Genomic DNA, 115,343 nt, shown 5'->3' with positions numbered 1-115,343 from the left:
GATATCTTCCCTTTCAACCCTAGCAATCGCTCTATGTAGATAATAAGTTGCAATATTTTTAGTCTATAGCAGCCTTTTAGAATTGATAAAACTGTCTGGTGAAATAATCTTGGATTAAGGGAATGAGTTAGTAAAGTTCATAATTGAGTGTGAAAATGAAATCGAAAATTAGTGAATATAAACCTATTTTTATGAAAATTTATATAATTTTGTTTTTTTGTGTGAGTTTGTATTTGAAGGGATTATGATACAAGAATATAGTTTCGTAGTTACAAATAGTAAATTAAAGGAAAACTAATCTGAAATAACGAATATATTATTGACATTCATTTTGTTAGGAGAGATAAAGATGCTATTCCAAAATGATAAGCTACTTGTCCGTAAATTAGAATTAAAGGACAACCATCTGATAACTAAATGGCTTTCTGATCCTTTAGTTCTTGAATATTATGAAGGAAGAGACAATCCTTTTGATTTAGAAAAAGTAAATAAGAAATTCTATCAACGAAAAGATGGTGTCAGCAGGTGTATTGTGGAGTTCGATAAAGTTGAAATCGGATATATTCAATTTTATCGAGTGGATGATGAGGAAAGAGCATTATATGGGTATGGTGATGTTCCTGATCTTATTTATGGTATGGACCAATTTATTGGAGAGACCGAATATTGGAATAAGGGAGTGGGTACGACTCTTGTAAAATCGATGGTCGACTTTTTAGTTGAGCAAAGAACTGCCGATCGAGTCGTAATGGACCCGCAAACTTGGAATGAGAGAGCCATTCGCTGTTATGAAAAATGTGGTTTTAAAAAGGTTAAATTACTTCCCAAAAATGAGTTTCATGAAGGGGAATATCGAGATTGTTGGTTGATTGAATATACAAAATAAAGTAGCAGCATCAATAAATTTTAGTGTATTCCTCCGTCCCTCGGTACAATCGCTAGGGGGATTTTTTGTATTCGGATGGCTACTTTTTCCTAGATTTATTCTATTTTTCAGTAAATAAAACGTTTAGACTAAAGGTAGCAGCAAATTTTTAATGGGGTGACAGAGATAGAGAATTTCATTTTACATAAGTATATGGACTATAGTTCAGATTTAATTTTTGTAGCGGGTCAAGTTGCGAGAGATGGAACGTTGTTACTGATTGAGAGTAATAAACAGGAGATCGATTTCTTTGAACGACCAGTGCCTAAGTCTAACTGGGTTATTCGGTTGATTAAAGGAGATCGGTTTGTTGAAACAGTTGAATTAAAAAATGTTCCACTTATGCCGACAAAAGTGGATCTATTTTCAGATGGTACAATCCTAATAGTACAGTGTCGTTGTTTAAAGGATGGTCAATCCATTGAACGCAATGCGAGGAGATATAATCCTAATGGACAATTAATTGAAGCCTTTACGTTAGGTGATGGCATTCAGGATATGCAAATAGACGAAACAGATACAATATGGGTAAGTTATTTTGATGAAGGCATATTTGGAAACTTTGGTTGGGATCAGCCTATGGGTAGTGATGGCGTGGTTGCATATAGTATGAATGGAAAGCGCTTGTGGGGTGCTGGAGATTATGGAATCATTGATTGCTACGCATTGAGTGTTGTCAGTTCAAAGGAAGTATATTTTTACTACTATGATGATTTTAATCTTATTGAACTGAATGAGATGAAAGAATCTATTCGTTATCGGATAAATGGTCGTCATCACTCACTGCATCAATTTATGTTTGATGAAGAGGCATTAATTGGTGAGGTAGATATGTACACTATCATCCTCTATCGTAAAGGGTTAAGGAACTATACTCCTAAGGAAAGAGTGCAGTTAACTGACGAGAATGGTAAACGAATCATCGGTCCGGTGTTTATGCGAGGATCACATCTTTATGCGTATGGTAAGGACGGGATCTATAAGAAATTGTGATATGGAGTAACTTCTGATATTTATATCTCTCCTATTTTTAGATCTCAAAGTATAGCTCACTCCGATAAAACAAAATGATTAAGCCTCTGTAATGAAAGAGAAATGTAAGACCTGTGGGAAATGATGAATTCACAGGTCTTATATTTTATTGTGAATTAGTTTTTTGCTTCTTACTGCAATTCACTAACTGTTTCATTCTCTCTAAGAGATTGTGCTTTCAGAAAAAGGGATTCAGTCCCTTCTTGTTTCATATCATAAATCTAATAATAATGTTGATTACAAAATTTCTATTTAATTACACAGTTTTTGATGTTCAAAACAATATATTTTCCCTTTGAACTTCTTGTTAGATAAACAGTATGATCTTACCTTTTCGGACACAGATTTTTGGCATACTGTACACTTATTCTCACTGTTTATCTTATGATCATTACTCACCTTTCTCTGGATGCTATCTATATGTTGTTTTCTGATTGATGCATCTGGAATGTTGGAATTCAAAAGAGAAGTGTGTATCATTTCAATATCATAGTTCGTTAAAATGGGATTTTTGTTTTGTAATTTAAGTACAGCAACTTTTCTGTTTATAAATTCAGTCAATTCGATATCATAAATTACCAATTCAGTTGAACTAATCTTTCGTAATTCTTCTTCGATTTTAAAAGTACATCGTTTTGTAAACGAAACTATTGAAATAAAATAGGGGTGGAATTTTACGTCAATGAAAGGTTTAAGTGCCTGTATATGACCATAATTCTGTATTAGAGGATTCATCATTTTAAACTTGCCATTAATCAACCACGACTTTCTATCTTTCCCTCCATAAATTGTTCCTTGATAATTCTTTGTTTCGATTACAAATAATCCATAAGGAGTAACGACAACGTGATCAATTTGGGAAAATCCTGTTGATGATTTGGGATTTTCAACTAATAAATCACTTAAATACTTATACTCTTTGGGCATTTGAGATAGTTGAATGTCGATTTTGTATTCCCCGAGTTCACCTTTTCTAAGTGCAATCCGTTCATTCTTTAACTTGTTTTCAATATTGTTTGTAGATGTTTCAGTGCTTGGAGTTGTTTTATTTTTATTAGCATTGCTGCTCTTTTTATTTTTAAATAAAAAATTTAGAAACATAATTTGCCTCACTTCTACAGGAAATAAACATATAACTTTATATCGGCATAAATAAAGGCGTTTGAATAAGTCTTATTCTATTAGAAAGTTCATTATCTACTCAAAATAATTACTTCTACACTCTTCAAATATTTACCCTTAATTCAATTACATTTGTAGTTCTGTTTTAACTTCACATATAAATCTCACAACTTGCCGTTTATAATTGGTTATAGATTAATTAGCAATTCTCGCATAATATTCTCGCATAATGGGAGTTGAAAAAATGAACGAAACTTTATGGGAAGAAGAATTTGATGAATATGATCAGGGGGATCTTAATTTAGAAACATTAGATTACGTACAGAATGAACTAAAAGTGACTTTGCCAGAATCATATATTCAGTTGATGAAGAGAAGAAATGGATTCTATTTAAGAAAGAAATATTTCCCGACTGATACTCCGAATAGTTGGGCGAACAATTCTGTACAGATTGAATATCTGTATGGAATCGGTGAAAACAATGGAATCCTTGAAACGGTTTATTTACGGAAAGAGTGGGGGATTCGTAGTAAAAAAATCATCATCCTTTCAGCCAAACCACCTATGTTTATTTGTTTGGATTATAGAAGGAGGAAACATCCTTCTGTCATTTTCATAGATGTTGAACAAAATCAAGAAATCAAATTAGCGAATACCTTTCAAGAGTTTATGAATGGACTTGTCGATGTTATTGCAGAAGAAGAGCTAGACCTTTATACTTCAGACCTTTCTGAACAGGAAATGAAAGATTATTATGTGAAAATAGATGATGTCATACAAAAAGGGAAGCCTGGAGATATTGACCGTCTCTTCTCAAAAGTTCTTTCAACGAATAATGAGTTGATTCGCTATATGGTTGAAAAAATGAGGCAACACGAAAAACCTAAAGTTCATTATAACTTATTGTTATTTTTATCTTGCTGCGCCGAAGGTGGAAATAAGGGCATTATAGAAGATGCGTATTTACTAGAAGTGTTAAATGAACTTTCACAAAGTAAAAATAAAGATGTGAAGGAATTCAGCTTATATTGTTTGGAATTGTTGAAGAAGAGACTTTACTTATAAACATATGAATACGAAAGAGACTGTGATGAAAATGATCGTTAAGATAGAAGGCTATTTTCACCAAGTATTAGTTGAAGGGAAAAAGTGAGAAGGGTCCCGTTGCAGGAATTAAAGTTAGTTTGAGATCACGAAATCTCATTTGAGAGCAAAAACATGAAGTTTGAGATCACGAAATCTCATTTGAGAGCAAAAACATGTAGTTTGAGATCACGAAATCTCATTTGAGAGCAAAAACATGTAGTTTGAGATCACGAAATCTCATTTGAGAGCAAAAACATGTAGTTTGAGATCACGAAATCTCATTTGAGAGCAAAAACATGTAGTTTGAGATCACGAAATCTCATTTGAGAGCAAAAACATGTAATTTTAGATCACAAAACCTCATTTGAGAGCAAAAACATGTAATTTGAGATCACGAAATCCAATTTGAAGGCAAAATGTTTTCACATGGGAAGTCAGAGAGTAACTTCAAGAAACAGTGGGATTTTATGCACATTATTGTGAGTATGTATAACTAGTCGATAATTAATCTTCGTTAAATTGCAATAATCCATTGATAACTACGTTAGAATGTGTTAGATTTATCTGAAAATAGAGGTGGGTATTTATGGCTTCATTCGATAAGGCAATAATCTCGTTCTCACAATTACATCATCATATCATGTAGTCTTGCTATTCGATTTATTAATAATCGTCAATAGGAAGACTATTTATCATTAAACCGTATTTGATTAAGCTCAACACTTAAATCAAGTGCGGTTTTTTATTTGTACTAAAAAAATTGGAGGTAATGAAGATGAAGAAAATGGATTATCAAAATGTTAAGGGTACACAAGATTATTTACCGGTTGCTGAGGTTGTAAGGAGAAACATTCGAAGAACATTAGAAGACGTATTCATTCAATACGGCTGCAAGCCACTGGAAACGCCAATTATAAACTACACGGAATTACTCGCTTCTAAATATGGGGGTGGGGCAGAAATAGTAGAGGAAATGTATACGTTAAGGGATAGAGGCAAAAGAGATATAGCTTTACGGTATGATTTAACAATGCCATTTGCAAAAGTTGTAGCCATGAATCCAACAATTAAGATGCCTTTTAAGCGTTATGAAATAGGTAAAGTATTTAGAGATGGGCCAATAAAAACAGGTCGTTTTCGAGAGTTTACACAATGTGATGTTGATCTTGTAGGTGTAGATTCACAAATAGCAGAAGCTGAACTTATGATGATGGCATTGGATGCTTTTAGGAAGCTCAATTTAAAGGTGGTCATTCAATACAACAATCGAAAGTTACTGACAGGAATGCTTGCTGGTTTTTGTACAGAACCTGATAGAATCAATAAGGTTGTACTAATACTAGATAAACTTGAAAAGGTCGGGTTAGAAGCGGTTCTTGCTGAGCTTGCTGAACTTGGCTTATCCATGACAACGATTCGGTTAATTAAGCAGTTTTTAACAGATGAAGAGAATACAAACCTTCGTTATTTCGAATCTTTTTCTGAGAAAAGTGAGGAAGTAAAACAAGGATTAAAAGAATTGAAAGAGTTAGAATCTTATCTGGAATTTCTAAATGTGAAAGATCAATGTGTGTTTAATCCATTCTTAGCAAGAGGGTTAGAGATCTATACCGGAACAATTTATGAAATATTCTTAACGGATCAATCGATTAAGTCAAGTATTGGGAGTGGCGGAAGGTATGACAATGCAATTGGTGGATTGCTTGGTACAGATGAAAGCTTTTCAACAGTCGGTATCTCTTTTGGATTAGATGTGATTTATACGGCTATGAGCATATCGGAGGAAGGACTTAAAGAGAACGCTGATGTAGATTATTATATCGTTCCATTAGGGACTCCGAAAGAATCCTTATTGGTAGCATCTTTTCTAAGAAATAAGGGATATAAAGTTGAGTTGGAAATGAGTAACAAGAAATTGAGGAAAGCACTTGATAAAGCAAATAAGGAGAAGATTCGTAACGTTATTATTATAGGAGAAACTGAAGTTGAAAAGAACCAATATATGGTAAAAAATATGCTTTCAGGTGAAGAACGGGTGGAGTCATATCGATATCGCTAATGTAAATGAGTAGATTGTTTCTAATATTTTTTTAAAAAAATTTTAAAATCACCTGTAACATATTGAGCAGTAAAACGTGTAAATAATGAAAAGGAGAAGAGGGGGGCAAATGCGAAATCAATTAAACTTAGAAAATCTTTATAGACAGTATGCAAAGCCTCTCTACTTTTACCTATTAAGGCTAAGTGGCTCAAAGCAGCTTGCAGAGGATATGACGCAAGAGACATTTGTTCGTGCTACTATTCACCTTCATGAATATGAAGGAGAAGAAGCTCGTGCTTGGCTGTTTAAAGTAGCTCGCAATGCGTATTTAGATGAATGGCGAAAGCAACAGCGAAGGAAGGCTATTCCACTCCTATCGATGTTTTCGTCGAAAGAAGAAATGCTTAGCCCATATGGACTTCCTGAAGATTCGCTTTTAATGCAAGAAACACATCAACAACTTGTTGATTTATTGGATTTTTTACCAGAGCGGTATAGATCGATTATTTATTTGCGAGAGTATGAGGATTTGAGCTACAAGGAGATTATGGGGGCATTGCAACTAACAGAAGAACAAGTGAAGGTAAATCTCCATCGAGCGAGAAAGAGACTGGCGAGTCTAGCTGAAAAGAAAGGGTGGGAAGATGACAGAATGGAATAAAGAATTAGAGTCGAGAATCTTAAAAAAATCAAAGTTCACCTTAACGTTACGGATATTACGCATATTGTTAATAATTGCAGTTAGTTATGTTATCTATATGATCGTTGCAAATATCGTCGCAGACAAACTTGCGATTGGTAAGGAAAATATGTACTTCTCAAGCCTTGCACTTGAATGGACTACTCCAAATGTAAGGGGAGGCTTCGATAGTAAGGAAGAAGCCTTGACGCCTTTCGGAACGAAAAGCTTGTCCTATAACTTACTAAAAAAAGTAGGTAGTAAGGACATTGTTATTGGGGAAGCACATGTGACAAAGCGACTATTTAGTGGACTTTCAAATATTACATATTCACATCCTGGCTCACAGCAGTTAAATGAATTATCCTTCTCTCTTCCTGAACATCCGCAAACCAAAAAGAGGTTAGATGCTAATACCTCACCCCATGTGTGGGAAACATTAGAGATGCTTCCTGAAGGAACAGTAGGCGAGCTAGCCTTTTCGACTACAAGTTTTATGGAATCAGAAGAGTTAATTGAGCTCCTAAAGGAATACGATCTTCATATAACGTGGATGCCCTTATACACTGGGGAATTTGTTGATTATGAACCAGGAGGCTGGAGTAGTAGTACGAATATGATCATGCTTTCTTATATAATTGGCCTAACAGGTGGATTCGAACATAATGGAAATTATCATCAATCATTCTGGATCGGATGGTTAAATGAAGAGTCGATAACTGAAAGCAAGCAGATGATGTTAAAGAACATGAATGAACTTTTAAATAAACCTGTTAGTTATTATGAGAACTTCTTAGGTTTATTGAACCTAGAGGAAAAGTATCGATACTTAGAAGAAGAGGGATTTACTGTTTATGGTGCCGTTGTAACAGGACCTGTAAAAGAATTGTTAAAGTTAAAAGACGCTTCATTTGTTCAAGGGGAGCAATTAGGTGAAATTGAGTTGTGGAATTGGGAAGGGTAGCTTCTAACTAATCGAATTAAGAGCCAGCTATCTGTCATAGATTGCTGGTTTTTATCATTTTTTTGAAAATTTGTAAGGCATCTAAAGTGAAGATGAGTATAATTGGTTGGAAGGAGGTGTATTTGGCATTGAATAATCATGCAATTAAGTTATGTAAGTTGTTTTTTTGTTTTTCACTACTTTCGTTGTTTACATACACTTATCCAGCTGCTGCAAGCGAACAGGTCGATTTAGAGAATCTGTTGGAATCTTATATAAACAAACACGAGGATCAGATTGCGGGCTTAGCAGCGATTGTCATAAACAAAGATGAAACGATTAACGAAATGAGAGGTTTTTCAGATATAGAAGAACAAATTCTCGTTAATGAAGATACAGTTTTTGAATGGGCATCTGTTTCAAAAATTCTAATTTGGATTAGTGTTTTACAGTTGGTAGAGGATGGAAAGCTCGATTTAAATACAGATATAAAAAAGTACTTGCCGAGTGATTTTCGTTCCAAAACAAAGTTTGAGGATCCGATTACGATGCAGCATTTAATGCATCATACAGCGGGGTTTGATGATAGTTACACAGATTTAATGATTCATCAACCAACCAAAATGAATACATTAAGAGATGTACTCGAGGAAGCAGATATTATTCAAGTATTTTCCCCAGGAGATGTTGTCGCTTATTCAAATTACGGAAGTGGCTTAGCAGCCTTCATTGTTGAGGAGATTAGTGGTTTGGATTATCGTGAGTTCGTTCGGCAGCATATTTTTGAGCCACTTCAAATGACGAAAACCGCCATAGACCCAGAACAAGAAGATAACAAATGGGTTAAACATCAGAGACAAGAGATACAAGGATATTCGGGTGCACTTCAATTAATAGAACCAAATCGTTATTCTATTCCTATGTATCCGATAGGTAGCGCTATAGGAACAGCTAAGGATTTACAGAAGCTGTTACAAGCGTTATTAACAGATGATGGAGCTCCTTTGTTTAAAAATAGTAGGACGATTGATTTTATGTTTGAACCGACTTTATATTATCCAAATACGATTATCCCAAGGATCGCAAACGGCTTATTTTACTTACCATCGAAAAGTCAGCATGTATTCGGTCACGGTGGGAACTCATCTGCTTTTAGCTCTGCTTTTTACATAGATCGAACTGATCGTATTGGTGTTTTAGTGTTGACGAATATTCAGAATGAAAGTACGTTCACTGCGGGAATACCTGAAGTTGTTTTTGGTGAATATATACAGGTTGAAAATGAGGCTAATTTAGAAAATTCATCTCAATGGAGTGGTATTTATGAACCAGCTCGGTTGCCAAGGCATGGATTTAGCAGTGTGTATGGATTGTTTTTGAGAAGCCATTCGAAACAGGTTGGAGCAAATGATCTAGTCATAAATGACATACATTATACACAGAAAGAGCCAAGCGTATATCATACAGAAGATGATTTCAGTATGTATAGTCTAGACGTTTATTCGAAGCATCCACAAATAAAGGAAATGATATCAAATACATATTCTGATTTACTCTATGTTCCCTATTATAAACATATACTAGAGTGGGCTGGCATGATTCTAGTATTACTAGCGATAGCGTTCTCACTTATTTATGTAATTGTTACTCTTTTGAGAAGGGTTTGGAATAAAAAGCGTCTACACAAATTACTACTCGCTCAACATTCTATGAACCTACTTTTGGTTGCTAACATTGTTTGGATTGTCTATAAGACCTTATCAATGACAACTTATGCATTTCTCAAGCCGTTTTTAATGTTCAACCTTGTATATGTAGCTATAACGCCTGTCATTAGTGGAGCCTTACTTGTGAAGATGCGTAAAACGAACAACCTAGTACAGATTTTGACAATCATTTTTGCATTCATACTATGTGGAAATCTATTGTATTGGGGATTTTATTACTAATTTAGTGATGTCTGATAGTGGCGGATCGATAGACACGAAAGTTTAGATAAGGAAGAAGGGTGGCACTTTATCATGAATACAAAGCCTAAAGTAAAAAAAGATGCCTTATTAAACAGAGATGGTATTTGGGATATTGTTAGTTCTGTTCTGAGTGAACATGGCTACTCAACAGATAATAAAGTAGCGAAGGAAGCATATACTGTCCTTCAATTTTATTCTGAATTGGAGAGTGGTGGTCATGAAAGTCTATGGAATTGGACTTCAGATCGTATAGCGGAAGTAGGAATTACGCATTATTTAGAAGAACTAATCGGTGTACTTGAGCAAATCGGTGCTCATGAGTATGCAAAGATTGAAAAGATGTATGGTGAGGAAATGTGGAGATTGCATGTAGGGTTAGAAAATGACGAAATTGATGAAAGTGATTACTATAGTGTGATCGAAAAAGCAGACGATGATTATTATAAGCTCAATGAAAATTTAAGAGAATTAATCGAATCGTACTTTGTAACGATACACAGAGATTTAATTGAAGTTGTTTAATAGAAGAACACATTTTAGGTGAATAGGATTTATCTTAGTTAATAAGGAATTTAGGTGGAAATATGTAAAATCTCATGAAAAAGCTGGCGTGAGCTGTATTTTAGTCAAAAAGTGAACAGTAGTCAATTTTGAGGAAATCATAATCTTCTGCAACTGCCTCCATGAGGTAGTTGCTTTTTTATGTTTGAAGAGATGAATAATGGTGTACGTATCAAAACTTTAACACGACAATGGAAAGCTAGCTTGACATTGTTCGAAATAAAAGATAAAATCCTTTTATGGAAAGTAAGCTTTCCGTAAGGAGGGTGCACGCATGAAAAACCGTTTAGAAGAAATTCGTAAGCAACAGGGAATTAAGCAAGAAGAACTGGCACAGGCTCTTGAAGTTTCGAGACAAACGATCGGTTCGCTGGAAAACGGGCGTTATAACCCATCAATTGTTTTAGCGTTTAAGATTGCTCGTTATTTTGATAAGAGTATCGAGGAAATCTTTATTTATGAGGAGGATGAAAACATATGAACAAAACGATTCCACCTTATCTTATAACCGTTGTAGGTTTTATACTACTAGTAGTTGGCTTGTCCTTCATCAAAACACTTGAAGACCCACAAGGCATGTTGCGATTGCTGCCTTATTTATGTGTTGGGCTTGGGTGTAGTATTTTTGGTTATGGTATTGGAGAATTAGTTCTCCAAGGTGCTATGAAGAAGGATCCCGATGCTGCGAAGCTGCTAGACATTGAGATGAAGGATGAGCGTAATTTGGCAATTGCTAATAAGGCAAAAGCTAAAGCATATGATTTGATGGTTTTTGTTTTTGGAGCATTAATGATAGCATTAGCTTTAATGGGTATTGATTTATTAGTGGTATTGATCCTTGTCCTTACCTACCTATTTATCGTAGTATATTGCACTTACTACCGATACAAATACTACAAAGAGATGTAAGAAATACTTGAAGTCTTTTATCCACACTAGAGAATGAGGTTTTATATACTGAGATAACGGTTTTATCGAAGCTAATGATATAAGGGTGAATGTTACAACCTAATCCTACTGTAGCTATGCAATAAATAGTAGGTTGCATGTGAGGTAGTACAGTCTGCACCTTTTTTAAAATAGGAGGAAATCCAATGATAGATAATAATGATTTATTAATTCGATTGAGGTATGCGTTAGAAATTAAAAACAGTGAAATGGCTGAGATTTTTAAGCTTGGAGGAGAAGAGGTCTCCGTACCAGAGGTCGTCAAAATTCTTAAAAAGACGGATGATGAAGAGAGCGATGATCAAATACAGTTAACAGATCAAATGTTCAACTCATTCTTGAATGGGTTGATTACGTTCAAAAGAGGAAAACAAGAGCCAAAGCCAGGTCAATCTATCCCGCCAGATTCGTCGATCAACAATCATACAAACATAAACAATATCCTTTTAAAGAAAGTTAAAATTGCCTTAGCATTAACAACAGAGGACATGATTGATATTTTCAAGAAAGCAGGATTGAACGTATCAAAAGGAGAACTTGGAGCTTTCCTGAGAAAAGAAGGACATAAAAATTATAAAGTATGTCTAGATAACTTCGCGAGAAACTTTTTAAAAGGGTTGACGATTAAATATAGGGGCTAAAGGAAGAGGAATACCAGTTTTTTTCTTTGTTATTTCAAAATTGTTAATTATTGGTGTGATTAGAACCCAAGGTTTAACAACATAACATCCATTTAGTGTAAGCGACAATAAACACTCGTCTGATTAACGCTTACTAGTTAAACATCTTGGCAATTTTCAATGTCCATTAGAAATAGGCTCTTCGATATAGAGGAGTCTTTTTTTGCGTTTTGAAAACAGTGTTTATTAAATGAAAAGTAACAAAGTAGAAGCTTTCTAAGCCTGTATTTTGAAGTTACACAAATTTTGTAGAAGAGTAACATGAAAAACCATTTTTATTATTTTAAGACTAGTCTTTTGATTCGCCTTAAAGTATAAGTTAGGAGTTGCTAAAGAAGAAATACATTTTCATAAAGAACGAAAGAATTTGAAATAAACATACTAGGCTATGATGTAGTCAAAGCGAGTAAGATGTTCTTAGGTAGAGAAACACGCTATGTGGTCAAGTGCTGCTTAGCGAAACCCTGAAGAAGCTGCTCAAATGTTCTGAGCGCAATTCTGTACTTATAAAATTGTTCTAATCATATTCTTATAAAAGGAAAAGATGAAAGGAGGTTAAGCCAGTGAACAAGGTGAAAGTAAGGTTGCAGCCTATTGTAAGCAGAATCAATTTACCCACTGTTTTGAAAACGGTCATCCTTCCAGGAGATTCAATTGAAAGATTATTTATTGCAACTCAGGTTGGAGAGATTTTTTATATAGGAAACAGGGATATCCGGACTTTTTTAGATATTCGCTCGCGAGTCATTGAACTAGGTGCTTCTAGTGGTGGATATGATGAAAGAGGATTGCTTGGGCTAGCGTTTCATCCTAATTTTTATTATAACGGTCTATTTTATCTTCATTATTCAGTAGCCGGAACACAAGGTCCAGGAGCTCTCCCAAAAGATTTTAGACCTGACCCATGTGATCCTAATACATTAAACCAAAAGTGGATAAATAGGGAAACGCAATATGATCATATCGATACAGTCGAAGAATGGGGCTTACAATCAAATGGAGTGCCTCAACGACTGCGGACTTTACTTAACGTAAGAAGACCGTTTTCAAATCATAATGGTGTTCATAGCTTAAATTTTTCACCGGAAACAGGAAAACTTGTTTTAACCACCGGAGATGGCGGGTTAGGTTATGATCCTTTTAACTTAAGTCAAGATAATATGGAGATAGCCGGTAAAATAATTGAAATCGATGTAGACAAGAATACATTCATTAATAATCCGCCTGTTGTCACTCGTTTTAATGAACTTCCCGCAGCTATACAGAATACCCTCACAGTAATAGTCAAAGGTGTTCGCAATATACCAGGAATATCATTTCAAAGGTTTGATCAACAGTATATTAAATATGCAGGAAATGTCGGACAGGATTTAGTTGAGTCGATTTTTTCATTCGTTCACTATAAACCATTACCAGTTACAGAGCTTACACAAGCTTCTGCCATGAGATTTGAGCCTGACCTAGATGGATTTATTAACTTTGGCTGGCGAGGGTGGGAAGGGGCATTTCCTACTTCAACCATTAGTAGCTGTACTGATGATAATTCGACTTTTAATAAAAAAACCATTGCTTATTACAATGAAGCAGCAGCCCTTTCAGGCAGTCGACTTCAGCCTTTAACTAGCTATTTTCATGATGATATTATACCCAATAAGTTTGGAGGGACAGCACTTACAGGTGTTCAGCCATATATGGGGACTGGAATCCACGGTTTAACAGGAAGCGTTGTGTTTACTGATCTAGCCAATAAAGAATCTCAATCACATGCTAGAGGGGTTTTAGCTTATACAAGTGTGAGAGCAGATGGAAAACAAAATGATTTTAGTGTGATTCAAACCGACTATGACTTTGGGACACAATCCGCGTACTATGTTAATTTAGGAACGAATCTTGATCAGACTAAATTATATTTAGGGGTTTATGGCTCAATGAAAGTGACTGATTTTCACGAAGGAACAGTATTTGAAATTGTTCCATGAATGGATGTAATGATCATTGGATAATATTAAGAACCAAGGGAGCATTTAAAGTTCCTCTGGTTTATTTTTTTGGTTCAATCAAATTGCAATTCTTAATGGTAATGTTATAAGGAGGCTGCTATGAAAGTATCGGATGTTATCGTACATTGTTTGGAAAATGAAGGCGTAGAATATGTATTTGGGATCGTAGGCAAAGAGACTCTTGATCTAGCAGATTCGTTATCGAGGTCTAAAAAAATCAACTATGTTAATGTGAGGCATGAACAAGGAGCTGCCTTTATGGCCGATGTTTATGGAAGATTATCAAATAAGGTGGGTGTATGTTTATCCACGTTGGGGCCAGGTGCTACAAACCTTTTAACTGGAATTGCCAGTGCGCAACTCGATCATTCTCCCTTACTGGCATTAATAGGACAAGCAGGTATAGAGCGGCATCATAAGGAATCTCATCAATACTTGGACATTGTCAAAATGGTTGAACCCGTTACAAAGTGGTGTACTCAAATCAAGGATTCACCTACTGTACCTACAATAATTCGAAGAGCGTTCAGAGAAGCTATGATGGAAAAGCCCGGATCAGCAGCGATTGTGCTTCCTGAGAATTTCACGTCGCAGATGATTCCAAACAAGCCATTGCCAGTAAAATCATTACCGAAAAGTGTTCCTGCTTTAGAAGCGATCAATGAAGCAATTTCCTTAATGAACAATTGTACAAAACCATTTATCGTAGTAGGAAATGGTGTAATTAGACAACATGCAACCATTGAGCTACAAACTTTTATTAATAGCCTTCAAGCTCCTGTTACTCATAGCTTTATGTCAAAAGGTGTACTAGGTAAAGAACATCCTAATAATTTTTTTTCATTTGGGTTTAATGAGAATGATGAAGTTTTACCCGGTCTTAACCAGGCTGATTTAATCATTGCTATTGGCTTTGACTTTGTAGAAAAACTGCCAAAGCATTGGAATCCATTGAAGATTCCAGTCCTACATATCGATGCATTACCAGCAGAAATAAATGAATTTTATCCTGTTGAGAGTGAGCTTGTTGGGAACATCAAGCAGACACTTCAATTGCTTAGTGAATGTGCATTGCCAGCTAAGTTCTGGGACCCTTATGGGAATATAAGAGAAAGAGTAGCTAATGCTTATTATATAAATAGAAGCCAGCAAAACTCAGCTGGTCTCCCACTTACCATTGAAAATATACTTCACTCGATTGAAGATTATACATCAGAAAATAGCATTGTGATTTCTGATGTCGGAGCCCATAAAGTTTCCATTGCTCGTACTTTTCAGCCTAAACAACCAAATAGGCTCATCATATCAAATGGCTTAGCTTCTATGGGAATCGCCATTCCAGGGTCTATTGGAGCTAAACTGGCTTGTCCAAATGACCCGGTCATATGTATTACGGGTGATGGTGGGGCGTTAATGAATTTTGCTGAAATAGAGACTGCCGTCAGATTAGGTCTTTCATTTATTATCATTGTCTTAAATGATTCAATGTTAAAACTTGAAAAACAGCAGATGGATCAGATGTTTGGAGAAAGTTTTGGTGTAACCTTTGCGAACCCAAATTTTATTAGATTAGCCGAAGGGTTCGGGATAGAAGGAAAGCAGGCTAGAAGTTTAGCCGAATTTCAGGCTGCTTTGCAAGAATCTTTACAAAATCCAGATCACTTAGTTTTAATAGAGGTTTTCTTACAAAATTGAACAACAGCAATTTCCAGTACCAGGAGAAGAAAATTAGAAAAACCATTTTAAAAACAACTTGAAAAAGAGTGCGTTGGACTCACTGCATTATAATCGTGATTAATCTTTTAATAATAATTAATGCCATTTCAACCCATAACCAACTATAAAGGAAAGTAAATAAAAAGATGCTTCCAACTGTAAGCAATGTGAAGGAATTAGAGACCATGGGTCCTAATATGGGAAAGTGAAAAATATATAGCAGACTTATAATTCCTATTGATAAAAGCAATGCACCGGTAGCAATGATACTTAATCTCTTCTTAAAAAAGTGAAAGGATATGCCAATGCCAAAACCTAATAACCCAGTTGTAAAAGGAAATATAAATAGTTCAGTTGGCTGCAGGACGAGTAACAACATGATTGTTAACAAATAGGACATTAGACCAAATGGAATAGAAAACATGGCACATAACAAAATAGGTGCTGTGGCAAGCGGACTTAAAAAGTAGCCAATACCTGGCAAAAAGCCCCCGGCAGACTGGAAAATAGCCGCGATACATGCAAAGATAGATACTAAAACGGTCATCATTGTTTTTTTACGTTTAGTAAATATTACTTGAGATAATTGGACCTCATCAGAAATAGGTTTTAAAAAATACACTGTTCCACCTCATTCTAAATGATTGATATGCTTTCTACAGTATATTGACCATTTACTATAAGTGGAACTTTTTATTTATACGAAAAGTTGACAGCTGACAACCATAGATAAAGGGGCTTCATTTACGCTTTTAATTATTGGTATAATATAAATTTTAAGAATAATTATTTTATTGTAATGGATTGTCCTGTTACAACTTAGGTATGATATTTCAAATGTGACATATGAATAAGAAGCTTCAAGGTTTAAATGATAGTAGATCGTCTCATATACGACTTGTACTATTTGCAGTATGACCTTCACGAATGGCGTGTCAAATTAAACAAATGAAAGGTAAATAGAGGTACTAAGAGGTTGCTTCCTACTTCAAGAACAAGGCAAGTAATCTAATTCTATCGTCCGAAGGTAAATAATAGTAGAAAATGAAGGTGGAAAACATGGCGAATGAGTATTTTAAGATATTTGATGAAGAACGAAAAGAAATAGGAGTTGCTTCTCGTAACGATGTACATCGCTTTGGATATTGGCACGAGACTTTTCATTGTTGGTTTGTTACGAAATATAAAAATACAGATTATATCTATTTACAACTCCGTAGCGATTCCAAAGCTGACTTTCCGAGCCTCTTAGATATTACAGTTGCAGGTCATTTGACTGCTGATGAAACGGTTCAAGATGGTGTAAGGGAGATAAGAGAAGAAGTAGGAATTGACATTCCATTTGAAAGTTTAATGCAGTTAGGGATAATAGATTATTGTGTAATAACAGGAGAGTTTATTGATAAAGAATTTGCACATGTTTTTTTATACAAGAGTCAACATACTCTTGAAGACTTTAATGTTCAATCAGACGAAGTTTCAGGCATGGTTATAGCCAAGTTTAAAGATTTTCGTGATTTATGGTTAGGTGAGATGGAGGAAATTCAAGTTAGTGGATTTAAAATAGATAAAGAGGGTAATAGAGACAGGTTTGTCGAGAACGTAGGCAAGGATAAATTTGTTCCCCATCAAATCTCATATTATAAAGAAGTCATTGAGAAAATAAAAGATAAAATGTAAAGATACTAGATAGGTAACTCCCACTTTCCTTTGACCATAGAAAACACTATAAATCAATATGATATCTTATATAGTGTTGGCACTCATTTAAATGAGAAGAAAATGTGATGATGGATCAGAGTGGTTAGCCATTCGAGTATGGAAACAATGAGACAAAAATAGTGAATAAGAGATGAAAGAGAATAATTTAATAATTTTTTATCTCGAGCTACAATGGCTAGTTAATGTTAAATTAGTTAAGTAATCAAGTATGTTTGTAGGAGGAATAGATAGATGGATTTGAAGTATCCTATTGGCAGTTTCCAATTTAATGATGAAATCACTAGTAGCGTTATTAATAATTGGATTAATGAGATTGAAGTATTACCTAGATTACTACAAGATAGTGTGAAAAAACTTAATGATGAACAGCTTGATACAGCTTATCGTTCTGGAGGTTGGACAGTTCGACAAGTAGTACACCATTTAGTAGATAGTCATATGAATGCTTATATGCGCATCAAATTAGCTCTTACAGAAGAAAAACCTGTAGTTAAGTTGTATGACGAAGCGAAATATGCGGAACTACATGATTATAAATTGCCAATTGACCCTTCTCTCTTACTTCTTGAAACATTGCACAAACGTTGGGTGGACCTTCTACGTAGTTTAACTTCTGATGATGTGGAGAAAACATTTACTCATCCTGAGTCAGGAGAAGTTTCCATAGCTAAAGCTATAGGAATTTATGCTTGGCATGGTAAACATCACATCGCACATATAACCTCTTTAAGTAAACGTAAGGGCTGGTAGAGACACTATTTGGTTTTTAATAAAGGTTTTCTGTTATTCAAAATCTCTTTAAAAACATGAAGACAAAGTCGATTCGGACTTTGTCTTCATTCTTTATGGTTATTTCTTCATCATATCCATCAGCTGATCCAGTTTTTGATGAAGCGATTTGTTTTGTTCTTTTAGTTGCTCTAGTTCCTTTTGTACTTCGTCTTCCTCAGGCTCTTTGTCTGCTTCTGCAAGTTTCTGAGCGTTGTTGACCAATTCACCGAAGAAGAGGTTAGCGAGTATAAATGCACTAATTAGAATGAACGTGACAAAGTACAGCCACGACCATGGAATTTCACTTAAAATTGGTCGGAAGATACCACTAGCCCATGAGTCTAAGGTGAAGATTTGGAAGAGTGTTAGAATCGTATAATGAAAGCTTCCAAAGTATTCCGGTGAAATTCCTGCAAACATTGAAGTACCAAAGATCCCATAAATATAAAACAGTATCGTCGTCAAAAGAATGGTACTTCCCATTGCAGGAAGTGATAAGAAGAGCGCATTGACTAATCTCTTTAGGGACGGGAACATCGATAACGTTCTAAGTACCCTTAGTACACGGATGATTCGCAAGATTGTGATGAAATTAGAATGAATAAATAGTAAACTTAAGGAAATGACAATGAAGTCTAATAGGTTCCAGCCATTTCGAAAGAAGTTGGAACGATAGACGTAGAGCTTTAATAAGATCTCAATTGAAAAGATCATTAGAAGGATTCGATCGAATCCTATCAAAATATCCGAATAGGATTCGTACACATCCGGATAGGTTTCAAGTCCAATAATGACTGCATTTAAAATAATAAGCACTAAGATCGTTTTTGAAAAAAGAGGATGCTCAATGATGTTTTTTAGCTTCATTTGCTTCACCTGCTCGATATCTTCAATTGCTTCATCAGTTATCTAGTTACTAACTGATTATACATTTCCTTTTATTTTAACATTTCCTTTCGTAATGGAACATAAAGATGATGTGAACACCAAGATTAATTAATAAGTAAAAATGTTAAACCAACTATTATTGTGGATACAATGTAATGAAACAATAAATCTGGTTTCAGCCTTCATATCAGTTGACGACTATACTTACTAAAAGTGAGCGCCTGAGAGAGAATCTTTGCTTAAACTTTACCTACTATCCTTTAAACGGAGGGAATTCTTATGATTAAGTCAATTTCGCAAGTAGATCTTAAAACGGCCACTGAGGCATGGAATGATGGATTTTCTGATTATATTGTGCAAATTCATTTAACAGAAGAGATGCTTCGAGACAGAATTAATTCTCTACATTTATCATGGGAATATTCGAGTGTGTATATTGTAGATGAAGCCATAGCAGCGGTAATGTTAGTGGGGATTCAATCGTTCAAGGGAAAGAAGCAACTGTGGATTGGTGGGATGGCAGTTGCACCAGCTTATAGAAGAGGTGGAATTGCAAAAGCATTACTCAGTTTTGCGGAGAAATGTGCGAAGGAGCAGGGATGTGAGGAGATGCTCCTTGAAGTGATCCAACAAAATACTCGAGCCAAAACACTTTATGAGCGTCATGAGTTCACGGTTTTAAATGAATTGGCTGTCGGTAAACTAGAAGCCTTACCTCATATAAAGAATAGTTTCACTTTACAGCCTGTCGAATCAAAAGAGGTTAAAGACAATGAGTCTGAGCTGACACCGTGGCAAAATCGATTGTTTGCAGACTCACCTGTATATAAGATAGTAAAGGATAATCAATCAATTGGTTATGCCGCATTCTCTCATAGTAAACAAGCCGATCAAAAGAAAAGAATTATTATAAAGCAACTAGAAGTACCATCAAGAGAAGATGCATGCCAACTAATCGTCTTACTTGGTGAAGATGGGGCTGAACTCGTTTATAGCAATATCGATCCTACTTCGATTGCTTATGAGGCAATGGCTCCTTATAAAGCTGACAATGAATTATTTCAATACCAAATGGTAAAAGTTATTCATCCATCATAAAAACCCTCCCCCTGCAGAACGGTGCACAGAAAGTCGGAGAAGGCTTCTTGTTCCTTTGTATAGTAGATGATAAGGAGGTGATTTTTTTTGGATCAGCTGAAAAATTTTAACGAAGCGATGGATTACATTGAGGCACATCTCACAGAAGAATTAGATTATGAGATTGTGGCGAAGAAGGCTCTGTGTTCAGAGTATCATTTTAAAAGAATGTTTTCTTTTTTAGCAGGTGTCCCTTTGTCTGAATACATCCGACGAAGAAAGCTTTCGTTAGCGGGGGTAGAATTGCAAAAGAAGAATGCAAAGGTAATCGATGTAGCGCTGAAGTACGGGTATGAATCACCAGATTCGTTTACGAGAGTGTTTCAGAAATTACATGGAATAACTCCAACAGAAGCGAAGTCTTCGAAAGTTTTTCTCAAAGCTTATCCAAGAATGACCTTCCAACTCACGATTCAAGGAGGAAGTAGCATGGAGTACCGGATTGAGAAGAAGGAAGGATTTCATATTATAGGTGTTAAGAAAAGGATTCCGATCGTTTTTGAAGGTGAAAATCCTCATATTTCAGGAATGTGGAAGAGCTTAGGGCATGAAGGTATTGAACAATTAAAGAAGTTATCTACTGTTGAACCGCTAGGGCTGATTCAAGCTTCAACGAATTTTTCTGACGGAAGGATGGAGGAAAAAGGGGAGCTTGATCACTATTTAGGAGTATTAACGAAAGAGCGTATTAGCGGCTATGATTGTATGGAAGTACCTGCACAAACATGGGCAGTGTTTGAATCGATTGGTTCCTTTCCTGAAAGCTTACAACAAACATGGGGGAGAATTTACTCTGAATGGTTTCCATCAACAGGATATGAGCAAACAAAAGGACCAGAAATACTATCAATAAAATCTAAGGACTTGTCTAAGCTAGATGTGAAAAGTGAACTATGGATTCCAGTTGTAAAAAAAGATTAAGTGTAGAGTGAAGTCTTTTTTGACTCAGCCTGTTTACAAACGATCGCTGTTTGTCTCTCTCGGCAATTCTTCCATAGAGCCGCACAGCTAGTCTTACAAGATCACTAAATAACTTTCCTAGAAAAGAGGTAGACAAAGTCATTTTGACTTTGCCTACCTTTAATTATTGCTGTATTTTATAATCTTTCCTAGTTCCATCAGCAAATTTGATTTCTAATTCTAGCTTTTGAAAGTCATCGTTTAGGTCGAATGTCGATAATACTTCTGAGACAATATCTTGTTCACTGCTATTTGCATCAAACGTAAGCGATTCAAAAATCGGCTCTAGATAGTCATACGCTTCATTCCCATGAAGTGTACGGTTATTAAAATCATCTTCTATCTCTGCTTCCGCATTATTTCTCTCAAAATCATAATCGACCTCAAATTGCTGATTATTTGCGTATTCTACATCGAGATCAAAGGAAGTAAACGAAAAGGCAAGCTGATCGCTTACTCCTCCACCTTCTCCTTCTTGCGGAACATTTTCAGGTGGTGGAGACACATCATCATCTGTGTTGTTGCACGCTATGAGGCAAAAGCTAATGATTGAAAACAAAGCGAAATATGTTAAAAGTTTTTTCATCGAATGATTCCTCCTTTACCAAGAGTATTCCCAAATCTGATTAAAAACATGAAAGAATGTTTCCCCTCTTTTACAGGTATTGTAGCTAAAGAGAGCGAATATAGTATTACGATGAAAGGGGGAAAACGAGTGGAAAGATTATTGCCATTATTCATTTTAGTAACAGGAATTTTTTATATTTTCTTTTTGCCTGAACTCTCAGAACCAATTCGTATTCTATTTAAGTGCATACCAATGATGTTGATTATTGCATACGCTTTTATACATAAACCTAAAGAGAAAGATGCGTATTCAACAATCATTTTATTAGGTCTATTCTTTTGCATGGTCGGCGATGCAACCTTAATTTGGTTTGTAGCTGGATTAACCGCATTTCTGATTGGTCATTTGTTTTATATTGCTGCCTTCACTCGTAGATGGAAGCTGACGTGGTGGAGACTAGCTGCGATTCTTCCAATTGCTGCTTACTCAGTGATTATTGGAACACAAATCACGACTGAGATGAAGAGCAATGGCAATGAAGGGCTAATCATTCCTGTTATTGCATATATCCTTGTCATTTCAACAATGCTTTGGATGGCAATCATGACTGGAAATGTTTATGCTATGATCGGTAGTCTTCTATTTGTTATTTCTGATTCTGTATTAGCGTGGAATAAGTTTGTGGAGCCAGTCATACATTCTGGTGCAATCATTATGTTGACATATTATAGTGCACAGTTTTTATTAGCAAGGAGTGTATTTGTCCCAAAGGAGAACAAAGCTAACATGACTACTACAGCTAAAGTGTGATAAAAGCTTCCTCCAGCCTTGTCTGAATTGGATGGATAAATCCATTTCTTAAAGGTAAAATAGTTAGTTTTATTTTTATAAAAATTCAGTAAAATAGTATTATAGATTGATCTAGGTTGGGGATGTTAAAAAATGGACTATATCGAATCTATTCGGAAGAAGGGGGAGCCTGTTCTTGTCGAGTCTCTGGACTTGTTCAACCTTTTTCTAAATAGTACAGCAGATGGTTTTGCAATTGTTGATTTGGAGAATCGCTTTGTGAGAATCAATCAAGTGTATACGAAAATTTTTGGATACACAGAGGAAGATTTAATTGGGAAGACATATAAAGATTTTAAGAACCCACAAAGCACGTATGATATGGTGGAACTAGTCAAACAAGGGAAATCCATTTCTAATTTGATAACGGAACGGTTTCATAAAAATGGCCAAAAAGTTGATATTGCTGCTTCATACTCTCCTTTCCGTGATGGGAAAGGGGAGATTATTGGCATCATTGCCATCTTTCGAGACCTAACAGAAATTAAGAAAATCGAAAGAGAATTACACAAAACAAAAGAAATACATCGACTTGTTTTAGAGTCTTCAACTGATTTAATTAAGGTATACACGAAAGACAAGGAAATCATTTACGCATCTCCTTCTCATGAATTGATCTTTGGCATGAATCCAGAGACTCTGGAAGGTACTACTATAAATGACCATTCAATTGATGCTACTTATGAGCAGCTCGACCGTATTTTCTATCAAATTATTCGAACAGGAGAACCACAAATTCTAAAATATAGAGGTTTGTCTCCTGCTAAAGATGAATTTGTAATCGAGACGAGGTTTTCGCCTATTTATAATGGGAATGATGAAATAGAGTTAATTTTAGCGATCGGGCGAGATATAACAGCAAGGGAAAATCGAGAACAAATGCTACGAAATATCGATCGTTTATCCGTCATTGGTCAACTCGCAGCAGGTGTGGCTCATGAAGTCATGAATCCACTGACATCACTTAAAGGGTTTGTAAAATTGCTTGCCTCATGTGAAAATCCTAATTTGCAAAAAGAGTATTTAGAAATTGTATCAGAAGATGTGGAGAATATTGAAAGCATTATTAGTGAGTTTATGGCACTGGCAAAGCCTCAAGCAACTATATTAGAAAGATGGAGCATTGAAGAACTACTTAAGGATACAGTGCTTTTAAAAGAAAAAATAATAACAAAAAAACATATTCAAGTAGAAATAATAGCTCCAGAAAAACCAATCTATATTGAATGCAACGCGAATCAAATTAGACAAGCGATTATTATTTTTATTGAAAATGCAGTAGAAGCAATGGGGAAAGATGGACATCTACAACTAAGCGTTGTGCCATTTGATGAAAATTTGGTAGAAATAAAGATTGCTGATAACGGAGTGGGGATCGACCCTCAGATTATTCCATATTTAGGAACGCCTTTTTATACGACGAAGGAGAAGGGGATTGGGCTTGGATTAACAATTAGTAACAAGATTATACAAGAACATAATGGAGTAATGAAAATTGAGAGTCAATTAGATGAGGGAACGACTGTATCCGTGCAATTACACACTTGTGAGTAAGTATGTATTGCCTTCACCTTCGTATAAATCCTTTTTCACCTACTATAAACTAAGTCTCAAGGCGGATATTAGGTTACACTTACGGTCTATGGAAATAAACAGTCATTTCGTGTAAGGTTAATGTAGAGAGCGAAAGGAATGTTTTCTTCTTTTGAATGAAACTTTCTTCTGATCTGAGTCGTAAATATATAAAGGATTTTTAGGTAGGTGTAGGTGAAAATGAATTCTATAATGAACTTTTTTATACAAGCTTTTATCGCTTTCCCAGTCTCTATAACTGTTTGGATCATTGCGTATTTTGGGTTCCAACCTGGATTCTTTCTATCGAGCGGAATTGCTACTGCTGCATGGTTTCTCACATATTTTTTGACGGGGGAATTCTTGAAAGCAAAATTTTTAAAGTCACATGGACTTACGCGCAAGGAATATAAGTTTATTAAAACAAATCTTGATGAGGCTAAAGGAAAAATAGGGCGCCTTCATCGTTCCTTAATGTCGATTCGTCATCTTCCAACGAAAAAAAGTCGTCGTGAAATGATTACAATGACGAGGAAAATCTACCAGCTGACGAAAAAAGAACCAAAGCGATTTTATCAAGCTGAACGTTTCTATTTTTCTCATTTAGATTCTGCAGTAGAATTAGCGGAGAATTATGTGTTTCTTTCCTCGCAGCCGAAAAAGACATTTGAGTTGGAGCAATCATTAAAAGAAACAAGAAAGACGTTGGATGAGCTAGGTGTAAATATTGAAAAGGATTTGTACCAAGTCATATCCAATGATATTCATAATCTTCACTTTGAAATCGATGTCGCAAAAAAATCAATTCATACGATCAAAAATTCGAAAATCGATGAAAGTAGGCGTTTAAAATGAGTGAACAACAATCATCGTTACCAAAAAACAATGTAGATACGAACCTTTTGGATGATCTTCTAGCAGATCCTTTTGGCGGAGATCAAAACATAAATCAAGTGAGAACTGAAGGAAATTCACAACAACCTCAAGGAAAAAAGTTGATTGATGTGATTCCAGAGGAAAATCGTCAGAAGGCGCTTCAGCTTGCACAACAAATTGATCCCAAAAATCATCAGGCAATGATTTCTTATGGAACTCCGGCACAGTCAAAGTTATTAAACTTTTCACATCAAATGCTCGAGCATGTCCAAAAAAAGGACGTTGGTGAAATCGGCGATATTATTAATGAGCTGATGAGAAAGTTCAATGATGTCAATCCAGATGATCTGAAGCCTGAGAAGTCAAATTTTTTATCAAGAATGTTTGGAAAGATTTCTGGATCAGTTCAAGAAATGCTTTCTAAATATCAAAAGACTGGTGCACAAATTGATCGCATCAGTGTCAAGCTTGAACGAAGTAAAAACTTGCTAATGACAGATGTAGTAATGCTTGAAAAGCTATACGAAAGCAACAAAGAATATTTTCATGCCTTAAACGTATATATTGCAGCTGGGGAAGTGAAATTAGAAGAACTACATCAACAAGTGATTCCAGCCATTAAAAAAGATGCTGAAAATAATAATGATCAAATGAAGTATCAAGAGGTCAATGATATGATTCAGTTTGCTGACCGCCTTGATAAGCGTCTTTATGATTTGAAATTGAGTAGAGAGATTACGATTCAAAGTGCTCCTCAAATTCGTCTAATTCAAAATACGAACCAAGCTTTGATTGAAAAGATCCAATCATCAATTATGACGGCGATTCCTTTATGGAAAAACCAAGTGGCGATTGCTTTGACTTTAATACGTCAACGCCATGCGGTTGAGGCTCAAAAGCAGGTTTCGAAGACAACGAATGATTTGTTATTGAAAAATGCTGAAATGCTTAAGACGAATACGATTGAAGTAGCAAAAGAAAACGAACGAGGCATCGTCGATATAGAGACATTGAAGAAAACACAGGAGAACTTAATCTCTACTTTGGAAGAGACATTACGCATTCAAGAAGATGGTCGCAGCAAACGCCGTCAGGCTGAGCTAGATCTAGCAAATATGGAAAATGATTTGCGCATGAAGCTATTAGATATTAAAGGTGAATAATGATAATAAATAAAAACAGCTCTGAACTTTTTTGATCAGAGCTTGAGATTTGTAGACAAAGTCGATTTCCGACTTTGTCTACATGTTTATCGTTGGACTTTTTTATCATAAGAGAAACCCTCAGAATGTCTTGAAAACGCTTGTCAGACTAGGCGTGCGGTCTTGGTGAAGAACCGAATAGAACACACAGTTCATGAGGGGACTTTGATGCCAAACAACGACGTTTGCGAGCGTTTGTCGGGCAGTCTGAAGCTCTGAACTTTTTTGTTCAGAGCTGTTTATTATTTTGGATAGGCAAACAAATTTGTACAGTTGTTCCGTCATTTTTTTTACTTTTAAATTGGATAGTGCCTTTATGTATGTCAATTATCTTATAACAAACAGTTAAGCCTAAACCAGTTCCTTTTTCTTTAAGGGAGAAGAAAGGATCTCCTATTTGTTTTAATTCTTCTTCATTCAGGCCAATGCCATGGTCTTGTATTGAGACTATGACTTTATGATCCCTGTAATGAACTTTTATACGAATGTGATCCCCTTTGCTCGAAGCTTCAATAGCATTTTTAATTAAGTTTATAAAAAGCTGCTTTAGTTGATTAGGGTCACAGTCGATTGCGGTTCTTTCTTTACAATCATATTCGTATTGAAGGTCGATATCATATAGCAACGCCTCTGTAGATAGTAATGAAATGACATCCTCCAGTATATCTTCTATGGTCGCCTTTTTAAATTGGATGACTTGTGGTTTAGCTAATAACAGCAATTCACTTACAATACGATTGATTCGTTCTAATTCATCCTGCATAATTTTATAATAAAATCGATGCTTTTCATTCTCGGCATTTAATATTTGCACGAATCCTTTTAAAGACGTAAGCGGGTTTCGAATTTCATGTGCAATGCTTGCAGATAGCTCTCCGACAACAGATAGCTTTTCAGTTCTTCTAAGCTTTTCTTCGGTCAATCTTTGTTGTGTAAAATCCTTCCCGTGTGCAATCATTCCTTTGATCTTGCCATTCACAACAATTGGAAGCATTGTGCAACCCACTGTTAATTTCAAGCCTGATTTATGCAATAGAATGATTTCTTCTTTATGTGGTTGTAGGTCACTCGTAATGGAAGAGATATGATCACTAAGAATTTCCTTTGAATCTGCCTCGATAAAATCGATGAGCTTCTTGCCAATCGCTTCATCAGAACTATATCCAGTAACTTCTGTGAACTGAGGATTTACCTTCATAATTGATCCATTTAGATCTGTCATACAAATGATCTCTGTATTGTATGTAAAAAGGGATTCATATTGCTGCTGACTTTCTTCAAGCAGGGTTTGAATATTCTTTTTTTCTGTAATGTCTCTACCAATAATGACCATCCCTTTTTTCTGGCCCTGAGGTGTATAAATTGGTGTTTTGATTGTATCAAACACTTTAATTGATCCATCAGCTCGCTTAATCACTTCTTCTAATCTTGTAGTGCCTTTCCTGTTCCAAGCAGCCTCGTCAGACGTGACACAGTGGAGGAAAGCCTGTTGATAATGTAATGAATTATCTGCTAGCTCCAAATCTGTTTTACCTATATAATTGATGTCCTCTATTTCAAATAATTTCAATGCAAATTTGTTTGCATAAGTCCATTTTCCTTCTTCGTCTTTAATATTGACGAAATCAGGCATTGAATCAATAAGAGTAAATAACTTTTCGTCCTCTTGCTGCTTTTGGAAACTCTCACTTTTCTTCATAAAAAAGTAAAGAAGAAGTCCTGTGAATGCAATAAAGACAAATTCTTTGATTATTTGGAGCACCTCAATAATAGTGGAAGGCTCAAATAACGATAGTATGAAATTAGTGGAGAATACCCAAATGAGGCTAAATAGAATATAAAGGCCCATAATCTTAATCTTATTCATAAGACAGAAGTTCTCCTTATTCAAGTTAAGGTTTATCCATATATTTCTTCTATCATACCATGTTCATGGTAGTTCTTATCATTTTTTGTCGAAAAAAAATGATACTTTATTTATTTCCATTCAATTGTTGCCCCACCTATCCTTTTAACGCCACGAATAGAAGTAACCTCTTCGATCAGCTGAAGAAGTGCAAGGTCTTTTGCTTTCGCTTCAATCATCACATCCACATCTTCTCCTACCTCCCGAAGCATTTTGAAAAACGGAAGAGCGAAGTCTAAAGAAACATTCGTTGCATGAGAACGATATGTTGAGTCAGATTTAGGTGATGAAAGGTGGACTTTTGGTGGAAGTAATTGCTGCTCCCACGTTTGATAAATTCGTTGCAAGTAAGATTCAATCTTATGACCATCTTGATTTGCCATATGATGATGATAATCTAGGACCATTGGTGTACCTTCAATTTCACAGGTTCGTAATGTTTCTTCAATATTAAACGTTTTGTCATCATTTTCTAATGTAACCCTATCTTTAATAATTGGAGAGAGTCGCTTTATGTTTTGATGGAATCGTTCAAGTGCTAGTTCCTTGTTCCCGTATGCTCCGCCAATATGAATATTGATGAGAGAACGATTTTCTAGTCCCATTGCTTTAAGCATTTTATAGTGATATTCCATATCTTTTATTGCGTTCGCTGTTACATGCTCCTTGTCACTCGTAAAGAGTGTAAATTGACTAGGATGAAAGCTTGTGCGAATGTCATGTTTTTTTATTAAGTCTCCAAGCTGCTTCCATTGATTTTCGAAGGGAGTAATGAAGTCCCAAAGAACCTCAGGGTGTGTAGCTAAAGGTACGAGTGAGCTTGACATACGGTATAATTTTATATCATGCGCGATATTATAATGGATCACTCTTTTTGTATTTTCAATGTTTTGGGAAGTAACCCTTAATAGTCCTTCCATTTGTTGCTCTTGACTAAGTTTTGTAAATCTTGAGAATGTCATTGTTTTAGATGGACTAGCGTCCCATAGAGCCATCGCATTTGCAACGTATCCAAAACGAAATTTCATCTTTTCACCCCTCTATGTTAATCTTCCATTTGTAGTCTCATATATGTTAAGTATAAATTTACCATCTATAGTATTGAGGTTGTGATGGCAAACTGAGAAAAAAAGAAATGAGGACAAGAATATGACTCAACCAGGAGATGTCGTCTATGTTTTCTATCGAAATCCCCATACACAGGATGTTGCAAATATACAAGAAGCAGCTGTTGTGAGAGATCCGGACAACCCAAATAACTTAGCTTTATTTTTATATGAAACGTATTACCCTTTAACAGACGACCTTGCTTTTTATACTTCAAAGGATGAGGCGATGAGCGTCTATCAATCCTACTTTGGTATGGTAGAGGACGGAGAGTTTTTTTCATGAAGCCGTTTACTCCACAACTCGTATACTTCGAACCACAATCTCTAGATTATCCTTTAGGCGTACAGTTAAAGAAGAAGTTTGAAGAGATGGGGTTAGAAATTCATTTTACCACATCCCATAATCAAGTAAGAAATTTGCCTGGAGAAAACGATTTTCAAAGATACCGAATTGCTAAATCAACTTTAGTTGTTGGAATTCGTAAGACGTTAAAGTTTGATACATCGAAACCATCTGCTGAATACGCAATTCCGTTTGCAACAGGTTGTATGGGACATTGTCATTATTGCTATTTACAAACCACGATGGGAAGTAAACCATATATCCGTACATATGTGAATGTTGAAGAAATTTTAGATCAGGCAGATCAATATATTGCGGAAAGAGCACCTGAAATCACAAGATTTGAAGCTGCTTGTACATCAGACATTGTGGGCATCGATCATTTAACGCATTCGTTAAAGAGTGCCATCGAGCATTTTGGACAATCAGAGTATGGTAAGCTTCGTTTTGTTACGAAGTTCCATCATGTTGATCATTTACTTGATGCTAATCATAATGGGAAAACAAGATTCCGCTTTAGCATTAATGCTGATTATGTAATAAAGCATTTTGAACCTGGAACTTCTCCGTTGGCAAAAAGGATAGAAGCCGCCGGTAAAGTTGCTAGAGCAGGGTATCCATTAGGATTTATAGTTGCACCTATTTATCTTCATGAAGGCTGGAAAGAAGGGTATTATAAAATGTTTGAGAGGCTAGACGAAGAATTGGATAAGAATGCTAGAGACGATATTACGTTTGAGTTTATTCAGCATCGGTTCACAAAACCAGCAAAACGTGTCATTGAAAAAAACTATCCGATGACAAAGTTAGAATTAGATGAAGAAGCAAGACGCTACAAGTGGGGAAAGTATGGAATTGGCAAATACATATACCAAAAGGAAGAAGAAGAGGATATAAAAAGTACGCTATATTCTTATATGCAAAAATTCTTCCCTAATGCGAAGTTGGAGTATTTTACTTAAGACTACACATTTGTATATGGTTAGGAAAAGTCGCTGTTTTTCGCTTTTATCAAACCATAATTAAGTTTATAAGCCAATAAAGAATCGGTATAGAAACAACAGTGCCGATTGTTGTCATGAAAACAGCAAGCGAAGAGAATGCTGTATCTCCTCCGTATTTCTGTGAAAACAGTGACATTGTCGGTGCAGAAGGCATACCTGTAATCAACACACAAATGACAATTAGATTATAAGGAACGCCAACATAAACAAATGGCAATAATAATAAAGGGATAACAAGTAATTTCGTCAATAGAACCGTCCATAAACTACGATGAAATAGGGAAGCTTTTATTTCATTCCATTTCATCTGTGCGAGTAAGCTCCCTATTAATAGCATACTCAGTGGAATGGTCATTTCTCCTACGATTTTTAGAAGATTCGATGCAGCATATGGCAATTGGAATGGGGCAAAGAAAAGAGCTGTCCCAGAAAAAGTTGCAATAACTCCTGGGTTAAGGAAAACAGGCTTCCATATGGAGGCCTGTTTATTTTTGACAAACAAAAACACCCCATAAGTCCACAATATAATGAGATATGGGAGATTAAACATCGTTGCATAAGTTATGCCGATATCACCAAACAAAATATAGACAACTGCAATGCCGATAAACCCTTGATTTCCAAAAATCATAACAGCTTCAAAGACATGCTTTCGATTTTGTGGCATTTTTATTATGTTTTTCAACTTATAGGCGAGAAAACTAGCCAGAGTCATAATATAGATGGATAGCATCATTAGAAGGACTAGTTCATGAAACATTTTCATGGAAAAAGGAATATTTAGCGCGTAAATAATAAGGCACGGTAATGTAATATTTAAAAGCAACGACGTAAAAACAGCATTTGTCGATTCTGGTAATAGATTTGTCTTACGTGCAGAGAATCCAACTATTGCAATCAAGTATAATGTCAACATTTCTAGAAGAAATGGAATTAGCTCGCTCATCCTTTACCCCCTCCATTTGCCTATATATCTATATATTCACTCGCAAATAAACGGTTCATGGGGAAGTTCAATTGTTTTACTTTTAAATGCATTTTTAATATTCTAAAAATGTAGTTTTGAATGGAAAAAGATGAGGAGTGAAAGTTATGTATGATGTAGTGATTATTGGAGCAGGTCCAGCAGGTGGAAGTGCAGCTTTGATTGCAGCAAAAGCTGGAAAGAAAGTCCTTGTTTTGGACAATGATAAAGGTGTGACAAAGCGTGCCTATGTAGTAAATCACTATGGTGTTGAAGAAATTACTGGTCCAGATTTAATTGAAGTAGGGAAAAAGCAAGCGGCTAAATTCGGAGCAGAAATTGTTGCTGCAACAGCTGAGGGTATTGAAAAAGCGGATTCAGGATTTGCCGTTCAAACAGACAAGGGTACTTATGAAGGTAAGCATGTTGTTCTAGCAACAGGATTTCTAACAGATCTTGCAGAAAAAGCGGGAGTAGCAACGAAGGAGGGAACAGAGCCAAGAGTGAAAACGATTGCTGATGTGGATGCTTCTGGAAGAACGAATATTAAAGGTATTTGGGCTGCTGGAACCTTTGCTGGAGTAAGTGTTCATACGATTATTACAGCAGGTGATGGAGCAAAGGTTGCTTTTAATATTGTTAGTGAATTAAATGGTGAACGTTATGTCGATCACGACGTCCTAAAATAAGAAGAAGTAAGGCTAGAGAAATCTTTTCTCTAGCCTTTTTTAGAATGTTGACAAACGCCCGCATACGTCGTTATTTGGCATCAAAGTCCCATATAAACATTGTGATCTATTCGGGTCTTCACTCGGCTGCACGCTTAGTCTGACAAGCGTTTTCAAGACAGTCTTAGGGTTTCTCTTGTTAATAAAAATTCCACTTAAAAACATGTTGATAAAGACTCACCTACGTCGTTGTTTTTCTTATTCTATTTTTCCTGCTTAATAACCCCTCGTGTAATTCACTACATTTTTGTCGATTTCTTTCCCTTCAATGTATCGTTTAAAGTTTGGAATGAGAATTTCTTCAATGACACGTTCATTGTAATGTTCAGTTGCTCCAGCAGTATGTGGTGTAATAATGACGTTGTCCATTTCCCACAGTGGGCTTGAATCCTCAAGTGGTTCTTTTTCAAAAACATCTAATCCAGCACCAGCGATGAGACCATTTTGCAAAGCATGGATCAAATCTTTTTCTACAATAATTTCTCCTCGACCAATATTGACGAGGAAAGCAGATGGCTTCATTGAAGCAAACGCTTCTTTACCAATTAAAGCTTTCGTTTCATTTGTTAATGGAAGGGTGATGACAACATAATCGCATTTTGGTAACACTTGATGTAAATCTTTGATCGTAAACATTTCATCAACGAAATCATTTGGTTTTTCGCTATTTCTTACGCCAATTACGTGCATGTTAAATGCTTTTGCCAGCTTTGCTGTTTCTTCTCCAATTGCTCCAATACCAATAATACCAATCGTTTTTTTATGAATTTCCAACTTTAAATGCTCATGATGCCAGTTTTTTTTCTGTTGATTCTTAACGTATGTATCCACTTTTCTTGTCCATGCAAGCATAAGCGCAAATATTGTTTCGGAAATTGGGTATGCATGTACACCAGAAGCGCTCGTTAGTTGTACATTTTGTTTCTCCAATTGAGCGAGTGGAAAGGTGTTGACACCTGCACTCCACGATTGTACCCATTTCAGCTTTTCCATTGTTGGCAATGCTTCTGCAACTTCTTTTTTCCAACCACCGACGATCTCCGCATTCTTAAGCTCATTTTCCCATACAGAAGCGTCCTTACCGACGATGTAATGCCACTCTGGCGCTACATCTATAATCTTCTGTAATAATTCATCTTCAACCTTTTGTGTAATTATCATTGTTCTGCTCATGTTGCTCCCCCATTCCATCGTTCAAATTGTTCTGCTCATACTTTACCATAATAAATAGTGAGAATAAACAGAATTGTATTGTGCCCAAAGCAATCTGTTAAAAGTGAGTGGTCGTGTCTAACATGTATGAGCGTAAAATAGTTACTTCTAGCTACCGATAATCTCTTGCTTTTGTCGGTGATTGGCACGATGACTAATTATGTACTTATGTTTTCTATTTCGGTTTTTATTGCAATATATGCCAAGAAAAATCTCCAGTAAAAAATATATAGACAAAGTCAAAAATTGACTTTGTCTACATGCACTCTATATAACTATTTCTATGCTAAAGGATTGTTTCATCCTTATCGACTGTGGATGGCAGTGCGAGCTCATCAAAGTATTCTATAAGAAGCTCTAGTTGGCTGGTAAGGACATCTCCAGCCATTGGAATTCCGTGTCCAGTTATGGCGATGTCAGGAGATAGATTGCGCAGTTTTACAATGGATTCTTTAGCGGCTTGCCAGTCCTCTGTTAAATATTTCGGTGGTCCGCTAATTTCCTGCTCTTGTGTTAGAACCTTATACAGTGATTCTTGCTTTACTGTTACAAAAGCGTCCCCAACAATCAATGTACGATCACTCTCTCGAAATAATGAAATATGTCCTTGTGTATGACCTGGAGTTGCAAGCCATTGCCATCCTTCCATGTCTGGGATTGATCCATCAATTGGAAGTGGGTGTATATGTGGTGATAAATTGATCCCATTATGAGGGAAGAAAGGCGAAAGCATGGATAATAATCCATCATCGAAGGAACCTTTCGGTTCAGGATAGTCCATCTGTCCTGTCAAGTGAGGAAGTTCAGCCTGATGTGCGTAAACCGGAACATCCCAGTGTGCGATCAGTTCTGAAATAGCCCCGACATGGTCAAAGTGTCCGTGTGTGAGAATAATTGCCTTCGGCCTAGCTCCTTTACCAAATAATTCTTCGGCCGCTTCGATGATTTTCATAGCAGATTTTGGCATGCCAGCATCAATTAACACCCAATCATCGGCGGTTTTATGCACGAAGCAAACATTCACAATTTGCACGGTAAAAACATGCACTCCATTTGCAACATGATTAATCATCCCACTTGTTGAAGATGTAATCGGCATATATCTTGAGTTTTTATCAAAGTCATTCATTTTAAAACCCTCCCCGCAATGAAACTTCTAATCTTTTTATTCCCCAGAATAGAGTGCAATATGCGTCCATTTGAAAAGAAAAGTAGTAACCAATTTACAAGCTTTTAACAAAATATTGAAAATGTCTTTATATTCGCTTTATATTGTTTCGTTACGATAAAAGGAGCAAGAGGTAAGGGGGCAAAGTGATGCATGCCATTGAAGTGAAAAGTTTAGAGAAATCGTATAGTACAGGCAATGCGGTCATTTCTAACATGAATTTTCATGTTGAGAAGGGGGAGTTTTTTTCCATAGTTGGTCCTTCAGGCTGCGGAAAAAGTACATTACTACGCATTATTGCAGGCTTAGAGCAAGTGTCGGGTGGTGCGGTCTATATGGATGGAGTTGATGTTACCTCTCGACGACCAGATGAAAGAAATATATCTATGGTTTTTCAAAATTATGCATTGTTTCCTCATCTGACTGTCGAGGAAAATATCATATTTGGGCTACATGTGAAGAAGGTATCGAAGAAAGAGCAAATGGCTCGCTGTTTAGACGCTGCTGAATTACTTGGCCTTCAAGATTATTTGAAAAGAAAGCCTAAAGAACTCTCAGGTGGACAAAGGCAAAGAGTAGCATTAGGAAGAGCCATTGCTTCACAAGCACCGATCTGTTTAATGGATGAACCTTTGTCCAATTTGGACGCAAAGCTCCGTGCAAAAATGCGTTCTGAGGTGAAACAAATTCAACGTAACCTAGGGATGACGATGATTTATGTGACACATGACCAAGTAGAAGCAATGACGATGGCTGATCGAATGATGGTGTTAAATCAAGGTGAGATTCAGCAGATTGGTGATCCATTAAATGTTTACAATCACCCATCGAACTTGTTTGTCGGATCCTTTATCGGTTCACCACCAATGAATGTAATTGAAGGGGAATGGAGAAATCATTGTTTGTATTTGAATAATCAATGGAGAATTGAACCTTTAGTTGCAAATCAATCTTCAGTCTATGTTGGTGTACGCCCTGAACATATTCAATTAGCTGGCGAGCGACCACCATCTTTTATTGGGAAGGTTAATCATGTCGAAATACTAGGGACAGAAACTTTGGTTACTTTTACAGTAGATCAAACACGTTGTATATCAAGGCTAACGGGTCAATGGAGCTTCCAAATTGGTGAAAAGGTACCGTTCAGAGTAGAAGAAGAGCATATTCATGTTTTTGATTATGAGACAAAGATGCGGATTGAAAACGAAGCGATTCGCTATTCTCCAAAGGTTGGGGAGGCTAGCGTATGAATGTTGCAAAGGAAAATTCTCCTTCGTTAAATAGAAGGAAGAGAGGGATGCCTTCATTTGTAGAAGGTTTGTTGTATTTATTACCATCCATTCTACTATTTATTGTCTTTCTATTTTATCCAATGTTTAAGACGATTTATTTAAGCTTTTTTCTAACAGATGCAAGAGGAACTCCACATACTTTTATTGGACTAGAACATTATGTTGGACTTTTTCAATCATCATCCTTTTTAACTAGCATGAAAGCAACTGCCTTATTTGTTCTATATACTGTCCCAATTGGAGTCATACTTGCTTTGTTCTTAGCACTCTTAGCAAATCAAAAGCTAAAAGGCATCGGTTTCTTCCGAACAATCTTCTCTTCAACGATGGGAATGAGTGTTGCAGCATCATCGGTCATTTGGATGTTTATGTATAATCCAGCGATAGGTATCGCCAATCAATTTATGAAGCTAATCGGATTAACTGAAGTTCAATGGCTGCTAAACCCAGATACCGCCTTGTTATCAATAGCGGTTGCGACTGTATGGATGAATACAGGCTTTAGTTTCATGATCTTATTAGGAGGATTACATACGATAGATTCATCTCTATATGAGAGTGGCAAGATTGCAGGCATAAGCGATTTCTATGCATTAAGAAAAATAACACTGCCATTGCTATCGCCAACGCTTCTGTTTATCATAACGGTTTCATTAATCAATTCCTTTCAAACCTTTGGACAGATCGATATTTTAACAAAGGGCGGACCGATGGAGACTACAAACGTCATTGTTTACTCAATTTATAAAGATGCTTTTGTTAACTTCAATGTGGGATCAGCGAGTGCACAAGCCGTGATGCTATTTGTCTTCATTTTCTTTGTAACGATTCTCCAATTTAAGTGGGGAGAAAGGAGGGTGCATTACCAATGAGCCATTTAAAAAAAGGGATTCTTTATGGTTTGCTAACGCTCTCTGCATTCGTTATGTTTTTTCCAATTCTTTATGCTTTCTCTATTAGTTTTATGCAAGGTGGAGAAGTGTTAAGAGGAAATCTATTACCGGAGCAACTATCATTTTCCAATTATATTGCCGCATTTCAAAAGGTGCCACTTCTTACTTATTTAATGAACAGCTTTATCGTCTCAGCAACAATTATGATTGGGCAGGTTCTCTTTTGTTGTTTAGCAGCGTTTGCATTTACCTTCATTCAATTTAAAGGGAGAGATCTATTGTTTATTGTGTTTATATCTACGATGATGATCCCTTGGGAAGCGACGATGATTCCAAACTTTCAAACGATCCAATCCTTAGGATGGACGAACAGCTATATGGGTCTTTCCTTGCCGTTTTTTGCAATGGCATTTGGAACCTTCCTATTAAGACAGCAGTTTAAAACGATTCCAATTGAATTATATGAAGCGACTCAAGTAGCAGGTGTGAATCGATTTCAATTCCTTTTTCGAGTAGTGCTTCCTGTGTCAAAGACTAGTTTAGTAACCTTATCAATTTATAGTTTTTTAACAGCATGGAATATGTATTTATGGCCATTGCTGATTACAAATGAGGAATCAATGAGAACGGTCCAAATCGGCTTGAAGCAAATGCAAACTCAAGAAATTGCTTCTGAATGGGGGGTGGTTATGGCTGGGGTTATGATGGTAATCCTCCCAACACTAATTCTCCTATTTTTAGGGCAAGGCAGATTGCAAGAAGGGCTGACTAGAGGTGCAATTAAGTAAATGTAATCAAAAAAAATGAAAAGTAGGTGCTTATTGTGAAGTTGAAAATCGTATTATTAGCAGTCATTTGTTCACTTATGTTAGCAGCATGTAGCGGGACGTCAGTAGACGAGCAAGTAGAAGGAGAGAGTATTGAAAAAAATGGAGATATGACGGAAGTCGTATTTTGGCATTCAATGAGTGGGAATCTTGAGGAATCTGTTAATACATTGGCGCAGCGATTTAATGACAGTCAGGATTCTATTGTAGTAAAGCCAATTTTTCAAGGAACATATGAAGAAGCAATTGCAAAGTTTAATGCGGTTTCAGGGACAAAAGATGCTCCAACTATTATGCAAACATTTGAAGTAGGAACGAAGTATATGATCGATACTGGAATGATTGAACCTGTTCAAAAATTTATCGATAAAGAAAACTATGATACAAGCAAGTGGGAGAAGAATATAACAAACTATTATGCAGTTGATGGTGTCCAATATTCAATGCCATTTAACTCTTCAACACCAGTGCTCGTTTATAATAAAGATGCATTTAAAGAAGCCGGTTTGGATCCTGAAAAGGCACCTGTTACATATACTGAATTAAAAGATGCAGCAAAGGCATTAACGACAGGAGATCAGTATGGGTTTTCAATTTTAAACTATGGTTGGTTTATAGAAGAGCTTATTGCTGCTCAAGGTGGCTTATTTGTAAATGAAGAAAATGGGCGAAAAGGCAATGCTACTGAAGCTGTTTTTAACGGTGAGGAAGGGCAAAAAGTGTTTCAATTAATAAGTGATATGTATAAAGAAGGTACATTTTATAATACTGGACAAAACTGGGATGATATGCGAGCTGCATTCCAATCAGGAAAAATAGCGATGTACATTGATTCATCGGCAGGAATTCGAGGTATGGTGGATCAATCAGATTTTGAGGTAGGAGCTGCCTACTTGCCAATTCCTGATGGTGTTGATTGGAACGGGGTAATTATTGGAGGGGCTTCTCTATGGATGGCGAGTGATATAGAAGAAGAGAAGCAACAAGCAGCATGGGAATTTATGAAATACTTAACGACACCAGAAGTTCAAGCAGATTGGCATGTAAATACAGGATATTTTGCCATCAATCCAGAAGCGTATAATGAGGATATTGTTAAATTAGAATGGGAAAAATACCCCCAGCTTAAAGTAACAGTAGATCAGCTTCGTGAAACAACGCCTTCTGTGGCAACGCAAGGCGCACTGATTTCAGTCTTTCCTGAAGCAAGACAGCGAGTGGTGAATGCAATGGAAAGCTTGTACCAAGGTGTAGATCCAGGAGAGGCGCTGAACCGAGCGGTTGCAGAAACGAATGAAGCATTGGAAATGTCAAATCGAAAAAAGTAAAAGGCCATGAGGAGAGTGAAGCGATGAGTAAGCCTGCAATCTTTGCGCATAGAGGGATGAGTGGCCACTATCCGGAAAATACGATGAAGGCTTTTAAAGAAGCAATTGGTGTATCTGCTGCAGGCATTGAACTAGATGTTCAATTATCGAAGGATGGAGAGGTTGTTATCATTCACGATGAACAAATTAATCGTACAACGAATGGAACGGGTTTTGTTCAAGACTATACATTGGATGAATTACGAGACTTTGACGCAGGTAGCTGGTTTTCGAGCTCTTTTGAAGGAGAGCAATTGCCGACATTAGAGGCAGTATTAGCATGGATGCAGGTCGAAAATCACTCTTTTCTTTTGAATATTGAATTAAAAAATGACCAAATTTACTACGAAGGGCTAGAAAAGAAGGTTCTTTCACTTGTTAAACAATATGAGCTGGAGAATCAAGTCATTATTTCGTCATTTAATCCTTCGAGCTTGCAAGTAGTTCGTGAACTCGATCCAGCAATTGAAATTGGCTTATTAATAGAAGGACTAAAGCCAGAGGCATTACAAACAGCAAAAAAGGTTGGTGCTAATGCAATTCATAGTCAAGCAATCTTTGCACTTTCTGAGTACGGGAAAGAAGCGATGGAGGCAGGGTTTCCTATCAGAGTCTATACAGTGAATGAAAAAGAGGAATACGAGCTCCTTGTAGCAGCAGGAGTAGAGGTTGTTATGACTGATTTTCCTGACCGATTCAAATGAGGTTCAGAATGTTGACAAACGCTTGCATACGTTCGTAAATACGCTCAAAAGGGTTCGGAATTTATCCGAACCCTTTTTCTTATAATTTAAATGAGCTTTTCAATGAAACAATACGATTAAACACAATGTTGTCAGTCTTTGTATCTTTAGGGTCTACATTGAAATAGCCGTGACGGAAAAATTGAAATTTGTCTTGAGGCTCTGCGTCCTTCAAGTTCGGTTCAATAAAGCCGTTTAATACTTCTAATGAATTTGGATTAATGAAATCTAGAAACGTTTTATTTTCATGATCTTCATCAGCTTCCATTTCCTTATCAAGGACAAGCGGCTCGTATAAGCGGAATTCAGCAGGAATTGCATGTGTTGCATCAACCCAGTGAAGTGTGCCTTTTACTTTACGTCCAGTAAACCCTGTACCACTCTTTGTTTCATGATCGTAAGTACAATGAATTTCTGTTACATTGCCTTCTTCATCTTTAATAACATCGTGGCACTTAATGAAATACGCATGCTTTAAGCGAACTTCATTGCCAGGGAAGAGACGGAAGTACTTCTTAGGTGGATCTTCCATAAAGTCTTCTTGCTCAATATAAATCTCTCTTGAAAATGGAATTTGTCTCGTTCCCATTTCAGGGTTTTCAGGATTGATTTCTGCCTCAAGGTATTCTGTTTCGCCTTCAGGGTAGTTCGTAATAATAACCTTTAACGGCTTTAAAATCCCCATTGTACGTGGTGATTTTAACTTCAAGTCTTCACGCATATAATGGTCAAGCATCGCTTCATCCACTGCGCCGTTACCCTTTGATACACCAGTTTCTTTCACAAATTCACGGATCGCTTCTGCAGTGAAGCCTTTTCTACGTAAACCTGAAATTGTTGGCATACGTGGATCATCCCATCCATCGACAATGCCTTCATCGACCATAAGCTTGAGCTTTCGTTTGCTCATAACTGTGTTTGTGACATTTAAGCGACCAAACTCTATTTGTTGTGGCTGACAATCCATTTCACATTCAGCAATGACCCAGTTGTATAGAGGACGCTGATCTTCGAACTCTGTTGTACATAATGAATGCGTCACACCTTCGATTGCGTCCTCTAATGGATGTGCAAAGGAATACATCGGGTAAATGCACCAAGTATCACCTGTATTATGATGAGTTGCATGGGAGATGCGGTAAATAACTGGATCGCGCAAATTGATGTTCGGTGAAGACATATCAATTTTTGCACGAAGCACCTTTGCTCCGTTCTCAAATTCTCCTTTACGCATTTTCTCGAACAATTCAAGGTTTTCTTCGATCGAACGGCTACGATAAGGACTTTCTTTTCCTGGTTCAGTTAATGTTCCGCGGTATTCTCGAATTTGCTCTTGATTCAAATCATCTACATATGCCTTCCCTTTTTTAATTAAGAGTACGGCACGATTGTACATTTCTTCAAAGTAATTCGATGCAAAGTGAAGCTCTTCCCAATCAAAGCCAAGCCATTTTACATCTTCTTTTATTGCATCTACGTATTCTTGATCTTCCTTAAGTGGGTTCGTATCATCGAAACGCAGATTTGTTCTTCCATTAAATTCATCTGCTAATCCAAAGTTAATGATGATGGATTTAGCATGTCCAATATGTAGATAGCCGTTTGGCTCAGGAGGAAAACGAGTGACGATTGTATCATGCTTCCCGCCATCTAAATCCTCTTTCATAATCTTTTTAATAAAATTTGAATGTGTATCCAAATCAATATCAGCCTTTCTATCCGTATTATGACAAATGGTATCTCATTAGTCACGAAGCGTAGTATGATTCCTTCATTATAAAATAAAACAGCAAGGGAAAAAAGCCCCGTGCTGTTTAACTTTTAAAAAGTATGCTGTATGTGCATATTTTATCACTCTAGTTATGAAAAAATACTACGAATGGAATCAATAATGCCCTTAAAGAAATCAGAAATGGCTTGTAAAAATCCTTTATCTCCAACAGCCTGTTCAATCTTATTCTTCACGTCATTTGCTAAAGATTCTAGCTGGGATTTTACATTATCAAAATTGATATTAAGGGAACGCATCTTTTCGAATAAATCGATTAAAAGCTGACGATCTTGTTCATTTAAATTGATTTCTAAAGACTTTAGTTTTTCATCAATAATCTGTTCAATCTCTTCTTTTGTTGCTGGTTTGTTTTCTGCAATGGCTGTTTTTATTTCAGCTAATAGTTCTGAGACTTTGTTTTGGTCTAACCCTTCTTGTTCAGCAAGCTTTGTTGCTAAACTTAATTCCTCATTCGCTACTTCAGTATGTTCCTTATTTAATTCTGCGCCATCACCTTGGTCATACGCTTTATAGATTCCTACTAGTGCAGAATGGCCTGTAACTTTTACAGGCGAAGCGATGTCAACAATTGCATGATCAACTCCTGCTGTTAGCAATGCATTTGCATACATTTCATTGGAAACTTGGGTGATATTATCAGGTGTAAGTTGATTTACAACGACACCATCAATTTTGTCACTTCGCGTTATTTTTGCAGACGAGTACATATTTGAATTTGGATTTCCATTTATATAGTAGACGATGTCTTGAGCTGTAATTGTTAATTCTTCAACGTTGCTTGAATCATTAATTCCGAAAAGCTTTCGTACTTCATCTTTTTGTGATGCTGTCAATTGTTCTCCATAAACAGCAATTGGAAGTCCATATTTTTCATCTATTACATCTTCTGTATCCTTTGATGCAAATACATTTCCACTGGAAGTAATAAGCAATGTAGTAGCGACAATCGCAGCAAACCATTTTTTCATCTGTTTCATCATAGAATTCTCCTTAATTTTTGTTGGATTGTTCATCGATATAGACGGTTAAGGGACGGGAAAGGTTTCAATCTAGCAAGTTAGCTTACCTTCTTAGACATTATATTACAACAGATTACAATAATGTATTAAAAATGATAGGGAAATGAAATTTATTCAACATTTAACTTTGATAGAATACGTTCATAGTAGTAAAAATACACTTGATTCATAGAAACAGTGAATAGGTGGAGGGTATATGACGAACGAACAGAAATTTGTAACGAAAACCAATTATGAATATTTAATAGAAGGAAGCCAATTGAATGATGCATTGCCACTACTCGGGAATCTCTATATGGAAGAGCAGAAAAAAGAGCTGCCGAACTTAACCGAAATTCGTTTCGCTCAAGGAGAGCTGTATTTTCAATTTAAAGATTTTGAGGCAGCTATATTTAAATGGGAAAACATTGGCGATGAGTTACAGCCATGGGCAAGGAAAAATACAGCTGATGCATACCTTGAACTTGAGATGTATACAAATGCAGAGGGCATCTATCGTTCCATTGAAACAGAGTCACCTGTGTTAACAATGGAAGTGTTGTTGCAACTATTCTCCTTATACATACAAGTGAATAAAAAGGATGAGGCAACTAGAGTTCTAAAAGAGGCGATTGCGTTTGATCCAGATTATCAAGATGTAACGACCATTGCACAATCTTATTGGGAAAAAGAAAATGAGTGGGGGCATGTAATTGAATTGGCAAAATCGGAATTCATTCGAACGAGGGATGATCATTGGATTGAAAGACTGCAGATGTATGCAGACCGAAGATGGCTGACAAACGAAGAACCAACTCATTACCAACCGATTCTTGAAATATTGTTTGAAGAAAACAAACAGCAATTTGAAAAGCTGTCGTCGACTCTATGGAAAGGGTATGAGCAAAAAGAGACCTATTTTACATGGATTCAATCATTTAACCACTTAATAAAAGAACGGATTGTTGATGACCTATGGAGCTCTTCAATTCTAGAAGATCTCTATCAGGAAACGTATCGCTCACTAACCTCTGGGAAATATCCATTGAAGGTTATTACATCGTTTATTCCGAACCATCTAGAAAATTGGCTTGCGGTTGCAACGACTCGGACGTCTATTAATGCTAAGACGGCGATTGTCTCTTGGTCAACATTGTTCCCTACAGGTATAGAAGAAGAAGTAGTGCAAAGAGTAGAGCGTGATATTCAAAGCCGTAATAGTATGGAAATGGCTATTGAAGACGCTTACAGTCTTTTTGAATCAATTGCCGAATGGGGTATGAAGCATGATTTATCAATGGGCATGCAGTTTGAATGGATGGTTAGAGAATTATTAGATGTTGATAACCGTCAATTAATTATTGCGAGTATGGATAGTGATGCAAAGCAAATGTTCATGGAATCGACCTTAGGAGTAGAGGACATGAATGTTGACAGGCAGGTTGTACGGTATAAGTATGCACAATTAGAAGAAGTCATTGATATAACGAATGAAGAAGTAAATACACGATTGTTTGAAGAGTTTACGATGATAGAGGATGAGAATCAGCATTTAGTAAACATCCATTGGAATCACCCACTTTTAGAAAAAGAAAGAATCACTGTGATCAACCCACCACTAATGGAAGTTGGTGTAAGGAATAGCAAGGATCTATTACAATATACTCATTTTAGTGATGCGATTGTATTTGTATTAAGTGGGACAATCCAAAAAATTGAAAAAGAACTGGAAGTCGCAAAAAAAATTAAGAGAGCTCACCCAAGTGTGCCGCTGCATTTCGCTATGCCTGAATTAGAAGAGCGGAGCCAGTATATGTATGAAGATATTTTGGATTCTGTGAACCAAATGTTCCCGCATTCGGAAAAGTTTATCTTAAACAAACAATCACCTGCCTATTTTTCAAGCTTCATCCAACAGATATTTAATGGAGTAAATACTAAGGGTGAACATAAACGAAAGATTCTCCATGCAATTGGCAAATCGATTACTTATTTATCAGAGAAGAGAACGGAGAATGAAGCCTTTCTTGCAGAGAATATTGAGTGGAATGAAGAAATTATTACTAAGCTTAAAGGCGCCAATAATCAACTAGCTGATTACGAGGAAGAGAAAAAGCAATTGCTAAAAGGTGCTTTTCGAAATGAAAAGCTGCAGTTAAAAGAGGAGATTAATGAACAAGTACCTCTATTATTAAAATCATGCGCTCCTTATGTATCAGAGATTGAAGAACCAGCAAAAATGCATTTACAAATGAATCAAAAATTAAATGAAGCGTTAAGAGACTATATCGTTGAAGATGCGTTTCCAAAAGCAAGAGCACAGTTTGAGGAGTGGATTCAATTAAGTGAAGTCCAATTTGTTGAGATGAAGCAGTTTTTCATTGAGATAGCAGAAAGCTTCAATGCGATTTACGGTGAGGAAAAGCTCCAATTTGACCCTGAGTTTCAAATATTGTCTGACTGGAAGCGCGATGTGAATCGTATGACGACAGGGCAGATTCCATTGGAGTCTTTAAATATATTGCTGCGAAATAATCCATCTCAATTATTGCTTAAAGGTGCTAGTGTATTGTTCGGATCCATTACGAAAAACAAGTCATTAATTGAGCAGAAGTATACTGAGTTAATTGAAGAAAAGGATTACAGTGAAGAAGCTGAAAAAACATATCAACAAATCATTCACCAATTCGAACTTCTTGAACGATCGATAGAAGGAGATATCCGCTTGTTCTTACAAGACGCTTATAAGGTATTAGAGCAGGCAATCGAAGACGCATTTGCAGATATAGACAACAGCCAAAAATCATTGAATGAATTACGTGAAAAACCAGAGAAATTCCGTGATCCAATCTCATTCTTTACTCTAAGGTTACTCCAATTAGAAAGTCTAATTGGTGAAGCGCAAAAGGAAATATCTATTAGGTAAGAAAATAAGTCCAAAGAAATGAATTCATTTCTTTGGACGGTTATTCTTCCTCACTATTCGTAGTAACTCATCTTCGTATAAGATTGTTTCACGAAGACCTAAATGATGTCCAAGCTTTGTGATGTTAGGAAGCTCTAATCCAGCAGTTTGAATGACCGCTTCGTTTGAAAAAACTTCATGAGTACTACCATTTAATAAAATGGTTCCATCATTCATCACGATTACGCGCTCAAATACTTCCCCTACAAAGTCCATATCGTGGAGAATACATAGGACGAGAATGCCGCTTGCTTTCAGATTGAATATAATCTCTTTTAGCCGCTCTTTCCCTTTAAAATCTTGACCCATAGTCGGCTCATCAAATATGATGATCTTCGGCTTCATAGCAAGCACAGATGCAATTGCAACAAGCTTTCTTTGCGAAAAGCTTAAATCATGTGGATTTAATTCAGCCTTGTCTTCAAGTCCAACGAGCTGCAGAGAGGCAATGGCTTCTTTTTCTGCTGTCTCTTTAGACATACCAATATTTATTGGTCCATACATAATTTCATCGATTACTTTGTTTTTGAAAATTTGATCATCAGGATTCTGAAAGATCAGACCAACTTCCTTTGCAAGCTGTCGTCCGCTTGCATGAGCAACTTCAATGCCGTTAATTTTGATGGTTCCTTCGCTAGGATGAAGCAACCCCTTGATCAGCCTTACCAACGTTGATTTCCCAGCACCGTTTTGCCCAACAATTGCAGTTGAGTTCATATGTAAATTCATGCTTACATTTTTTAATGCAGGCTTTGGTGAATGTGGATATTGAAAGGAAACATTTTTAATGATAATTTCATTCATTTTCTTCACCTGATAATACTGGAATTGTATTGATTTCAACAGGGAACAGTCCTGTTTTTTGATTGCGAATACCTAATGCCTTACATACTGTTGTGTAGATTGGAGCAGTCACTCCATATGCAGATAAGTCATCACGAGAGAAAACTTCTTCAGGTGTGGCAAAATCAATCAGCTTCCCCTCATGTAAAAGAAGAATTTTATCAGCATATTGAGCAAGCTTTTCTAGATTATGCTCGGCCATAATAATAGTATGGCCTTTTTTCGCTAACTGTTTAATCGCTTTGAAGACATCTTCTGTCCCTTGTGGGTCCAATTGTGATGTTGGTTCATCAAATACAAATATGGACGGATTCATGACAAGAATGCTTGCAATGGCCACCCGTTGCATTTGACCACCAGAAAGATTGAAAGGACTTTGCTGCTTAATATGTTCAATTTTTAATAGACTGAGTGCTTCATTAATTGCCTCAATCATTTTCTCTCGCTTCACACCACGATTCTCTAAACCAAATGCAAGCTCATCAAAGACGGTGCTCTTTGCACCGGATAACTGGGAGTAAGGATGATCGAATACAAGCCCAATGTCACTAGCTAAGTCGTTTATAGAGTGTGTAAATACTTCCTTATCAGCAATATGGACACTTCCGCCGTAGCCACCTTTAAAGAAATGAGGGACAAGACCTGCAAGAGCATGACAAAGCGTTGATTTTCCAGAAGTGTTTGCCCCGATTATGCCAATCCACTCACCTTTATTCACAGAAAAGCTCAAATCATTCAATGCTAAATGCTCAGTGTGAGGATATTTATACTTTAGATTTTCTACAGTGACTATCGTCATGAAATGATCCTCCAAATAATCGCTACCATTAAACAGAACAGTATACAAACTTTAATTGTACGTCGAAACGTATAGATGCGTTTTTCTTGAATAAAAGTCCGTTTAATCGAAGAATTAAATCCTCTTACCTCAAGTGCAATTGCTCTTTCCTTCGTCTCGATTAATGCATGCATGACGACAGGATACATAAGAGGTATAAATGCCTTCACTCGTTTAAGGAGTGATCCATCTATTTCTAATCCTCTTGCTCGTTGGGAATCTTGGATTCTCGCAATATTTGTTCGTAGCTGCGGAATAATATGAAAAACCGATAGCAATACATATCCGAACTTTGGTGATAACCCTTTTCTCATTAGCTCCTCAACCAACAGATCAGGCTTTGTCGTTAACATAATAAGTGAGAATGACAGAATAATGTTCGTGATTCTCAAAGTTAGCAGCAAAGCGAACATAACCCCTTCTTTATAAATAATGAATCCATTAATGGTGACTAACGGAACCTCACGATCAGGATGAAACAGACTTTGAACAATGATGACAGACAGAATAAGAAATAGGGCAACAGAAAGTATAGGAAGAACTTTATGTGCTACCTTCCCAAGTAATAAGAAGAAAAAGCTAACAAGTGTAACCGAAAAAACAATAATATGATCTGAATATAAATAGGATATAAAGATAGCAGCAAATGCAAAAAAAAGTTTGGATAATGGATCTATTTTATGGATGATTGATTGTTGTTCGGAGTATAAATCAATCGTTTTCATCATAATTATATATGTCCTCGTCATTTAATAATTTGTTGGTTGACGAGGTGTACCTCGCCAACCAATATAAAAATAGATTAGAGTTTTTCGATTTTTGTATCCGATTGATACAACGTCTTCATGTTTTTAGGTAGGTTCTTAAAGATTGTGAAAGCAATTAATACGGTAACTGCTTTATCCGGAAGATCAACGACGATGCTATTGAAAAAAGATGCAATCCATAAAGGAACATCATTAGATAGCAAAAGAGCGAAGAGAGCATCTCCCCAAATATTCCCTGTCGTACCACCCCATGCGTAAATATTAATAGGCGTGGAGATGACAGCAGCAATAAATCCAACAGTTAACCCGACAATGATTGCCTTATTGTAACTTGTCAGCCAACCTTTATATGCAAATATCCCAACTGTAATCCCAATTGCCCCACTAGTAATAGCATATACAGCTGAAATTTGGCTAACAGTAAACCCATAAATAAGATTATTAATAATTCCCGATAAAGCACCAATTACTGGTCCAGCTAAAATACTGGCTAAGACAGTTCCAATTGCATCAATCCATAATGGCAAACGTAGAAATTCGGCAAGTGCTTTTCCAATAAAGTTAATTCCTACAGCTACTGGAATGAGTGCAATTGAAAGGGTGGAAAAACGAAACATTTGATTCATTTGTAAACCTCCTTTTAAAATTATCAAAAGAAGCAAAGCTTCTAATGTCAATCATTTAGTCTTTAATGAACGTAATCATGGTGAAATCGTTTTCATTAACAAAGATAGATTGTGAATATTTTCACGTTTTGATGCGCATTTAACTAATCCTACTAACCTATAAGTAGTGCTTAATAACTTTATATACTCCATTATAGTGAAACTATTTGGAAAAGAAAGCCTTATTTTTTACTAGTTACATAGGGAAAATTTTAAAAGTAGAAAATGATACATTAATCAGTCTTGAACTGTTATAGTAAGAGTAGCGTTTATTTTGTTTTTACTGTGCGGGAGGTCTTAATATTGGGCTTTAAGAAAAAACAAATTCTTGGATTAGGATTAACAGTTTTTTTCTTGCTATTGCTATTATCTATAATTCTTATGATGGTCAACTCAGTAAAGGAAAATTTATTAGAAGTTGTTCAACAAAGATATGAGAAAGTAAGAATTACAACGGAAATTCAAGAAAGCTTTAGTTTACTAGATCGCCAAGTATTTAATGTGGTTACAAATCAGGATCTTTTAAATACAAATTCGTTAAAGCAAATCATTGATGAAAATGAAGTTGTGATTCAACAGAACTTCGATATTCTCAATGAAACAATTAATACAGAAGAAGGTAGAAATGTATTTAATGAGCTCCAAAGATTGTATGCATCGTATTTTGCAATGAAAAATCAAATCATGGAGTTAGTAGATGAAACGACGGAAGAGCAGTTAGTACAAATGTACTTTGATGGGCTCGATAATCGAAATTCTTTAGTTGCATCGCTTGGTGAATTTAAGTCGATTCAAGAGCGTTTAATGGATGATGCAATGCATGAATCAAACACTAGTTACACAGAAATGGTCATTATGATTATTGCTGCCATTATAGGTGCAATTGCTTTCATTGCTATCGTAACATTGTGGGTTATACGCAGTACAACAAAATCGGTTAATACGATTACTGAAGGGATAAAAAATGTAGATTTTGACAATCTGACTGACCTTCCAAGAATTGCTGTCGAATCGAATGATGAAATTGGGGAAATTTCCAAGGCATTTAATTCAATGGCTACATCATTAGAAAGATATTATGAAAAAGAAGCACAATATACGGAGAAAATTACAGAACAGAATTGGATCCAAGCGAAATCAGCATTAATTGTTGGTTCCTATAGTCGTTATGTATCCGTATCTGAGCTTGCAAAAAACTTTTTAAACAAAGTAACGATGACAATAGGAGCAAATTTAGGTGTCTTCTATGAAAAATCACAAGAAGGTGAAGAGGTTTTATACAAAAAAGTTGCTACGTATGCAGGGGAAGGAAAAACAAACAATAAAGAATTCTTTGTCCCTGGAGAAGGCTTAATTGGACAATGTGTCATTGATAAAGAACTGATCCTTTTAGAAAATGTCGAGGAAGATTTACATGTAATCTCAACAGGTTCTGCAACGATTAAACCTAGCAACATCATGATTGTGCCAATTCTGTTAAATGATGATGTGTTAGGTGTCATTGAGTTAGCAAGCATAAAACCATTTACACATGCACATAAAGAAGTTGTTACAGATGTTGTTGAAACATTAGGGTTTGCTCTAAACAATATTGTTGGGAGAATGGAGATCGTTCGACTTCTGCAGGAATCCCAGGCGCAATCTGAAGAACTACAAACTCAGTCTGAGGAGCTACAGTCACAATCAGAAGAAATGCAGACGCAATCAGAAGAGCTTAGAATTATTAATGAACAGCTTGAAGAGCGGACGAGAGACGCTGAAATGAAGGCTGAAGAATTGAGATATGCGAAGGAAGATTTGGAGGAGAAGGCAAAAGAACTAGAGCTCAGCTCTCAATACAAATCAGAGTTCCTTGCGAATATGTCACATGAGCTAAGGACACCGTTAAATAGTATCCTTCTGCTATCGGAAATGTTAGAAGAAGATCCAGAGAATGGGTTAACAGATGAACAAAAAGAGTTCTCAAAAGTAATTAATACATCTGGTCAAGAGCTGTTAAACTTAATCAACGATATTCTAGATTTATCGAAAGTTGAAGTTGGTAAAATCGAAATTACGTTTGAAGAAGTGAACTTGAAAGATTTTTCGGATCGAATTTCACTGCACTTTAACCAAATTGCTAAGCATAAAAATCTACAGTTTGATGTAAAATTTGATGATGAATTACCGGAGGTTTTCTTTACGGATGAACAGAGATTGCAGCAGATCGTGAAGAATCTCCTATCAAATGCCTTCAAGTTTACAGATCAAGGTGGGGTCACCTTGAAGTTATCAAAAGCTGAAGAAAAAGAGTATAGTCATATGAAGATGAGTGGAAGCTCGTCTGATTGGTTAAAAATCACTGTTTCAGATACAGGAATTGGAATACCGTTAGATAAGCAACGAATCATCTTTAATGCCTTCCAACAAGTGGATGGTGCGACAATGAGAAGATTCGGTGGTACAGGACTGGGCTTATCTATATCGAAGGAATTTGCAAATCTGCTAGGCGGCATGTGTAAAGTTGAAAAAAGTGAAGAGGGAAAAGGCAGTGTATTCTCCCTATATATTCCTAGTCTTCCGGATGGAAAGCCAATCGTAGTAGAAGAAGATCAGGCGATCATTGAGGCTGCTGCGGCAACGGATGAGGACCTTGCAATAGTTGACGCGATTGAGCAAAAACAAGAAGAAGTCGAGAAGCATGAGAAGAAACCAGCCTTTACAGAGTTGAAAGACAAAACAGTGGTTGTGGTTGACGATGATAGTAGAAATATATATGCAATTCGTAATGCCCTAGAAAAAGAGGGGATGAACGTTATCACCTGTCAAAACGGAATGGAATGTCTAGATAGATTAGACTCTAACCCTTCTGTAGATCTAGTTTTAATGGATATAATGATGCCAGTCATGGATGGATATGAAACAATGAAGCGTATACGAGAACAAGATGTGTTTCAAGACCTCCCAATCATTGCTTTAACTGCAAAGGCAATGAAAGGTGATCGAGAAAAGTGTATGGAGGCAGGAGCATCTGATTATATTAGCAAGCCATTGAAGTTAGATCAGCTTTTATCTGTGATGAGAGTATGGGTGACAGCATAGATATTTTCCAATTTTATAGATTAGAATTCTTTTCAAAGGGAAGATAATGAGGGTAAATGTAAAAAGAATTGGGGAATGATTGATGAATCGTGAAGAACTAGAACTCGATTTATTATTAATCGCTGTTTATAAGTTATCAGGGTATGACTTTCGTCAATACATGCGTACATCGATTATGAGAAGGGTTCAAAATCGAATGAGACTAGAGATGCTATCAACCATCTCTAGTCTTACAGATAAGATCATTCATGATGATGCTATGTTGAAGAAATTGCTAAGTGACTTTTCAATTAATGTAACTGAGATGTTTCGTGACCCTTGCTTCTTTAAATCATTCCGTGAGGAAGTGGTTCCGCTGCTAAATGAATTACCGGAAATTCGAATTTGGCACGCAGGCTGCTCTACAGGCGAGGAAGCCTATTCAATGGCGATCTTAATGGAAGAAGAAGGACTTGGTGATCGCACAACCATTTATGCAACAGATATCAATGAGAAAGTGTTAAAAAATGCTGAAAGTGGAACGATTCCATTAAATAAAATGCAATTATATACAAAAAATTACATTTTATCAGGTGGGAAAAGCTCATTTTCCGAATATTATACTGCTGACCGTAATACAGCGCATCTGAAAGATCACTTACTTTCGCGGATTCTATTTGCTCAGCATAACTTGGTGACAGATCGATCATTTAATGAATTTCACGTGATCATATGTCGCAATGTCCTAATTTACTTTAATCTTTCCTTACAGCTCCATGTATTGAGTTTATTTAGTGAAAGCTTAACATCAGGTGGTTTTCTTGGCTTAGGCAGTAAAGAGGCGATACGAGCAGAAATGGACTTATTTAATTCCTTTAATGGGCGAGAAAAAATCTATGTGAAAAAATAGTCTACACATTCATCTTCATAAAAAGTGGCGTAGTTCATTGAACTATGCCACTTTTTTATGTTAGTTTTCTTGATTGTTTAAAGATCTTTCGCTTGTATTAACACAGCACACATGTCGTCACCTGCGTTTTCTTGCTGCTCTTCTGTTAGTAATAGTTGGATCGGCTGTTGAGGCTGTTCAGTATGCTTAAGAATAGCTAATGATTCTTGCATTATTGCATAGGCATCTTTGCCGTCTTCCTCTAAGGTCTCCTGAATACCATCTGTTATTAGCATTAATTTAAATTCTTCATGATAATGAATCGATTGTTTTTCTACTTTTAATTCATCAAAGAATCCAATCGCAGTAGTATTACTTTTAAGCTCAACTACAGTGCCTCCATCAACAAGAGCAACTCCTGCTGGATGACCAGCATTCACATAATCAATTGTTTTCTCTTTAAGGTCTAAGACGAGGTAAATGCAAGTAAAGTAATAGGTGAATTGTCGATTTCTTGTATTTAAGAAGTTCATCCACCGATTTAATTCTTTCATAACATATTCAGGATCGCTGTCTGTTCTAATTGCATCACGCAATACTGAAGAGATAAACATACATACGAGTGAAGCTGAAATTCCGTGGCCCATCATATCAAGCTGTATCGCGGCATATCGATTATCGTCTAACTTTCTCCAGTAATAAAGGTCACCAGCTAAGTTATTCGCTGGCAAATAAGAAGCTTGAATTTGTAACTGATCAGTAATGATCGGTTCGCTTAACATGCTAGTTTGTACCTGTGTGGAAAGTTCCAACTCTTGTTGCATCTTCAATTCTTGTTCCTTATGCCAATCCTTTTCAACTTTTAGACGCAACGATACACGAATTCTTGCGAGTAGCTCCACTTTGTTAATTGGTTTCATCACATAGTCCATCGCACCAGCGTCAAGCGCCTCAGCTACCTTATTTGAATCCTCTAGCGCAGTAATGAAGATAATTGGGATATCACGAAATTGCTCTTTGCTTTGGAGGATTTTACATGCCTCAATCCCGTCCATTTCAGGCATCATTATGTCCATCAAGATGATGTCAGCCTTATTTCCTGATGAGATTTGAGAATCATCTTCTAAATAGGTGAACATCTCCATTGCCGAGGTAAAGCTAATATAATTATGTAAGCCAGCCCGCTTTAAAATATTCTTGATTACAAATAGGTTTGTTTCGTTATCATCAACGATTAAAACTCTCATATTTGCTACTCTTTTCATCACTTGAATAGCTCCTTCTATGTAACAGTTTACAATGCTCTTTACTCCTAACTATAAACTTTTCAATAAAAAATAAATACAGTTTTATTGAAAACAATATAAAAAATTTCAAAATAGGTTTTTAATGATTGTTTCCCGGGAATCAAAAAGATGGATGTAAAAAACAAAGCCCTTAATAATATGTGTGAATGCGCTTGATAGAAGTGGATGATTGCATAGAAGGTAGAAAATACTCACAATAATTCATTATATTGATAGAAAGAATGTCCTCTTTAGAAATACAAATGTTCACACATAACGGAAAAACTTCTTGAATCTTTTAAATTATAGCGTAAAATAAGAAGTAAATTTTCTTATGATTAGGGGATGCTTTATGAAAGTTGCTAAGTTTGGTGGATCGTCATTAGCTACTGCTAGGCTAATTGACAGAGTTTATAAAATAGTTTCGTCAGACTTATCTAGAAGGATCATCGTTGTATCCGCTCCAGGAAGAAGGGAGCCTTCAGATGAAAAGATAACAGATGTCCTTATCCGATGTGTTAATAAAAAGTTACAAAATCAACGATTTGATCGTGAACTTGAATATATTTTAGAACGTTATTTTCAAATAGCGAATGAGTTGGAATTACCAGCATATATTTGTGAAGAGATTAAACATGATTTCGAAAGCAGGTTTGAAGCAAAATCAATGAATCCAGCACAGCTCATTGATTTAGTGAAGGCTGGAGGAGAGGACAATATGGCAAGATTGGTCGCTTGTTATTTTAAAAAAAGCGGTCTTAATGCTTCATATATGAACCCAAAGGTTGCTGGCATGTATGTAACAAATGAGCCGGGGAATGCTCAAGTACTACAGGCAAGTTACTCCTTGCTTTCGAAACTAAGAAAGGTGGAGAAAGTCATCGTTTTCCCAGGTTTTTTTGGATATGGTGAAGATGGAAATGTGTATACTTTTTCAAGAAGTGGATCAGATGTTACCGGTTCGATCCTAGCAAACGCAGTGGAAGCTGATCTATATGAAAACTTTACTGATGTGGATGCTGTTTTTACTGTTAATAGAATGTTTGTTGATCAACCAAAAGAAATAAGGGAGTTAACATACCGCGAAATGAGAGAACTATCTTATGCTGGTTTTACCGTGCTCCATGATGAAGCATTGGAACCAGCGTTCAGAGCAGGAATACCAGTTCATATAAAAAATACAAATAACCCGTCTTCGTTAGGGACGAAAATTATGAAAAACCATTCAGGAAGCCATGAGCCTGTAATTGGTATTGCAAGCGATCAAGGCTTTTGTAGTATTTACGTTCGAAAATACTTATTAAATCGAGAGATTGGTTTTGGAAGGAAACTGCTAACAATCTTAGAAGAGAACGGCATTAGTTATGAACACTCACCTTCGGGGATTGATGATATCACAATTATTCTTCGTGAAAATCAACTGACAACGCAAATAGAGAAAGTAATAATAGAACGTATTAAAAATGAGCTTGGTGCCGATGAAGTAGAAGTACAGCATCATTTAGCATTAATTATGGTTGTTGGCGAAGGAATGAGAAGAAATGTAGGGACGATGGCAAGAGCTGCGAAGGCACTTGCTGAAGCCGCTGTAAACATTGAAATGATTAATCAAGGCTCCTCTGAAGTAAGTATGATGTTTGGAGTAAAGGTTGTAGATGAATCGAGAGCAGTTCAAGCTCTTTATAATGAATTTTTTGCTGCAGTCCCAGTATAAAAAAGCATATAATCTTTCAATTTAATCAAACTAATTGTATTAAATTGAGAGGGGATAGATAATGAATATTCGGTACTTAAGCTCTCTATTACTAGCAGTTCTTATGTTTTTTTCTTTTTCAACTTCCACCATTGCAAGTCAAACAATAAGTCACCATGATCAATTGAGGAAGCTTTGGAGCGATCATACGTTTTGGTCAAATCGACTATTCATAAGTATATTTGAACATGTCAGTGATGAAGAGCATGTGTATGAGCGTCTGATGAAAAATCAAGAGGAAATTGGAGCAACTCTTTCAAGGAAATATGGAAAAGAAAAAGTAAGTGAATTTACAAGCTTGTTAAAGAATTATATTAGCATTACGAGAAACTTTGCTTATGAGGCAAAAAAAGGGAACCAGGCCAAATTGAACGAAATAAAGCGTGCATTATATCAAAGTGCAGATGAACTAATACTTTTTCTAACTTTGTTGGATGCAACAATCGATAAGAAAATCGTTAAAACGTTCTTCTATAATCAGGTAGAAGCGGCAGAAAAAAATATGGCCGCGATCATCGTAAAAGATTGGGATTATGAGATCACAATTTTTGAGGAAGAATTGATCAATACGTTAAACTTTGCTGATTATTTATCACAACATTTATAATAGTTGACGAGGAGATTTCTTCCTTATATAATAAAGACATCAAATTAAATATTGTCTCCTAAAGGGGAGTAGCTTTTACAGCAAAGTCGTCAATTCAGAGTGTGTTCCACTCTCGGCTTTGTTGGCAACCATATTCGTTGTTAGCAAGACCTTTACCTATATTTATGGTAGAGGTCTTTTTGTTTTTAGGTCTCTTACCATAGATTGGTAGAGACCTTTTTTCGTTTTTGCAACTTGCATTTGAAATTGGAGACATACTATTTTTAGGAGGAAGAAAAGATGGAATTATCAATTTTACTCGAATATGGCTGGGTGTTACTTTTACTTATTGGTTTAGAGGGTCTCCTAGCGGCTGACAACGCACTTGTTCTTGCCATCATGGTAAAACATTTACCTGAAAAAGAAAGAAAGAAAGCTCTATTCTACGGGCTAGCAGGGGCATTTGTCTTCCGTTTTGCTTCATTATTTGTTATCTCATTCTTAGTCGATGTTTGGCAGGTTCAAGCAATTGGAGCACTATACTTACTCTTTATCGCCATCAATCATATTTTAAGAAAGATTTACGGAAAGAAAATTGCTAAAGAAAACATAAAAGAAGAAGCGAAAGAGAACAAGTCAGGATTCTGGATGACTGTCTTTAAGGTTGAGTTAGCTGATATAGCATTTGCGGTTGATTCAATTTTAGCAGCAGTTGCATTAGCAATGGCATTACCAGATTCAGGACTACCACAAATAGGTGGATTAGATGGTGGTAAATTCATCGTTATCTTCTTTGGAGGATTAATTGGATTAATCATCATGCGATTTGCAGCAAATATCTTTGTTACCTTGCTTCAAAAACGACCTGGATTAGAAATTGCAGCCTTTGCAATTGTTGGTTGGGTAGGGGTTAAACTAGCTGTATACACATTATCACATCCAGCATTGGGAGTTTTGCCATATGACTTTGCACACTCAACTGCGTGGAAAGTAACATTCTATTCTGTTTTAATCTTAATTGCACTAGCAGGCTGGTTCTTGTCAAAAGAAAAACCGGTAGAAGATCTTGTTGAAAAAGAAAAAGAGTAACACAAAAAGCTGATTTAATACCAGCTTCAGATTATTGCTAAACACTTGCATACGTCGTTGTTCCTGTTCTATTCGGGTCTTCAATCGACTGTGCGCCTAAGTCTGACAAGCGTTTTCGAGATATTCTGAGGGTTTCCTTATTAGTGAAAATGCTTATAAAAAATGTAGACAAAGTCGGAAATTGACTTTGTCTACATTTTTATGTTGGTGATACCAGATTTTTCACTTTTGTAGCAATTGATCAAGCTGTACTCGTTTGTTCAGAGCCAACATAATTGGGATCGTTAAGAGTAAAACTCCGAACTCACCAACAGCAGCTGTTGCATAGGAGAACCAGAATGGTAAACCATATGCAAGATTTAGCATTAGCGCGATGATCCACATCATAGCTGTAAACACGATTGTCGTAACGAGCATCTTCCCGCGTACACTATGAACATAGCGACTAATGAAAATCACAATTAATAAAGAAATCACTGAATGGGCAACACCAAAAGTAATGTCGTATATCATTGTAGGTGAAAATAAATTTGTAATAAAAACGCCAATTACAACCCCATAAAAGTATTTCGGGTTAAAAACGATTAGATGATTAAACATCTCTGCGATTCGGAATTGGACTGCCCCAAACGTTAATGGATGGATTAATAAAGACACTGCTACATAAAGTGCGGCAATAATTCCGTTCACAACAAGTGTGCGATTATTCATTCTATTCTCTCCTTAGTTTTTTAGCGTGGGATGGTTTCGAACCACGTCATGCATTCGTTATCATAGCAAGAAATGCAAAATGGAGCAATAGGTAATTACAGACGAACTACTTATATTTTGGTATAATTACGGTAATAAATTACTATTATGGAAGGTGATCAAATGGATGATTTTGTAGGGTTGGTAGCAGTAATATTGGTGTTTGCAATACCGATTACGGCAATTTTAACTACTCATATGCGTAAGCATTCAATGATAAAGCTTAAAATGGTCGAAGAGCAAGTGAAGCTTGAAGAGCTTAAGCAAAAGAATTTCTTGATTGAAACGGAGAAAATGAGAGTGGAATTAGAGCAGCAATTGAAGCTTGGAGAAAATAAGGATAAAATCACATTCTGATTTTGCTATAATGGGCATTGGACGCGAAAATTGCCTCCACACTCAAAGATATGGAGGTGCAAAAAATGCAAAAAAGATGGTCAATTCATCAAATTAAAGAGTTCGTTGAAAGCAATTCTGAATCTAAACTGCTCACTACAGAGTATAAGGGTTTTTCTCAGAAGCTTCAATTTCTATGTGCATGTGGTAACCCGTTTGAAAAAACATTTACGAAGTTTAAAAACAATCATCAGCGTAAATGTGAAGTTTGCCAACCACCAAAAGCATCACGGTAAGAATTGGTTCGCCTATGAGTCCTAATTTATAGAAAGAAAACATCCATGTTGCACTATTGCAACATGGATGTTTTTAAAATTTACACTCTTTTCACTTCAATATAGTGGATATGGTGACCGTCAATTTCTGCTACGATAAATTGCAAATCTTCAATTTCGATTTTGCTACCAAGTTTGGCATCAAAGTTTTGTGTTAAGAACCATCCACCAATTGTATCAATCTCATCAGAATCAAGCTCAATATTCAGAAGGCTGTTAACATCTTCAATAAGAAGTTTTGCATCTAAAATATAGTGATGCTCTTTAATTTTGCGGATTTCAGGTATTTCATCTTCATCAAATTCATCACGGATTTCTCCAACGATTTCTTCGATAATGTCTTCAACCGTAACAAGTCCCGACGTCCCACCATATTCATCCATTAAGATTGCGATATGGGTTCTTTCTTTTTGCATTTTGACAAGCAAGTCTTGAATAGGAATCGTTTCAATAACACGTATGACAGGGCTGATGAAACTTTTTAAGGACAAACTCGTAGGATTTTTCTCGTGTATATTTGCTGTTAGAAATTCTTTGATATTAATAAACCCTAATACATTGTCTTTATCGCCATCAGCAACAACAGGATATCGAGTGTAGCGTTCTTCTTTAACAATCTCCATAATCTCTTCGAAAGACTCTTCTGCAGAAAATGCAACAATCTCTGTACGAGGAACCATGATTTCTTTTGCTAATCTTTCGTCAAATTCAAAGATGTTATTCATATACTTTAATTCGTTTTTATTAATTTCACCGCTTTTATAGCTCTCGGATAAAAGCATGCGTAGCTCTTCTTCAGAGTGCGCTAATTCATGCTCAGAAGCAGGCTTTAAGCCAAAAAGCCCAACTAATAAACGTGCAGCACCGTTTAAGAACCAAATAAATGGATACATTAAGCGATAGAACCAAATAATTGGTCTCGCAAAAAGGAGAGTGACAGCTTCTGCCTTTTGAATCGCAACCGTTTTAGGTGCTAATTCACCTACAACTACATGAAGGAATGTTACTAAACCAAAAGCAATTCCAAATGATAGTAAGTGCGTAATGGTAGAGGATAGTTCCATTTCTACAAACAGTGGACGCAATAAGCGTTCAATTGTAGGCTCACCTAACCAACCTAATCCTAATGCTGTTACGGTAATACCGAGCTGACAGGCTGATAAATATTCATCAAGATGTGTAATAACTTTTTTAGCTGCTATTGCACTTTTATTTCCTTCTGCTACGAGCTGATCAATACGTGAAGTACGCACTTTTACAATGGCAAACTCTGTAGCCACGAAAAAGGCAGTTAAAGCAATTAATAATGCGATAGATAATAAGTTGATAATTGTCAATGTGTTGCCTTACAGGAAGTAAGGCATGCACCTCCTAAATGGATGGATTTTCTTTGTGAACATTGACCATCGTGCATAGGAGCTTAAGCTGAACAATATGGTGTATGAAAAAGGTCTTTTTTTAAAAAAGCTGCCTGTCCTGCCCTAGTAGTTTTTCCTTACAAAAATAAATTACACAAGATTAAACTTGCATAATTTTTCATTTGTTGTTCATTTTAGTAATAGAAGCAGTGCTTGAATTAATGACATGCTTTCGTTTGAGACTTGTTTTTTAAACTTTTCATAATTCTTTTCATCGGTTTGGTTTAAATGTGATAGAACTTCATCCACTTCATCCTTCAAACCCTTTATTTTCAAACGCAATTCTAAGACGTCTACTTCTTCGGCGTTTGAGAGGTCCATTTCCATGAGAGATTTTCTAATTTGCTGTAAGGACATTCCATCACTTTTACAGCTTTCAATAAAATGCAATCTTTCAATAGCGGAAGATGGATAGTAACGATAGTTTGAAGGTGAACGTTCTGCTTCAAGCAATCCAATGTTTGTATAGTGATCAATTGTTCTTTTAGTTACATTTGCTTTTTCGGCAAGTTCTCCTATTTTTAACTTCTCGTTCCCAATGTAATACCTCCAAACTAATACGTGATACTTTAATTATAAATCTCGATTTTTATTCTGGCAATGGAAATGTTTCGTATTGCGAATCACCAGCGATTGTGGACTCTTTCTGCAAAGCCAAGTAGATTTTTAATATGAATAGGGGTCCCGTCATCGAGTGTTACAACACCTGAAAAAGACCCAAACACTTGGTGTTGGTCACTGCTGATGATTCCTACTGAGGTACGATCTTTGCGGTCAATAATTGGTTTGAAATCCAATTGGAATCGATCATCATTAGAAGAAAATTTCCATGGTGAAAGATAGTCAAATTGTCCATTGATTGTTGGAATATGGAAAGTAACTTCATCAAGCTTATGTGCTTTTCCATTATAAAAAAGCATGTTTTCTGATGCTGCACTCGTGTCGCCAAAACCGTAGCCAATATTAAAACCAAATGGTTCATGATCAATGAGACCGGAAGCAGACCCCCAATACCATGTATTGTTGTACGTCCAAACCCCACGCCCCCAATCGAGTGTTGCGAATGTAGTAGATGGTTGGAAGTGAATCGTTGTATCTCCTAATTTTGCATAGCCATCCGCCTTTATACAATTGATTTTTTGATTGTAGTAAAAAGCTTAGGGTCTTCTTTAAACGGTGTTGCAATCACAATTGAGTCATCTGGTTCGTCGCATAAAATAAACTCACATGAAAAGTCTTTGCCCTCGTAAAAGTTTTTCATGTTGCATGAAAGTCTGCGACCAGCTTTTTCATGAATGAAGCTCATATCAACTTTCGCATCATGAAACAAAACATCGCCAATAATAGAGCTACTAGGCAAGCCAATCTTACCTAAAGTAAGGAACTTCATAACGCTTTTAGTTTTAAACCACTTCTTCTTAAAGTCGATTAGTGATGCACTAATTAGGCCCATATAAGAATTATCCGCAACTGTTAATGCAACTGCGTAATCGTCATTCATGATTAAGTAATAGTCCCACTCTTTTATTCTGAATTTGTTCGCCTTAATTCCAGTTCGAGAATAGTCTAGAAGCATCGATGTTGCATAGCCAGCTTGAGTCAGCTGACCATTTTTATCTAAAAGCTTCTGCCTTGTAGTAATTTTATTTTGCACGGGGAACCCTCCCAATACGTTTTTATTATCATTATAGCAATCTCCTTTTCATGTTAACTAGATTATTAAAGTTCACTCTGATAAAAATGACAATCTGTCACTTATTGTTTGACGTGATGACACGATGTCATGTAAGATGAAAGCAAGAAGTGACACGGTGTCACCAATGGATGGAGGCTAGATCCAAATGCAAGTGATTTCTTCAGTGAATGACATAAAAAGAGATTTAGTTCGTTTTATGATGTCTTATAAATTTGCGCTAGATGAAATGAATACTAAAATAAATATATTAAAGCAGGAGTTCCAATATATTCATGATTACAACCCGATAGAGCATGTAACATCTCGTTTGAAAACACCGGAAAGTATTTTTCATAAGGTGAAAAGAAAAGGCTATGATATGACCTTGGAGTCGATTAAGGAGAATGTTCGTGATATTGCAGGAATCCGCATTACCTGTTCCTTTATCTCAGATATATATGAAATAAAGAAGATGCTAGAAAATCAAAAGGACATACATGTTATTGAATGCAAGGATTATATTGCGAATAAAAAAGAAAATGGTTACCAGAGCCTACATTTAATTATCCAAGTTCCAGTGTTCATGTCAGATAGAGAAGATTTGGTTAACGTTGAGATTCAAATTCGAACGATTGCGATGGATTTCTGGGCAAGTTTAGAACATAAAATCTACTATAAATACAATCAAGACGTTCCACAAAAGATTAAAACAGAGCTACGACAAGCGGCAGATTCTGCATTCATGCTTGATCAAAAAATGGAAGCGATTCATAAGGACATGATGATGATCAAAAATGAGAAGTCTGTTGAAAATAACGAGAAGATGTTGTTGGATCAAAACGTTCAGATTCCTTATGAGTGGTTGAAGGCTAATTTATTGAAATAGGAGTGGTGAATTCACGTGAAAAAGGCACCAGAATTGCCTAGTTATGTTCAACAAGAATTAAAAAAAGTAGATGAGAAAATATATCCGATTATGAAAAAAGCAGCAAAGTTTGCGCTCGTTTCTTACCCGCTCGTTTTGCTTTCAATTATTAACCTATTTTTGATTTTTTTCGTTGCGACAGATATGGAGAACTCCTTATTTACGATTATCCTTTATGCTGTTTTCGGAGCAATTGGATTAGCTCTGTTAAAGGAAGTAAAGCTATTAAGGAAGTCAGCTGCTGAAAAAACACTTCAGCATATCATCAATCGCATTAAACATAGCGGTGATGTAACTGATGAAGTGAAAACTCAATATATTTGGTTTATAAAAGAACAACCAGTACAAATGATGAATCATTTTATTGATTTCTTAAAAGAAGAAAAAAGGTCGAGACTACATTCGTACGGCTCTTAATGTATGTTGGAGGAGAATAGTTTGCCAAAGATTACTTTTTATAACTTACCTGAAGATAAACGACAAAAATTAATAGAATCGATTGTTGCAGAATTTTCTCGTGTGCCTTTATATCAGGCATCGATTACGAATATTATTAAGGCGGCAAGTATCCCACGTGGAAGTTTCTATCAATATTTCGATGATAAGGAGGATGCATTTTATTACTTACTAGAAGAGCATGTGAAGGAAAATAAGCAGCTCTTTTCTTCTGAATTAACAGCTCATAAAGGGGACTTATTTAAAGCAATGGTTGCTTTTTATGGGCAGATCATTGTTGAGGAAAAGAATGTTCATTTCCTACGAAACATCTTCTTAAATATGACCCATCAAGTAGAATCGGTCTATTCACGAAGCTTCACAGCAAATCCTGACCGAAAAGACAGTATTAAGAAATTAGTAGGAATGATTGATCTCTCAAAATTAAATATTGAGAATGAACAGCAGCTCTATCAAATGATGCAAATCATCTCAGCAGTAACGTTGAGGAGCATTATTGATAAATTTGCAAAGGAACGTTCGAGTGAAGAAGCAATTCAAATGTATGCTTCAGAGATCGATTTATTAAAAAAAGGATTAGCAAAATAACATAAAAAATTAGACAAAGTCAAAAATCGACTTTGTCTACATGTATTAAAAATGCTTTAAATATGAAAAAACCTCAGAATTAATGTAAAAATTTTCCTGATTAGTCTTCCAGTCGAGTGAATGACATAATGCATATACAAGGACATCTTTAAGCGGTTATTAATAGTCTAAAGAGCAGTCTACCGAGTGTAGACTGCTCTTTAGTCATTTCCGTGTTCCTTGGAATAAACGAACAATTAATAAAATCAGAGCAATGACAAGTAAGATGTGTACTAACCCACCAGCAATTTCGAACGTGAACCCAAGTAACCATAAAACTAATAATACAACTAATATAGTCCAAATCATATGATCTCTTCCTTTCGGGGTAGTTAAGTATATCGTACCCTGAACGATCTGATTTGAAACAATATCATTCAAACATAGAAACTGAAATGCTTTTTTTCATGCTTATAATAGTGCATTCGATTGTGTAGCGTGCCTGTATGAAATTCAAATTTATGTCCATCAGGATCGGTAAAGTAAATCGATTGTTTATCTTCTTCATGTCGTGTACGGCTCTGTAAAATATTCACGTTTAAAGCTTGTAAATGTTGAAGAGCTTTTGAAAATTCTTGTTCACGTATGGAGAAGGCTAAATGAGTATAAGAGTATTTAATCTCCTCCCTTGGAATCTCAGTTTCTTCGTTCAATGCAAGCCATAACCCATTCAAGTCAAAATATGCGGTCGTACGTCCTTTAGCTAACAATTTTGCTTTGAATACTTGCTGATAAAAGCGAATGGATCGACTTAAATTTGAGACGGATAGTAGAAGGTGGTTAATGCCATATGTGTTGTAGTCAGGCTGTTTCATCTCCAAAAGAACATGCTGTAAATCTTCAACTGATTCGCAAATTTTTAATGAGGGACAGCTGGATAATTCTTCAATGCTCCCATATCCGTATGAGACTGCTATTGATTCAATCTCAGCGCTTAGCGCACCAATCAAATCATGTTTGCGGTCTCCTACCATCACAAAAGCTTCCTTTTGAAAAAGGGGGTAATGCGAAAGCACTTCATTGATGATTTCTCCTTTGTTTATGTGTCTCCCGTCGAAGTGGCTTCCTATAATAACATCAAAGAAGTGATCGATTTGAAAGTGAGCCAAGATTTCTTTTGCAAATTCAGTGGGTTTAGATGTAGCAACAGTTAAAATGAATCCATTAGTTGATAGTGTATGCAACATTTTTATGATGCCAGTATATAAATGGTTTTCAAACATTCCGATATCTTTATAGCGCTCTCGGTAATAGCTTATTGCTTCTTCAATTTGATCGGCGGAAAATTGAAAGTGTTTTGCAAAAGATTCTTGGAGTGGGGGACCGATAAAGTCTTCAAGTGCGGAAGAGTTTACCTCTTTTATGTTCATTCTATCGATTGCATACAGTACTGATTGAATGATTCCTTTTTTGGGATTCGAAATCGTGCCATCCAAATCAAATAAGATTACTTTTTTATTCATATCGTTACCTCCTAGTTCATAGTCGGTTGTGAAGGGAGAGAAAAAGAAGGCAGGAATGCTGCCTTCAGCGTTAAAACAAATCCAACTTTTCAATTCGTCTGATCGCTTCAATAAGTATAGGCTCCTCTACAAGTAAACCAACACGAACGTATCCTTCTCCGTACGTACCAAATCCATTGCCACTCGCAACAGCTACATCTGCATGATCAAGTAAGTAATCAGAAAAAGTTTGACTTGTAAAACCTTGTGGTACTGGTAACCAAGCAAAGAACGAACCCTTAGGTGCTTGGACTTCCCAACCAATTCGATTGCATTCTGCAATAAGTGTATTTCTACGTTCTTCGTATCTTTCAACTAAATCAACAACACATTGCTGGCTGTCAGTTAAAGCACTCACTGCTGCATGTTGGACAGCGGGAAATATGCTAACAAAGAGGTGGTCTTGTATCAAATTCAAGGCTTCAATGATCTTCTTGTTTCCAACAGCAAAGCCAATGCGCCAACCTGCCATATTGTAGGTTTTAGACAATGTATACATCTCGACGCCAATCTCTTTTGCACCAGGTGTCTCTAAGAAACTAATTGGCTTCTTCCCATCAAACCCAATTGCTCCATAGGCGAAATCATGAAGTACTGTCACTCCATGCTTAGTAGCAAGCTCAACCGTTTCTTCGAACATATCCTTTGTAGCGATTGCTCCGGTTGGATTATTCGGATAGTTTAAATAGAGGAGCTTTGCTTCTTCTAATTTATCCTCACCAATTGAGTCATAATCAGGTAAGAACTGATTCTCTTCTATTAAAGGAAATGTTTCATAGCGGACGTTTGCAAGCACGGCACCGGATACATAATCTGGATAACCAGGGTCAGGGAGCAACATCAGCTCTCCTTCATTCATAAGACACATAGGTAATTCAACTAGTCCAGTCTTTGTCCCAAACATGATTGCAACTTCAGTTTGTGGATCAATTTCAACATTGTATTCACGTTTATAAAAGTCCGCACAAGCTACTTTTAATTCTTCAATTCCTCGGAAAGGTGAATATTTATGTGTCAGAGGGTTTGAGGCAGCTTCCTGTAATGCTTTTACAATATGCTCTGGGGTTGGCTGATCAGGGTTCCCTTGACCAAGATTAATTATATTTCTTCCTTCTGCTGTCGCTTTTGCTACTTTCTTAACAAGAGCAGCAAAAAATTGATCTGGAAGGTTTTTAAGTTTATTCGAAAATTCCATGCTTCATCCACCTTTTCATTAAATCATTTGCAATTTTAACACACATTGTAAGTGTAACATTCTAAAAAGTCTAGTAACTTTTTATTTGTAATGAATTGTTTTTTAGAAAAGATTCCTAGAGTAGAATAATCATAGCCAAAAAAAGAGCAGCAATCATTATAAATTGAGCGGAATTTTGGTAAAAGGGGCAGTATCTAATCGTGAGTTGGACAGTGTAATCGCAAGTCCATATGTTAAACGAAAACTCACTAAAATTCTCTTGCGAATACTTCCTATAAAAATGTAAACAGCGAACCGCATCATGGCGGTTCGCTATTTTTGACTAAAAAGGTTTATTAGGCTCGTAATTTGGCTGATGGTTGTTTGCTTCTAGTTGTGCACTCTTCTCCAATGTTTCTGTTACACTTTCTTCTTGAGCAAATTCAGTATCAGTTTTATGCTGCTGAGGTTGTTCTGTGTTTGTTTTTTGATAAAATGGTTTCTTTGGCATAAAATTTCCTCCTTTATTTTCACACCAGTATCCTTCCCTAAAGCAACCTATTTATTCAGCAGAGGTTTATCCGAAAAATCTAGTCAAAAAAGATGAGGTCATTCCTCATCTTTTTGATATTCAATAATATCTCCTGGCTGACAGTCGAGTGCTTTGCAAATTGCTTCTAATGTGGAGAAACGAATAGCCTTTGCTTTGTCATTTTTTAAAATTGATAAGTTAGCCATTGTAATACCTACTTTATCCGATAGTTCTGTTACACTCATTTTGCGTTTTGCTAGCATCACATCGATATTAATTATAATCGGCACATCGTCACCTCAGATTGTCAGTTCATTTTCAGATTGGATTTCAATGGCATTTTTTAATAACTCTTGAAGAATGCCACTAAAAACAGAAATAACAATGGAAGCAAAAATTATGGAGATTCCCAGTAACAAGATCCCTGGATGCATTGCATTTTGTGTAGTTAGAAATATTGATCCGATTAAATAGCAAAAAACAATTGCTCCCCCACTATGCTTGATCCTTTGTAATGAAAAAACAGCGGCTTGAGAAAATGCCTTGTTCATTTTAATTAGTTTTAGTAAAAGTAAACAATGATACAAACCAAAATAAAAGGGTATAGTCGTTGCATACATTCCAATTAAGATCGGGTATTTCAAATAGGAAAATTCCGGGAATAATTCTGTAGTTGTATTGGCCATATAAGGGAGCCAAAAAAGACAGAGTAGAAAGACGACTATCCCAATAAATAACGTTCCACCGAACAAAATTCGAATTGAAAAATTCTTCATAAGCGCCTCCTTTTTCTTACATTATATGCAATTATTTATTGATTATCAATAAAAAAATATTGAATTTCGGAGAAACTAATATTTGCGCTTAAAGAATAGGTGAAGTGAATGTGGAGATTTTGCATCCTAAAGCTCGATCAGCGAATTGCAATAGGGAAGGCGTTATATACAAGTAAGCGGTATATACAATGGCTTACAGAATAGAAGGAACTATTCTAATCATCTCTAAAAAGAATTATTGCCCTACAAAATTATGGAACATAAAACGCTGTTATTAAGGCAGCTTAAAGATGTTGATATGAAGTATCAGTACAAAAAAATAACTAACTTAAAATTGGCAGTGGAAAGATTAAATGGATTATTAATTCAACCAGGAGATGTTTTTTCTTATTAGAGGGACATTGGTAGAACAACTAAGAAAAAGGGATATGTAGAAGGAATGGTGCTTCATTATGAAAAAATTCACATATGTAGTAAGTGGTGGGCTTTGTCAGTTTCAAGACATTCTGAGGGTTTCTCTTATTATCAAATAGGACTAAGAAAAAAATGTAGACAAAGTCGGAAATCGACTTTGTCTACAATCAAGCGCAGAAATAATTATCTACGCTTTTTTAGTTTTCCTGTTGATGATACCCATGCTGCATATAGAATCGATCCTTTCGTCCATGAAGGAAATAATAAACGACGGCAACGATTAAGATGAATAGTACGGTAATCATGTAAAGAGAACGGTAACCAGTCAACGGAATAACAAACCCTAGTAAGTAAGGCCCGAACCCTAATCCTGCATCAAGGAATATAAAGAATGTAGATGTTGCAAGCCCCATTCGATGAGAGGCCGTTCTCTTTATCGCAATAGCTTGCGTACAAGATTGCATATTCCCAAACCCCAGACCGATTAAGAAAGCAGAAAGGAGTAGCATCGTCCCATTTGTTGCTAAGCTAAGAACCAGCATGCCAATAGCATATAGCAGAAAGGCTGGGATCATGACGAGATTTGCCCCTTTGCGATCCAGAAGTCGACCTGTAAATGGGCGGGATATTAAGACGGAAATAGCATAAAACAAAAAGAAAAAACCTGCTGCTTCAACTAGATCGATCTCAATTGCATAAAAGCTAATAAAAGAAAGGATGCTGGAGTAACTAAGAGCAATTAACAGTGTAACGGTTGCAATTGGAATCGCTTTTGGTTCGATAAAGGTAGAAAGTCCAAAGCCAAGCTTCTTACCTTGATCAAACTCTACCTTTGGAACATGAACAAAGAAGGCAGAAACTAATGTTACTAAGCTGATAATGAAACAAAATAAAAACAGGAATTGGTTAGTATGATTTTGTATTAAAAATAATCCAATAAGGGGACCGATTGCCGTTGCTAACGTTGAGCTCATACTAAAATAGCCAATACCCTCGCCTTTTCTTGAATTTGGAATGATTTGTGCAACAATCGTTCCACAAGCAGTGCTTGCAAATCCTAATGTTATTCCGTGTAAAAATCGATTAATTAATAGAAACGTAAGATTGATCTCGACTAAGTAAAGCAGTGTCGTTAATGAGAAAAAGAAAAGACCGAGAAACAACGTTTTCCTTCTCCCGATCACATCAATTTTTCTCCCTATATAAATCCTTCCAATTAATACACCGATAATAAAAATTCCTGTAACAAGACCAGCCTCACTCGTTGAAGCATTGTATGTATCGACCGCATACAATGCAACAGTGACCATAAGTAAGAAAAAAGTAAACGTAAGAAAAAAGTTAACTGTGGAAACCATGATGAAATCTCTCGTCCATAGTCGCTCTAGCTGCTGCTTCATTTAGTATGGCCTCCTTTATAATGATAGTTGTTTTTCAGGCGTAATTCCTTTTGTGTTTTTAAACAGAAGGATGAAAAGGAACGTAAGAATGATCGACACAGCTCCGAAAAGAACGGACATATATTGAAGTCCAATTGTGTCGAGTAAAAATCCAGTGATAAGTAAGACAACTTGGAAAATGACACGATCTAGCATATTTCTAAATGAAAAGAAACGACCGTGGTATTCCTTCGGTATCTTAGTTTGGAAAATGGTTACTGCTGTTGGGAAGAAACAGCCAATAGCAAAGCCGAAAATAATAAACGCAATCAAGCTCAGTGCTGGTACATCGGCAAAGTATAAGATCATTTGTGACAGACCGATAATAAATGAAAATGAAAAGAGAATTGTATAGGGCGATAGGATAGTGTTGACCTTTTTGACCATAAATGCGCCAAACATAAAGGCAATTCCTTCAGCTGTATAAATCCATCCTTTAATTGCGGTACTGTCTTGAAGCTCACTAATATTGATGACAAGTAAATTAAACCCACCTAAAAACAGTAGAGGAACTAGTGTAAGAATGAGGGTCATTGTTACAACTGGCAAGCTTTTTAGTACAGGAAATACTTCTTTAAATCCACCTGAGTGAGCATTTTTAGAGCTCGTTTGTTCTCCCTCATCGATTTTGAGTAGAAAGGTAAAACCGAATAATATGACATACGCAAGTAACGATAACAAGTATAATTGTGATAATGGTAAAATAACGATCAACATCCCTGCTAATGCTGTTCCAACAATTCTAGAAACCGTTGCTACGTTCATATGAACACCATTCATTTGTAACAAGTCTTTATCAGAAACAACGAGTGGAATGGCTGCTTGTAATGCAGGAAAATAAAAGGCAGCAGATATTTGTAGCATAACTAAGAAGACAATCATCCATACAATTGAGCTTGTTTCAATGGCAACAAGCATGAAGAGAACGCTAATCGCTCTTAAAGCTCCTGAAGCTAACATCACCTTCTTTTTATCAAGCTGATCCGTAATTTTACCAGCTAATGGACCAACGGCAATACCCGCCAACAAACCAGCCGCTAAAATTAACGATTTTACAAAATCAGATGGTACCATTGCTTGCATAAACTCAAGGTTGCCAATGATTCCAATCCATAAACCCATGCCAGCTACGAATTCTCCGGCTAACAATATCCATACATTTCGATTTGTCCACATATTTATATAATCCCTCTCGATGTAAAATATTTCGCCTCTCTAACATACCACCAAAAACAGTATTTGGCATTAAAAATATTCTATAAATACAATAGGGTTTTAGATGAAAATAGAAGTTCACAATAGTTTCGAAATATTTAATATAATCATTGTTTTCTTGCCTATTTTTTATCGGATAATAGGATGGGGTGATTGTATGAAACTGAGACTTTTTGGGAAATTAAGTATCTTAGTAGTAGGAATTATGATTTTTTTAGTCGGCATTACCGGTATGATTTTATATGAAGAAGTAACCAGTGGTATGAAGGCAGTGGCAACTGAAAAGGCGAAAGGAGATATGCGACTAGGCTACGATTATATTAATGAAGCGTTTCCCGGAGAATGGGAAATTCGTGGAGGGCAATTATATAAAGGAGATTATGTGATAAATGATGATACTAAGATTGTTGACCACATTGGTGAGCAAACGGGGAGTACTTATACGTTCTTCCAACTGAATGAGAGAATCTCAACAAATGTGATGATTGATGGAGAACGAGCGATAGGCACTGAAATGTCGAAAGAAGTTGCTAGTGTTGTTCTTGAAAAGGGTGAACAATACTTTGGAGAAGCAAATGTTGCTGGCTATCAATATCAAACAGCTTATATGCCTCTTAAAGATGGAAATGGAGAAATTGTAGGGGTTTTTTATGCTGGGGCCTCACAATCGATGATCCAAACAGTGTTAACAGGATTTGTTACAAAGTTTTTTATCACATTTCCGCTATTATTATTGGTGGCATTATTCTTAGTCTTCATTTTTATTAAAAGATTAAACCGTAGGCTAAAACCTTTGTTAACAGCGATGGAAGCTGCTGGAGAAGGAGATTTTTCTATGAAAGTCACTGATCATGGCAGTGATGAAATTAAGGATATAAGCAGAGGTTTTAATCAAATGAGTAAAGATATGCGTGATATCCTGCAAGAAGTTATGTTTACTTCAGAGCAAACCGCTGCTTCTTCAGAACAATTAACAGCAAGTGCTGAGCAAACTACGAAAGCTACAGAGCAAATAAATGAGAGCATACAGCAAATTGCCTCCGATTCAGAAGACATGGTTACACATATGAAAGAAAGTGTATTATCAATAGAAGAAATCCAATCTCGGATGACTGGAATTGAAAAATACTCAAAAACAATCTTACTTGCTAGTGAAGAAACTGAAAAGCAAGCAAATCTTGGAGCAAAGCTTGTTACTGGTACGGTGAAACAGATACAAGAGATCGATTCAACGGTCACAATTAGCGAATCACATATAGAAGCATTAGCTGGTCATTCAGAACGAATTGGACAAATAACAGAGACCATGTCAGCTATTGCTGAACAAACAAATTTGCTTGCATTAAACGCAACAATAGAAGCTGCTAGGGCAGGGGAGAATGGCAAAGGATTTGCTGTTGTAGCGAGTGAAGTCAAAAAACTGGCGGAGCAATCACATCGCTCATCCACACAGATTGGTGAATTAATTACAGAAATAAGTGGGGCGATGTTACAAACAAAAGATTCCTTTAACGAGGTTCGGACTGAGGTAGCAGAGGGATTGACAATTGTAACGAAGACAGAGAAAAGTTTTAATGAAATCAATGAAAAGAAGGACGTTTTAAAGAAAGAAGTACAAAGTATGTCTAAAGAAATTGTGAATGTAAGTAAGAATACGAAGAATGTTATTGATAAAATTTATTCATTGGAGGAACTTTCAAATAAGTCCTCTTCATATTCGCAAAGTATAGCTGCATCAGCAGAAGAACAACATGCTTCTATGGAAGAAATCTTAGCATCTTCAGAAGCATTGTCAAAGATAGCAGAAGATAATCAACAGAGAATTAATCGCTTTACTCTATAAAGTTCTAAAAAACTTACGAGGCACAACCGTCGTAAGTTTTTTAGTTGAAAAGGGAATGATAGGTGATCTTTTCTTACAATATGAGGATATATTTTGTTATGAAATAGAGAATGATTATGTCCTTGATGGTCTACGAACTTAATCATTGCTGATTCAACAAACTCAAAGTCTAGAAAAAGTCAGGAGGTATTGGTATTACTGTCTTCATTTATAGCCTTACAACCCATTGGTAATTGGCATCTTCAATGTCACATGATGTTCCATTATTGTTGAGCACCAATATGATTACACCTTGGGCTTTTTGTATTTTAAAAAAGGTATGAAAAAATAATAATATAAAAAAAAATTATTTTATATATATGAATAAAATGATGATTTTTCTATTAAGTATGAATAGTAAACAAAGAGACGAACTATGAAGAAAGTCATTTTTAGAATTCCTATAAATAAGGAATTTGTATTATAACAGATTACGATAATTTGGATAAAAAAGGGTTAAGGGAGATTAGTAGCTAAAATTAAAATTCTTTTATATGTAAACAATTTTTAGATTCTCCTTAACATATGATTTAATCCTATTTTGTTTATCGGAATAAGTATATTACCCTTAAAGGCTGTATTAATAGGTTTGTGTAATTGTTTCCTTTTATAAAAATGATGAAAATAAAAGTTTCTAAACGGAAACGAGATGGATTTATTTCTATACATTTCGTAAGACAAAATAGATTTATTATTTAGAAAATTTGAAACATTGTGTTGACTAGCAAATGTGAAGTCGATAAAATACAACATATAATGTTATATGAAATGACATCAGGAACCTCATATTTATTATTTCTGTATATTTTAGGAAATGGAGCTAAGTCTGTTTTAATACAGATTTCGCATATAAACATAGGGGGGAAATTATGAAAAAAATATCAACTCGCTTTTTTGCATTCTTTCTAGTTTTGCTTTTAGTATTAGCTGGCTGTAGTGATGAGGGTGCTAGTGGAGATGGTGGAAATGGAGACAACGGAGGCAACTCAGGCGGTGGTAATTCAGGATCGGGTGGATCAGTTCTAGATAAGATTATTGCTGAAGGTACTCTTGTTGCTGGAGTAAATGACCAGCTTCCTGGTTTTGGTTACATTGATTCTGATGGTGCGAATAAAGGATTTGATGTTGACTTTGCTAGAGCATTGGCTGCAGGTGTACTTGGAGATGCTGATGCCATTGAATTCCGCCCATTATCTGCACAAGAGCGTTTTACTGCCGTACAAACTGGTGAAGTAGACGTATTGGTTCGTAATACAACTTGGACGACAAACCGTGATTCTGAGGTTGGGATGAACTTTGGTCCAACAATTTTCTATGACGGACAAGGAATCATGGTTCGTGCCGATAGTGGCATTACCAACTTGGAAGACTTAGAGGGAACTAGAATTGGTGTTGATACAGGAACAACAACTGAATTAAACTTAGCAGACCAAATGAGAGCTCGTGGCATTAACTATGAAGCTGTAGTATTTGATAGCCAGGATGCTGTTGTTGCTGCATATGAGTCTGGAAGTATTGATGCTTGGACAACGGATAAATCAGGTCTAATTGCTCGTCAAACGGTTATGGCAAATCCAGAAGATCACCAAATCTTAGCTGAGAACTTATCGAAAGAGCCACTTGGGCCATCTGTAAAAGGTGGAGATGATCGCTGGTTCGATGCAATGACATGGATTGTTTTAGCTACAATTCAAGCAGAAGAGTTTGGCATTGATTCTAGCAATGTAGATGATTTCTTAAATGAAGAAAACCCAGAAATCAAACGTTTGTTAGGAACAGAGGGGAATCTAGGTGAGCAATTAGGTTTACCAAATGATTTTGCTTACCAAGTAATCAAGCAAGTTGGGAACTATGGAGAAATCTTTGAACGTAACTTAGGACAAGAAACAATTTTCAAATTAGAGCGCGGTTTAAACGCACAGTATACAGATGGTGGGATTCTTTATTCACCTCCATTCCGTTAAGGTAGTGAAAGACCTGCTTAATGAGTACACTCGGCAAGCAGGTCTTCTTTTTCTCTTAAACTCTAATAACCCTAACTATAATCGAGGTGATTTTGCTTGAAAAGTACGAAACAGACTGATGTCACACCCATTTGGAGGAATAAAAAAGTTGTCCCTATTCTGTTGCAAATTGCATTTGCAATTGTAGTCATAACGAGCATTTATATTCTATTCACAAATGCGATCTCCGGGCTAAGACAAATGGGTATGTCATTAGGATTTGGGTTTTTATCGAATACAGCAGGTTTTTCTATTTCAGAAGCAATGATTGATTATGCTCCAACTGATACGTATGCGAAAGCGTTTTTAGTTGGAATTCTAAGTACGTTAAGAGTTGCCTTTTTCGGAATTATCCTTACGACAATTCTTGGTTTAATTGTCGGTCTATCTGGCTTGTCAAAAAACTGGTTGCTTAGCCGCCTGGCAATTGGATATATTGAAGTATTCCGAAATACCCCGCTTTTAGTGCAAATTTTCATTTGGTTCTATGCGGTATTCTTGGTGATGCCACAAATTCAAGATGCAGTTAAGATTGGGCCGATATTAATATCTAATCGTGGGACGGCGGTTCCTTGGATAGAAATCAATAGCGGTTCATTGATCTGGTTAATTGCGCTCGTAATAGGGATCATTGCCGCAATTATTGTTTATAAGAAGCAATTAAATAAGGGGCTAGAGTCAGGCAAAAAGACGTTTCCAAGTCTTTGGGCACTTGGAGCAATCGCGGTTGTATCATTAGTAGCCTATCTCATTACATTTACACCTCCGGTAAATGTATCGATCCCGACTATTGAAGGACGTGGCTTCTCAGGTGGATATACGTTATCGGCAGGCTTTTCTGCGCTGTTAATTGCCTTGGTCGTCTATACGTCAACGTTCATAGCAGAAATAGTCCGTGCCGGTATTCAAGGTGTTCATAAAGGTCAGAAGGAAGCAGCGATGGCGTTAGGGCTAAAGAGTTCTACATCAATGCGCTTAGTTATTTTCCCGCAGGCGATTCGAATTATCATTCCTCCATTAACAAGCCAGTATTTAAACTTAACGAAAAACTCAAGTTTAGCTGCTGCAATTGGCTATCAAGAAGTAGTCAGTGTTGGGGGAACGATTATGAACCAAACAGGACGAGCATTAGAAGCCATTCTTGTTATGATTCTCGTTTATCTAACTTTAAATTTAATTACATCATTATTGATGAATATCTTTAATAAAAAGACACAGTTGGTAGAAAGGTAGGTGGTCTAAATGAGCAATACAAATTTAGAACCGAATCAAGATTCTATTGTGATCGGGCCACCGAAAAATACAATTGGTGTCGGTGGATGGCTAAGAAAAAATTTATTTAGCAGTCTGTGGAATACAATTTTAACGTTAGTATCGGTTATTGTATTAAGTTATGTATTGTATCATCTGATTAACTTTATTTTTACAGGGAACTGGAATGTTATTACAGAGAATTTCCGTTTATTTATGGTCGGACAATTTCCAGTCGCAGAATTATGGAGAGTTTGGGTAAGTTTAGCGATCATGGCTGTGTTGCTCGGGCTTTCAGCAGGTTTATGGAAAGGAACAATTCGCCATATTGCGATCTTTATGCTCGTTGTGTTTGCAGTGCCACTTTTATTCCCGTTTATTGCAAACTCGTCAAAAATGATTTTAGCAGGCAATATCGCTGGAATTATTCTCATGTATTTCGTTGGTAAACAGGTCCCTAAAGTGAAAATTCCAGTCATTGTGATGTGGATTTTATTAGTACCCTTCGCGATCTTTTTATTTACTGGTCTTGGTGGCATTATAGATCCAATCAGGTCCAATATATGGGGTGGATTTTTATTAACGATTCTTCTAGCTGCTGTATCAATCATTTGTTCCTTTCCAATTGGTGTGTTATTAGCATTAGGTAGAAGAAGTAGTTTACCGATTGTAAAATGGTTCTGTATTCTCTATATCGAGTTAATACGTGCTGTACCGTTAATTACGGTTCTCTTTATTGGGCAGCTGTTATTGCCGTTATTCTTAGGTGGAAGCATCAGTATTGAAAATGTGTATCGGGCAATGATTGGATTAACAATGTTTAGTGCAGCTTACTTAGCAGAAAATATTCGTGGGGGCTTACAGGCAATTCCGCGTGGTCAATTTGAAGCAGCTCAAGCTCTTGGCTTGAAATCAAGGTATATGATGGGCTTTGTTATTTTACCACAAGCATTAAGAACGGTTATTCCAGCTTGTGTTGGTCAATTTATATCGCTCTTTAAAGATACATCATTAGTAGCCATTATCGGTTTAACAGATATTGTTGGCATGGCAAGAAAGATAATTGCCAATCCAGCTTATTTAGGAAACAACATGGAAGTATTTCTGTTCGTTGCCTTTGTTTTCTTTATCTTTGCATCATTAATGTCCTATGTGAGTAGAAGGTTAGAGAAAACATTAGGAGTAGGGAAACATTAATTGATCAGGAGGGATCCACTGAATGAGTGAGAGCATTTTTGCTGTAGAAAAATTAACAACACCAATAGAAGAAAGAGAAGATATCATCACAGTAAGAGGATTGAATAAGTGGTTTGATAAATTGCATGTTTTGAAGAATGTTGACTTAACTGTAAAACAAGGGGAAGTAATTGTAGTACTTGGTCCTTCAGGTTCAGGAAAATCAACTTTTATCCGTACCTTGAATGCGCTAGAGGAGTTTCAGCAAGGGGAAATTACGATCGATGGCATTGAGTTAACAAATGATTTACGTAACATCGAAGAGATACGTAAAGAGACGGGAATGGTATTTCAATCATTTAACCTGTTTCCACATATGACCATTTTGAAGAATATCTCCTTGGCACCTATGTGGGTGAGGAAATGGAAAAAGGCAAAAGCAGAGAAAATTGCGAAGGAATTGTTAGATAGGGTAGGCATTCCTGAACAAGCGGATAAATACCCTGGTCAGCTCTCAGGTGGCCAACAGCAGAGGGTTGCCATCGCCAGAGCACTTGCGATGCAACCAAAGATTATGCTCTTTGATGAACCAACATCAGCTCTTGACCCAGAAATGGTAAAAGAGGTACTAGATGTTATGAAAACACTTGCTCAGTCAGGGATGACGATGCTTGTCGTTACTCACGAAATGGGCTTTGCTAGACAAGTAGCAGACCGAATTGTCCTCTTTGATCATGGTGAAATTATCGAGCAAGGAACACCAGAGGAATTATTCGATAATCCACAGCATGAAAGAACAAAATTATTCCTATCGCAAATTTTATAATGATTAAAAATCCACCTTCAGCTGTAGTTGAAGGTGGATTTTATTAGTGAAAATAGGATTACTGCTAGATAAAAGTTGATTCTTGCTAGATAAAGTCTGGTTTTTGCTAGATAAAAGTTGATTCTTGCTAGATAAAGTCTGGTTTTTGCTAGAAAAGCTGATTATGCTAGATAAAAGTTGATTCTTGCTAGATAAAAGTTGATTCTTGCTAGATAAAGTCTGGTTTTTGCTAGATAAAAGTTGATTCTTGCTAGATAAAAGTTACATTGTGCAATATAACATCTTTTTTATGCCAGATAGAAATGCATTTTCGCAAGATAAACTGGAATCTTGCTCGTTTTTGCCGAAACTTATCTCAGCTTCACTGATCTCCAAATAAAGAATCCGATCGTTCCCAAAGTTAAGATGAAGATTGTTGGCAATAACCAAATGCCAAGCATGCTTTCATAGCCGAGTGGCACGAGGATGCTGTTGATGAGTATAAAAGAGAATAATAGCGCCATTTGGTTCTTAAGTATGTTTAATAATAATACAGAGTTTTTATATTGTCGTTCAGCGTTTTCCTCAGTTAAGTTCATATAATTATGTGTATGTGGAAACTTTTCAAAGATCGCCATCCCAATCCACATAAAAATTCCTATTATTGGGAGGATTAATAATTCGCCCTTTCCACCCCATCGATCTACTTCTCCTGCTGCATTATAATGTGCAGGTATTTCACTTGGAAGTGACGACCAAGAAACGAATAGATAGACTAGGCTTCCGATCAGGGCAATGAGTCCGACGATATCAGCAATTATTTCAATTGGCCCTTTTTTTAGTTTTAAAATGGGATTGTTTTTCATTTTGTTCACCTCCATGGCGGTAAAAAAACTTTTTTAATTATATTACATACGACTATTTTAAGAAAAAGTTTCAGTAAGTCCACATTTCATGTTTTTTAAGCCATATGTTATATGGTGGTTGTCTGAGTGTGTTTTGGATAAATACTTAGATCATTTAGGGAAAAGAAAAAGTTTATGGAAGGGGAATAAGGGTGACATTGTATGGCAAATGAAGCAATTGTGCAGTCTTTGAAAACTTTAGGAATGGAGCTTATTCGAAAGCTCTATAAAAAATGGTTGAGGGGCAAATCCATTAAGATTACGATACGAAGTAGATGATAGTCTAATGATGATCAATTGAGAACGGAATTTAATGGAGTCTCTAATCTTGGCAATTGAATAAGGCGAGTGTTTGCTGTAAGGGAGAAAACAAGTAAGCAAAAATAGCCTATTATAATAGAACCATAGATTTTATATCTGAAAATTTGGTATATTTAAGAAGACAATTAAATAGGGAACTCAAAGGATGGGTCGGCACATCCCCGAATTGAAAGGGGGTGATGCTGATTGACAATTGCTGAATCATTGATGCTTATGGTGAGTTTTGGTGCGTTGATTGTTGCGATTATGTCTGAGAAAAACAGTAAAAAATAAAACCCACCTTTGAGTTAACGGCTCGTAACAGGTGGGTTTTATTGCTTGATTGCGTGCTGATCCCCGTTGTAGGGACCTATTATTGTCAGACCGTTGGTGTTACAGCACCAATGGTCTTTTGTATTTTATGCAATATTTTGATTTTATTATACCAACTCATTCAGAAAAAATAAAGCATAAGGGAATGCTTTGCCTATCTAATTAAGAATAGCACGGTATTGTTTCACCGAGCCATTCCAGATTATGAAGTCAATTCAATTTTAACAAATTTTCTTTTTCCGACTTGAATGATCATCTCGTTTTCTAAGTGAATGATCGAGTGGATGTCTTCAATTTTTTCTCCGTTCATTTTTATGCCGCCGTTCTGAATCATGCGACGAATTTCACTTTTTGAGCTTAATAGACCTAGCTCAAGTATCAGATCAATAATGGGTTGATCGATGTTCTTTGACCAAGCGACAGTTGGGATGTCTTCTGGTATTTCCCGTTTTTGAAAGACTGTGATGAAATGATGCTCGCTCAACTGTGCAGCTTCCTCACTATGGTACATACGGACAATCGTTTTCCCTAGGAGCATTTTAGCATCCCGTGGATGGATTTCTCCCGACTCAATTTGTGACACAATTTCTTCTAAGCGAGCGGGGGCAAAATCAGTAATCAGTTTGAAGTATTTAGTCATGAGCTCATCTGGAATGCTCATCGCCTTGCCAAACATTTCATTCGGTATTTCATCGATGCCGATGTAATTTTTCTTTGACTTTGACATTTTTTCTACGCCATCTAAGCCTTCTAAAAGCGGCATGAGGATCGCTACCTGCTTTTCCTTGCCGAACTTTTCTTGGAAATGTCTACCCATTAAGATGTTAAAATGTTGATCGGTTCCACCTAGTTCTACATCACTTTCAAGTTCTACAGAGTCAAACCCTTGCATGAGTGGGTAAAAGAATTCATGCAATGATATTGGTTTGCCTAATGCCAATCTTTCCTCAAAATCATCTCGTTCCATCAGTCGCGCCACCGTGATTTTTCCAGCGAGATTGATAACGTCCTCGAGGTTTAATTTTGATAACCAAGTGGAATTGTAATGCAGTTCTACTTTACCCATATCAAGTGCTTTTCCAAATTGTTCAAAGTAAGTTTTCGCATTGAACTTAACTTCCTCATCGGTTAATTGCTTTCTTGCGACTGACTTTCCAGTAGGATCGCCAATTTTTCCTGTGAAGTCTCCAATAATAAGCTGGATAATATGTCCGTTTTCTTGAAACTGACGTAGCTTTTGCAGGACAACGGTGTGGCCTAAATGGACATCAGGTGCAGACGGATCTAATCCTAGCTTTATTTTTAATGGTTGCTTCGTTACGATTGATTTTGCGATTTTTTCTTCTAATTCTTCTTTTGGAATGATATCTTGAGTCCCTTGTTCGTATAAGTGAATTTGCCTTTGTAACTCCTCCATTTGTCCTTCGTTTAATTGTTGCTTAAAGTTCATCATCAATTCCTCCTTTTTTAAATACAAAAAAACCACATCCCTATAAAAAGGGACGTGGCTGCACGCGGTACCACCCTTTTTGGAGATAAAAGCATCTCCCACTTCATCTTGATAACGGTATAATCCGTTCCTTGCTACTTATGTTCACAAGGAATGCTCGGGAAGGTAATTCGCACATGCACTTTGTACTGGTTTGCACCTACCACCAGTTCTCTGAAACAGGGAATGCATGGCTACTGTATTCCGTCATAGCGTTATTATTAAAATGTGTTTGCGTTCATCATTTTTCGAAGCGAGTGTGCCATTTGCTGTTGTTCTTCTTTTGATAAGCATGAGGCAAGTTGAGCTTCACCAATATGGAAGGAAGGATAGAGCTCTATCATAACCTCCTTGCCTTTTTCAGTTATATGAACATACGTAATTCTCTTATCATTGTCGTCGATGCTTCTATAGCATAGCTCTTTTGATTCTAATGTATTCGTTACATTACTTACTGTTGCTTTTGTAATTCCAGATGTTTGAGCAAGTGCTTTTGTTTCCATTGCACCATGAATCCATAAATCATAGAGAATTGAGAAGGCAGTCCATGACAATTTATATTGAGAAAGGACGTCTCGCTCCATTTTTGTTCTGAGCCCTTGAGCAATTCGATAGATTTTTGTCATGATTAGAACCGCATCCATATCCAATTGTTCAATCGGTAATTGGTTTAATCGTTTAATCATATTTTGTTCTTCTTCCAATAGTTTTCCTTGATCGTCGAATTTGTGAATGAGATTCACCTCCTGATTATCGTTAGCTATGAAACGATTATAAATGATCGTTTAGGTAAATGCAATAAAATAAAATGTTAAAATAATCAGAAATTATTGTAAAATGGATAATAGGAGGTGTGTCATGACTCTTATGTTATCGGTTGTGGCGATTATTGGAGGTTTGCTGTTTTGGATCATTTTAGCAAATACAATTGGACGAACGAAATACAATTACTTTAAATATCTCATCTTCGCTGTTTATGCCATCTTTAATGTAGTCAATACTTATAAGTTCTCATCAGGTTTAGCAATCGCTGCTTCTATTAGTTATCTTGTAATCCCCGTAATAGTTACTATGATCTTGTCAAAAAAGAAGGAAAAACTTAATACAGAATGATTCGTTTTTTTCTTTTTCTTAGGACTTTATTTCATATCTTTCACCTTAAATTGGATCATCTACTTTGCATAGTAATTCGCTATGATTAATGAATGCCCTTGTTTGGTTAAACTTATATTGATAAATATTTATTTCACAAAAGGAGGAGAAAGAATGGTTACACAAATGTTCCCGTATTTTGTCTTTAATGGTGAAGGGAAGGCTGCAATTGAGTATTATAAGAATGCTCTTGGTGCAAACATTTTAGATGTAAAAACTTTCGGAGAAGTTGGTGCACACCCAGGACAAGAGTTAACGGAGGAGATGAAAAGTCGGATATTAAATGCTCATTTACAAATAGATTCTTTTGATTTGATGATTTCAGATACCTTTCCCGGACAAGAACATCATATAGGTACGAATATTACATTGGCACTTGTATATGAAGAGCAAACAGAAACAAAAGAAGTGTTTGCAAGACTATCAGAGAATGGGACTGTTTTAATGGAATTACAAGAAACATTTTGGAGTCCGTTATACGGTCAATGTATAGATCGATTTGGTATCATGTGGCAAGTTTCAACAGCTGGAGACCATTAAGTTAGGAAGGAGTAGAATACTATTTTCTACTCCTTTTGTAAATACTAATGCGTTCTTTAAGTTGTATGCTCCTACACGATTGTACCTAAGGCATGATAAAAGGAACGCTTATGACAATGATTCCTGCCATGATTAATATTGTTCCAAGGATGGTTAAAGCAGATTTTTCACTTTCTGTAATTTTAGTTCGAATAATAAAATTGACCACTGATTCTGCTTTTCCTCTCAAAACGAGAAAACCAGTAGTTGAGATCGCTAGACCAATAATGACTGCTGCAATCGTACCAATCATAATAAGTAGTTCCCCCTGTGTCCTTCTTCTAGTCTCTTTCATCTTAAACAGGATTAACCCTTTTGTATAGGGGCAAGCATTCAAAACAAACGAAGTCTTGAAAACGTTTGTCAGATTATGTTCTGAATCAGGTGGAAAACGATATAGAACTAAGGGGCTTTCTGTGTTAAACAACTACGCATATGTGCATTTGTTAACACTCTAATAAGTATCTTACTTTCTCAACTTGTTTAAAGCTGGAAGAACGTAAAACGCAATGGCAAATGATGCGACTGAGTAGATTATTATAAATTTTATTGAAATATGAACATATTCGTATAGTTGACTTAAAATGACTAATAAAAAGATTAAGAGTAGTTGACTATATGACAAAGTTAATAGAGCTATGGATGAGTTTCTCTTGTCTTCATCTGAACGATCTTTTCTACTTTTTTTCTTTGTATTATTCAACCACCCAATTCCACTAATTCCAATCATAACTCCGGCAATTAAACCCCAGTAAAGCGTTTTTGTAAGGATCGTAATTAGTCCAATTGCAACTAGAGCAACGGTGAAAATAATCATTTTGCTGTATTTCATCGAATAGCCACCTTTATTGTGTTTGATGCAGGGAATCACTTTCTTTGAATAGAATTATTTTACCATAAGATATGTACAAGAAATTTGACGCTTCATCGTCATTTTCGAGATCGATGTCTTGTCTTTTTAAATAATATGGTATGAACTGTTTATTGAGACTGACGCAATTTTAGCGTCACTGATTATCTCTAAGGGAGGGAGAATGAATAGTGATTGAAGTGACGCAAGTGAATGAAACGACAATCATAACTGGAACGGTGGGTCCACCAAGTGGACAATTAAAGGTGAATTGTTTTGTTACAGATGGATTAATGATTGATACGAGTGCAGGTATTTTATTAGATAAGCTCATCCCACTTTTTATGAATGCTGACTTTGACCAAGTTGTGCTCACCCATTATCATGAGGATCATACTGGTTGTGCAAAGTGGATTGGAGAGAATAGAAAGGTGCCAATTTACATTCACCCAATGTCAATTGATGTTTGTGCTAAAAATGGAGAGTACCCGGAATACCGGAAAGTCTTCTGGGGAGAAAGAGAGGCTTTTCGAGCGGAAGCTTTGCCTCAAGAGATTCAATCAAGAAATGGCAAGTGGGAATCAATCTATACACCAGGCCATTCAAAAGATCATGTGGCTTTTTTGAATCATAATGAAGGAGTGCTATACTCTGGGGATCTTTTCGTAACACCAAAGGTGAAAGTGATAATAGCAGAAGAATTTATCCCTACGACAATGGCTTCATTAGAAAAAGTGCTTACCTATGACTTTGAAGCCGTTTATTGCTCTCATGCTGGCTATTTAAAAAATGGAAAAGAAATGCTCAAGAAAAAGCTCTATTATTTAAGAGAAGTAGAGAACAAAGTGTATAAATTGCATAAGGATGGAATGAACTGCGATGAGATAACTTACACACTTTTTCCTACAAAATACCCGATTATTGAGCGTTCGTTCGGGGAGTGGGATGCGAAGCATATTGTTCGTTCGTTATTAGCATTATGAAGCAAATTTTAGCTGTAGGTGCCGGTGGAGCATTTGGAGCAAATTTACGATATTTATTAGGAGAATGGGCAAGCATACATACACCCTTTCCTTATGTTACACTTCTAATTAACTTAAGTGGCTGTCTATTTCTAGGTTGGTTTTTATCTATGGCCACAATTCGGTGGCAAAATGGAAAGCTCCTTATCCTTTTTATAGGAACAGGTTTTACTGGAGCTTTTACTACGTTCTCTGCCTTTTCGGTCGAAACTCATTCCCTATGGATGAGTGGTCATTTCTTTTTAGCGATTGTTTATGTAAGCTCATCTATTATAGGTGGAATATGCCTGGCTTTTATAGGTGCAACCTTAGGTAGAAAAACATTAGGCAATTGAAAGACAGAGGTGGAATAATGGTAGTTGTTGGATTAGGTGGCTTTTTCGGGGCAGTACTGCGTTATTTAGTAGGGAAATGGCTTGCCCCTGTTGGCTCCTCATTTCCCTTTGCTACCTTAATTGTAAATTGCACTGGATCCTTTCTATTAGGTACTCTGTATAATTTTTATTTAGCTGGAGTCGTTACTAATTATGTTTGGATGTTAGTGGGGACAGGGTTTCTAGGTGCATTCACGACTTTCTCCACATTTGGGTATGAAGTTGTCCATTCTGTAGAGAAAAAAGACCTTTTGGTACGCTATTATATGTGTAGTCTCAGCTTGGATTGGATGGCAGTGCGCTAATGCAATCATTTAATGAAAAATTCAATGTCCTCTACATTTTGAAGTAGCCGTTTTTGCTTTGTTCCATCAGCGCCTGCAAGCCATACCTCATTTTGTTTATCGACAATTGATTTCTTACGAATCCATGAGATTTTGCTTCCATTCTCTATACTGACAGGCTCATAATCACCATACCCTTGTGGTGGTGTAATGAGCTTTTTTTGTTCCTCTGTGACAAGATGAATAATGTACAAAGATGGAAGAGGGTGCTTGCTAAAATTATTTAACCACTCTTGTTCTTCCATTCTTGATGAGAGTATAGACTGATCATCGATCCAATCAAAATCCAAATCAATGAATCGATCTGGTGTCAACGTTTGAGATACTGGCATTTCTGTGACTGTAAGCTTTTTATTTTTGAATCCAGTCACAAGCCTTCCTCCACCATTAATAAAAGCAATGGAATCATTAGATGGCGCCCATTTTGGCTTCCCTACCTCATGAATAATGTCACCGAGTATTGTAAACTTATTCCCGTTCCTTTTCATAACAGCAAGGAGGTTATCATCCATTGCCATGGATGCAGTTGGTGAAATAATAAATGAAACCCATTTACCAGAGGGTGAAAAAGAAAAATCTTCTATAAATGGTGCAATCAAATGCTTTCCATTAAACTCCACCTCGTTCGGAAGAGCTAAGATAAGCTTTGCATCACTAATAGTCGTTTGGTACGTCCGCATCTTATTAAATAGTGTTGCACCAGTCCAGCCATCAGGCTGTAAATGTCCAGATGAAGAAAGAATCCACCCTCTTCCGGTAGGGAACCACTCATAATCGTAAACGCCAAGAGACACATTTTTAAAGCCAGCAAGGTCGGTCATGTTTAACAGCCCATCTTGCAAATAGGCAATAACATGCTCATTTGGCGCCCATTTTGCATTTGCTCCATTAGAAAAAATCTGTTTGTGTTTCTTGCTTTGAAGATTATAAACCCAGCCTTCATCTTCACTGTAGTAAAACAATAACAAACCATCATCTGACCATTGTGGAGATGTTATCTTTTGCCCAGTTGTGATTCTTACTTTATCAGCACCTATAAGTGTCCATAAATCACCATCTTGAATATAGGCAGCTTTTAAAAGTGGGGTTGCCTCAGTAAATGTTGGTACAAAAAATAAGCACATCAACATCATCAATAAACTTCTTTTCATCGCGTATTCCTCCTCGCTATTAACTTGTCCAAGAAGAAAAATTCTATAAATTGGTAGACGAAATGAAATTTATTGTATATATTGTATATATTGTAGTTGTTGTGTATGTGAAAGGGTGAAATGTATGAATATTTTGCTGTCTCATTCAAGCAAAACGCCTCTTTTTATTCAAATTAAAGATCAAGTTAAGGAACAAATCAGAGATGGAGTTTTAACTGGTGGTGATGCGCTTCCATCAATGAGGGCTCTTGCAAAAGAATTGAGTGTAAGTGTGATTACGACAAAGCGTGTATATGAAGAGCTTGAGGCTGAAGGTTATTTATATTCAACAGTAGGTAGAGGTACTTTTGTCGCAAAACCTGATGAGTCTTCGATGCATGAGAGAAGAGTAATGGAAGCGACTGAAGTATTAAGGCAAGGAGTTAAGATGTGTTTAGATGCAAGGAAACCTAAAGAAGAGATATTGGAATTAGTTAATAAGTTGCTAAAGGAGGAGAAGCGATGAATGCTATTGAGTTTCAAAATGTCTCACGCTCTCTAGGAGAGACAACGATTACACTGGATTTCACTATTCCAAAAGGCTATATTACTGGCTTTGTTGGACCAAACGGTGCAGGGAAGAGCTCTACAATTCGGATGATGATGGATCTTATTCATCTTGATCAAGGGTTGATTGTAATACTCGGTAAAGACCATAAAAATGCAGATGTACGTCAAGAAATTGGATTTGTGTATGAGGATTTATACGCATATAAAGAGTGGAGATTAAAAGATCTACGAAAGATTTACTCGAAATGTTATAAGAATTGGGATGATGATCTATATGAAACCTATTTACAAAAATTTAAGCTGAACGAGAAAGAGAAATTTAAAGTTTTTTCAAGAGGAATGCGGATGAAAGCATCACTTCTTCTAGCGTTATCATATCGACCTAAAATTATTGTGATGGATGAACCTACTTCTGGACTAGACCCTGTCTTTAGAAAGGACCTTCTGTTTTTACTGCAAGATTTGATGATCAATGAGGAGCAAACAATCTTCTTCTCAACTCATATCACTTCTGACCTCGATCAAATTGCCGATTATTTGGTTTTCATAAATGAAGGAGAAATTCATCTGTATGATGATATTGAGTCAATGAAGCAACAATATTATATTGTGTCTGGAAAGAAAGAAGCATTTGATCAAGATGTAACAAGCACTTTTATCGGTATGAAAGAAGGAGAATTTCATATGGAAGGATTGTATAGGGGCGACCCAAAAATGTTTGAAGAGTTCCCTAATGATTTCGTCGTACAATCTGCAACAATTGAGCAAATTCTCTACTTTTATACGAAAGGAGCATCAGAATGATTAGCTTATTATATAAAGAATGGTTGCTTGTGCGTGGAACATTCCTATCATTGAGTCTATTACTACCAATCAGTTTACTCACGAATCTATCGCCGTTGTATATAAGTTTCGTAGGTATGTTTACGCTCGCCTTTACACAGTTTTACAATGAAGAAAAGTCGAGTGCGCAAGTTTTGTTTATGAGTATGCCATTTTTTAGAAAAAATCATGTTGTAGCTCGATTCATAGTGCTTCTGCTCTCTCTGCCTATTTTGCTTATTTGGACAAAGGTTATGCTTCTTTTGATTGAACGGTTGTTACCGAACTATTTGAACTTTGCTGGTTGGTCAACGACAATGATCGTTTTTTATTTCTTAATTGGAGTTACAATTATTGCGCTGATCATGCCTATCTATTATTACTTCCAAAATGTTTTACGCTCACTATTAACTTTTGGCATAATAATTATTATCCTCGTAATCGCCTTTGTTCATTATCCTAATGAATTTGTTGCAGCACTGGGTTCTATTGCCTATTTAATCTCTTTATCACCAATATTTTTATCCTTGCTCTATGTAATCCTATTTTTAGTCTCGTCCCTAGTTATATCAACGCGATTATTAAGACGAAAAGATTTAGTTGCGTAAAAATGTAAGTTCAAAAAATTCATGTGTGACATTTTCACGGTTCATTCGTTTATGTAATGAGAGAGGGGAAGTTATGAAGAGGGATCTAGTAGGCGAGCTATATGAACGTCATTACAAGGAACTTTATTTATACGCTTTCTCTTTAAGTAAAAGTCATTATGTTGCGGAGGAATTGGTGAGCGACACATTTTATAAAGCAATGTTAGCAATCGATTCTGTAAAAGGGACGATCAAGTATTGGTTGTTTACGATTTGTAAGCATAATTGGCTTGATCGAATGCGTAAGGAAAGAAAGATAGACAATCGCGAGTTAGAATCCATCCCATTCGTTTCTAACGAACAAGTGCTAACAACTATATTAGTAGATGAAAAAAACAAAGCATTGTATCAATCGATACTTTCATTGCCAGCTTCCTATCGAGAAGTAATCATGATGCATTATTATTTTGACTTTTCCTTAAAGGAGATAAGTGAAGCCATGCATCTTAATCATGGAGCGGCGAGGACGCTCCTATATCGAGCTCGTATCAAATTGAGAAAAATTGTAGAAGGTGGAACGTATGAATTTTGAACAATTGCTCGAAAAATATCGGAATGGAACGGCTTCAGAAGAAGAATTGGAGCTTGTTGAAGCAGAAATAAAGAAAGCAGAATTGATTCAAGATTACTTAATGGAGGAGCTTGATCAACATTTATTGAAAAAGGAAATAAATACTGAGACAAAAGAGACTATTGAACATAGTAAAACATTGCGCAAATCTATAAAGAGAAAGGTGCAAAAAATTGTTGCATTAACAGTGGGGATTTCAGTATCAATTGTCACCTTGCTCTTCCTAGTTATTAGCCCAATAATGAATGAATATTTTTACAAACCAGATGAGGAATTCCCGGTATTATATTCCATTCATAGTGAGCTCCATAATCCAAATGTGGATTTGCTATTTTATTTAGATTTTTATAGAAGTTTACACTTCGGGACTTATGAAATCAAAGTTCAAAAGACAGAACCGTTTACTAAAGAGGCAAAAATAGAAACATATGAAATTAAGAGGAATGAGTTTAATAAAGTTTTGCATTACCCTACTCATCATCAAGTGCATTATGCAGGGAAAATAACGGGACTAGATAACGATTTTACTTTATACAAAGAGGATATGATTGAAGAACTAAAGGGGTTGCCAGCTTCAACCGAACTTTCAACAGTAATTACTTTTAATAATGAAATTTCTATCGATGAGTTTTTATCAAAATATGTTCATCAAGAAGAGAGCACGTTATCTTATACTTGGGCAGCGGTTAGGCATCTTGGTGATGAACGCCAAGCAAATTCGAGAATTGGATTTAATCCACAAGCACCTAGTATTTATTATAATAATCCCCCATTTGATCAAGACACCTATCCTAATTTAATGGGATACAAAAATGCTCCTGATATGAATTATGAAAGAAGGTTGTTATCCATGCTGAAGTATATGTACGAACATGAGGATTTCGTAGAAGTATTTGGAATTATGGACACGAATCAGTACTTGGATGCAATTCATTATATAGAAGAAAATGGAGCAAATGTTTACGCAGCTTACGTTAACGGCAATATTGAGGATGTGATTTATTTAATAGAAAATGAAAATACAAACAGTGTCAATATTCTAGATGTAATGCCAACTAAATATCTAAAAGGTAACTACCATTAGACTTGTATTTGAAGAGGGAGCGCAGTTGATGAATGCGACTCCCTTTTGATTATTTTTCGGAAACAACAATCGCTTCCCCTAGTGCTGTACCATGCAAGATGGAGAGTCTCTCTGCCATTTCTTGAGGAGGAGTTTTAAATTCTTCTTTGATCCAATAAATGAACAAACCAAGAAGGGCATATGTTTCGTACAAGTTCACTGCTTCGATATCGAAGCCAACATCGCCGTTTAGCTGTAAATCGGCTTTATTAATCGTTGTAATTGTTTCACAGAAGTTGTTCTGCGATCCTGGAATGACCTCACCCATTAAGATAAGAGAAAAGACGAATTTATTTTTGTGTACATATTCAAAAATGGGAATGTTTCTTTCAGGATCTGTAATGGAGAATGTTTTCATTCCTTTATAACTATTACGATAGTAGTTTGCGAGTTCATTTAAGTTGTCTTGAAATATATCTGCTAGTAGCTCAGTACTGTCATTATAGTGTGAATAAAAGGTCACTCGGTTACACTTTGCTGCTTTTGAAACCTCAGTTACCGATATGTCACGGAAATCTTTTTCTTGTATAAGGTTAAATAATGCTTGCTTGAGGCTAGTCCTCGTTCGAATAATACGGCGATCTTCCTTCACTTCCATCAGTCCACCTTGTATACGATCTTATTTGAAAAAAGTATACCATGAATTATAGATGCTTTTTAAATAGATGTTAATTTTGACAACGATCTATTTTTCTGTTAATTTACAATTGTAGTTTATAGTGATAAATTTCTTAGGAGGAATTGGAGATGGCACGTTTGCGAGGGAAAGTGGCGGTTATTACAGGAGCAGCTCAAGGGATGGGTGAATCTCATACTCGTCGCTTTGTAGCTGAAGGGGCAAAGGTTGTTCTGACAGACCTAAATGAAGAAAAAGGGACAGCATTAGCAGCAGAATTAGGGGAAAATGCTATTTTTATAAAGCAAAATGTAACAAGTGCAGATGATTGGTCAAACGTTGTTGTAAAAGCTGAAGAAGCATTTGGGCCAGTATCTATACTTGTGAATAATGCTGGTATTACAATGTCTAAGTCAATCTTAGAAACAACTGAAGAGGAATATCGTCGCATTGTTGATATTAATCAAGTTTCTGTATTCTTAGGAATGAAAGCGATTATTCCTTCAATGCAAAAAGCAGGGAATGGATCGATTATTAATATTTCATCAATCAATGGAATAGTTGGAGGAGCTGTAGGATACACAGACACGAAGTTTGCCGTTCGTGGTATTACAAAAGCGGCAGCAATGGAATGCTCTCGTTATGGTATTCGAGTAAATTCGGTTCATCCTGGAGTGATTGCAACTCCGATGGTCGTTCAAGAAGATACGAAAGCTGCAGTAGAAGAGTTTTCAAAACATATTCCATTAAAGCGTGTTGCCCAACCAGATGAAGTATCTAGTATTGTCCTTTACTTAGCTTCTGACGAATCTAGTTATTCAACTGGATCAGAATTTATCGTTGATGGAGGAATTACTGCAATGTAAATAAAACTTCCCGTTCAATCTTATGAATGGGAAGTTTTATTTTCGAATAGGAAATAACAAATCTCCTATGACTGTGGATATCTTTAATGATACTGACTTTGATTATAGCTTCATGTCTCATTTGTCTATGATTGTGTAGAGCGGACGTTTATTTCTTAGCTTGTTCCTGTAGCCTTTCTAATTCGATCTCGATTTCTGTTAGATCAATCCGAATAAATAGTGGGGAGACAGGTAATAAAGTTTCTGGTAAGTCTGTGATAAGTGCCCAGTCAAAAGCCTCTACTTGTAAGATCTCTTTTACTTTTGCGCTTGAGAAAGGAAGGAATGGTGTAAGTAATTGCGCAAGATTCACTATTGCATAAGTACATTGCAGAAGTGTACTTTCACATTCTGCATTATTTTCTTTTGCTTGAATCCATGGCTTTTGTTCGTCAAAGTATTTATTCATAGAACGAATGAAGGTAAAAATCTGATCTAATGCCGCTTTGAATTTTGTGTTCTCAATCTTTTCGCCAACTTCCTTATAAAGACGATTTAATTGTTGAGCTAGTTCAGGAGACATTGGTCCTGTTGGAATCCTACCTGAAAATGATTTTTCAATAAACTTCAACGTACGGTTAATGAAGTTTCCATATCCTCCTAGTAGTTCTCCATTATGACTCAAAATGAATTCTCTCCATGAAAAATCTGTGTCTCTACTTTCAGGAGCATTGATCGTTAAAAAATAACGGATGGAATCGGCATCGTAACGATCTAGAATGTCTGGTGTCCAAACGGCCCAGTTGTTGCTTGTAGAGATTTTCTTCTTTTCAAGCGTGACATATTCATTTGACACAATATGTGTTGGCAAAGCACGATGTTTTGTTCCTAGCAGAATCGCTGGCAAAATCATAGTGTGGAAGGGGATATTGTCTTTTCCATGCACATAATATGCAATTGTATCTTCCTTCCAAAAGTCATCAGCTGTTGTCTGTTGCGATTCAGCCCATGCTTGACTAGCGGAGTAGTACCCAGCTACGGCTTCAATCCACACATAAATCTTCTTCTCTTCATATCCTTGGATTGGACAAGGAATGCCATTTGGTAAGTCCCTAGTTCCTGCTCGATCGAGTAATCCTTCTCTTAAGTATCTCTCTGTTAGCTGTACCGCATTGTTTCTCCATTTACCTTTATTTTGCTGTACGAGTAATTCAAGCTCTTTCTGAAAGGATGACAGTGAAAAATATAAATGGGAAGTAACACGTACTTCTGGTTCACAGTGACAGATTTTGCACAACTTATCATGTAATTCAAGGGGATCAAGAATCGATGAACAATGATCACACTGGTCCCCGCGAGCTTTTTCTCCACAATGTGGGCATAGCCCTTCTACATAGCGATCAGGAAGGAATTGTTCACATGTGATGCAATAAGCTTGTTCAATCTCTTTTTCATAAATATAACCATTCTCATATAACTGTTTAAATAGATGTTGAACGGTTTTATGATGTGCCTCTGAATCAGTGCGCGTATATAAATCATACGTAAACCCGAGCTGCTTGAAGTTTCTAGTAAATTGATCATGAAAATAATCAGCGATTTCCTTCGTTGTTTTTCCTTCCTCTTTCGCTCTAAGTGCAATCGGTGTCCCGTTGCAATCACTTCCTGAAACATATAGAACATTTTCTCCTTTTTGTCGGAAGTATCGAGCAAGAATATCCCCTGGTAATAAGCTTGAGATATGCCCTAAATGTAAAGATCCATTAGCATATGGCCATGCGCCACCGATAAATATAGTCATTATTACTGCCTCCTAAAAGAAATAAAGTAAAATAAAAAACCCCGTCCTTAAAAAATTAAGGACGAGGTTTGAATCCCGTGGTACCACCTATATTCACCAAATAAATTGGCCTTAGTTCAAGTACGGCAAATCATAATTGTTTGCGATACTGTGACCTTGTTAACGGAAGTCAAGTCCCGATGCCACCTACTAATAACGAAGTTACGTTCAGCACACTGCTCAAAGGCCATTTTCAAATGAGTTTCCTTTTGCCCCTTTTCAGCTACTAGGGCTCTCTTGTAAAAAGTCCATTCATTTTACTTCTCTTATCATTGCATTTATTAGATGAAATTGATACTGATTATAACGAATATATACGATTAAATCAATAAGATTAAAATTAGTTTACGAAACAAATAAAATATTGTAAAAAATAGTAACTTCGTATAAAATTACCTTAACTTAAATAAATATGAATCTATTAAGGAGGCAAAGCAGTTGAAGAGTACAGGTATTGTCCGAAAAGTGGATGAGCTGGGGAGAATTGTAATACCGATGGAATTAAGGAAAACGCTTAATATTAGAATTAAAGATCCAATTGAAATCTTTGTAGAAGAGGAAAAAATCATTCTACGAAAATATGAAAGTAGACAAGCTTGCATGATTACCGGGGAGATTTTAGAAGACAATGTTATATTGGCAGACGGAAAGATCATTCTTAGTAAAGAAGCATTGCAAGAAGTCATAAAAGAAATCAGTGATTACCTCCCAGTAAAAGCTTAATCAATCTGTACAATCGCTTATATGCCATATAGAAATAGAAAAAACACTTGGGCTTCCAAGTGTTTTTTTTATTAAAATTCCTTTACAATACTAGCATGATTTACTAATTTTTTTTACATAAAATAAACTTTCAGAACATTCTTGATATGTTACAATAGGTAAAAAGACTAGTGTGGTGAGAGTGCATGAAAAAAAGGAAAAGTGTCATATGGACTACAACTATTATGGGTTTGATAGTAGTTGCGTGTATTTGTTTATCATACTTGTTTGAGCCAGCCGTTGTTCAAGGCGTTTCAATGGAACCCACCTTTTCTGAAAATCAGCATGTCCTCATATACAAGACAGATGAAGTAAAGCGATTTGATTTGATCGTTTTTAAAGCACATAATGAAAAGGATATTTTTATTAAAAGAATCATTGGTGTCCCTGGAGATACGGTTGAAATGCGAAATGATGTCTTATTTATAAACGGCATTGAGTACAAAGAGCCGTATGTGAACAGGGAAACGTTCATGATGAGAACGACAGGGAACTTTTCACTCCATTCCATTACAGGGTTAGAAGTAGTTCCTGAGAGACAATATTTTGTCCTAGGTGATAACCGAATGAAAAGCAATGATAGTCGTAATTTTGGGTTTATTCATGAACAGCAGATTATCGGAGAAGTCATCTTTAAACTATTTCCTTTTCAATAAACAAAAGTATTTTCTCACTTGCTGAAACGGACATTTATTTCTACGATTTCAGACTGTGAGCCTATCCGAATCGGTGGACCCCAAAATCCGTATCCGGAAGAAACGATCGCATGTAAGTCTCCGAATTTTGCATAACCCCAATCCAAATCAAATACTTTCTGGGTAATGAGATGATTGGGTGCCATTTGTCCCCTATGTGTATGACCACTTAACAATAAATCCACACCAATCTCCTTTGCAAATGTGATTTCACTAGGTTGATGATCCATCATAATTATTGGCTTAGAATCGTCTAATCCCTCTAATAGCTTACTCATTCTCAATCGCTTTCGATCAGCTTTATCCTTTCTCCCAATAAGATAAAAATGATCTCCTAACATCATGGATTCATCTTGAAGAATATGAATCCCAATTCGATCCATCTCCTCTACGAAGGCTGGAATTGCTCCACCGTAGTATTCATGATTTCCAAGTACTCCATAAATCCCTAGTGGTGCTGACAGTTGCTTTAGTTCATCTCCCATCTTTTTAGCCATGAATGGTTTAGGATCATCATCAATTAGATCGCCTGGAAATAAAATAAGGTCAGGCTGTAATTGATTAATCTCTTTCACAAGTCGTTTCGCATGCGCTAACCCGGACAAGGTACCGAAGTGCATATCAGACGCCATGACAATCTTTACTCGTTCTATGTTTTTCACGTGTTTGTTAATTGTGAGCTCGTACGAAATGATTTTAGGCGAATAGGCATTATATGTACCAATTAAAACAATTAGAAGTAAGATTATAACCAAAATCCATCCGACCCATATAATCACTGATTCCTGTGGTATCGTTGTAAAACGATTTAAGAGAACAACGATATTACTTAGTGGCAAGAAAATGAGTAAGTACTGTAATAATGCAAATGAATAAGCTCCGACTACTCTAAAGAAGGATAACTTCCAATGGAATCGTCCAATCAAATATGAATAGAAGAACAAATAACAGAATGAAAAAACAATCCATTTAATGTCTAGAGAGAACATTGCCTGGAGCCAGGTATGAATATTCCATCCAATGTAGAAGACGATTAATGTATATATTGTAATAAGAGAAGTGAAGAAGAATTTATTTTTCATTGGTTACCTCTATTTGGTTTGTAGAAAAACTAAGTCTCATATATAATTTGCCCGGTCTTACTCGTATCATATCCATTAAACTGAATGATTTGATCTTTAAATGTGTGTGATTGTACTGTTTCTTTTAGCCACTTTACAAGTTGTTTGTTTTCATTTGTTTTTAAAACGACAAGTTCATAGTCTTCTTGAATGAGTGGCACAAAATCAACATTCGCAATTCTGGCAACATTTTCACTTCCAATCCCCACATTGGCTTGGCCACTACTGATTGCAGATGCAACTGAGATGTGACTTGTATATTGACTAGTGTAGCCTTGAATATTTTGAGAGGAGATTTTATTTTTCCTTAATTGTTCATCAATCAGTACTCTGGTTCCAGAACCCTTCTCACGATTAGCCAATATCACTTCTTTTTTAGCTAAATCTCTCCAACTCCTCATTCCTAAAGGATTTCCTTTTTGAACGTAATAACCAGCTGTTCTTCTTAATAAATGAATCAGAAGAAATGGCTCATTTACAAAGAGTCTTTTAACATATGGAAGGTTATATTGATCAGTGTCTGCATCATATAAGTGGACACTTACAATGGTGCATTCTCTGTTATACAAAGAAACCAAGCTATTGAGACTACCTGAGTACATTCTAAGCGGCGTGTCTTTCAGATGTTTTTCAAGATGTGTACTTAAAAGATCTAATATTTGATCTTGTCCACTTATAACAACTTGATTACTCATTGAAGGGAGTGTCTCTTTTGAAACCTTGATGGAATCGTGCTTCTCTTGAGCAGACATTCTATTTTTTGATTTATATTGTTCAACATGTTCATGCTCAATTCGCATTTGACGTCCAACTCGAAAGGCTGTAATATCTCCTTTTTTTATTAGATCGTAAATGGTAAGCTTTGAAACCTTTAATATTTTTGAAAGTTCCTCGATTGTATAGGAAGTGTCTGTTCCCATGAAAATCACTCCAACTTCATGTCGTTACTTGCATTTTATCCTAGTTCGAATCAAGAATAAACAAATCTTTCATTAAGAGCAGAGAGATTTTTAATTAACTGTGAGAAAAATCATATTCAGTTATAATTAGTTATAATAAGATATAATTAGTTATAACTAATTATACTAACGAGGTGTATTATGGATAAGAAATATGGAAAGACATGGATCATCATTTTTATTTTGATCATTTTTACTATTGGATGTTCCAGTTCAACCGGAAATCAAACAACAAAAGATCAAGATGTTGAATTGATGGTTTCTGCAGCTGCTAGTTTAAAGGAAGCAATAGAAGAAGTTGCAACTCAATACATAAATGAAAATGAACATGTACAGGTAAGCTTTAACTTTGGTGCTTCAGGTTCATTACAGCAGCAGATTTCCCAGGGTGCTCCGGTAGATTTGTTTTTTTCTGCAGCAGAGGATAAATTTCAACTATTGGTAGATGAGGGCATGATTGCAAAAGAAGATGGCGTTCAATTATTAAGAAATGAAATTGTCTTGATCGCACAAGAGGGAGAAGAAATGATTCAGTCTTTTGAAGATCTAACAAAAAATGAGATTGATCAAATCTCGATTGGTACACCAGAATCAGTACCTGCTGGCAAATATGCTAAAGAGTCTTTAGAAAACATGGACCTATGGGAGGAAATAGAGGAAAAGATTGTGTATGCCAAAGATGTACGTCAAGTATTATCCTATGTAGAAACAATGAATGTTAAGGCTGGTATTGTGTACAAAACAGATGCTGTTGGTTCAAATAAAGTATCAATCATTGCCTCAACGGAAGTTGGATCACATGAACCTATTGTATACCCGGTTGGGGTTTTAAAAGAAAGCAAAAGCTATGAAGAAGCAAAGCATTTCTATGAATACCTTCAAACAGATGTAGCGAAGAATATCTTTGCAAAGTACGGGTTTATTACGGAATGATTGAACAGTTTTTATCCCCTATTTGGTTGTCCTTAAAAATTGCTTCTCTAAGCGGCGTAATTGTGGTAATCATTGGGACAATCGCAGGGAGGGTGTTTGCAAGGAGAACGTTTAAAGGCAAAGTGTTTGTAGAGACACTCCTGCTTTTACCAATGGTTTTACCTCCAACTGTCGTAGGTTTCATCCTCATTGTCATCTTCGGAAAAAATAGTGTTTTTGGGAGAGCAATAGAGTGGTTATTTGGTCAGCCAATTATTTTTACCTGGTGGGCAGCTGTGATTGCAGCAATTGTCGTTGCATTTCCACTAATGTATCAGTCGGCAAAATCAGGGTTTCAGTCGATAGATCGAGACATAGAATACGCGGCGATGGTGGATGGGGCGAGTGAATTGAAGGTTTTTTTCTATATTTCGATTCCGCTTGCTTCAAAGGCACTAATATCTGGTGCTATATTGAGCTTTGCCCGGGCTCTCGGTGAGTTCGGGGCAACACTTATGTTTGCAGGGAATATCCCAGGTGTCACCCAAACAATCCCGACCGCGATATATTTAGCAATCGACTCAGGTAATTTAACAATGGCATGGCTATGGGTTGCATCGATGATTGTAATATCATTCGGAATGCTTATCTTTATTCAATTAAGGCTGAAATGATAAAAGACTGACGGGGGAAGTGTCTCAGACTGTAGCATAGGAATTGTTAAACCTGAAATCGATTTTCAGGGTCTTCCACTAAGGTTGTATGCTTAGTCTGATAATTTTCTTCAAGACATACTGAGTGTGTCTATATTACTCAATATGCTCCACGAAAAAATGTAGCCAAAGTCGTTTTTCGACTTTGGCTACATTTGCTTGTCTTATTTCTTTAGTAATAAGTACATAAAGTATGGAGCTCCAATTAAAGCAACCATAATTCCTGCTGGAATGCCATCAGGATCGACTATGTTTTTTCCAATTAGGTCTGCAATCATCAATAAGAATCCACCGATTAAGATGGCGATAGGTAAGAACAATTGATTTCTAGGGCCAATGAGTGCCTTGGCTATGTGAGGCGCCATTAGTCCAATAAAGGCGATTCCTCCAGTTACAGATACTGCCGAAGCTGCTAGTGCAACTGCTGCCATTAAGAGCAGTAGTCTTTCTTTTTCTATGGAAACGCCAAGTCCAATGGAAACGGAATCACTAAACCCTAAAAGGTTTATTCGCTGTGCTTTCATTAATGTGAAAGGAATTAAAATCAATAACCAAGGGATAAGAGCCATAGAGAATACCCAATCAGTACCCCAAATATTCCCTGCTAACCAACGGGCAATGAAATCTACCTTTTCCCGTTCTGCCGAAGAGATAAGGAAAATCATTAGCCCTGATAATGCCATTGAAAAACCAATTCCCGTTAATACTAGCTTAGTAGGGTTGACTCCTAAAGATTTTCGATACGATAGTAAATAGATGCTAATCGCTGTTAATCCTGCTCCTATTAAAGCGACAAAAGGCATCAAATAAACAAAACTTCCTTGACTGATTGGGAAGAATAGGAAGTAAATTGCAATGGCAACACCAGCACCACTATTAATCCCGATAATACCAGGGTCTGCTAAATCATTTTTTAAAATACCTTGTAAGATTGCACCTGAGAGTGCCAATGCCATTCCGGCGAGTAAGGTGATGACCATTCGGGGTAAACGGATTGAAAAAAGGATGAACTCTTCTTTAAATGTTCCATTTCCCATTAAAATCGGTATGATGCGATCCATTCCGATTGAAGAATAGCCAACGCTTATGCCGATGATAAAAGTAATAATTATGCCGATGATTAATAAAGTAAGAATGATCTTTTGCTTTCTTAAAATGGAAGGATGGATCATTAGATATGACCTCCTTTACGATGTACAATCCAGATGAAAAATGGCAATCCAATGATGGATAAGATTGCAGCAACTGGTGTTTCAAATGGTGCATTGATTGTTCGTGCTCCAGTATCTGCTATTAGCATGACAATCGCCCCAATGATCATTGAGAACGGGATAATGTTTTGATAATCTGTTCCAACAATTTTCCTTACAATATGTGGAACCATCAATCCAATAAAAGCAAGATTACCAACTAATGCAACAGATGCACCAGTGAGTATGACAACGATTACAAATAGAATTGCTTTCGTGCGAGTTGTATTTTGCCCTAGGCCAACAGCAACTTCTTCACTAAGGCTTAAGATTGTTAATTGCTTAGAATATAGAATTGCAATAATCATCCCAATGACAATAACAGGCAAAAGTAACTGTAACTGTGACCAGGAAGTCCCCATCAGTCCACCTGATGTCCACATGGATACTTCTTTTGAAATCTTAAAGTAAATTCCGATACCTTCCGCAATGGCTGTGAAAAAAGTAGTTACACAGGCACCTGCTAGCACGAGGCGAAATGGGGAAAAGCCCCCTTTTTTCATCGAACTTAATCCGAATACCATGATTGCTCCTACAGCAGCTCCAATAAAGCAAGCGATCATGATTGAATATGTGCCAGTCGCCATAGAAAAAGCCATTGTAATGGCGAGCGCTGCATTTGCTCCTGAGGTTAAACCAATCAATCCAGGGTCAGCAAGTGGATTTCGTGTCATCCCTTGCATAATTGCCCCCGACACACTAAGAGCCGCTCCGACAAGAATAGCAGCAATTTCTCGAGGAAGACGAATTTCTTGAATCATTAAGGCTGTGGAATTGGTCGCAACATCACCGATGAGTGCACTCCATACATCTGATAAGGTTGTATCTGCTGCCCCTAATGTGATGGATGCTGCAAAAGCAAGAAGTAAACTAGTGAAACTAAGTAGATAGAGTATTTTTATTGATTTCATGGTCCACGTCATCTCTCTTAAGACATTTATTAGTTAGGATAAGTTTTAGAAAAATAAGCAATAGGCAGCATATCCCTTGTTCTTTAGAGAGGGGAGGGAATGCTGCCTGGGAAAATATATATTCATAAGTAGGGGGGCTACTTAGTGAATGACATTATTGATTTAAAAAGTGATCAATAAAGAATTCTAATTGATTATCTAATGATATTGGGTCATTAAAATAGAATTCCTTTGCATTTGCTTCAAAAACTTGATTGTTTTTGACTGCAGGGATGTTTTTATATGTTTCTGTTTCTTGATAAGAGTTATCTTGGTCTGAATCTTTACTTATGATTAAATAATCGCCAGCAAACTCTGGAAGTACTTCAGCAGAAAGAGTATAGTAACCTGCTTCAAGCGCCATTTCTTTTACTTTCTCAGGCATAGCTAGTTTCATTTCTTGATATAAAATTTCTGTGCCACGACCCCAGTTATCGCCGAAAACATATATTTGTTTGTCGAAATTTTCAATAACTGAAACGGTTGCATCTTCACCAATTTTTGCTTTAATGTCTTCACCAGCTTCGTGAGCACGGTGCTTAAAATCGTCTATCCATGCTTGTGCTTCTTCTTCTTTATTTAGAAGCTTACCAATCTCTAGATGTTGTGTTAAGTAATCAAGTTGTCCATAAGTGAATGTAACAGTTGGTGCGATTTCTTGCAACTTATCCACGTTCTTAATTGTGGATAGTCCGATAATTAAGTCTGGATCAAGCTCAATAATTTTCTCTAGGTTTTCGTCAGTTACTTCTTCGACACCTTCTAAGTAAGAGTCGTATTTTGGATTCGTTTTTGACCATGAATCAACACCGACAAGGTCAACATCCAAAGCCATTACATTCCCTGCATACGTGGAAAGAACAATGACTCTTTCAGGATTAGCTGGAACTTCGACAGGGCCATTTTCAGATTCATAAGTAATTGTATCACTATCTTGTTCTTTACCTGAATTTTTATCTCCTTCTGATGAGGAATCTCCGTTTCCGCAAGCACTAAGAATGAACAAGAGCAAGCTCACGAGGAATATCGAGATTTTTTTCATGATTTACTTCTTCCTTTACTAGTTGATAGGATAAGCACATTGGTTTATTTGTAAGTGGGTCACGTCCAATGACTGCATCAATATTGAATACTTTCTTTAGTACATGATTTGTCATTACTTTCTCACATGAACCAGCTTGAATGACTTCGCCTTGTTTAAGCGCAATCAAGTAATCTCCAAACCTAGCAGCTTGGTTAAGATCATGAAGCACCATAACAATTGTTCTTCCTTGTTCACGATTTAACGTTTGTAGAAGCTCAAGTACTTCTAATTGATGCGCCATGTCTAAATAGGTTGTTGGCTCATCAAGAAAAATGATTTCCGTTTCTTGGGCAAGTGCCATTGCGATCCAAACACGCTGTCTTTGCCCACCAGAGAGGGCGTCCACTGTTCTGTATTTGAAGTCTATAATGCCTGTCACTTCCATTGCCCAATCAATCGCCTCATAGTCTTTTTTTGTAAGTCTGCCGATTCCTGATTGATGTGGAAATCTTCCATATGATACTAACTCCCCAACAGTTAAGCCACTTTGACTTTCAGGTGATTGAGGGAGAATCGCCATTTTCTTAGCTAATTCCTTTGTTTTCTCTTTGGCAATCTCTTGTCCATCTAATAAGATCTTCCCTGATTTATGTGGAAGTAGGCGCGTCATTGCTTTAAGTAAGGTTGATTTGCCACAACCGTTCGCACCAACAATGACAGTTACTTCATTGTCAGGTATGGATAAAGAGAGGTTCTTGATAATAGTTTGTTCTCCATATCCAATATGTAAATCGGTTGTCTGTAGGCGAACCATTTCCATCCCTCCAAGAAAAAATAAAATAGTAGTTGATTAACAATCTCATTATAGATTACAATCATAATATAATCTTATTGAGAATGATTGTCAACATCAATTATGTGAAAATTGAATGGAGAGATGAAATTGAATAAAGATTTATTCGATGTCACGATTATTGGCGGCGGACCTGCTGGATTGTATTCAGCTTTTTATAGTGGACTTAGAGAGATGAAAACAAAAATTATTGAGTTCCAACCGATTCTTGGTGGAAAGATTCATGTATATCCTGAAAAGATGATTTGGGATGTTGGGGGAATGTTACCAATCCCAGGTGCTAAATTAATTGAACAACTTGTAGAGCAAGCGCTAACGTTTCGTCCTGAAGTGGTATTAAATGAGAAAGTCACTTCAATTGATCGAGATGAGGATGGACATTTTGAGTTACATACAGGTTCAGGCCAAGTGCATTATTCAAAAACAGTCATTGTAGCAGTCGGCAGTGGTGTATTGTCTCCACAGCGTTTAGATGTAGAAGGTGCAGAGAGGTTCGAAATGGCAAATCTTCATTATACTGTCCGCGCACTTCAAGCATTTAAGGATAAAACGGTATTGATTTCAGGTGGTGGAAATTCGGCGATTGATTGGGCAAACGAATTAAGTCCAATCGCAAAGAAAGTCATTGTCTCCTACCGTGGAACAGCATTAAAAGGACATGAAGCCCAAGTACAACAGCTCATTAATAGTGGTTGTGAGGTACATTTGCAAACACAGGTTCATAAGTTGATTGCAAATGAATCGAGAGAAAAGATTGACACAGTTGAACTCATCCATGTGGAAACAGGATTGAAGCAGCAATTAAAGATAGATGATATTCTTGTTAATCATGGTTTCGAACGAGACTCTCAATTAATAGAAAATAGTCCGTTGAAAATAGAGCAACTTGATAATTTCTATATTAAAGGAAGCACATGTAGCGAATCTTCTATTCCAGGCTTATTTGCTGCAGGTGATATTCTTAAATACGATGGGAAGGTTCATTTAATTGCAGGGGCCTTTCAAGACGCGGCAAACGCTGTTAATAAAGCAAAAACGTTTGTAGAGCCAAATGCAGACCAAACAGCAATGGTGTCGTCCCATAATGAACGATTTAAAGAAAGAAATCGTGAACTGGTAAAAGAATTAGTTAAATAATACTTGAAGCGACTAATTTATCCTAAGAGGATAAACGTCGCTTCTTTTTTTGCTGAAGAATTACGATGATTGCTACTATAGAAAGTATTGATAAAATGAGCTTCCCTTGCCAATTCCAGACAAGTATTTGATAAACTGCATATGCTTCAATTAGAAGAGCTGGAACTTTTCCAACGGTACTCGCAATCGAAAATGGAACAACACCCATTTTGCTTGCTGCACTCATGAACGTCACAAGACTGGAAGGAATAAAGGGGAAGATCCTTAATGCGATAACGAGTGAGAATGCATACAGCCCGTTTGCCTGTTCGAATTTATTTAAGAGGGTAGTAGGCTTCTTTCTTTTGGATTTATAAGCGTAGATCCCTTTACGATAAATCAAAAAACTAACAATCGCTCCAATGGCTTCACCAATGATTGATAGAATTAGCCCTGTCTGAAAGCCGAATACAGCTAAGTTTGCAGCTGTAATAAAAAAACTAGGCAAAACGCCGAGTATACTTATGATTATATTGATCAGAATACTGATCAGAATAGCCATTTCCCTGTAATCTTCTAAAAGCTTTATTAATTCAAGTTCCATTGATTTCACCAAGTTTAAATTTGTTATGTAGTATTCTATCATGCAAAGGTGAAAAGAGAAAATCAAATTAAAAGAAGCTTCTCAGACCGTTGACAAACGCTCGCATACGTCGTTGCTTGTCTCGATCGTCCCCTTCGGGTCTTCGTTAGGACTGCCCGCCTCGTCTGACAAGCGTTTTCAAGACAGTCTGAAGGTTTCCTTGTTATAAAGATTAATGATTAAAAGCCAATCCTGTTGGATTGGCTCAGACCGTTGACAAACGCTCGCATACGTCGTTGCTTGTCTCGATCGTCCCCTTCGGGTCTTCGTTAGGACTGCCCGCCTCGTCTGACAAGCGTTTTCAAGACAGTCTGAAGGTTTCCTTGTTATTAAAGATTAATGATTAAAAGCCAATCCTGTTGGATTGGCTTCTAGTATTCGTTCTTATGATGCATTTACATTTATAGTGGCAGTGTCTTTCCCTTTGCTGAATTGTTTGCGTAAGAATGGTAATACATAGCGGTCTAAACCATATTTACCTGCATTGTATCCAGCAGCTGCGATGAATACACCCATGATAATGTCAGTTGGGTTGTGAGATACTGTTCCTGCTAGCATGAAAGAGAAGTTCATGACCATTCCGAAGAATACAGCAGCAGTTGTTAAGCATCCTAAGATTAGTCCAAGCCCTACTAAGAATTCGCCCCAAGGAATCAAGATGTTGAAAAGTCCAATATTAGGAATTGCGAAGCTTTCTAAGAAACCAACATACCATCCATATACTGGACCACCACCAGGACCAGTGACTGGGTTTGCAGCAGCGTTTGCTAAGAAGCCTGATGCATCAAATCCACCTGTGATTTTCCCCCAACCAGCAGTTAACCACATATAACCAAGATAAACACGAAGGACAGTTAAGATTCCAGCTACAATATTATTTTCACGTAAAAGCTTGTTAAACATAGAGCATCTTCCTTTCAATTTTTAAGGTGTATGATGATTACACTTAAAATTTACCATGAAAAGAAGGGGGATTCACTATGAATGTGAAGTAATTCACAATTATGTAATAAAACTATGGCGATAATTTGAACTAAGAATATTTTAAGTATCAAATGCATGTAGAACCCTTGTGAAACCAAGGGTTCAACTTGTTAATAAATTATGGCAGTAAAGTGATTTTGATTACATAAAGGTGGCATGAACGGGCTAGATTCGATACCCCGAGAGAAAGTGTAAAAAGGTTTGCTGTTTACGGTGATTGTATTTAATAATAGAATACGTATTCGCTGTTTTCCTTTTAATTCGAGAATAAGGTACCTCTAAAAGCCAGCCTTCTAATAATTCTTTTCTAACAGTTGAGACTGGCAAGTAAGAGATTCCTAAGCCTTCAATAATAAACCGTTTTGTAATATGAATTTGGGATACAGCCATCATCTTCGTTGACGGATAGATGATTTTCACTTCTCTCTTCAAGTCTTCCCAATATAGAGGATGGTGATCTGTAATCAAATGGTATTTTTGCAGCACCTGTTCTTCTTCTAGTGGAGGAGCTGATTCTGAGTCAAAACCGTCATGTGGGGCCACGAGGACGATTTCATCCTCAAATAGTATATTGCTTTGTAAATCATCATGGTTTGCCGGCAAACAGGACAGCCCGATATCGATCTGATCTTGTAATACTTGGATTTCAATCGCTGCAGAATCCATCACCTTAACAGAAACTTCAACATTTGGATTTTCATTCATGTATTTTTTCAATACATAAGGCAATATCGTATCTGCAATAACAGGAGAAATGGCGATTGACAGTTGTTCTGTATATCCTTGTACATAGGATTGTAATTCACGTTTCCCTTGTTCGTATGTTTGCAGTAGCTTTTCTGCATGACGAATATAAAGCCATCCTTCTTCCGTTAATTTAATTCTTCGACCATCTCTTTTAAATAAGGAAACTCCTAATTCTTTTTCAAGATGATGAATATGAACAGTTACTGTTGGCTGAGATATAAAAAGCATTTCTGCTGTTTTTCGAAAATTTCCTGTTCTTGCTGCAGTTAAGAATGTCTGAATCCAATCAAATTCCATAAGAGTGTCCTTTCTGTTTGATTAATCATTTTAATCAATCTTATTAAAAATAATTAATTTTCTTAATTTTAAATCAAGTATATACTATTGAAAACATGTAAGGGGGAGAAAAAATGGTGCAACCAGGTTTAAAAGGGGTTATTGCTACGGAAACGATGATAAGTCATATAGATGGAGAGAAAGGGGAGTTATCTTATCGAGGCTATGACATTAAGCATTTGACTGAATCGTATTCATTCGAAGAGGTGTCGTATTTAATGCTTTATAAGAAGAAGCCTACAACGAAAGAGTTGGAAGAATTCAAAACAAGACTCATTCACGCTCGCAAATTACCAAGCTATATAGATGAGCTTATTTATTCGTTGCCAAAAACGATCGGTATAATGGAAGTGTTAAGAACTGTTCTATCTGGGTTGGGGGATGAGACATTTAAATGGAAGCCGACAGTTGACCAAGCTATTCGTATGGTTGCCGTCACACCTGTGATCATTGCGAAACGATTTAGATATTTTCAAGGGCTAGAACCAATTGAACCGATGGAAACATTTGATACTGTAAAGAATTATTTGCTGATGCTAAAAGGAGAGGCACCGTCACAGGCTCATGTTCAAGCGTTGGAAACATATATGATTCTAACCATTGAGCATGGTATGAACGCTTCAACTTTCTCAGCAAGAGTTACAGCTTCAACAGAATCAGATCTTGCGTCCGCAATTACTTCTGCACTTGGAACGATGAAGGGTCCATTGCATGGCGGCGCTCCTTCTGAGGTAATCGAGCTATTAAACGAAGTAAACAGAGCAGGAAATATAGAAGCTGCGTTAAGGAGAAAGCTCGATCGTGGAGAAAAGTTGATGGGGTTTGGGCACCGAGTGTATAAGACAATTGATCCGCGTTCAGTTGCTTTAAAGGAAAAACTCCTTTCCTTCACAGGGGAAGATAAGTGGTTAGATTTGGCGATTCAGGTGGAAAAAGTAGGAATTGAGCTATTAGCAGAATATAAGCCTGGCAGAGAGCTGTATACGAATGTTGAGTTTTATGCAGCGGCTATTATGAAAGCGGTGAAGATGGAAGAGTCGCTTTTTACACCGACCTTCTCAGCTAGTAGAATGGTCGGTTGGTGTTCTCACGTTTTAGAGCAATCAGAAGCGAATGTTATTTATCGCCCACAAGCGGAATATATCGGACAGTTTCATCAAGTAAAAAGCTGAAGGGATCCCCTTCAGCTTTTGTTATATCCCAACAAGGATTAATACGATTGGAATCGTAATTAAGCTAAGAATTGTTGTAATAAAGGTAGTGAATGAAACAAAATCAGGCTCTGTGCCAAATTGTACGGCAAGGATTGTTGTATTTGCAGCTGCAGGCATCGCGGCTTGTAAAATTAATACACTCTTCAACAAATCATTAACTGGGAAAAACGATAAAATAAGTACTGCAAGAGCAGGTGAAACAATCATTCGAATGATTGAAACATAGGAAACCTTCGGCCATGAAACCTTTTTACGTACGATGACAGCAAGCTGCATTCCAAGAATTAGCATGACGAGTGGGATTGAAGCATCCGCAATTAAGCTGATTGCACTTAAAAAATTGTCAGGAATTGAAAGTGACAGTAATTGTAATGCTACCCCTAATAAAGCACCATGTAGAACCGGCATTCTGACCATTCTTCTTAACGATTGTGAGATCGTTGCTTCTTCTTTTCCTCCTAGGGATGCAAAAAACAAACCAACTGTGTTCATTAGGAAAGATTGAAATACCATCATGATGACGGCATAATCGAAGCCTAATGCCCCAAATGCAAATAAAACAACGGGAGCACCGTAATTTCCACTATTCATAAATACGCCACCAAGCATCATGGCGGACATTTGCTGTTTTGTAGACTTAGTAAAATAACTTAATGCACCAACGATAAGAGCAAGGAAAATCATTAGCAATATACAAAAAAGAATAATATATAAATAGTCCATTGTGATTTCATTCGTATAAAATGTACGAAAAGCTAAAAATGGAGACATGACGTATAAAGCCAATTTTGAAAGTGACGGAATGTCAAATTGAAATACTTTTTGTCCGATGTAACCTGTTAAAAAAATCATTAAAACAGGAGTCATAATCATTAATAATTCCACAACAAATTTCCTCCAGTATGAACAATTAAGATAAACTCTATTATACTCTTATTTTTTGTGAAGAAAATATCTTCCTTACAAGTAAGTGGGGATTTAAAATTCTCGAATATTTTCAATCAGGATCGTTTGCGTTATAATATGGGAGAAAAATAAAGACTAGATTGAACGTGAAAGAGAGTGAAAGTATGGGCCGAAAATGGAACAATATTAAGGAGAAAAAGGCTTCTAAAGATGCAAATACAAGTCGTGTGTATTCAAAATTTGCATTGGAAATATATGTAGTGGCAAAACAAGGTGAACCAGATCCGGAATCTAACCAAGCATTAAAGTTTGTATTAGAAAGAGCGAAAACGTATAATGTCCCCCGTAATATTATTGATCGTGCAATTGAAAAAGCAAAAGGAAACTCAGATGATAATTATGATGAGCTTCGTTATGAAGGATTTGGTCCAAATGGTTCAATGATCATTGTTGATGCATTAACAAATAACGTGAATAGAACGGCTTCAAATGTACGTGCTGCATTCGGAAAGAATGGTGGAAACATGGGTGTGAGTGGATCGGTATCGTATATGTTTGATGCGACTGCAGTATTTGGTCTAGAAGGTAAAAGTGCAGATGAAGTTCTAGAGCTATTAATGGAAGCCGACATTGATGTACGTGATGTTTTAGAAGAAGATGAAACAGTAATTGTTTACGCAGAGCCAGACCAATTCCATGCAGTGCAGGAAGCATTAAAGGGAGCAGGTGTAACGGATTTTACTGTTGCAGAACAAACGATGCTGCCACAAAATGATGTTATATTAGATGCTGAAGCAAAGGCTCAATTTGAAAAACTAATCGATACGTTAGAGGATTTAGAAGACGTACAACGAATTTATCATAACGTAGATTTAGGAGAATAAATGGTGCACGGATCGCAGAAGCGGTCCGTTTTTTAAATGAAGGAGATGATCGATTCGTGAATAAAATCTTAGTAATGGGTTCATCAGCAGGTGCTGGAAAATCAACCTTTGCTCGCAAGTTGAGCGATAAGCTCTCGATTCCGGTTCATCATCTAGATACATACTATTGGAAGCCCGGCTGGGTGGAAGCAGACAACGTTGATTTTTTGGATGCTCAAAAAAAACTTGTACAGAAAGATCAATGGATTATTGAAGGGAATTATCTAGGTAGTAGCACAAACCGTTTACAAGAAGCAGACACGCTTATTTTTATTCAAACCTCCTTAAGTGTCTGCCTTTATCGGGTACTGAGGCGACGGATTAAGTATCATAATCAAACGAGACCAGATTTAACAGAAGGATGCCCTGAAAAGATTGATTGGCCATTTCTTTCCTTTATCATTAAAACGTATCGACCTCGAATTGAGCAGATGAATCAGATTTACAACTCCTTTAAGAAGAATGGTAAAGCTGTGATCATCTTAAAAAATAACAAAGAAATTAATTCGTTCTTCCATCGAATAGAAAAAAATGGATAGAAACGATTAGTGGAGGGAACGCTTAGTGAAGAGGTGAAGATTATGCTTAAAAAAGCACTGATTCTTTTCTCGTTGTTCTCAATTATGATGGCTGTAAATACTGAAGCTGCGACGGAAAAGAAAGTACAAGTTTTTGATGCAGAAAAACGCAAAGTTACAATGGAATTAAAAATGCGAAAAGATATACAAGCAGAAACAGAGGCAATCCTAAAAGGAATTAATGGGGTATTTAAAAATATGAACCCACTGCCTCGAACTGGACATATGGTCAAGATCCCCCTTGGGCCAAGTGTACTCGTGCAAAATGAATGGTTTCATGCATTAATTGACGAAGCAATCATTATTTATCCAGAAGAAGGATCACCATATATTCTGATCTTTGATGACGAAAACCGTGCTAACTTTTTAACAACAAGCCATAATGGAAAATCATTGTACCGAAAAGTTTTTATCGACTAAAAACCTTCATTTGAGAGTGGAGGTTTTTTTATTTCAAGGTTTGGATAATGATGTTGAGTTTGGATGGGAAGTCATCAAGTTAGTTTGGTTAGAATAATAGTAAGTTGTTTTTTGTGAGTTCGAAAATTCGTTATAATTTTCTTAATAGTAAAAATCAATGGAACTTTATAGAGTAGATGATGCTCTTATTTATAGAAAAGCAGTAAGGAAAGGAGGGGCGTAATTGATCACATTAGCAGATGCTAGGCTCCTAAAAAAAATAAAAAAGAATGATTTACACGCAGTCTTGGATTGGTTTGATGACCGAAAAGAGAAGTTTTATAACATTGGTTGGTCTTACTTAAAAAGTCATCACGATGTAGAGGATGTCTTTCAAAACACGATTTTAAAAGTAAATGAAAAAATTGGGCAACTAAAGGAAGACCGTTACTTTGAATCATGGGTGACAAGCATTTATATAAATGAATGCCGCTCTGTTTATCGAAAGAGGAACAAAACAGATGTACAAGAGCAAGAGGAAGCCGTCAAATCGAATGAACTAGATACGAAGATTACGATTTCTACTAGTCTAGCAAAACTCGATGAGAAGCATCGCGAACTTATTATTCTAAAATACATACATGGTTTTTCTCAAGAAGAAATTGCAGAGATTGTCCATTTGCCCATTGGTACAGTGAAATCACGGCTATATCGTGGGTTGCTTCTGCTAAGAAAAATCATGGAGGAGGGTGACGATGAATGAAGTGTGAAGAGATTCAAGAACAGTTGATTGATGAGATTGAAGGAAATCTGAATGGTGAACAACGAGATAAATTGAAGGAGCATCTAAGCAAATGTAATCAGTGCTCTGAGGATTATAGTATGTTAAAGCACATCATTGGTGAATTGAATGTCCCAGAAGGGCAACAAGAGATCCCACCGCATTTTTTCACCAGTGTAAGAAACAAAGTAGAGAATGCTTCTATTAAACAAAAGAAAAAAAGAAGATGGGGCTTTGTTGCGAGCTTAGGGCTGGCTGCTTCCTTAACAGCATTTACTGGAACAGCAATCGCTACAAACGGCTTCTCAACCTTTACTGAGTGGTGGCAAGGGTTCAGTGCAAAAGAAAATGAACATTTGGAACAACTCACATCCGCCGGACTTGCTGAACCGGTAAAGCTAGAAGCGATTAGCAATGACATAAAAATCACTATCACAGACGTAGTAGCAGACAATATTCAAACGACACTTTATTATGAGGTAGAGGACTTAAAAAGAGAGAACTTATACAATTTAGGATTTGAAAACAACAAATTTAAACAAGGAGAAGTTGAGCTATTACACAGAGCTGGTTACTCTTATTACTCAGAAGATGATTATATATTCCGAGGCAAACAAACTTTTGATTCTCTCGTTTTTAAGAATGGATTTATATCAGCCTCTATTTCAGAGCTTTTAAGAATGAAGGAAAATTCAATTGGATATTATCATCCAGAAGACCCAGAATACACAGTGATTAATGGTGAGTGGAATTTTGAAATCCCTGCGAAAAAGCATGATGCAAAACGATATGATCTTGATATTGTTGCCAATGTTGAAGGATTAGAGCTGGAGTTTTATCGCTTAATCGTATCTCCAACTACTACAAAACTCCATTATCGAGTGAGTGGGGATGGATTCAACAGAAGCGAATTTTTTATCGATTCACTTGAAGTGAATGGAGAAAAGGTTCATAATGAAGAGTATTTTAATTATGCCCAATATAATTCTAGTTTCGATCGAGTAGCGACCTTTGATTCTATTTATGTCAAGGATGTCCAAAACGTAAAAATCAATATAGCATCTCTATCTACATTTGTTGAAAAACCTATGGAGTTTATAATCACCCCTGATGTTGAAAACCAAACATTCGAGTATTTAGGGAATGAAATCTCCATCGAAAGTATCAATATTGGTGATCCTACGACATTTACCGTTCATGAATCATTTACAGGTGAACGTAATTATACAATATTGTATTATGACGTAAGAGATGAACTTTATGAAAAAGGTGTATTCCACGGATTTGAGAATACATTTAGTGAAGGGAAACTAGTGGATAACGAAGGAAATGCATTTGATTATGATTCTAATTATTTTCTAACGAAAGAGTTAGAAAATCCTCACTACTATCCAACCTCTAAAGGGTACGAGAGAAAATCGTATAAAGGAAATCCATTTGTCCCTAGTAAACTAGTGATAGAAGGATATTCTAAAACGGACTTTATCAATCAAAGCATTTCAATTACGATACCATGATTATAAAAGGCAGGCCATTATGGTCTGCTTTTGTAATACCTTTATGCTAATTGATTCGGCTTACGATAGATAGCGGGACCAAGGATCGGAACTAACCTCTAGGTAATCTTGAAAGTATAGGTATTGACTTGACCACAGTTCCAGCTGTGGTCATGCCTTATCGTTGAATTGAATGAAAAAGACCCGCATCCTTAAAGATGCGGGTCTGGATAGTTATTAATTCCACCACCATTGTTGAGATCCATAAGAATACTCAACTCTGCTGTCTAAATGGACAAAGCCGCTTTCATTATACATTCCGCTGAAACCAGATGTTTTTGCATAATTTTTCGCTGTATTCGTAGATACTCCTGAGATATTAATATCTGCTGCTATACCGTACATATGCTGACTATTTGAGGCTCCACCAACATTGCTGTTATGGGATACGCTGCGGAACCCTGAATTAATCGTAATCGGTTTATTGCCAGCTTTTACACGGACAGCTTCCAGTTTATACATAAGGCGGCGGACATTCTCCCTCACCGTCGCTTCTGAAACCTTTCCATTTTTAAAACCGCTTCCGTCTTTTGAATGAAATTCACTGTAGCTGAAATGCTTTGTGCCATTTGAGCTTTCTAAATCGTTCAGCTTCGCTTGGGTTGCCGGGCCTACAATTCCATCTACAACCAATCCATAAGCACGTTGAAATCTTTTTACTGCAGCTGATGTTGCCGGACCAAATTGACCGTCGACTGCAACAAATGTTTGGCTAGAAGAATCGGCTGCCCAGCCTGCAACTCTTATTTGTAACTCCCGTACATCTGCTCCACTCATTCCTTCACTTAAAGTACGGTTCCATGAATACGCCTGTGCATCTGTTTCAGTAACGACTAAAAATGCCAATGATAATAAAAATGCAAAACTTAATGTGCCTAACGTCCTCTTCATCATCTTAACCATCACTATCAATCTCCTTTAACAAGATTTTATATAGGTGGTTTCTATCAAAGGATGCAGTAGCTATCTATCATTTAGATTAAAGGAAATAAGCGAATCGTGAATGAGGAGTTTTTCCTTTTATAAATTGTCACTTTTGCCTTAATCATTCGACATATCTTTACTAGATCAGGCTATTTTTAGTGTATTTTTACTCATACTTTGTAGGGAAATTTATCAATATTTGTAGTAGAGATTGATTTAGAAGAAAATACTATTTTACTAGAGAAGTGATTTGAACTCCTTCTTATCTACGCTTTTAAGATTTTTATTTTCGTTAACGTAGGAGGCAGTTGAATAGGCTTTTCCTATATAATAGGAGATATCATTCGAAATGGTAGGTAGGACTGGATGAATAGACAATTAGAGGAAATGCAAGCTGTGATTGATTATATCGAGGATCATTTAAAGGAACGGTTAACTTCAGAGCAATTGGCTCAATTAGCAGGGTACTCTCCTTTCCATTTTAATCGACTGTTTCAAGCGTATACAGGTTTGTCTTTAATGAATTATGTGCAAAAAAGACGGCTACAGTATGCTCTTTATCAAATGGCAAGAGGGAGTAAAATTATTGATGTGGCACTTGAGTATGGCTTTGATACGCATGCTGGGTTTACAAAAGCGTTTAAAAAAACATTTGGGAGCTCTCCAGCAATGTATCGTCAGCATTGTCCTGCTTCATTGCCAACGAAGATTAACTTGCTCGTTTTGGAGGAGAAGCAAACTGGTGGAGTGGTCATGCAGCCTAAAATTGTGGAGGTCGAACCATTCAAAGTGATTGGAAGAACGTATGATAACCAAATTGAAGACGTTCAGTTTACCCGGGATGCTCCTGCTCATTGGCAAAATCAAGGATTGATAGACGGTTCAATCGAAAGAGAATTATATGAGAAGGTGAAGCCATCTATTCATGGGGAATATTGCTTGAACCTTCGTCGAGAACTACAAACCTTTACCTATTTATTTGCTGTTCGTTTTGAGGAATCGTATAACAATACTGAGTTTACGGTTTTAGAAATAAAGGGAGGGGAATATGCGATCTTTCAGACCCCAAGTGTAAATGTAGCAAGATTTTCACAAGCAATCAAAGGTACTTGGCGTTTTATTGTCGAGGATTGGCTCCCGCAATCTGCTTATGAACTAGATGAGTCTCGTGTTGATTATGAGTATTACGATGAACATTGCCATTACTGGGAATTTGATAAAATTTTTATGGAGATATACTTGCCAATACAACGAAAAAGCCTCAATCCTTTGTAAATGACCGGAAAATAGTAATTACTCATAAGTTTTTCATTTAAAAATACACCACTATTCTTCTAGTGGTGTATTCTAGTTTTTGTTAAATTATAGAATAGAGTTTGCTGTAATGATACTGCAACAAGTTTAGCAGTTAATTTATTTACATGAGTTCAAGTGAAAGAGTTACCTCAACTATTTCAT

The 115,343-nt window shown here is 36.4% G+C and carries 115 protein-coding genes, 2 pseudogenes, 1 riboswitch and 2 other annotated features; of the genes and pseudogenes, 69 read left to right on the top strand and 48 right to left on the bottom strand.

What is annotated here, in order from left to right; genetic code table 11:
* Nucleotides 1-349 precede the first annotated feature (349 nt).
* Nucleotides 350-886, top strand: coding sequence for a GNAT family N-acetyltransferase (locus AC6F34_RS11915; protein WP_500772348.1), 537 nt, complete (start codon nt 350-352; stop codon nt 884-886).
* 249 nt (nt 887-1,135) lie between these two features.
* Nucleotides 1,136-1,918, top strand: a complete 783-nt coding sequence (locus AC6F34_RS11910) for a YxiH-YxzG fusion protein (protein ID WP_500772346.1) — start codon at nt 1,136-1,138, stop codon at nt 1,916-1,918.
* A gap of 291 nt (nt 1,919-2,209) precedes the next feature.
* On the opposite strand, the gene AC6F34_RS11905 is transcribed toward AC6F34_RS11910, so the two are convergent.
* Nucleotides 2,210-3,058: a nuclease-related domain-containing protein gene (locus tag AC6F34_RS11905; RefSeq protein ID WP_500772344.1), complete on the bottom strand. Its 849-nt coding sequence runs from the start codon at nt 3,056-3,058 to the stop codon at nt 2,210-2,212.
* A gap of 265 nt (nt 3,059-3,323) precedes the next feature.
* Here AC6F34_RS11905 and AC6F34_RS11900 point away from each other — a divergent pair, with 265 nt between their 5' ends.
* The 11 genes from AC6F34_RS11900 to AC6F34_RS11850 all read left to right on the top strand — a co-directional run bounded on the left by AC6F34_RS11900 (nt 3,324) and on the right by AC6F34_RS11850 (nt 15,683).
* Entirely contained in the window at nt 3,324-4,145 is an 822-nt protein-coding gene (locus AC6F34_RS11900) for an SMI1/KNR4 family protein (RefSeq protein ID WP_500772342.1), read from the top strand.
* Between the two features lie 796 nt (nt 4,146-4,941).
* Nucleotides 4,942-6,225 carry a histidine--tRNA ligase gene (locus AC6F34_RS11895; RefSeq protein ID WP_500772340.1) on the top strand — a complete coding sequence of 428 codons (1,284 nt, stop codon included), beginning with the start codon at nt 4,942-4,944 and terminating at the stop codon, nt 6,223-6,225.
* A 109-nt stretch (nt 6,226-6,334) separates the two neighbouring features.
* Nucleotides 6,335-6,868 carry a sigma-70 family RNA polymerase sigma factor gene (locus AC6F34_RS11890; protein WP_500772338.1) on the top strand — a complete coding sequence of 178 codons (534 nt, stop codon included), beginning with the start codon at nt 6,335-6,337 and terminating at the stop codon, nt 6,866-6,868.
* Nucleotides 6,852-7,850, top strand: a complete 999-nt coding sequence (locus AC6F34_RS11885) for an anti-sigma factor (protein ID WP_500772336.1) — start codon at nt 6,852-6,854, stop codon at nt 7,848-7,850. The genes AC6F34_RS11890 and AC6F34_RS11885 overlap by 17 nt, the downstream gene beginning before the upstream one ends.
* 122 nt (nt 7,851-7,972) lie before the next feature.
* Nucleotides 7,973-9,778: a serine hydrolase domain-containing protein gene (locus AC6F34_RS11880; protein ID WP_500772334.1), complete on the top strand. Its 1,806-nt coding sequence runs from the start codon at nt 7,973-7,975 to the stop codon at nt 9,776-9,778.
* A gap of 72 nt (nt 9,779-9,850) precedes the next feature.
* Nucleotides 9,851-10,321: a DMP19 family protein gene (locus AC6F34_RS11875; RefSeq protein WP_500772332.1), complete on the top strand. Its 471-nt coding sequence runs from the start codon at nt 9,851-9,853 to the stop codon at nt 10,319-10,321.
* A gap of 313 nt (nt 10,322-10,634) precedes the next feature.
* Nucleotides 10,635-10,841, top strand: coding sequence for a helix-turn-helix transcriptional regulator (locus AC6F34_RS11870; protein WP_500772330.1), 207 nt, complete (start codon nt 10,635-10,637; stop codon nt 10,839-10,841).
* Nucleotides 10,838-11,269, top strand: a complete 432-nt coding sequence (locus AC6F34_RS11865; protein ID WP_500772328.1) for a DUF6442 family protein — start codon at nt 10,838-10,840, stop codon at nt 11,267-11,269. Before AC6F34_RS11870 ends, AC6F34_RS11865 begins: the two co-directional genes overlap by 4 nt.
* A gap of 188 nt (nt 11,270-11,457) precedes the next feature.
* Entirely contained in the window at nt 11,458-11,949 is a 492-nt protein-coding gene (locus AC6F34_RS11860; RefSeq protein WP_500772453.1) for a YehS family protein, read from the top strand.
* 602 nt (nt 11,950-12,551) lie between these two features.
* Nucleotides 12,552-13,967 (top strand): PQQ-dependent sugar dehydrogenase, encoded by a 1,416-nt coding sequence (locus AC6F34_RS11855; RefSeq protein WP_500772326.1) that lies wholly within the window; start codon nt 12,552-12,554, stop codon nt 13,965-13,967.
* 120 nt (nt 13,968-14,087) lie between these two features.
* Nucleotides 14,088-15,683 (top strand): acetolactate synthase large subunit, encoded by a 1,596-nt coding sequence (locus AC6F34_RS11850; protein WP_500772324.1) that lies wholly within the window; start codon nt 14,088-14,090, stop codon nt 15,681-15,683.
* Nucleotides 15,684-15,762: 79 nt separating this feature from the next.
* On the opposite strand, the gene AC6F34_RS11845 is transcribed toward AC6F34_RS11850, so the two are convergent.
* Nucleotides 15,763-16,326 (bottom strand): hypothetical protein, encoded by a 564-nt coding sequence (locus tag AC6F34_RS11845; protein ID WP_500772322.1) that lies wholly within the window; start codon nt 16,324-16,326, stop codon nt 15,763-15,765.
* Nucleotides 16,327-16,763: 437 nt separating this feature from the next.
* On the opposite strand from AC6F34_RS11845, the gene AC6F34_RS11840 reads away from it, so the two are divergent.
* Nucleotides 16,764-17,384, top strand: coding sequence for an NUDIX hydrolase (locus tag AC6F34_RS11840; RefSeq protein WP_500772320.1), 621 nt, complete (start codon nt 16,764-16,766; stop codon nt 17,382-17,384).
* A 273-nt stretch (nt 17,385-17,657) separates the two neighbouring features.
* Nucleotides 17,658-18,176 (top strand): YfiT family bacillithiol transferase, encoded by a 519-nt coding sequence (locus tag AC6F34_RS11835; RefSeq protein ID WP_500772318.1) that lies wholly within the window; start codon nt 17,658-17,660, stop codon nt 18,174-18,176.
* 99 nt (nt 18,177-18,275) lie between these two features.
* Here AC6F34_RS11835 and AC6F34_RS11830 read toward each other — a convergent pair whose 3' ends face one another.
* Nucleotides 18,276-19,064 (bottom strand): ion transporter, encoded by a 789-nt coding sequence (locus AC6F34_RS11830; RefSeq protein WP_500772316.1) that lies wholly within the window; start codon nt 19,062-19,064, stop codon nt 18,276-18,278.
* 300 nt (nt 19,065-19,364) lie between these two features.
* Here AC6F34_RS11830 and AC6F34_RS11825 point away from each other — a divergent pair, with 300 nt between their 5' ends.
* Together AC6F34_RS11825 and AC6F34_RS11820 are read left to right on the top strand one after the other, a co-directional pair.
* A complete protein-coding gene (locus AC6F34_RS11825; RefSeq protein ID WP_500772314.1) occupies nt 19,365-20,183 on the top strand; it encodes a GNAT family N-acetyltransferase in 819 nt (272 codons plus the stop codon).
* 87 nt (nt 20,184-20,270) lie between these two features.
* Nucleotides 20,271-21,143, top strand: a complete 873-nt coding sequence (locus tag AC6F34_RS11820; protein ID WP_500772312.1) for an AraC family transcriptional regulator — start codon at nt 20,271-20,273, stop codon at nt 21,141-21,143.
* Nucleotides 21,144-21,306: 163 nt separating this feature from the next.
* Here the strand turns inward: AC6F34_RS11820 and AC6F34_RS11815 are convergent, their stop codons facing one another.
* On the bottom strand, nt 21,307-21,768 hold the full coding sequence (locus AC6F34_RS11815; protein WP_500772310.1) for a YusW family protein: 462 nt from the start codon (nt 21,766-21,768) through the stop codon (nt 21,307-21,309).
* A gap of 129 nt (nt 21,769-21,897) precedes the next feature.
* On the opposite strand from AC6F34_RS11815, the gene AC6F34_RS11810 reads away from it, so the two are divergent.
* The 4 genes from AC6F34_RS11810 to AC6F34_RS11795 all read left to right on the top strand — a co-directional run bounded on the left by AC6F34_RS11810 (nt 21,898) and on the right by AC6F34_RS11795 (nt 26,210).
* A complete protein-coding gene (locus AC6F34_RS11810; protein WP_500772308.1) occupies nt 21,898-22,560 on the top strand; it encodes a lysoplasmalogenase in 663 nt (220 codons plus the stop codon).
* 132 nt (nt 22,561-22,692) lie between these two features.
* Entirely contained in the window at nt 22,693-24,153 is a 1,461-nt protein-coding gene (locus tag AC6F34_RS11805; RefSeq protein ID WP_500772306.1) for a PAS domain S-box protein, read from the top strand.
* Nucleotides 24,154-24,372: 219 nt separating this feature from the next.
* Complete coding sequence (locus AC6F34_RS11800; RefSeq protein WP_500772304.1) at nt 24,373-25,026, top strand: 5-bromo-4-chloroindolyl phosphate hydrolysis family protein; 654 nt, start codon at nt 24,373-24,375, stop codon at nt 25,024-25,026.
* Nucleotides 25,023-26,210, top strand: a complete 1,188-nt coding sequence (locus tag AC6F34_RS11795) for a toxic anion resistance protein (protein WP_500772302.1) — start codon at nt 25,023-25,025, stop codon at nt 26,208-26,210. Before AC6F34_RS11800 ends, AC6F34_RS11795 begins: the two co-directional genes overlap by 4 nt.
* A 268-nt stretch (nt 26,211-26,478) precedes the next feature.
* Here AC6F34_RS11795 and AC6F34_RS11790 read toward each other — a convergent pair whose 3' ends face one another.
* The gene (locus tag AC6F34_RS11790) at nt 26,479-28,116 is read right to left on the bottom strand and encodes a PAS domain S-box protein (protein WP_500772300.1); all 1,638 of its coding nucleotides are present in this window, start codon (nt 28,114-28,116) and stop codon (nt 26,479-26,481) included.
* A 110-nt stretch (nt 28,117-28,226) separates the two neighbouring features.
* Nucleotides 28,227-29,183, bottom strand: a complete 957-nt coding sequence (uvsE, locus tag AC6F34_RS11785) for a UV DNA damage repair endonuclease UvsE (RefSeq protein ID WP_500772298.1) — start codon at nt 29,181-29,183, stop codon at nt 28,227-28,229.
* A 121-nt stretch (nt 29,184-29,304) separates the two neighbouring features.
* Between uvsE and AC6F34_RS11780 the strand changes: the two genes are divergently transcribed.
* Nucleotides 29,305-29,547, top strand: a complete 243-nt coding sequence (locus AC6F34_RS11780; RefSeq protein WP_500772296.1) for a transcriptional regulator SplA domain-containing protein — start codon at nt 29,305-29,307, stop codon at nt 29,545-29,547.
* Complete coding sequence (gene splB, locus AC6F34_RS11775) at nt 29,544-30,569, top strand: spore photoproduct lyase (protein ID WP_500772294.1); 1,026 nt, start codon at nt 29,544-29,546, stop codon at nt 30,567-30,569. Before AC6F34_RS11780 ends, splB begins: the two co-directional genes overlap by 4 nt.
* 49 nt (nt 30,570-30,618) lie before the next feature.
* Here splB and AC6F34_RS11770 read toward each other — a convergent pair whose 3' ends face one another.
* Nucleotides 30,619-31,557 (bottom strand): AEC family transporter, encoded by a 939-nt coding sequence (locus tag AC6F34_RS11770; protein WP_500772292.1) that lies wholly within the window; start codon nt 31,555-31,557, stop codon nt 30,619-30,621.
* A 146-nt stretch (nt 31,558-31,703) separates the two neighbouring features.
* Between AC6F34_RS11770 and AC6F34_RS11765 the strand changes: the two genes are divergently transcribed.
* Entirely contained in the window at nt 31,704-32,264 is a 561-nt protein-coding gene (locus AC6F34_RS11765; protein ID WP_500772290.1) for an FAD-dependent oxidoreductase, read from the top strand.
* Between the two features lie 255 nt (nt 32,265-32,519).
* Here AC6F34_RS11765 and AC6F34_RS11760 read toward each other — a convergent pair whose 3' ends face one another.
* Nucleotides 32,520-33,476: a D-2-hydroxyacid dehydrogenase gene (locus tag AC6F34_RS11760; protein ID WP_500772288.1), complete on the bottom strand. Its 957-nt coding sequence runs from the start codon at nt 33,474-33,476 to the stop codon at nt 32,520-32,522.
* 325 nt (nt 33,477-33,801) lie between these two features.
* Nucleotides 33,802-34,644: an MBL fold metallo-hydrolase gene (locus tag AC6F34_RS11755; RefSeq protein WP_500772286.1), complete on the bottom strand. Its 843-nt coding sequence runs from the start codon at nt 34,642-34,644 to the stop codon at nt 33,802-33,804.
* Between the two features lie 188 nt (nt 34,645-34,832).
* Here AC6F34_RS11755 and AC6F34_RS11750 point away from each other — a divergent pair, with 188 nt between their 5' ends.
* From AC6F34_RS11750 to AC6F34_RS11730, 5 genes are all read left to right on the top strand, one after another.
* Nucleotides 34,833-35,933, top strand: coding sequence for an ABC transporter ATP-binding protein (locus AC6F34_RS11750; protein WP_500772284.1), 1,101 nt, complete (start codon nt 34,833-34,835; stop codon nt 35,931-35,933).
* Nucleotides 35,930-36,847, top strand: coding sequence for a carbohydrate ABC transporter permease (locus tag AC6F34_RS11745; RefSeq protein WP_500772282.1), 918 nt, complete (start codon nt 35,930-35,932; stop codon nt 36,845-36,847). The genes AC6F34_RS11750 and AC6F34_RS11745 overlap by 4 nt, the downstream gene beginning before the upstream one ends.
* Complete coding sequence (locus AC6F34_RS11740; RefSeq protein WP_500772280.1) at nt 36,844-37,656, top strand: carbohydrate ABC transporter permease; 813 nt, start codon at nt 36,844-36,846, stop codon at nt 37,654-37,656. The genes AC6F34_RS11745 and AC6F34_RS11740 overlap by 4 nt, the downstream gene beginning before the upstream one ends.
* Before the next feature lie 77 nt (nt 37,657-37,733).
* Nucleotides 37,734-39,023, top strand: coding sequence for an ABC transporter substrate-binding protein (locus AC6F34_RS11735; RefSeq protein WP_500772451.1), 1,290 nt, complete (start codon nt 37,734-37,736; stop codon nt 39,021-39,023).
* Nucleotides 39,024-39,046: 23 nt separating this feature from the next.
* On the top strand, nt 39,047-39,766 hold the full coding sequence (locus AC6F34_RS11730; protein ID WP_500772278.1) for a glycerophosphodiester phosphodiesterase: 720 nt from the start codon (nt 39,047-39,049) through the stop codon (nt 39,764-39,766).
* A 79-nt stretch (nt 39,767-39,845) separates the two neighbouring features.
* On the opposite strand, the gene AC6F34_RS11725 is transcribed toward AC6F34_RS11730, so the two are convergent.
* Entirely contained in the window at nt 39,846-41,504 is a 1,659-nt protein-coding gene (locus tag AC6F34_RS11725) for a glutamine--tRNA ligase/YqeY domain fusion protein (RefSeq protein ID WP_500772276.1), read from the bottom strand.
* A 161-nt stretch (nt 41,505-41,665) separates the two neighbouring features.
* The gene (locus AC6F34_RS11720) at nt 41,666-42,577 is read right to left on the bottom strand and encodes a DUF1002 domain-containing protein (RefSeq protein WP_500772274.1); all 912 of its coding nucleotides are present in this window, start codon (nt 42,575-42,577) and stop codon (nt 41,666-41,668) included.
* A 235-nt stretch (nt 42,578-42,812) separates the two neighbouring features.
* On the opposite strand from AC6F34_RS11720, the gene AC6F34_RS11715 reads away from it, so the two are divergent.
* The gene (locus AC6F34_RS11715; protein ID WP_500772272.1) at nt 42,813-45,521 is read left to right on the top strand and encodes a tetratricopeptide repeat protein; all 2,709 of its coding nucleotides are present in this window, start codon (nt 42,813-42,815) and stop codon (nt 45,519-45,521) included.
* A 24-nt stretch (nt 45,522-45,545) separates the two neighbouring features.
* Here AC6F34_RS11715 and AC6F34_RS11710 read toward each other — a convergent pair whose 3' ends face one another.
* From AC6F34_RS11710 to AC6F34_RS11695, 4 genes are all read right to left on the bottom strand, one after another.
* Nucleotides 45,546-46,364, bottom strand: a complete 819-nt coding sequence (locus AC6F34_RS11710; protein WP_500772270.1) for an energy-coupling factor ABC transporter ATP-binding protein — start codon at nt 46,362-46,364, stop codon at nt 45,546-45,548.
* Nucleotides 46,357-47,202, bottom strand: coding sequence for an energy-coupling factor ABC transporter ATP-binding protein (locus AC6F34_RS11705; RefSeq protein WP_500772268.1), 846 nt, complete (start codon nt 47,200-47,202; stop codon nt 46,357-46,359). Before AC6F34_RS11705 ends, AC6F34_RS11710 begins: the two co-directional genes overlap by 8 nt.
* On the bottom strand, nt 47,199-47,969 hold the full coding sequence (locus AC6F34_RS11700; protein ID WP_500772266.1) for an energy-coupling factor transporter transmembrane component T family protein: 771 nt from the start codon (nt 47,967-47,969) through the stop codon (nt 47,199-47,201). The genes AC6F34_RS11705 and AC6F34_RS11700 overlap by 4 nt, the downstream gene beginning before the upstream one ends.
* A 74-nt stretch (nt 47,970-48,043) precedes the next feature.
* On the bottom strand, nt 48,044-48,634 hold the full coding sequence (locus AC6F34_RS11695) for an ECF transporter S component (protein ID WP_500772264.1): 591 nt from the start codon (nt 48,632-48,634) through the stop codon (nt 48,044-48,046).
* A 342-nt stretch (nt 48,635-48,976) separates the two neighbouring features.
* Here AC6F34_RS11695 and AC6F34_RS11690 point away from each other — a divergent pair, with 342 nt between their 5' ends.
* Both AC6F34_RS11690 and AC6F34_RS11685 read left to right on the top strand, forming a co-directional pair.
* Entirely contained in the window at nt 48,977-51,754 is a 2,778-nt protein-coding gene (locus AC6F34_RS11690; protein ID WP_500772262.1) for a response regulator, read from the top strand.
* An 82-nt stretch (nt 51,755-51,836) separates the two neighbouring features.
* Nucleotides 51,837-52,643, top strand: coding sequence for a CheR family methyltransferase (locus AC6F34_RS11685; RefSeq protein WP_500772260.1), 807 nt, complete (start codon nt 51,837-51,839; stop codon nt 52,641-52,643).
* 77 nt (nt 52,644-52,720) lie between these two features.
* Here AC6F34_RS11685 and AC6F34_RS11680 read toward each other — a convergent pair whose 3' ends face one another.
* Nucleotides 52,721-53,869 (bottom strand): SpoIIE family protein phosphatase, encoded by a 1,149-nt coding sequence (locus AC6F34_RS11680; protein WP_500772449.1) that lies wholly within the window; start codon nt 53,867-53,869, stop codon nt 52,721-52,723.
* Between the two features lie 391 nt (nt 53,870-54,260).
* Between AC6F34_RS11680 and AC6F34_RS11675 the strand changes: the two genes are divergently transcribed.
* The 3 genes from AC6F34_RS11675 to AC6F34_RS11665 all read left to right on the top strand — a co-directional run bounded on the left by AC6F34_RS11675 (nt 54,261) and on the right by AC6F34_RS11665 (nt 57,336).
* Complete coding sequence (locus tag AC6F34_RS11675; RefSeq protein ID WP_500772258.1) at nt 54,261-55,622, top strand: aspartate kinase; 1,362 nt, start codon at nt 54,261-54,263, stop codon at nt 55,620-55,622.
* A gap of 61 nt (nt 55,623-55,683) precedes the next feature.
* Nucleotides 55,684-56,268, top strand: a complete 585-nt coding sequence (locus tag AC6F34_RS11670) for a hypothetical protein (protein WP_500772256.1) — start codon at nt 55,684-55,686, stop codon at nt 56,266-56,268.
* A gap of 279 nt (nt 56,269-56,547) precedes the next feature.
* Nucleotides 56,548-57,336 carry a TerC family protein gene (locus AC6F34_RS11665; protein WP_500772255.1) on the top strand — a complete coding sequence of 263 codons (789 nt, stop codon included), beginning with the start codon at nt 56,548-56,550 and terminating at the stop codon, nt 57,334-57,336.
* Nucleotides 57,337-57,558: 222 nt separating this feature from the next.
* Here AC6F34_RS11665 and AC6F34_RS11660 read toward each other — a convergent pair whose 3' ends face one another.
* Nucleotides 57,559-58,047, bottom strand: coding sequence for a QueT transporter family protein (locus AC6F34_RS11660; protein WP_500772253.1), 489 nt, complete (start codon nt 58,045-58,047; stop codon nt 57,559-57,561).
* 6 nt (nt 58,048-58,053) lie between these two features.
* A riboswitch (PreQ1 riboswitch) is annotated at nt 58,054-58,098 on the bottom strand.
* A gap of 111 nt (nt 58,099-58,209) precedes the next feature.
* Here AC6F34_RS11660 and AC6F34_RS11655 point away from each other — a divergent pair.
* Together AC6F34_RS11655 and AC6F34_RS11650 are read left to right on the top strand one after the other, a co-directional pair.
* Nucleotides 58,210-58,443: a hypothetical protein gene (locus AC6F34_RS11655; RefSeq protein ID WP_500772251.1), complete on the top strand. Its 234-nt coding sequence runs from the start codon at nt 58,210-58,212 to the stop codon at nt 58,441-58,443.
* Between the two features lie 65 nt (nt 58,444-58,508).
* A complete protein-coding gene (locus tag AC6F34_RS11650) occupies nt 58,509-58,718 on the top strand; it encodes a hypothetical protein (RefSeq protein WP_500772249.1) in 210 nt (69 codons plus the stop codon).
* Between the two features lie 80 nt (nt 58,719-58,798).
* On the opposite strand, the gene AC6F34_RS11645 is transcribed toward AC6F34_RS11650, so the two are convergent.
* The 3 genes and pseudogenes from AC6F34_RS11645 to AC6F34_RS11635 form a co-directional block, all read right to left on the bottom strand.
* The gene (locus AC6F34_RS11645; RefSeq protein WP_500772247.1) at nt 58,799-60,094 is read right to left on the bottom strand and encodes a hemolysin family protein; all 1,296 of its coding nucleotides are present in this window, start codon (nt 60,092-60,094) and stop codon (nt 58,799-58,801) included.
* 210 nt (nt 60,095-60,304) lie between these two features.
* On the bottom strand, nt 60,305-60,652 hold the full coding sequence (locus AC6F34_RS11640) for a MerR family transcriptional regulator (RefSeq protein ID WP_500772447.1): 348 nt from the start codon (nt 60,650-60,652) through the stop codon (nt 60,305-60,307).
* A gap of 146 nt (nt 60,653-60,798) precedes the next feature.
* A pseudogene (locus AC6F34_RS11635) lies at nt 60,799-61,829 on the bottom strand (DUF2804 domain-containing protein).
* A gap of 187 nt (nt 61,830-62,016) precedes the next feature.
* Between AC6F34_RS11635 and AC6F34_RS11630 the strand changes: the two are divergent.
* From AC6F34_RS11630 to AC6F34_RS11620, 3 genes are read left to right on the top strand one after another with little or no spacing between them, the layout of a single operon-like run.
* A complete protein-coding gene (locus AC6F34_RS11630) occupies nt 62,017-62,736 on the top strand; it encodes a GTP pyrophosphokinase (RefSeq protein ID WP_500772245.1) in 720 nt (239 codons plus the stop codon).
* Between the two features lie 15 nt (nt 62,737-62,751).
* Nucleotides 62,752-63,192 (top strand): DUF5392 family protein, encoded by a 441-nt coding sequence (locus AC6F34_RS11625; protein ID WP_500772243.1) that lies wholly within the window; start codon nt 62,752-62,754, stop codon nt 63,190-63,192.
* Nucleotides 63,193-63,213: 21 nt separating this feature from the next.
* Nucleotides 63,214-63,819 (top strand): TetR/AcrR family transcriptional regulator, encoded by a 606-nt coding sequence (locus AC6F34_RS11620; protein ID WP_500772241.1) that lies wholly within the window; start codon nt 63,214-63,216, stop codon nt 63,817-63,819.
* Between the two features lie 204 nt (nt 63,820-64,023).
* Here AC6F34_RS11620 and AC6F34_RS11615 read toward each other — a convergent pair whose 3' ends face one another.
* The 9 genes and pseudogenes from AC6F34_RS11615 to AC6F34_RS11575 all read right to left on the bottom strand — a co-directional run bounded on the left by AC6F34_RS11615 (nt 64,024) and on the right by AC6F34_RS11575 (nt 70,871).
* Nucleotides 64,024-64,167 carry a lmo0937 family membrane protein gene (locus AC6F34_RS11615; RefSeq protein WP_500772239.1) on the bottom strand — a complete coding sequence of 48 codons (144 nt, stop codon included), beginning with the start codon at nt 64,165-64,167 and terminating at the stop codon, nt 64,024-64,026.
* Between the two features lie 68 nt (nt 64,168-64,235).
* On the bottom strand, nt 64,236-64,673 hold the full coding sequence (gene fosB, locus AC6F34_RS11610) for a metallothiol transferase FosB (RefSeq protein ID WP_500772445.1): 438 nt from the start codon (nt 64,671-64,673) through the stop codon (nt 64,236-64,238).
* Nucleotides 64,674-64,706: 33 nt separating this feature from the next.
* Nucleotides 64,707-65,321, bottom strand: a pseudogene (locus AC6F34_RS11605) (HAD hydrolase-like protein); the annotation flags it as partial.
* Nucleotides 65,322-65,391: 70 nt separating this feature from the next.
* Complete coding sequence (locus tag AC6F34_RS11600; RefSeq protein ID WP_500772237.1) at nt 65,392-66,555, bottom strand: pyridoxal phosphate-dependent aminotransferase; 1,164 nt, start codon at nt 66,553-66,555, stop codon at nt 65,392-65,394.
* Nucleotides 66,556-66,877: 322 nt separating this feature from the next.
* Nucleotides 66,878-67,045, bottom strand: a complete 168-nt coding sequence (locus tag AC6F34_RS11595; protein WP_500772235.1) for a hypothetical protein — start codon at nt 67,043-67,045, stop codon at nt 66,878-66,880.
* 98 nt (nt 67,046-67,143) lie between these two features.
* Nucleotides 67,144-67,356 (bottom strand): helix-turn-helix domain-containing protein, encoded by a 213-nt coding sequence (locus tag AC6F34_RS11590; RefSeq protein ID WP_500772233.1) that lies wholly within the window; start codon nt 67,354-67,356, stop codon nt 67,144-67,146.
* Between the two features lie 9 nt (nt 67,357-67,365).
* Nucleotides 67,366-67,842 (bottom strand): DUF2975 domain-containing protein, encoded by a 477-nt coding sequence (locus AC6F34_RS11585; RefSeq protein ID WP_500772231.1) that lies wholly within the window; start codon nt 67,840-67,842, stop codon nt 67,366-67,368.
* A 611-nt stretch (nt 67,843-68,453) separates the two neighbouring features.
* Nucleotides 68,454-69,656: an MFS transporter gene (locus tag AC6F34_RS11580; protein ID WP_500772229.1), complete on the bottom strand. Its 1,203-nt coding sequence runs from the start codon at nt 69,654-69,656 to the stop codon at nt 68,454-68,456.
* Nucleotides 69,657-69,671: 15 nt separating this feature from the next.
* Nucleotides 69,672-70,871 (bottom strand): MFS transporter, encoded by a 1,200-nt coding sequence (locus AC6F34_RS11575; RefSeq protein ID WP_500772227.1) that lies wholly within the window; start codon nt 70,869-70,871, stop codon nt 69,672-69,674.
* A gap of 196 nt (nt 70,872-71,067) precedes the next feature.
* On the opposite strand from AC6F34_RS11575, the gene AC6F34_RS11570 reads away from it, so the two are divergent.
* The 5 genes from AC6F34_RS11570 to AC6F34_RS11550 all read left to right on the top strand — a co-directional run bounded on the left by AC6F34_RS11570 (nt 71,068) and on the right by AC6F34_RS11550 (nt 78,048).
* Complete coding sequence (locus AC6F34_RS11570) at nt 71,068-72,753, top strand: methyl-accepting chemotaxis protein (protein WP_500772225.1); 1,686 nt, start codon at nt 71,068-71,070, stop codon at nt 72,751-72,753.
* Nucleotides 72,754-73,661: 908 nt separating this feature from the next.
* Nucleotides 73,662-74,756, top strand: coding sequence for an amino acid ABC transporter substrate-binding protein (locus tag AC6F34_RS11565; protein ID WP_500772223.1), 1,095 nt, complete (start codon nt 73,662-73,664; stop codon nt 74,754-74,756).
* A 96-nt stretch (nt 74,757-74,852) separates the two neighbouring features.
* Entirely contained in the window at nt 74,853-76,028 is a 1,176-nt protein-coding gene (locus AC6F34_RS11560) for an amino acid ABC transporter permease (RefSeq protein ID WP_500772221.1), read from the top strand.
* 9 nt (nt 76,029-76,037) lie between these two features.
* Nucleotides 76,038-77,243: an amino acid ABC transporter permease gene (locus AC6F34_RS11555; protein ID WP_500772219.1), complete on the top strand. Its 1,206-nt coding sequence runs from the start codon at nt 76,038-76,040 to the stop codon at nt 77,241-77,243.
* Nucleotides 77,244-77,265: 22 nt separating this feature from the next.
* A complete protein-coding gene (locus tag AC6F34_RS11550) occupies nt 77,266-78,048 on the top strand; it encodes an amino acid ABC transporter ATP-binding protein (RefSeq protein ID WP_500772217.1) in 783 nt (260 codons plus the stop codon).
* A 350-nt stretch (nt 78,049-78,398) separates the two neighbouring features.
* Here the strand turns inward: AC6F34_RS11550 and AC6F34_RS11545 are convergent, their stop codons facing one another.
* Nucleotides 78,399-78,893 carry a DUF1648 domain-containing protein gene (locus AC6F34_RS11545; protein ID WP_500772215.1) on the bottom strand — a complete coding sequence of 165 codons (495 nt, stop codon included), beginning with the start codon at nt 78,891-78,893 and terminating at the stop codon, nt 78,399-78,401.
* 546 nt (nt 78,894-79,439) lie between these two features.
* Here AC6F34_RS11545 and AC6F34_RS11540 point away from each other — a divergent pair.
* The gene (locus AC6F34_RS11540) at nt 79,440-79,526 is read left to right on the top strand and encodes a putative holin-like toxin (RefSeq protein WP_500772444.1); all 87 of its coding nucleotides are present in this window, start codon (nt 79,440-79,442) and stop codon (nt 79,524-79,526) included.
* Between the two features lie 241 nt (nt 79,527-79,767).
* On the opposite strand, the gene tyrS is transcribed toward AC6F34_RS11540, so the two are convergent.
* Entirely contained in the window at nt 79,768-81,018 is a 1,251-nt protein-coding gene (gene tyrS / locus AC6F34_RS11535) for a tyrosine--tRNA ligase (RefSeq protein ID WP_500772213.1), read from the bottom strand.
* Nucleotides 81,019-81,060: 42 nt separating this feature from the next.
* Nucleotides 81,061-81,274: a binding site (T-box leader), on the bottom strand.
* Between the two features lies 1 nt (nt 81,275).
* Nucleotides 81,276-81,740: a MarR family winged helix-turn-helix transcriptional regulator gene (locus tag AC6F34_RS11530; RefSeq protein WP_500772211.1), complete on the bottom strand. Its 465-nt coding sequence runs from the start codon at nt 81,738-81,740 to the stop codon at nt 81,276-81,278.
* Nucleotides 81,741-81,912: 172 nt separating this feature from the next.
* Between AC6F34_RS11530 and AC6F34_RS11525 the strand changes: the two genes are divergently transcribed.
* The gene (locus AC6F34_RS11525; protein ID WP_500772209.1) at nt 81,913-82,167 is read left to right on the top strand and encodes a hypothetical protein; all 255 of its coding nucleotides are present in this window, start codon (nt 81,913-81,915) and stop codon (nt 82,165-82,167) included.
* A 153-nt stretch (nt 82,168-82,320) separates the two neighbouring features.
* A complete protein-coding gene (locus AC6F34_RS11520) occupies nt 82,321-82,746 on the top strand; it encodes a VOC family protein (protein ID WP_500772207.1) in 426 nt (141 codons plus the stop codon).
* An 85-nt stretch (nt 82,747-82,831) separates the two neighbouring features.
* On the opposite strand, the gene AC6F34_RS11515 is transcribed toward AC6F34_RS11520, so the two are convergent.
* The gene (locus AC6F34_RS11515; protein WP_500772205.1) at nt 82,832-83,038 is read right to left on the bottom strand and encodes a hypothetical protein; all 207 of its coding nucleotides are present in this window, start codon (nt 83,036-83,038) and stop codon (nt 82,832-82,834) included.
* Between the two features lie 213 nt (nt 83,039-83,251).
* Complete coding sequence (locus tag AC6F34_RS11510; protein ID WP_500772203.1) at nt 83,252-83,617, bottom strand: hypothetical protein; 366 nt, start codon at nt 83,615-83,617, stop codon at nt 83,252-83,254.
* Between the two features lie 209 nt (nt 83,618-83,826).
* On the opposite strand from AC6F34_RS11510, the gene AC6F34_RS11505 reads away from it, so the two are divergent.
* The 3 genes from AC6F34_RS11505 to AC6F34_RS11495 are packed head-to-tail and all read left to right on the top strand — an operon-like array spanning nt 83,827 to nt 85,336.
* Complete coding sequence (locus AC6F34_RS11505; protein WP_500772201.1) at nt 83,827-84,618, top strand: MBL fold metallo-hydrolase; 792 nt, start codon at nt 83,827-83,829, stop codon at nt 84,616-84,618.
* On the top strand, nt 84,615-84,992 hold the full coding sequence (crcB, locus tag AC6F34_RS11500; RefSeq protein ID WP_500772199.1) for a fluoride efflux transporter CrcB: 378 nt from the start codon (nt 84,615-84,617) through the stop codon (nt 84,990-84,992). Before AC6F34_RS11505 ends, crcB begins: the two co-directional genes overlap by 4 nt.
* 17 nt (nt 84,993-85,009) lie before the next feature.
* A complete protein-coding gene (locus AC6F34_RS11495) occupies nt 85,010-85,336 on the top strand; it encodes a fluoride efflux transporter FluC (protein ID WP_500772197.1) in 327 nt (108 codons plus the stop codon).
* Nucleotides 85,337-85,341: 5 nt separating this feature from the next.
* Here the strand turns inward: AC6F34_RS11495 and AC6F34_RS11490 are convergent, their stop codons facing one another.
* Entirely contained in the window at nt 85,342-86,526 is a 1,185-nt protein-coding gene (locus AC6F34_RS11490) for a TolB family protein (RefSeq protein ID WP_500772195.1), read from the bottom strand.
* Between the two features lie 124 nt (nt 86,527-86,650).
* Between AC6F34_RS11490 and AC6F34_RS11485 the strand changes: the two genes are divergently transcribed.
* The 5 genes from AC6F34_RS11485 to AC6F34_RS11465 all read left to right on the top strand — a co-directional run bounded on the left by AC6F34_RS11485 (nt 86,651) and on the right by AC6F34_RS11465 (nt 90,199).
* A complete protein-coding gene (locus AC6F34_RS11485) occupies nt 86,651-87,031 on the top strand; it encodes a GntR family transcriptional regulator (RefSeq protein WP_500772193.1) in 381 nt (126 codons plus the stop codon).
* The gene (locus AC6F34_RS11480) at nt 87,028-87,879 is read left to right on the top strand and encodes an ABC transporter ATP-binding protein (RefSeq protein ID WP_500772191.1); all 852 of its coding nucleotides are present in this window, start codon (nt 87,028-87,030) and stop codon (nt 87,877-87,879) included. Before AC6F34_RS11485 ends, AC6F34_RS11480 begins: the two co-directional genes overlap by 4 nt.
* The gene (locus AC6F34_RS11475; RefSeq protein ID WP_500772189.1) at nt 87,876-88,505 is read left to right on the top strand and encodes an ABC-2 transporter permease; all 630 of its coding nucleotides are present in this window, start codon (nt 87,876-87,878) and stop codon (nt 88,503-88,505) included. Before AC6F34_RS11480 ends, AC6F34_RS11475 begins: the two co-directional genes overlap by 4 nt.
* Before the next feature lie 73 nt (nt 88,506-88,578).
* The gene (locus AC6F34_RS11470) at nt 88,579-89,076 is read left to right on the top strand and encodes an RNA polymerase sigma factor (RefSeq protein ID WP_500772187.1); all 498 of its coding nucleotides are present in this window, start codon (nt 88,579-88,581) and stop codon (nt 89,074-89,076) included.
* The gene (locus AC6F34_RS11465) at nt 89,066-90,199 is read left to right on the top strand and encodes an anti sigma factor C-terminal domain-containing protein (RefSeq protein ID WP_500772186.1); all 1,134 of its coding nucleotides are present in this window, start codon (nt 89,066-89,068) and stop codon (nt 90,197-90,199) included. Before AC6F34_RS11470 ends, AC6F34_RS11465 begins: the two co-directional genes overlap by 11 nt.
* 49 nt (nt 90,200-90,248) lie before the next feature.
* Here AC6F34_RS11465 and AC6F34_RS11460 read toward each other — a convergent pair whose 3' ends face one another.
* Nucleotides 90,249-90,836 (bottom strand): TetR/AcrR family transcriptional regulator, encoded by a 588-nt coding sequence (locus tag AC6F34_RS11460; protein WP_500772184.1) that lies wholly within the window; start codon nt 90,834-90,836, stop codon nt 90,249-90,251.
* A 149-nt stretch (nt 90,837-90,985) separates the two neighbouring features.
* Here AC6F34_RS11460 and AC6F34_RS11455 point away from each other — a divergent pair, with 149 nt between their 5' ends.
* Nucleotides 90,986-91,720 carry a glucose 1-dehydrogenase gene (locus AC6F34_RS11455; RefSeq protein ID WP_500772182.1) on the top strand — a complete coding sequence of 245 codons (735 nt, stop codon included), beginning with the start codon at nt 90,986-90,988 and terminating at the stop codon, nt 91,718-91,720.
* A gap of 148 nt (nt 91,721-91,868) precedes the next feature.
* Here AC6F34_RS11455 and metG read toward each other — a convergent pair whose 3' ends face one another.
* A complete protein-coding gene (gene metG, locus AC6F34_RS11450; RefSeq protein WP_500772180.1) occupies nt 91,869-93,500 on the bottom strand; it encodes a methionine--tRNA ligase in 1,632 nt (543 codons plus the stop codon).
* 54 nt (nt 93,501-93,554) lie between these two features.
* Nucleotides 93,555-93,821 (bottom strand) — a binding site (T-box leader).
* A 156-nt stretch (nt 93,822-93,977) separates the two neighbouring features.
* Here metG and AC6F34_RS11445 point away from each other — a divergent pair.
* Together AC6F34_RS11445 and lepB are read left to right on the top strand one after the other, a co-directional pair.
* Nucleotides 93,978-94,262, top strand: a complete 285-nt coding sequence (locus tag AC6F34_RS11445) for an AbrB/MazE/SpoVT family DNA-binding domain-containing protein (protein ID WP_500772178.1) — start codon at nt 93,978-93,980, stop codon at nt 94,260-94,262.
* A gap of 185 nt (nt 94,263-94,447) precedes the next feature.
* Complete coding sequence (gene lepB / locus AC6F34_RS11440) at nt 94,448-94,957, top strand: signal peptidase I (protein ID WP_500772175.1); 510 nt, start codon at nt 94,448-94,450, stop codon at nt 94,955-94,957.
* 14 nt (nt 94,958-94,971) lie between these two features.
* Here lepB and AC6F34_RS11435 read toward each other — a convergent pair whose 3' ends face one another.
* Both AC6F34_RS11435 and AC6F34_RS11430 read right to left on the bottom strand, forming a co-directional pair.
* Nucleotides 94,972-96,078 carry a metallophosphoesterase gene (locus tag AC6F34_RS11435; RefSeq protein WP_500772173.1) on the bottom strand — a complete coding sequence of 369 codons (1,107 nt, stop codon included), beginning with the start codon at nt 96,076-96,078 and terminating at the stop codon, nt 94,972-94,974.
* Nucleotides 96,079-96,107: 29 nt separating this feature from the next.
* Nucleotides 96,108-97,037, bottom strand: coding sequence for a helix-turn-helix transcriptional regulator (locus AC6F34_RS11430; RefSeq protein WP_500772171.1), 930 nt, complete (start codon nt 97,035-97,037; stop codon nt 96,108-96,110).
* A gap of 180 nt (nt 97,038-97,217) precedes the next feature.
* Between AC6F34_RS11430 and modA the strand changes: the two genes are divergently transcribed.
* Together modA and modB are read left to right on the top strand one after the other, a co-directional pair.
* Complete coding sequence (gene modA / locus AC6F34_RS11425) at nt 97,218-98,009, top strand: molybdate ABC transporter substrate-binding protein (RefSeq protein ID WP_500772169.1); 792 nt, start codon at nt 97,218-97,220, stop codon at nt 98,007-98,009.
* Nucleotides 98,006-98,662, top strand: coding sequence for a molybdate ABC transporter permease subunit (gene modB / locus AC6F34_RS11420; RefSeq protein WP_500772167.1), 657 nt, complete (start codon nt 98,006-98,008; stop codon nt 98,660-98,662). The genes modA and modB overlap by 4 nt, the downstream gene beginning before the upstream one ends.
* Nucleotides 98,663-98,865: 203 nt before the next feature.
* Here modB and AC6F34_RS11415 read toward each other — a convergent pair whose 3' ends face one another.
* From AC6F34_RS11415 to AC6F34_RS11400, 4 genes are all read right to left on the bottom strand, one after another.
* A complete protein-coding gene (locus AC6F34_RS11415; RefSeq protein ID WP_500772165.1) occupies nt 98,866-99,873 on the bottom strand; it encodes a FecCD family ABC transporter permease in 1,008 nt (335 codons plus the stop codon).
* Nucleotides 99,873-100,862 carry a FecCD family ABC transporter permease gene (locus AC6F34_RS11410; RefSeq protein WP_500772163.1) on the bottom strand — a complete coding sequence of 330 codons (990 nt, stop codon included), beginning with the start codon at nt 100,860-100,862 and terminating at the stop codon, nt 99,873-99,875. Before AC6F34_RS11410 ends, AC6F34_RS11415 begins: the two co-directional genes overlap by 1 nt.
* A gap of 154 nt (nt 100,863-101,016) precedes the next feature.
* Nucleotides 101,017-101,943: an iron-hydroxamate ABC transporter substrate-binding protein gene (locus AC6F34_RS11405; protein ID WP_500772161.1), complete on the bottom strand. Its 927-nt coding sequence runs from the start codon at nt 101,941-101,943 to the stop codon at nt 101,017-101,019.
* Complete coding sequence (locus AC6F34_RS11400; protein WP_500772159.1) at nt 101,894-102,739, bottom strand: ABC transporter ATP-binding protein; 846 nt, start codon at nt 102,737-102,739, stop codon at nt 101,894-101,896. The genes AC6F34_RS11405 and AC6F34_RS11400 overlap by 50 nt, the downstream gene beginning before the upstream one ends.
* 123 nt (nt 102,740-102,862) lie before the next feature.
* Here AC6F34_RS11400 and AC6F34_RS11395 point away from each other — a divergent pair, with 123 nt between their 5' ends.
* Complete coding sequence (locus tag AC6F34_RS11395) at nt 102,863-103,915, top strand: NAD(P)/FAD-dependent oxidoreductase (protein WP_500772157.1); 1,053 nt, start codon at nt 102,863-102,865, stop codon at nt 103,913-103,915.
* Between the two features lie 22 nt (nt 103,916-103,937).
* Here AC6F34_RS11395 and AC6F34_RS11390 read toward each other — a convergent pair whose 3' ends face one another.
* The 3 genes from AC6F34_RS11390 to AC6F34_RS11380 all read right to left on the bottom strand — a co-directional run bounded on the left by AC6F34_RS11390 (nt 103,938) and on the right by AC6F34_RS11380 (nt 106,565).
* A complete protein-coding gene (locus AC6F34_RS11390) occupies nt 103,938-104,498 on the bottom strand; it encodes a TVP38/TMEM64 family protein (protein WP_500772155.1) in 561 nt (186 codons plus the stop codon).
* Nucleotides 104,499-104,921: 423 nt separating this feature from the next.
* Entirely contained in the window at nt 104,922-105,440 is a 519-nt protein-coding gene (locus AC6F34_RS11385) for a DoxX family protein (protein ID WP_500772153.1), read from the bottom strand.
* A gap of 246 nt (nt 105,441-105,686) precedes the next feature.
* Nucleotides 105,687-106,565, bottom strand: coding sequence for a LysR family transcriptional regulator (locus AC6F34_RS11380; RefSeq protein WP_500772151.1), 879 nt, complete (start codon nt 106,563-106,565; stop codon nt 105,687-105,689).
* Between the two features lie 113 nt (nt 106,566-106,678).
* Here AC6F34_RS11380 and AC6F34_RS11375 point away from each other — a divergent pair, with 113 nt between their 5' ends.
* Nucleotides 106,679-107,776, top strand: coding sequence for a citrate synthase/methylcitrate synthase (locus AC6F34_RS11375; protein ID WP_500772149.1), 1,098 nt, complete (start codon nt 106,679-106,681; stop codon nt 107,774-107,776).
* A gap of 21 nt (nt 107,777-107,797) precedes the next feature.
* On the opposite strand, the gene AC6F34_RS11370 is transcribed toward AC6F34_RS11375, so the two are convergent.
* Nucleotides 107,798-108,703, bottom strand: a complete 906-nt coding sequence (locus tag AC6F34_RS11370; protein ID WP_500772146.1) for an AEC family transporter — start codon at nt 108,701-108,703, stop codon at nt 107,798-107,800.
* Between the two features lie 185 nt (nt 108,704-108,888).
* On the opposite strand from AC6F34_RS11370, the gene AC6F34_RS11365 reads away from it, so the two are divergent.
* The 5 genes from AC6F34_RS11365 to AC6F34_RS11345 all read left to right on the top strand — a co-directional run bounded on the left by AC6F34_RS11365 (nt 108,889) and on the right by AC6F34_RS11345 (nt 112,922).
* Nucleotides 108,889-109,608, top strand: coding sequence for a YebC/PmpR family DNA-binding transcriptional regulator (locus tag AC6F34_RS11365; protein WP_500772144.1), 720 nt, complete (start codon nt 108,889-108,891; stop codon nt 109,606-109,608).
* Nucleotides 109,609-109,664: 56 nt separating this feature from the next.
* Nucleotides 109,665-110,186, top strand: coding sequence for a P-loop NTPase family protein (locus tag AC6F34_RS11360; RefSeq protein ID WP_500772142.1), 522 nt, complete (start codon nt 109,665-109,667; stop codon nt 110,184-110,186).
* A 42-nt stretch (nt 110,187-110,228) separates the two neighbouring features.
* Nucleotides 110,229-110,645, top strand: coding sequence for a hypothetical protein (locus tag AC6F34_RS11355; RefSeq protein ID WP_500772140.1), 417 nt, complete (start codon nt 110,229-110,231; stop codon nt 110,643-110,645).
* Nucleotides 110,646-110,868: 223 nt separating this feature from the next.
* Complete coding sequence (locus AC6F34_RS11350; protein ID WP_500772138.1) at nt 110,869-111,387, top strand: RNA polymerase sigma factor; 519 nt, start codon at nt 110,869-110,871, stop codon at nt 111,385-111,387.
* Nucleotides 111,384-112,922, top strand: a complete 1,539-nt coding sequence (locus tag AC6F34_RS11345; protein ID WP_500772136.1) for a DUF4179 domain-containing protein — start codon at nt 111,384-111,386, stop codon at nt 112,920-112,922. Before AC6F34_RS11350 ends, AC6F34_RS11345 begins: the two co-directional genes overlap by 4 nt.
* Nucleotides 112,923-113,138: 216 nt before the next feature.
* Here AC6F34_RS11345 and AC6F34_RS11340 read toward each other — a convergent pair whose 3' ends face one another.
* Nucleotides 113,139-113,864 (bottom strand): D-Ala-D-Ala carboxypeptidase family metallohydrolase, encoded by a 726-nt coding sequence (locus AC6F34_RS11340; protein WP_500772134.1) that lies wholly within the window; start codon nt 113,862-113,864, stop codon nt 113,139-113,141.
* A 387-nt stretch (nt 113,865-114,251) separates the two neighbouring features.
* Between AC6F34_RS11340 and AC6F34_RS11335 the strand changes: the two genes are divergently transcribed.
* Nucleotides 114,252-115,160: an AraC family transcriptional regulator gene (locus AC6F34_RS11335; RefSeq protein WP_500772132.1), complete on the top strand. Its 909-nt coding sequence runs from the start codon at nt 114,252-114,254 to the stop codon at nt 115,158-115,160.
* Nucleotides 115,161-115,343: the final 183 nt, after the last annotated feature.

The sequence above is a fragment of the Niallia sp. CD-39 genome (assembly GCF_059874745.1).
The sequence above is the reverse complement of the archived record's forward strand: the minus strand, read 5'-3'. Positions and strand labels throughout refer to the sequence as shown.

What these genes read in the sequence shown, in the direction of transcription:
- AC6F34_RS11915 (WP_500772348.1), top strand. Translation starts at nt 350, where the DNA reads ATGCTATTCCAAAATGATAAGCTACTTGTCCGTAAATTAGAATTAAAG.
- AC6F34_RS11905 (WP_500772344.1), bottom strand. Translation starts at nt 3,058, where the DNA reads ATGTTTCTAAATTTTTTATTTAAAAATAAAAAGAGCAGCAATGCTAAT.
- AC6F34_RS11900 (WP_500772342.1), top strand. Translation starts at nt 3,324, where the DNA reads ATGAACGAAACTTTATGGGAAGAAGAATTTGATGAATATGATCAGGGG.
- AC6F34_RS11895 (WP_500772340.1), top strand. Translation starts at nt 4,942, where the DNA reads ATGAAGAAAATGGATTATCAAAATGTTAAGGGTACACAAGATTATTTA.
- AC6F34_RS11890 (WP_500772338.1), top strand. Translation starts at nt 6,335, where the DNA reads ATGCGAAATCAATTAAACTTAGAAAATCTTTATAGACAGTATGCAAAG.
- AC6F34_RS11885 (WP_500772336.1), top strand. Translation starts at nt 6,852, where the DNA reads ATGACAGAATGGAATAAAGAATTAGAGTCGAGAATCTTAAAAAAATCA.
- AC6F34_RS11875 (WP_500772332.1), top strand. Translation starts at nt 9,851, where the DNA reads ATGAATACAAAGCCTAAAGTAAAAAAAGATGCCTTATTAAACAGAGAT.
- AC6F34_RS11870 (WP_500772330.1), top strand. Translation starts at nt 10,635, where the DNA reads ATGAAAAACCGTTTAGAAGAAATTCGTAAGCAACAGGGAATTAAGCAA.
- AC6F34_RS11865 (WP_500772328.1), top strand. Translation starts at nt 10,838, where the DNA reads ATGAACAAAACGATTCCACCTTATCTTATAACCGTTGTAGGTTTTATA.
- AC6F34_RS11850 (WP_500772324.1), top strand. Translation starts at nt 14,088, where the DNA reads ATGAAAGTATCGGATGTTATCGTACATTGTTTGGAAAATGAAGGCGTA.
- AC6F34_RS11840 (WP_500772320.1), top strand. Translation starts at nt 16,764, where the DNA reads ATGGCGAATGAGTATTTTAAGATATTTGATGAAGAACGAAAAGAAATA.
- AC6F34_RS11835 (WP_500772318.1), top strand. Translation starts at nt 17,658, where the DNA reads ATGGATTTGAAGTATCCTATTGGCAGTTTCCAATTTAATGATGAAATC.
- AC6F34_RS11830 (WP_500772316.1), bottom strand. Translation starts at nt 19,064, where the DNA reads ATGAAGCTAAAAAACATCATTGAGCATCCTCTTTTTTCAAAAACGATC.
- AC6F34_RS11825 (WP_500772314.1), top strand. Translation starts at nt 19,365, where the DNA reads ATGATTAAGTCAATTTCGCAAGTAGATCTTAAAACGGCCACTGAGGCA.
- AC6F34_RS11815 (WP_500772310.1), bottom strand. Translation starts at nt 21,768, where the DNA reads ATGAAAAAACTTTTAACATATTTCGCTTTGTTTTCAATCATTAGCTTT.
- AC6F34_RS11805 (WP_500772306.1), top strand. Translation starts at nt 22,693, where the DNA reads ATGGACTATATCGAATCTATTCGGAAGAAGGGGGAGCCTGTTCTTGTC.
- AC6F34_RS11800 (WP_500772304.1), top strand. Translation starts at nt 24,373, where the DNA reads ATGAATTCTATAATGAACTTTTTTATACAAGCTTTTATCGCTTTCCCA.
- AC6F34_RS11795 (WP_500772302.1), top strand. Translation starts at nt 25,023, where the DNA reads ATGAGTGAACAACAATCATCGTTACCAAAAAACAATGTAGATACGAAC.
- AC6F34_RS11790 (WP_500772300.1), bottom strand. Translation starts at nt 28,116, where the DNA reads ATGAATAAGATTAAGATTATGGGCCTTTATATTCTATTTAGCCTCATT.
- uvsE (WP_500772298.1), bottom strand. Translation starts at nt 29,183, where the DNA reads ATGAAATTTCGTTTTGGATACGTTGCAAATGCGATGGCTCTATGGGAC.
- AC6F34_RS11780 (WP_500772296.1), top strand. Translation starts at nt 29,305, where the DNA reads ATGACTCAACCAGGAGATGTCGTCTATGTTTTCTATCGAAATCCCCAT.
- splB (WP_500772294.1), top strand. Translation starts at nt 29,544, where the DNA reads ATGAAGCCGTTTACTCCACAACTCGTATACTTCGAACCACAATCTCTA.
- AC6F34_RS11770 (WP_500772292.1), bottom strand. Translation starts at nt 31,557, where the DNA reads ATGAGCGAGCTAATTCCATTTCTTCTAGAAATGTTGACATTATACTTG.
- AC6F34_RS11765 (WP_500772290.1), top strand. Translation starts at nt 31,704, where the DNA reads ATGTATGATGTAGTGATTATTGGAGCAGGTCCAGCAGGTGGAAGTGCA.
- AC6F34_RS11760 (WP_500772288.1), bottom strand. Translation starts at nt 33,476, where the DNA reads ATGAGCAGAACAATGATAATTACACAAAAGGTTGAAGATGAATTATTA.
- AC6F34_RS11755 (WP_500772286.1), bottom strand. Translation starts at nt 34,644, where the DNA reads ATGAATGACTTTGATAAAAACTCAAGATATATGCCGATTACATCTTCA.
- AC6F34_RS11750 (WP_500772284.1), top strand. Translation starts at nt 34,833, where the DNA reads ATGCATGCCATTGAAGTGAAAAGTTTAGAGAAATCGTATAGTACAGGC.
- AC6F34_RS11745 (WP_500772282.1), top strand. Translation starts at nt 35,930, where the DNA reads ATGAATGTTGCAAAGGAAAATTCTCCTTCGTTAAATAGAAGGAAGAGA.
- AC6F34_RS11740 (WP_500772280.1), top strand. Translation starts at nt 36,844, where the DNA reads ATGAGCCATTTAAAAAAAGGGATTCTTTATGGTTTGCTAACGCTCTCT.
- AC6F34_RS11735 (WP_500772451.1), top strand. Translation starts at nt 37,734, where the DNA reads ATGTTAGCAGCATGTAGCGGGACGTCAGTAGACGAGCAAGTAGAAGGA.
- AC6F34_RS11730 (WP_500772278.1), top strand. Translation starts at nt 39,047, where the DNA reads ATGAGTAAGCCTGCAATCTTTGCGCATAGAGGGATGAGTGGCCACTAT.
- AC6F34_RS11720 (WP_500772274.1), bottom strand. Translation starts at nt 42,577, where the DNA reads ATGATGAAACAGATGAAAAAATGGTTTGCTGCGATTGTCGCTACTACA.
- AC6F34_RS11715 (WP_500772272.1), top strand. Translation starts at nt 42,813, where the DNA reads ATGACGAACGAACAGAAATTTGTAACGAAAACCAATTATGAATATTTA.
- AC6F34_RS11710 (WP_500772270.1), bottom strand. Translation starts at nt 46,364, where the DNA reads ATGAATGAAATTATCATTAAAAATGTTTCCTTTCAATATCCACATTCA.
- AC6F34_RS11705 (WP_500772268.1), bottom strand. Translation starts at nt 47,202, where the DNA reads ATGACGATAGTCACTGTAGAAAATCTAAAGTATAAATATCCTCACACT.
- AC6F34_RS11700 (WP_500772266.1), bottom strand. Translation starts at nt 47,969, where the DNA reads ATGATGAAAACGATTGATTTATACTCCGAACAACAATCAATCATCCAT.
- AC6F34_RS11695 (WP_500772264.1), bottom strand. Translation starts at nt 48,634, where the DNA reads ATGAATCAAATGTTTCGTTTTTCCACCCTTTCAATTGCACTCATTCCA.
- AC6F34_RS11685 (WP_500772260.1), top strand. Translation starts at nt 51,837, where the DNA reads ATGAATCGTGAAGAACTAGAACTCGATTTATTATTAATCGCTGTTTAT.
- AC6F34_RS11680 (WP_500772449.1), bottom strand. Translation starts at nt 53,869, where the DNA reads ATGAGAGTTTTAATCGTTGATGATAACGAAACAAACCTATTTGTAATC.
- AC6F34_RS11675 (WP_500772258.1), top strand. Translation starts at nt 54,261, where the DNA reads ATGAAAGTTGCTAAGTTTGGTGGATCGTCATTAGCTACTGCTAGGCTA.
- AC6F34_RS11670 (WP_500772256.1), top strand. Translation starts at nt 55,684, where the DNA reads ATGAATATTCGGTACTTAAGCTCTCTATTACTAGCAGTTCTTATGTTT.
- AC6F34_RS11665 (WP_500772255.1), top strand. Translation starts at nt 56,548, where the DNA reads ATGGAATTATCAATTTTACTCGAATATGGCTGGGTGTTACTTTTACTT.
- AC6F34_RS11660 (WP_500772253.1), bottom strand. Translation starts at nt 58,047, where the DNA reads ATGAATAATCGCACACTTGTTGTGAACGGAATTATTGCCGCACTTTAT.
- AC6F34_RS11655 (WP_500772251.1), top strand. Translation starts at nt 58,210, where the DNA reads ATGGATGATTTTGTAGGGTTGGTAGCAGTAATATTGGTGTTTGCAATA.
- AC6F34_RS11650 (WP_500772249.1), top strand. Translation starts at nt 58,509, where the DNA reads ATGCAAAAAAGATGGTCAATTCATCAAATTAAAGAGTTCGTTGAAAGC.
- AC6F34_RS11630 (WP_500772245.1), top strand. Translation starts at nt 62,017, where the DNA reads ATGCAAGTGATTTCTTCAGTGAATGACATAAAAAGAGATTTAGTTCGT.
- AC6F34_RS11615 (WP_500772239.1), bottom strand. Translation starts at nt 64,167, where the DNA reads ATGATTTGGACTATATTAGTTGTATTATTAGTTTTATGGTTACTTGGG.
- fosB (WP_500772445.1), bottom strand. Translation starts at nt 64,673, where the DNA reads ATGAAACAGCCTGACTACAACACATATGGCATTAACCACCTTCTACTA.
- AC6F34_RS11600 (WP_500772237.1), bottom strand. Translation starts at nt 66,555, where the DNA reads ATGGAATTTTCGAATAAACTTAAAAACCTTCCAGATCAATTTTTTGCT.
- AC6F34_RS11595 (WP_500772235.1), bottom strand. Translation starts at nt 67,045, where the DNA reads ATGCCAAAGAAACCATTTTATCAAAAAACAAACACAGAACAACCTCAG.
- AC6F34_RS11585 (WP_500772231.1), bottom strand. Translation starts at nt 67,842, where the DNA reads ATGAAGAATTTTTCAATTCGAATTTTGTTCGGTGGAACGTTATTTATT.
- AC6F34_RS11580 (WP_500772229.1), bottom strand. Translation starts at nt 69,656, where the DNA reads ATGAAGCAGCAGCTAGAGCGACTATGGACGAGAGATTTCATCATGGTT.
- AC6F34_RS11575 (WP_500772227.1), bottom strand. Translation starts at nt 70,871, where the DNA reads ATGTGGACAAATCGAAATGTATGGATATTGTTAGCCGGAGAATTCGTA.
- AC6F34_RS11570 (WP_500772225.1), top strand. Translation starts at nt 71,068, where the DNA reads ATGAAACTGAGACTTTTTGGGAAATTAAGTATCTTAGTAGTAGGAATT.
- AC6F34_RS11565 (WP_500772223.1), top strand. Translation starts at nt 73,662, where the DNA reads ATGAAAAAAATATCAACTCGCTTTTTTGCATTCTTTCTAGTTTTGCTT.
- AC6F34_RS11555 (WP_500772219.1), top strand. Translation starts at nt 76,038, where the DNA reads ATGAGCAATACAAATTTAGAACCGAATCAAGATTCTATTGTGATCGGG.
- AC6F34_RS11550 (WP_500772217.1), top strand. Translation starts at nt 77,266, where the DNA reads ATGAGTGAGAGCATTTTTGCTGTAGAAAAATTAACAACACCAATAGAA.
- AC6F34_RS11545 (WP_500772215.1), bottom strand. Translation starts at nt 78,893, where the DNA reads ATGAAAAACAATCCCATTTTAAAACTAAAAAAAGGGCCAATTGAAATA.
- tyrS (WP_500772213.1), bottom strand. Translation starts at nt 81,018, where the DNA reads ATGATGAACTTTAAGCAACAATTAAACGAAGGACAAATGGAGGAGTTA.
- AC6F34_RS11530 (WP_500772211.1), bottom strand. Translation starts at nt 81,740, where the DNA reads ATGATTAAACGATTAAACCAATTACCGATTGAACAATTGGATATGGAT.
- AC6F34_RS11525 (WP_500772209.1), top strand. Translation starts at nt 81,913, where the DNA reads ATGACTCTTATGTTATCGGTTGTGGCGATTATTGGAGGTTTGCTGTTT.
- AC6F34_RS11520 (WP_500772207.1), top strand. Translation starts at nt 82,321, where the DNA reads ATGGTTACACAAATGTTCCCGTATTTTGTCTTTAATGGTGAAGGGAAG.
- AC6F34_RS11515 (WP_500772205.1), bottom strand. Translation starts at nt 83,038, where the DNA reads ATGATTGGTACGATTGCAGCAGTCATTATTGGTCTAGCGATCTCAACT.
- AC6F34_RS11510 (WP_500772203.1), bottom strand. Translation starts at nt 83,617, where the DNA reads ATGAAATACAGCAAAATGATTATTTTCACCGTTGCTCTAGTTGCAATT.
- crcB (WP_500772199.1), top strand. Translation starts at nt 84,615, where the DNA reads ATGAAGCAAATTTTAGCTGTAGGTGCCGGTGGAGCATTTGGAGCAAAT.
- AC6F34_RS11495 (WP_500772197.1), top strand. Translation starts at nt 85,010, where the DNA reads ATGGTAGTTGTTGGATTAGGTGGCTTTTTCGGGGCAGTACTGCGTTAT.
- AC6F34_RS11490 (WP_500772195.1), bottom strand. Translation starts at nt 86,526, where the DNA reads ATGAAAAGAAGTTTATTGATGATGTTGATGTGCTTATTTTTTGTACCA.
- AC6F34_RS11485 (WP_500772193.1), top strand. Translation starts at nt 86,651, where the DNA reads ATGAATATTTTGCTGTCTCATTCAAGCAAAACGCCTCTTTTTATTCAA.
- AC6F34_RS11480 (WP_500772191.1), top strand. Translation starts at nt 87,028, where the DNA reads ATGAATGCTATTGAGTTTCAAAATGTCTCACGCTCTCTAGGAGAGACA.
- AC6F34_RS11475 (WP_500772189.1), top strand. Translation starts at nt 87,876, where the DNA reads ATGATTAGCTTATTATATAAAGAATGGTTGCTTGTGCGTGGAACATTC.
- AC6F34_RS11470 (WP_500772187.1), top strand. Translation starts at nt 88,579, where the DNA reads ATGAAGAGGGATCTAGTAGGCGAGCTATATGAACGTCATTACAAGGAA.
- AC6F34_RS11465 (WP_500772186.1), top strand. Translation starts at nt 89,066, where the DNA reads ATGAATTTTGAACAATTGCTCGAAAAATATCGGAATGGAACGGCTTCA.
- AC6F34_RS11460 (WP_500772184.1), bottom strand. Translation starts at nt 90,836, where the DNA reads ATGGAAGTGAAGGAAGATCGCCGTATTATTCGAACGAGGACTAGCCTC.
- AC6F34_RS11455 (WP_500772182.1), top strand. Translation starts at nt 90,986, where the DNA reads ATGGCACGTTTGCGAGGGAAAGTGGCGGTTATTACAGGAGCAGCTCAA.
- metG (WP_500772180.1), bottom strand. Translation starts at nt 93,500, where the DNA reads ATGACTATATTTATCGGTGGCGCATGGCCATATGCTAATGGATCTTTA.
- lepB (WP_500772175.1), top strand. Translation starts at nt 94,448, where the DNA reads ATGAAAAAAAGGAAAAGTGTCATATGGACTACAACTATTATGGGTTTG.
- AC6F34_RS11435 (WP_500772173.1), bottom strand. Translation starts at nt 96,078, where the DNA reads ATGAAAAATAAATTCTTCTTCACTTCTCTTATTACAATATATACATTA.
- AC6F34_RS11430 (WP_500772171.1), bottom strand. Translation starts at nt 97,037, where the DNA reads ATGGGAACAGACACTTCCTATACAATCGAGGAACTTTCAAAAATATTA.
- modA (WP_500772169.1), top strand. Translation starts at nt 97,218, where the DNA reads ATGGATAAGAAATATGGAAAGACATGGATCATCATTTTTATTTTGATC.
- modB (WP_500772167.1), top strand. Translation starts at nt 98,006, where the DNA reads ATGATTGAACAGTTTTTATCCCCTATTTGGTTGTCCTTAAAAATTGCT.
- AC6F34_RS11415 (WP_500772165.1), bottom strand. Translation starts at nt 99,873, where the DNA reads ATGATCCATCCTTCCATTTTAAGAAAGCAAAAGATCATTCTTACTTTA.
- AC6F34_RS11410 (WP_500772163.1), bottom strand. Translation starts at nt 100,862, where the DNA reads ATGAAATCAATAAAAATACTCTATCTACTTAGTTTCACTAGTTTACTT.
- AC6F34_RS11405 (WP_500772161.1), bottom strand. Translation starts at nt 101,943, where the DNA reads ATGAAAAAAATCTCGATATTCCTCGTGAGCTTGCTCTTGTTCATTCTT.
- AC6F34_RS11400 (WP_500772159.1), bottom strand. Translation starts at nt 102,739, where the DNA reads ATGGTTCGCCTACAGACAACCGATTTACATATTGGATATGGAGAACAA.
- AC6F34_RS11395 (WP_500772157.1), top strand. Translation starts at nt 102,863, where the DNA reads ATGAAATTGAATAAAGATTTATTCGATGTCACGATTATTGGCGGCGGA.
- AC6F34_RS11390 (WP_500772155.1), bottom strand. Translation starts at nt 104,498, where the DNA reads ATGGAACTTGAATTAATAAAGCTTTTAGAAGATTACAGGGAAATGGCT.
- AC6F34_RS11385 (WP_500772153.1), bottom strand. Translation starts at nt 105,440, where the DNA reads ATGTTTAACAAGCTTTTACGTGAAAATAATATTGTAGCTGGAATCTTA.
- AC6F34_RS11380 (WP_500772151.1), bottom strand. Translation starts at nt 106,565, where the DNA reads ATGGAATTTGATTGGATTCAGACATTCTTAACTGCAGCAAGAACAGGA.
- AC6F34_RS11375 (WP_500772149.1), top strand. Translation starts at nt 106,679, where the DNA reads ATGGTGCAACCAGGTTTAAAAGGGGTTATTGCTACGGAAACGATGATA.
- AC6F34_RS11365 (WP_500772144.1), top strand. Translation starts at nt 108,889, where the DNA reads ATGGGCCGAAAATGGAACAATATTAAGGAGAAAAAGGCTTCTAAAGAT.
- AC6F34_RS11355 (WP_500772140.1), top strand. Translation starts at nt 110,229, where the DNA reads ATGCTTAAAAAAGCACTGATTCTTTTCTCGTTGTTCTCAATTATGATG.
- AC6F34_RS11345 (WP_500772136.1), top strand. Translation starts at nt 111,384, where the DNA reads ATGAAGTGTGAAGAGATTCAAGAACAGTTGATTGATGAGATTGAAGGA.
- AC6F34_RS11340 (WP_500772134.1), bottom strand. Translation starts at nt 113,864, where the DNA reads ATGGTTAAGATGATGAAGAGGACGTTAGGCACATTAAGTTTTGCATTT.
- AC6F34_RS11335 (WP_500772132.1), top strand. Translation starts at nt 114,252, where the DNA reads ATGAATAGACAATTAGAGGAAATGCAAGCTGTGATTGATTATATCGAG.